Origin of the sequence: Microbacterium horticulturae, assembly GCF_029094505.1 — a bacterium.
Lineage (GTDB): Bacteria > Actinomycetota > Actinomycetes > Actinomycetales > Microbacteriaceae > Microbacterium > Microbacterium horticulturae.
Genome location: NZ_CP119108.1, coordinates 1,543,672 through 1,654,757, shown reverse-complemented (window position 1 = coordinate 1,654,757; position 111,086 = coordinate 1,543,672). Strand labels below are relative to the sequence as shown.

114 protein-coding genes, 4 tRNA genes, 1 other RNA gene and 1 pseudogene (2 of these 120 only partly in view) are annotated in these 111,086 nt (G+C 68.5%); 55 read left to right on the top strand and 65 right to left on the bottom strand.

The annotated features are described in order from the left end of the window. Window positions 1-255, bottom strand: partial view of a DUF3710 domain-containing protein gene (locus tag PU630_RS07900; protein WP_275279818.1) — the 5' end (the start) only. Its footprint begins 342 nt before the window's first position; the window shows 255 of its 597 coding nt (coding positions 1-255); its start codon is at window positions 253-255; its stop codon lies beyond the left edge, outside the window. Beyond that, window positions 252-707, bottom strand: a complete 456-nt coding sequence (dut, locus tag PU630_RS07895; RefSeq protein ID WP_275279817.1) for a dUTP diphosphatase — start codon at window positions 705-707, stop codon at window positions 252-254. The genes PU630_RS07900 and dut overlap by 4 nt, the downstream gene beginning before the upstream one ends. An 18-nt stretch (window positions 708-725) precedes the next feature. Here dut and PU630_RS07890 point away from each other — a divergent pair, with 18 nt between their 5' ends. Further along, entirely contained in the window at window positions 726-1,214 is a 489-nt protein-coding gene (locus tag PU630_RS07890; RefSeq protein WP_275279816.1) for a DUF3093 domain-containing protein, read from the top strand. Between the two features lie 4 nt (window positions 1,215-1,218). Here PU630_RS07890 and PU630_RS07885 read toward each other — a convergent pair whose 3' ends face one another. Continuing rightward, window positions 1,219-1,512, bottom strand: coding sequence for a DUF4193 domain-containing protein (locus PU630_RS07885; protein WP_275279815.1), 294 nt, complete (start codon window positions 1,510-1,512; stop codon window positions 1,219-1,221). A gap of 212 nt (window positions 1,513-1,724) precedes the next feature. Here PU630_RS07885 and sepH point away from each other — a divergent pair, with 212 nt between their 5' ends. Beyond that, window positions 1,725-2,768 carry a septation protein SepH gene (gene sepH, locus PU630_RS07880; RefSeq protein ID WP_275279814.1) on the top strand — a complete coding sequence of 348 codons (1,044 nt, stop codon included), beginning with the start codon at window positions 1,725-1,727 and terminating at the stop codon, window positions 2,766-2,768. Window positions 2,769-2,771: 3 nt separating this feature from the next. Here sepH and PU630_RS07875 read toward each other — a convergent pair whose 3' ends face one another. Next, on the bottom strand, window positions 2,772-3,899 hold the full coding sequence (locus PU630_RS07875; RefSeq protein ID WP_275279813.1) for an alkaline phosphatase family protein: 1,128 nt from the start codon (window positions 3,897-3,899) through the stop codon (window positions 2,772-2,774). Between the two features lie 55 nt (window positions 3,900-3,954). On the opposite strand from PU630_RS07875, the gene PU630_RS07870 reads away from it, so the two are divergent. After that, window positions 3,955-6,408: a DNA gyrase/topoisomerase IV subunit A gene (locus PU630_RS07870; RefSeq protein WP_275279812.1), complete on the top strand. Its 2,454-nt coding sequence runs from the start codon at window positions 3,955-3,957 to the stop codon at window positions 6,406-6,408. 13 nt (window positions 6,409-6,421) lie between these two features. Here PU630_RS07870 and PU630_RS07865 read toward each other — a convergent pair whose 3' ends face one another. Next, window positions 6,422-8,491 (bottom strand): DNA gyrase/topoisomerase IV subunit B, encoded by a 2,070-nt coding sequence (locus PU630_RS07865; protein ID WP_428981990.1) that lies wholly within the window; start codon window positions 8,489-8,491, stop codon window positions 6,422-6,424. A 164-nt stretch (window positions 8,492-8,655) separates the two neighbouring features. Between PU630_RS07865 and PU630_RS07860 the strand changes: the two genes are divergently transcribed. Next, window positions 8,656-8,877, top strand: coding sequence for a DUF7455 domain-containing protein (locus PU630_RS07860; protein WP_275279811.1), 222 nt, complete (start codon window positions 8,656-8,658; stop codon window positions 8,875-8,877). Between the two features lie 29 nt (window positions 8,878-8,906). On the opposite strand, the gene PU630_RS07855 is transcribed toward PU630_RS07860, so the two are convergent. Genes PU630_RS07855 through PU630_RS07845 form a run of 3 tightly spaced genes read right to left on the bottom strand, consistent with a single transcriptional unit; the run spans window position 8,907 to window position 11,580 of the window. Beyond that, window positions 8,907-9,938, bottom strand: coding sequence for an alanine racemase (locus PU630_RS07855; protein ID WP_275279810.1), 1,032 nt, complete (start codon window positions 9,936-9,938; stop codon window positions 8,907-8,909). Next, complete coding sequence (locus PU630_RS07850) at window positions 9,935-10,561, bottom strand: alanine racemase C-terminal domain-containing protein (protein WP_275279809.1); 627 nt, start codon at window positions 10,559-10,561, stop codon at window positions 9,935-9,937. Before PU630_RS07850 ends, PU630_RS07855 begins: the two co-directional genes overlap by 4 nt. Before the next feature lie 2 nt (window positions 10,562-10,563). Next, a complete protein-coding gene (locus PU630_RS07845) occupies window positions 10,564-11,580 on the bottom strand; it encodes a sugar-transfer associated ATP-grasp domain-containing protein (RefSeq protein WP_275279808.1) in 1,017 nt (338 codons plus the stop codon). Window positions 11,581-11,658: 78 nt separating this feature from the next. Here PU630_RS07845 and PU630_RS07840 point away from each other — a divergent pair, with 78 nt between their 5' ends. Further along, window positions 11,659-12,678, top strand: a complete 1,020-nt coding sequence (locus tag PU630_RS07840) for a sugar-transfer associated ATP-grasp domain-containing protein (protein WP_275279807.1) — start codon at window positions 11,659-11,661, stop codon at window positions 12,676-12,678. Window positions 12,679-12,681: 3 nt separating this feature from the next. Here the strand turns inward: PU630_RS07840 and PU630_RS07835 are convergent, their stop codons facing one another. The 3 genes from PU630_RS07835 to PU630_RS07825 all read right to left on the bottom strand — a co-directional run bounded on the left by PU630_RS07835 (window position 12,682) and on the right by PU630_RS07825 (window position 15,828). After that, window positions 12,682-13,383: a coenzyme F420-0:L-glutamate ligase gene (locus PU630_RS07835; protein WP_275279805.1), complete on the bottom strand. Its 702-nt coding sequence runs from the start codon at window positions 13,381-13,383 to the stop codon at window positions 12,682-12,684. Further along, window positions 13,380-14,693 (bottom strand): RNA polymerase sigma factor, encoded by a 1,314-nt coding sequence (locus PU630_RS07830; protein WP_275279804.1) that lies wholly within the window; start codon window positions 14,691-14,693, stop codon window positions 13,380-13,382. The genes PU630_RS07835 and PU630_RS07830 overlap by 4 nt, the downstream gene beginning before the upstream one ends. A 211-nt stretch (window positions 14,694-14,904) precedes the next feature. Further along, the gene (locus PU630_RS07825) at window positions 14,905-15,828 is read right to left on the bottom strand and encodes a proteasome assembly chaperone family protein (RefSeq protein WP_275279803.1); all 924 of its coding nucleotides are present in this window, start codon (window positions 15,826-15,828) and stop codon (window positions 14,905-14,907) included. 80 nt (window positions 15,829-15,908) lie between these two features. Here PU630_RS07825 and PU630_RS07820 point away from each other — a divergent pair, with 80 nt between their 5' ends. The 3 genes from PU630_RS07820 (at window position 15,909) to sucB (ending at window position 20,608) form a co-directional block, all read left to right on the top strand. Then, the gene (locus PU630_RS07820; RefSeq protein ID WP_275279801.1) at window positions 15,909-17,378 is read left to right on the top strand and encodes a leucyl aminopeptidase; all 1,470 of its coding nucleotides are present in this window, start codon (window positions 15,909-15,911) and stop codon (window positions 17,376-17,378) included. Beyond that, entirely contained in the window at window positions 17,375-18,748 is a 1,374-nt protein-coding gene (gene lpdA, locus PU630_RS07815; RefSeq protein WP_275279800.1) for a dihydrolipoyl dehydrogenase, read from the top strand. Before PU630_RS07820 ends, lpdA begins: the two co-directional genes overlap by 4 nt. Window positions 18,749-18,811: 63 nt before the next feature. Then, complete coding sequence (gene sucB, locus PU630_RS07810) at window positions 18,812-20,608, top strand: 2-oxoglutarate dehydrogenase, E2 component, dihydrolipoamide succinyltransferase (protein WP_275279799.1); 1,797 nt, start codon at window positions 18,812-18,814, stop codon at window positions 20,606-20,608. On the opposite strand, the gene PU630_RS07805 is transcribed toward sucB, so the two are convergent. Then, on the bottom strand, window positions 20,609-21,874 hold the full coding sequence (locus PU630_RS07805; protein ID WP_275279798.1) for a hypothetical protein: 1,266 nt from the start codon (window positions 21,872-21,874) through the stop codon (window positions 20,609-20,611). Window positions 21,875-21,990: 116 nt separating this feature from the next. On the opposite strand from PU630_RS07805, the gene PU630_RS07800 reads away from it, so the two are divergent. Beyond that, window positions 21,991-22,701, top strand: a complete 711-nt coding sequence (locus tag PU630_RS07800) for a DUF4191 family protein (RefSeq protein WP_275279797.1) — start codon at window positions 21,991-21,993, stop codon at window positions 22,699-22,701. Window positions 22,702-22,713: 12 nt separating this feature from the next. On the opposite strand, the gene PU630_RS07795 is transcribed toward PU630_RS07800, so the two are convergent. Beyond that, window positions 22,714-23,130, bottom strand: a complete 417-nt coding sequence (locus PU630_RS07795; RefSeq protein ID WP_275280052.1) for an RDD family protein — start codon at window positions 23,128-23,130, stop codon at window positions 22,714-22,716. A 138-nt stretch (window positions 23,131-23,268) separates the two neighbouring features. Between PU630_RS07795 and glnA (PU630_RS07790) the strand changes: the two genes are divergently transcribed. Further along, complete coding sequence (gene glnA, locus PU630_RS07790; RefSeq protein ID WP_275279796.1) at window positions 23,269-24,693, top strand: type I glutamate--ammonia ligase; 1,425 nt, start codon at window positions 23,269-23,271, stop codon at window positions 24,691-24,693. Window positions 24,694-24,739: 46 nt separating this feature from the next. Here glnA (PU630_RS07790) and PU630_RS07785 read toward each other — a convergent pair whose 3' ends face one another. Both PU630_RS07785 and PU630_RS07780 read right to left on the bottom strand, forming a co-directional pair. Beyond that, complete coding sequence (locus tag PU630_RS07785) at window positions 24,740-25,843, bottom strand: tyrosine-type recombinase/integrase (RefSeq protein ID WP_275279795.1); 1,104 nt, start codon at window positions 25,841-25,843, stop codon at window positions 24,740-24,742. Then, on the bottom strand, window positions 25,818-26,342 hold the full coding sequence (locus tag PU630_RS07780; RefSeq protein ID WP_275279794.1) for a helix-turn-helix domain-containing protein: 525 nt from the start codon (window positions 26,340-26,342) through the stop codon (window positions 25,818-25,820). The genes PU630_RS07785 and PU630_RS07780 overlap by 26 nt, the downstream gene beginning before the upstream one ends. 96 nt (window positions 26,343-26,438) lie before the next feature. On the opposite strand from PU630_RS07780, the gene PU630_RS07775 reads away from it, so the two are divergent. The 11 genes from PU630_RS07775 (at window position 26,439) to PU630_RS07725 (ending at window position 34,565) form a co-directional block, all read left to right on the top strand. Further along, entirely contained in the window at window positions 26,439-26,636 is a 198-nt protein-coding gene (locus PU630_RS07775; RefSeq protein ID WP_275279793.1) for a helix-turn-helix transcriptional regulator, read from the top strand. Window positions 26,637-26,734: 98 nt separating this feature from the next. Further along, window positions 26,735-26,917, top strand: coding sequence for a hypothetical protein (locus tag PU630_RS07770; RefSeq protein ID WP_275279792.1), 183 nt, complete (start codon window positions 26,735-26,737; stop codon window positions 26,915-26,917). Next, on the top strand, window positions 26,914-27,519 hold the full coding sequence (locus tag PU630_RS07765; protein WP_275279791.1) for a chorismate mutase family protein: 606 nt from the start codon (window positions 26,914-26,916) through the stop codon (window positions 27,517-27,519). The genes PU630_RS07770 and PU630_RS07765 overlap by 4 nt, the downstream gene beginning before the upstream one ends. Window positions 27,520-27,634: 115 nt before the next feature. After that, window positions 27,635-28,264: a helix-turn-helix domain-containing protein gene (locus tag PU630_RS07760; protein ID WP_275279790.1), complete on the top strand. Its 630-nt coding sequence runs from the start codon at window positions 27,635-27,637 to the stop codon at window positions 28,262-28,264. Window positions 28,265-28,565: 301 nt separating this feature from the next. Continuing rightward, a complete protein-coding gene (locus tag PU630_RS07755) occupies window positions 28,566-29,030 on the top strand; it encodes a hypothetical protein (RefSeq protein ID WP_275279789.1) in 465 nt (154 codons plus the stop codon). 117 nt (window positions 29,031-29,147) lie between these two features. Beyond that, complete coding sequence (locus tag PU630_RS07750) at window positions 29,148-29,510, top strand: hypothetical protein (protein WP_275279788.1); 363 nt, start codon at window positions 29,148-29,150, stop codon at window positions 29,508-29,510. A 322-nt stretch (window positions 29,511-29,832) separates the two neighbouring features. Next, complete coding sequence (locus PU630_RS07745; RefSeq protein ID WP_275279786.1) at window positions 29,833-29,970, top strand: hypothetical protein; 138 nt, start codon at window positions 29,833-29,835, stop codon at window positions 29,968-29,970. Between the two features lie 16 nt (window positions 29,971-29,986). Next, window positions 29,987-30,871 carry a hypothetical protein gene (locus PU630_RS07740; RefSeq protein WP_275279785.1) on the top strand — a complete coding sequence of 295 codons (885 nt, stop codon included), beginning with the start codon at window positions 29,987-29,989 and terminating at the stop codon, window positions 30,869-30,871. Continuing rightward, a complete protein-coding gene (locus PU630_RS07735) occupies window positions 30,868-31,152 on the top strand; it encodes a hypothetical protein (protein ID WP_275279784.1) in 285 nt (94 codons plus the stop codon). The genes PU630_RS07740 and PU630_RS07735 overlap by 4 nt, the downstream gene beginning before the upstream one ends. Continuing rightward, window positions 31,145-31,303, top strand: a complete 159-nt coding sequence (locus PU630_RS07730) for a hypothetical protein (RefSeq protein WP_275279782.1) — start codon at window positions 31,145-31,147, stop codon at window positions 31,301-31,303. Before PU630_RS07735 ends, PU630_RS07730 begins: the two co-directional genes overlap by 8 nt. A gap of 496 nt (window positions 31,304-31,799) precedes the next feature. Beyond that, window positions 31,800-34,565: a phage tail tape measure protein gene (locus PU630_RS07725; protein ID WP_343075857.1), complete on the top strand. Its 2,766-nt coding sequence runs from the start codon at window positions 31,800-31,802 to the stop codon at window positions 34,563-34,565. Between the two features lie 261 nt (window positions 34,566-34,826). Here the strand turns inward: PU630_RS07725 and PU630_RS07720 are convergent, their stop codons facing one another. The 3 genes from PU630_RS07720 to PU630_RS07710 are packed head-to-tail and all read right to left on the bottom strand — an operon-like array spanning window position 34,827 to window position 39,412. Beyond that, complete coding sequence (locus PU630_RS07720) at window positions 34,827-37,805, bottom strand: bifunctional [glutamine synthetase] adenylyltransferase/[glutamine synthetase]-adenylyl-L-tyrosine phosphorylase (RefSeq protein ID WP_275279781.1); 2,979 nt, start codon at window positions 37,803-37,805, stop codon at window positions 34,827-34,829. A gap of 22 nt (window positions 37,806-37,827) precedes the next feature. After that, on the bottom strand, window positions 37,828-39,165 hold the full coding sequence (gene glnA / locus PU630_RS07715) for a type I glutamate--ammonia ligase (protein ID WP_275279780.1): 1,338 nt from the start codon (window positions 39,163-39,165) through the stop codon (window positions 37,828-37,830). Between the two features lie 25 nt (window positions 39,166-39,190). Next, the gene (locus PU630_RS07710) at window positions 39,191-39,412 is read right to left on the bottom strand and encodes an SPOR domain-containing protein (RefSeq protein WP_275279779.1); all 222 of its coding nucleotides are present in this window, start codon (window positions 39,410-39,412) and stop codon (window positions 39,191-39,193) included. 128 nt (window positions 39,413-39,540) lie between these two features. Between PU630_RS07710 and ppgK the strand changes: the two genes are divergently transcribed. Next, window positions 39,541-40,305 (top strand): polyphosphate--glucose phosphotransferase, encoded by a 765-nt coding sequence (gene ppgK / locus PU630_RS07705; protein WP_275279778.1) that lies wholly within the window; start codon window positions 39,541-39,543, stop codon window positions 40,303-40,305. A 66-nt stretch (window positions 40,306-40,371) separates the two neighbouring features. On the opposite strand, the gene rnpB is transcribed toward ppgK, so the two are convergent. Next, window positions 40,372-40,737: RNase P RNA component class A (gene rnpB / locus PU630_RS07700), an RNA gene on the bottom strand. A gap of 154 nt (window positions 40,738-40,891) precedes the next feature. On the opposite strand from rnpB, the gene PU630_RS07695 reads away from it, so the two are divergent. Beyond that, on the top strand, window positions 40,892-41,563 hold the full coding sequence (locus tag PU630_RS07695) for a cell wall protein (protein WP_275279777.1): 672 nt from the start codon (window positions 40,892-40,894) through the stop codon (window positions 41,561-41,563). 8 nt (window positions 41,564-41,571) lie between these two features. Here the strand turns inward: PU630_RS07695 and PU630_RS07690 are convergent, their stop codons facing one another. Next, window positions 41,572-43,287: a bifunctional 3'-5' exonuclease/DNA polymerase gene (locus tag PU630_RS07690; protein ID WP_275279776.1), complete on the bottom strand. Its 1,716-nt coding sequence runs from the start codon at window positions 43,285-43,287 to the stop codon at window positions 41,572-41,574. Between the two features lie 22 nt (window positions 43,288-43,309). Then, the gene (locus PU630_RS07685) at window positions 43,310-44,041 is read right to left on the bottom strand and encodes a zinc ribbon domain-containing protein (RefSeq protein WP_275279775.1); all 732 of its coding nucleotides are present in this window, start codon (window positions 44,039-44,041) and stop codon (window positions 43,310-43,312) included. A gap of 128 nt (window positions 44,042-44,169) precedes the next feature. On the opposite strand from PU630_RS07685, the gene PU630_RS07680 reads away from it, so the two are divergent. Continuing rightward, window positions 44,170-44,406, top strand: coding sequence for a hypothetical protein (locus tag PU630_RS07680; RefSeq protein WP_275279774.1), 237 nt, complete (start codon window positions 44,170-44,172; stop codon window positions 44,404-44,406). A 329-nt stretch (window positions 44,407-44,735) separates the two neighbouring features. On the opposite strand, the gene PU630_RS07675 is transcribed toward PU630_RS07680, so the two are convergent. Further along, window positions 44,736-45,773 (bottom strand): IS1595 family transposase, encoded by a 1,038-nt coding sequence (locus PU630_RS07675; protein WP_428981944.1) that lies wholly within the window; start codon window positions 45,771-45,773, stop codon window positions 44,736-44,738. 41 nt (window positions 45,774-45,814) lie between these two features. Between PU630_RS07675 and PU630_RS07670 the strand changes: the two are divergent. The 6 genes and pseudogenes from PU630_RS07670 to PU630_RS07645 all read left to right on the top strand — a co-directional run. After that, window positions 45,815-46,273 (top strand): annotated as a pseudogene (locus tag PU630_RS07670) (hypothetical protein); the annotation flags it as partial. Window positions 46,274-46,279: 6 nt separating this feature from the next. Further along, on the top strand, window positions 46,280-46,405 hold the full coding sequence (locus PU630_RS07665) for a hypothetical protein (protein WP_275280148.1): 126 nt from the start codon (window positions 46,280-46,282) through the stop codon (window positions 46,403-46,405). A gap of 1 nt (window position 46,406) precedes the next feature. After that, window positions 46,407-46,482: transfer RNA gene (locus PU630_RS07660), tRNA-Val, on the top strand. 119 nt (window positions 46,483-46,601) lie between these two features. After that, the gene (locus PU630_RS07655) at window positions 46,602-47,177 is read left to right on the top strand and encodes an Ltp family lipoprotein (protein WP_275279772.1); all 576 of its coding nucleotides are present in this window, start codon (window positions 46,602-46,604) and stop codon (window positions 47,175-47,177) included. A gap of 58 nt (window positions 47,178-47,235) precedes the next feature. Further along, window positions 47,236-47,451, top strand: a complete 216-nt coding sequence (locus tag PU630_RS07650; RefSeq protein WP_275279771.1) for a hypothetical protein — start codon at window positions 47,236-47,238, stop codon at window positions 47,449-47,451. Window positions 47,452-47,896: 445 nt separating this feature from the next. After that, window positions 47,897-48,379 (top strand): hypothetical protein, encoded by a 483-nt coding sequence (locus PU630_RS07645; RefSeq protein WP_275279770.1) that lies wholly within the window; start codon window positions 47,897-47,899, stop codon window positions 48,377-48,379. 166 nt (window positions 48,380-48,545) lie between these two features. Here the strand turns inward: PU630_RS07645 and PU630_RS07640 are convergent, their stop codons facing one another. From PU630_RS07640 to PU630_RS07630, 3 genes are read right to left on the bottom strand one after another with little or no spacing between them, the layout of a single operon-like run. Next, window positions 48,546-48,803: a hypothetical protein gene (locus PU630_RS07640; protein ID WP_275279769.1), complete on the bottom strand. Its 258-nt coding sequence runs from the start codon at window positions 48,801-48,803 to the stop codon at window positions 48,546-48,548. Next, on the bottom strand, window positions 48,800-49,024 hold the full coding sequence (locus PU630_RS07635; protein WP_275279768.1) for a hypothetical protein: 225 nt from the start codon (window positions 49,022-49,024) through the stop codon (window positions 48,800-48,802). Before PU630_RS07635 ends, PU630_RS07640 begins: the two co-directional genes overlap by 4 nt. Then, the gene (locus PU630_RS07630) at window positions 49,021-49,155 is read right to left on the bottom strand and encodes a hypothetical protein (protein ID WP_275279767.1); all 135 of its coding nucleotides are present in this window, start codon (window positions 49,153-49,155) and stop codon (window positions 49,021-49,023) included. The genes PU630_RS07635 and PU630_RS07630 overlap by 4 nt, the downstream gene beginning before the upstream one ends. A 307-nt stretch (window positions 49,156-49,462) precedes the next feature. Between PU630_RS07630 and PU630_RS07625 the strand changes: the two genes are divergently transcribed. Continuing rightward, on the top strand, window positions 49,463-49,948 hold the full coding sequence (locus PU630_RS07625; RefSeq protein ID WP_275279766.1) for a hypothetical protein: 486 nt from the start codon (window positions 49,463-49,465) through the stop codon (window positions 49,946-49,948). A 408-nt stretch (window positions 49,949-50,356) separates the two neighbouring features. Beyond that, the gene (locus tag PU630_RS07620; protein WP_275279765.1) at window positions 50,357-50,959 is read left to right on the top strand and encodes a hypothetical protein; all 603 of its coding nucleotides are present in this window, start codon (window positions 50,357-50,359) and stop codon (window positions 50,957-50,959) included. 308 nt (window positions 50,960-51,267) lie between these two features. On the opposite strand, the gene PU630_RS07615 is transcribed toward PU630_RS07620, so the two are convergent. From PU630_RS07615 to PU630_RS07595, 5 genes are all read right to left on the bottom strand, one after another. After that, window positions 51,268-51,435, bottom strand: coding sequence for a hypothetical protein (locus tag PU630_RS07615; RefSeq protein WP_275279764.1), 168 nt, complete (start codon window positions 51,433-51,435; stop codon window positions 51,268-51,270). A gap of 211 nt (window positions 51,436-51,646) precedes the next feature. After that, window positions 51,647-51,889, bottom strand: a complete 243-nt coding sequence (locus PU630_RS07610) for a hypothetical protein (RefSeq protein ID WP_275279763.1) — start codon at window positions 51,887-51,889, stop codon at window positions 51,647-51,649. Further along, window positions 51,861-52,079 (bottom strand): hypothetical protein, encoded by a 219-nt coding sequence (locus tag PU630_RS07605; RefSeq protein ID WP_275279762.1) that lies wholly within the window; start codon window positions 52,077-52,079, stop codon window positions 51,861-51,863. The genes PU630_RS07610 and PU630_RS07605 overlap by 29 nt, the downstream gene beginning before the upstream one ends. Window positions 52,080-52,188: 109 nt before the next feature. Next, window positions 52,189-52,572 (bottom strand): hypothetical protein, encoded by a 384-nt coding sequence (locus PU630_RS07600; RefSeq protein ID WP_275279761.1) that lies wholly within the window; start codon window positions 52,570-52,572, stop codon window positions 52,189-52,191. Window positions 52,573-52,601: 29 nt separating this feature from the next. Then, window positions 52,602-52,660 (bottom strand) — tRNA-Val (locus tag PU630_RS07595). 139 nt (window positions 52,661-52,799) lie between these two features. Here PU630_RS07595 and aceE point away from each other — a divergent pair. From aceE to PU630_RS07565, 6 genes are all read left to right on the top strand, one after another. Then, window positions 52,800-55,526: a pyruvate dehydrogenase (acetyl-transferring), homodimeric type gene (gene aceE / locus PU630_RS07590; protein ID WP_275279760.1), complete on the top strand. Its 2,727-nt coding sequence runs from the start codon at window positions 52,800-52,802 to the stop codon at window positions 55,524-55,526. Between the two features lie 6 nt (window positions 55,527-55,532). Continuing rightward, window positions 55,533-56,759 (top strand): PucR family transcriptional regulator, encoded by a 1,227-nt coding sequence (locus PU630_RS07585; protein ID WP_275279759.1) that lies wholly within the window; start codon window positions 55,533-55,535, stop codon window positions 56,757-56,759. 76 nt (window positions 56,760-56,835) lie between these two features. Further along, a complete protein-coding gene (locus PU630_RS07580; RefSeq protein WP_275280049.1) occupies window positions 56,836-57,756 on the top strand; it encodes an ACP S-malonyltransferase in 921 nt (306 codons plus the stop codon). Beyond that, window positions 57,753-58,757 carry a beta-ketoacyl-ACP synthase III gene (locus PU630_RS07575; RefSeq protein ID WP_275279758.1) on the top strand — a complete coding sequence of 335 codons (1,005 nt, stop codon included), beginning with the start codon at window positions 57,753-57,755 and terminating at the stop codon, window positions 58,755-58,757. The genes PU630_RS07580 and PU630_RS07575 overlap by 4 nt, the downstream gene beginning before the upstream one ends. A 74-nt stretch (window positions 58,758-58,831) precedes the next feature. Then, the gene (locus PU630_RS07570; protein ID WP_275279757.1) at window positions 58,832-59,080 is read left to right on the top strand and encodes an acyl carrier protein; all 249 of its coding nucleotides are present in this window, start codon (window positions 58,832-58,834) and stop codon (window positions 59,078-59,080) included. Between the two features lie 57 nt (window positions 59,081-59,137). Next, the gene (locus PU630_RS07565) at window positions 59,138-60,376 is read left to right on the top strand and encodes a beta-ketoacyl-[acyl-carrier-protein] synthase family protein (protein WP_275279756.1); all 1,239 of its coding nucleotides are present in this window, start codon (window positions 59,138-59,140) and stop codon (window positions 60,374-60,376) included. A 186-nt stretch (window positions 60,377-60,562) separates the two neighbouring features. Here PU630_RS07565 and PU630_RS07560 read toward each other — a convergent pair whose 3' ends face one another. Then, window positions 60,563-61,066 (bottom strand): DUF3145 domain-containing protein, encoded by a 504-nt coding sequence (locus PU630_RS07560; RefSeq protein WP_275279755.1) that lies wholly within the window; start codon window positions 61,064-61,066, stop codon window positions 60,563-60,565. Between the two features lie 147 nt (window positions 61,067-61,213). On the opposite strand from PU630_RS07560, the gene PU630_RS07555 reads away from it, so the two are divergent. The 3 genes from PU630_RS07555 to PU630_RS07545 all read left to right on the top strand — a co-directional run bounded on the left by PU630_RS07555 (window position 61,214) and on the right by PU630_RS07545 (window position 63,646). Then, complete coding sequence (locus PU630_RS07555) at window positions 61,214-61,879, top strand: NAD(P)H-hydrate epimerase (RefSeq protein WP_275279754.1); 666 nt, start codon at window positions 61,214-61,216, stop codon at window positions 61,877-61,879. A 189-nt stretch (window positions 61,880-62,068) separates the two neighbouring features. Next, complete coding sequence (locus PU630_RS07550) at window positions 62,069-63,343, top strand: HIRAN domain-containing protein (protein ID WP_275279752.1); 1,275 nt, start codon at window positions 62,069-62,071, stop codon at window positions 63,341-63,343. A gap of 135 nt (window positions 63,344-63,478) precedes the next feature. Next, on the top strand, window positions 63,479-63,646 hold the full coding sequence (locus PU630_RS07545; protein WP_275279751.1) for a hypothetical protein: 168 nt from the start codon (window positions 63,479-63,481) through the stop codon (window positions 63,644-63,646). 18 nt (window positions 63,647-63,664) lie between these two features. On the opposite strand, the gene PU630_RS07540 is transcribed toward PU630_RS07545, so the two are convergent. Continuing rightward, window positions 63,665-63,738: transfer RNA gene (locus tag PU630_RS07540), tRNA-Ile, on the bottom strand. 47 nt (window positions 63,739-63,785) lie between these two features. On the opposite strand from PU630_RS07540, the gene PU630_RS07535 reads away from it, so the two are divergent. After that, a complete protein-coding gene (locus tag PU630_RS07535; RefSeq protein ID WP_275279750.1) occupies window positions 63,786-64,073 on the top strand; it encodes a hypothetical protein in 288 nt (95 codons plus the stop codon). On the opposite strand, the gene PU630_RS07530 is transcribed toward PU630_RS07535, so the two are convergent. Beyond that, window positions 64,070-65,068 (bottom strand): DMT family transporter, encoded by a 999-nt coding sequence (locus PU630_RS07530; protein WP_275279748.1) that lies wholly within the window; start codon window positions 65,066-65,068, stop codon window positions 64,070-64,072. The genes PU630_RS07535 and PU630_RS07530 overlap by 4 nt on opposite strands. A gap of 42 nt (window positions 65,069-65,110) precedes the next feature. On the opposite strand from PU630_RS07530, the gene def reads away from it, so the two are divergent. Then, complete coding sequence (def, locus tag PU630_RS07525) at window positions 65,111-65,677, top strand: peptide deformylase (RefSeq protein WP_275279747.1); 567 nt, start codon at window positions 65,111-65,113, stop codon at window positions 65,675-65,677. Here def and PU630_RS07520 read toward each other — a convergent pair. Next, complete coding sequence (locus tag PU630_RS07520; RefSeq protein WP_275279746.1) at window positions 65,674-66,201, bottom strand: ribonuclease H family protein; 528 nt, start codon at window positions 66,199-66,201, stop codon at window positions 65,674-65,676. The two genes, def and PU630_RS07520, sit on opposite strands and share 4 nt — an antisense overlap. A gap of 113 nt (window positions 66,202-66,314) precedes the next feature. Here PU630_RS07520 and PU630_RS07515 point away from each other — a divergent pair, with 113 nt between their 5' ends. Further along, entirely contained in the window at window positions 66,315-67,106 is a 792-nt protein-coding gene (locus PU630_RS07515) for an IclR family transcriptional regulator (protein ID WP_275279744.1), read from the top strand. A 42-nt stretch (window positions 67,107-67,148) separates the two neighbouring features. Here the strand turns inward: PU630_RS07515 and PU630_RS07510 are convergent. From PU630_RS07510 to dusB, 5 genes are all read right to left on the bottom strand, one after another. Beyond that, window positions 67,149-67,221: transfer RNA gene (locus PU630_RS07510), tRNA-Asn, on the bottom strand. Between the two features lie 56 nt (window positions 67,222-67,277). Continuing rightward, on the bottom strand, window positions 67,278-68,069 hold the full coding sequence (locus PU630_RS07505) for an ATP-binding cassette domain-containing protein (RefSeq protein WP_275279743.1): 792 nt from the start codon (window positions 68,067-68,069) through the stop codon (window positions 67,278-67,280). Between the two features lie 42 nt (window positions 68,070-68,111). After that, a complete protein-coding gene (dnaG, locus tag PU630_RS07500) occupies window positions 68,112-69,983 on the bottom strand; it encodes a DNA primase (protein ID WP_275279742.1) in 1,872 nt (623 codons plus the stop codon). Then, entirely contained in the window at window positions 69,983-71,317 is a 1,335-nt protein-coding gene (locus PU630_RS07495; protein WP_275279741.1) for a deoxyguanosinetriphosphate triphosphohydrolase, read from the bottom strand. The genes dnaG and PU630_RS07495 overlap by 1 nt, the downstream gene beginning before the upstream one ends. After that, the gene (gene dusB / locus PU630_RS07490) at window positions 71,307-72,470 is read right to left on the bottom strand and encodes a tRNA dihydrouridine synthase DusB (protein ID WP_275279740.1); all 1,164 of its coding nucleotides are present in this window, start codon (window positions 72,468-72,470) and stop codon (window positions 71,307-71,309) included. Before dusB ends, PU630_RS07495 begins: the two co-directional genes overlap by 11 nt. 57 nt (window positions 72,471-72,527) lie before the next feature. On the opposite strand from dusB, the gene PU630_RS07485 reads away from it, so the two are divergent. Then, on the top strand, window positions 72,528-73,031 hold the full coding sequence (locus tag PU630_RS07485; RefSeq protein ID WP_275279738.1) for a glutathione peroxidase: 504 nt from the start codon (window positions 72,528-72,530) through the stop codon (window positions 73,029-73,031). Window positions 73,032-73,078: 47 nt separating this feature from the next. Continuing rightward, the gene (locus PU630_RS07480) at window positions 73,079-73,750 is read left to right on the top strand and encodes a DsbA family oxidoreductase (protein WP_275279737.1); all 672 of its coding nucleotides are present in this window, start codon (window positions 73,079-73,081) and stop codon (window positions 73,748-73,750) included. Between the two features lie 14 nt (window positions 73,751-73,764). Here the strand turns inward: PU630_RS07480 and PU630_RS07475 are convergent, their stop codons facing one another. Both PU630_RS07475 and recO read right to left on the bottom strand, forming a co-directional pair. After that, window positions 73,765-74,574 carry an isoprenyl transferase gene (locus PU630_RS07475; protein ID WP_275279736.1) on the bottom strand — a complete coding sequence of 270 codons (810 nt, stop codon included), beginning with the start codon at window positions 74,572-74,574 and terminating at the stop codon, window positions 73,765-73,767. Continuing rightward, window positions 74,571-75,323 (bottom strand): DNA repair protein RecO, encoded by a 753-nt coding sequence (recO, locus tag PU630_RS07470; RefSeq protein ID WP_275279735.1) that lies wholly within the window; start codon window positions 75,321-75,323, stop codon window positions 74,571-74,573. The genes PU630_RS07475 and recO overlap by 4 nt, the downstream gene beginning before the upstream one ends. Window positions 75,324-75,351: 28 nt before the next feature. Here recO and PU630_RS07465 point away from each other — a divergent pair, with 28 nt between their 5' ends. Then, window positions 75,352-76,053 carry a trimeric intracellular cation channel family protein gene (locus PU630_RS07465; RefSeq protein WP_428981989.1) on the top strand — a complete coding sequence of 234 codons (702 nt, stop codon included), beginning with the start codon at window positions 75,352-75,354 and terminating at the stop codon, window positions 76,051-76,053. Here PU630_RS07465 and leuA read toward each other — a convergent pair. The 13 genes from leuA to PU630_RS07400 form a co-directional block, all read right to left on the bottom strand. Then, window positions 76,050-77,810, bottom strand: coding sequence for a 2-isopropylmalate synthase (leuA, locus tag PU630_RS07460; RefSeq protein WP_275279733.1), 1,761 nt, complete (start codon window positions 77,808-77,810; stop codon window positions 76,050-76,052). The genes PU630_RS07465 and leuA overlap by 4 nt on opposite strands. A 154-nt stretch (window positions 77,811-77,964) precedes the next feature. Then, on the bottom strand, window positions 77,965-78,858 hold the full coding sequence (gene era / locus PU630_RS07455) for a GTPase Era (RefSeq protein WP_275279732.1): 894 nt from the start codon (window positions 78,856-78,858) through the stop codon (window positions 77,965-77,967). Continuing rightward, complete coding sequence (locus PU630_RS07450) at window positions 78,855-80,141, bottom strand: hemolysin family protein (protein WP_275279731.1); 1,287 nt, start codon at window positions 80,139-80,141, stop codon at window positions 78,855-78,857. Before PU630_RS07450 ends, era begins: the two co-directional genes overlap by 4 nt. Further along, window positions 80,138-80,605 carry an rRNA maturation RNase YbeY gene (gene ybeY / locus PU630_RS07445; RefSeq protein WP_275279729.1) on the bottom strand — a complete coding sequence of 156 codons (468 nt, stop codon included), beginning with the start codon at window positions 80,603-80,605 and terminating at the stop codon, window positions 80,138-80,140. The genes PU630_RS07450 and ybeY overlap by 4 nt, the downstream gene beginning before the upstream one ends. Further along, a complete protein-coding gene (locus tag PU630_RS07440; RefSeq protein ID WP_275279728.1) occupies window positions 80,602-81,684 on the bottom strand; it encodes a PhoH family protein in 1,083 nt (360 codons plus the stop codon). Before PU630_RS07440 ends, ybeY begins: the two co-directional genes overlap by 4 nt. Continuing rightward, window positions 81,674-82,024, bottom strand: coding sequence for an HIT domain-containing protein (locus tag PU630_RS07435; RefSeq protein ID WP_275279727.1), 351 nt, complete (start codon window positions 82,022-82,024; stop codon window positions 81,674-81,676). Before PU630_RS07435 ends, PU630_RS07440 begins: the two co-directional genes overlap by 11 nt. 23 nt (window positions 82,025-82,047) lie before the next feature. Continuing rightward, window positions 82,048-82,779: a 16S rRNA (uracil(1498)-N(3))-methyltransferase gene (locus PU630_RS07430; RefSeq protein WP_275279726.1), complete on the bottom strand. Its 732-nt coding sequence runs from the start codon at window positions 82,777-82,779 to the stop codon at window positions 82,048-82,050. A gap of 3 nt (window positions 82,780-82,782) precedes the next feature. Beyond that, complete coding sequence (gene dnaJ / locus PU630_RS07425) at window positions 82,783-83,898, bottom strand: molecular chaperone DnaJ (protein ID WP_275279725.1); 1,116 nt, start codon at window positions 83,896-83,898, stop codon at window positions 82,783-82,785. 51 nt (window positions 83,899-83,949) lie between these two features. Next, window positions 83,950-84,996: a heat-inducible transcriptional repressor HrcA gene (gene hrcA / locus PU630_RS07420; protein WP_275279724.1), complete on the bottom strand. Its 1,047-nt coding sequence runs from the start codon at window positions 84,994-84,996 to the stop codon at window positions 83,950-83,952. A 102-nt stretch (window positions 84,997-85,098) separates the two neighbouring features. After that, window positions 85,099-86,316 carry a radical SAM family heme chaperone HemW gene (gene hemW, locus PU630_RS07415; protein WP_275279723.1) on the bottom strand — a complete coding sequence of 406 codons (1,218 nt, stop codon included), beginning with the start codon at window positions 86,314-86,316 and terminating at the stop codon, window positions 85,099-85,101. A 7-nt stretch (window positions 86,317-86,323) separates the two neighbouring features. Beyond that, on the bottom strand, window positions 86,324-86,971 hold the full coding sequence (locus PU630_RS07410) for a DUF1990 domain-containing protein (protein WP_275279722.1): 648 nt from the start codon (window positions 86,969-86,971) through the stop codon (window positions 86,324-86,326). 44 nt (window positions 86,972-87,015) lie between these two features. After that, window positions 87,016-87,669, bottom strand: coding sequence for a response regulator (locus PU630_RS07405; protein WP_275279721.1), 654 nt, complete (start codon window positions 87,667-87,669; stop codon window positions 87,016-87,018). Further along, window positions 87,666-88,838 carry a sensor histidine kinase gene (locus tag PU630_RS07400; protein WP_275279720.1) on the bottom strand — a complete coding sequence of 391 codons (1,173 nt, stop codon included), beginning with the start codon at window positions 88,836-88,838 and terminating at the stop codon, window positions 87,666-87,668. The genes PU630_RS07405 and PU630_RS07400 overlap by 4 nt, the downstream gene beginning before the upstream one ends. Window positions 88,839-89,002: 164 nt before the next feature. Here PU630_RS07400 and PU630_RS07395 point away from each other — a divergent pair, with 164 nt between their 5' ends. Next, the gene (locus tag PU630_RS07395) at window positions 89,003-89,719 is read left to right on the top strand and encodes a hypothetical protein (protein WP_275279719.1); all 717 of its coding nucleotides are present in this window, start codon (window positions 89,003-89,005) and stop codon (window positions 89,717-89,719) included. A 34-nt stretch (window positions 89,720-89,753) separates the two neighbouring features. Here PU630_RS07395 and lepA read toward each other — a convergent pair whose 3' ends face one another. Further along, the gene (gene lepA, locus PU630_RS07390; protein WP_275279718.1) at window positions 89,754-91,604 is read right to left on the bottom strand and encodes a translation elongation factor 4; all 1,851 of its coding nucleotides are present in this window, start codon (window positions 91,602-91,604) and stop codon (window positions 89,754-89,756) included. Window positions 91,605-91,647: 43 nt separating this feature from the next. Here lepA and PU630_RS07385 point away from each other — a divergent pair, with 43 nt between their 5' ends. Then, window positions 91,648-92,388: an alpha/beta fold hydrolase gene (locus PU630_RS07385; RefSeq protein ID WP_275279717.1), complete on the top strand. Its 741-nt coding sequence runs from the start codon at window positions 91,648-91,650 to the stop codon at window positions 92,386-92,388. On the opposite strand, the gene PU630_RS07380 is transcribed toward PU630_RS07385, so the two are convergent. After that, window positions 92,321-93,586 carry an MFS transporter gene (locus PU630_RS07380; RefSeq protein ID WP_275279716.1) on the bottom strand — a complete coding sequence of 422 codons (1,266 nt, stop codon included), beginning with the start codon at window positions 93,584-93,586 and terminating at the stop codon, window positions 92,321-92,323. The two genes, PU630_RS07385 and PU630_RS07380, sit on opposite strands and share 68 nt — an antisense overlap. After that, entirely contained in the window at window positions 93,583-94,941 is a 1,359-nt protein-coding gene (locus PU630_RS07375; RefSeq protein ID WP_275279715.1) for a GH1 family beta-glucosidase, read from the bottom strand. Before PU630_RS07375 ends, PU630_RS07380 begins: the two co-directional genes overlap by 4 nt. A 205-nt stretch (window positions 94,942-95,146) precedes the next feature. Between PU630_RS07375 and rpsT the strand changes: the two genes are divergently transcribed. Then, window positions 95,147-95,407 (top strand): 30S ribosomal protein S20, encoded by a 261-nt coding sequence (gene rpsT / locus PU630_RS07370; RefSeq protein WP_275279714.1) that lies wholly within the window; start codon window positions 95,147-95,149, stop codon window positions 95,405-95,407. Between the two features lie 82 nt (window positions 95,408-95,489). Here the strand turns inward: rpsT and holA are convergent, their stop codons facing one another. From holA to pabB, 5 genes are all read right to left on the bottom strand, one after another. Continuing rightward, entirely contained in the window at window positions 95,490-96,518 is a 1,029-nt protein-coding gene (holA, locus tag PU630_RS07365) for a DNA polymerase III subunit delta (RefSeq protein ID WP_275279713.1), read from the bottom strand. A gap of 9 nt (window positions 96,519-96,527) precedes the next feature. Then, window positions 96,528-98,867 carry a ComEC/Rec2 family competence protein gene (locus PU630_RS07360; protein ID WP_275279712.1) on the bottom strand — a complete coding sequence of 780 codons (2,340 nt, stop codon included), beginning with the start codon at window positions 98,865-98,867 and terminating at the stop codon, window positions 96,528-96,530. A 1-nt stretch (window position 98,868) separates the two neighbouring features. Beyond that, on the bottom strand, window positions 98,869-99,477 hold the full coding sequence (locus tag PU630_RS07355; protein ID WP_275279711.1) for a ComEA family DNA-binding protein: 609 nt from the start codon (window positions 99,475-99,477) through the stop codon (window positions 98,869-98,871). A 92-nt stretch (window positions 99,478-99,569) separates the two neighbouring features. Continuing rightward, complete coding sequence (leuS, locus tag PU630_RS07350; RefSeq protein WP_428981988.1) at window positions 99,570-102,110, bottom strand: leucine--tRNA ligase; 2,541 nt, start codon at window positions 102,108-102,110, stop codon at window positions 99,570-99,572. A gap of 48 nt (window positions 102,111-102,158) precedes the next feature. Beyond that, a complete protein-coding gene (pabB, locus tag PU630_RS07345; protein WP_275279709.1) occupies window positions 102,159-103,418 on the bottom strand; it encodes an aminodeoxychorismate synthase component I in 1,260 nt (419 codons plus the stop codon). A 42-nt stretch (window positions 103,419-103,460) separates the two neighbouring features. Here pabB and PU630_RS07340 point away from each other — a divergent pair, with 42 nt between their 5' ends. The 3 genes from PU630_RS07340 (at window position 103,461) to PU630_RS07330 (ending at window position 106,118) form a co-directional block, all read left to right on the top strand. Next, window positions 103,461-104,144, top strand: coding sequence for a DedA family protein (locus tag PU630_RS07340; RefSeq protein ID WP_275279708.1), 684 nt, complete (start codon window positions 103,461-103,463; stop codon window positions 104,142-104,144). Window positions 104,145-104,149: 5 nt separating this feature from the next. Beyond that, a complete protein-coding gene (locus tag PU630_RS07335) occupies window positions 104,150-105,187 on the top strand; it encodes an App1 family protein phosphatidate phosphatase (protein ID WP_275279707.1) in 1,038 nt (345 codons plus the stop codon). Window positions 105,188-105,389: 202 nt separating this feature from the next. After that, a complete protein-coding gene (locus PU630_RS07330) occupies window positions 105,390-106,118 on the top strand; it encodes an SOS response-associated peptidase (protein ID WP_275279706.1) in 729 nt (242 codons plus the stop codon). A 3-nt stretch (window positions 106,119-106,121) separates the two neighbouring features. Here the strand turns inward: PU630_RS07330 and PU630_RS07325 are convergent, their stop codons facing one another. After that, window positions 106,122-107,258: a glycoside hydrolase family 3 N-terminal domain-containing protein gene (locus PU630_RS07325; RefSeq protein WP_275279705.1), complete on the bottom strand. Its 1,137-nt coding sequence runs from the start codon at window positions 107,256-107,258 to the stop codon at window positions 106,122-106,124. A 114-nt stretch (window positions 107,259-107,372) separates the two neighbouring features. Here PU630_RS07325 and PU630_RS07320 point away from each other — a divergent pair, with 114 nt between their 5' ends. Further along, complete coding sequence (locus tag PU630_RS07320) at window positions 107,373-108,128, top strand: DUF805 domain-containing protein (RefSeq protein ID WP_275279704.1); 756 nt, start codon at window positions 107,373-107,375, stop codon at window positions 108,126-108,128. 3 nt (window positions 108,129-108,131) lie between these two features. On the opposite strand, the gene PU630_RS07315 is transcribed toward PU630_RS07320, so the two are convergent. Further along, entirely contained in the window at window positions 108,132-109,805 is a 1,674-nt protein-coding gene (locus PU630_RS07315; RefSeq protein ID WP_275279703.1) for an acyl-CoA dehydrogenase family protein, read from the bottom strand. A gap of 4 nt (window positions 109,806-109,809) precedes the next feature. After that, window positions 109,810-110,895 (bottom strand): PQQ-dependent sugar dehydrogenase, encoded by a 1,086-nt coding sequence (locus PU630_RS07310; RefSeq protein ID WP_275279702.1) that lies wholly within the window; start codon window positions 110,893-110,895, stop codon window positions 109,810-109,812. 96 nt (window positions 110,896-110,991) lie between these two features. Here PU630_RS07310 and PU630_RS07305 point away from each other — a divergent pair, with 96 nt between their 5' ends. Next, a protein-coding gene (locus PU630_RS07305; protein ID WP_275279701.1) for a purine-cytosine permease family protein crosses the window boundary here: on the top strand, window positions 110,992-111,086 show its start. The gene runs 1,363 nt beyond the window's last position; only the first 95 of its 1,458 coding nucleotides appear in the window; its start codon is at window positions 110,992-110,994; its stop codon lies off the right edge, out of view.

The window sequence follows — 111,086 nt, the reverse complement described above, 5'->3', positions numbered from 1 at the left end:
TGTCGAGCGCGGCGCAGCGAATGGCTGCACCTGGAGTGTCGACCCGGCGTAGTCGAGGCCGACGGCGACGATGCGCTGCGTCTGCTCCTCGACCTCGAGGCGCAGGTTCAGCCCCTCGCGGGGCAGGATCTTGATCCCGCCGAGGTCGATGTACGGACGGACCGGGTTCGCCTCGGAGTCGTCGAACGGCCCCGACTCGGCCCGGTCCTCGGGCGCCGACTTCTGCGGCGTCGCGGCTTCGTTCTCTTCACTCATGAAGGATTCCTCGTCTCGTTCGTGTACCCGGTGGACCCGAACCCGCCCTCGCCGCGTGCGCTGGATTCCAGCGCATCGACCGGCACGAACCGGGCGCGGGCGACCGGCATGATGATCAGCTGCGCGATGCGGTCGCCGACGGCGATGTCGTACGGCTCGCGAGCGTCGGTGTTCAGCAGCGTGACCTTCAGCTCGCCGCGGTATCCGGCATCCACCGTTCCCGGCGAATTGACGATCGTGACCCCGTGCTTGGTCGCCAGACCGCTGCGGGGAACGACGAAGGCCGCGTAGCCGTCGGGCACGGCCACGCGCACGCCCGTGCCCACCAGCGCGCGCTCTCCCGGCTCAAGACGCAGGGCCTCGGCCGACACCAGGTCGGCGCCGGCGTCACCGGGGTGCGCGTAGGCCGGAAGCTCGGGGGCGATAATGGGGACGTCCACGGTTTCGGTCACTCCACGAGGGTAATGCAGATGACATCGGCGAATGCCACGGATGCCACGGGCATCGTCTATCGAGAGCGCTTGACGCCGTCCCTCTGGGCATTCGTGAGCGCCGCCGTGGTCGCACCGATGGCGGCGATGGTGTTCGTGCCGTTCGACAAGACGATCGCCCTGGCCGCCGGGATCGTCGTCGCCGTGCTGGTGATCGTCCTTCTGATCGCCGCCGCGCCACGCGTCGAGGTCCGCGGTGGCGAGCTGATCGCCGGGCGCGCGCACATCCCGGTGCAGCTGCTCGACGACGTCGAGCCGTACACCGGCGAGAAGGCGCGCAACTTGCGCGGACCGGGCCTGCAGCGCGACGCCTGGCATCTCATCCGCGGCGGTATCGACGGGGTCGTCCAGGCGCGCGTGACGGACCCGGCCGATCCGACATCCGTCTGGGTCGTGTCGTCGCGCACGCCGGACCGGCTCACGGCCGCCGTCCGGCGCGCACAGCGCGCCGCGACGACGGGCCTCTAGCGCCTCAGCCCGCGCAGTCGATGCAGATGGGGCCGGCCGCGTCTTCATGGTCGAGCTGGGAGCGGTGCTTCACCAGGAAGCAGCTCACGCACGTGAACTCGTCTTCCTGCGGCGGGAGCACGACCACATCGAGCTCGAGGTCGGAGAGGTCGGCACCCGGCAGTTCGAAGCCGGACGGGTTGTCGGAGTCCTCGGACTCCCCCGACCCGGCCCCCTTGTCAGGCACACGCTCCTTGAGGGCTTCGATCGACTCGCTGTCGTCCTCGTTCTTGCGCGGGGCGTCGTAATCGGTGGCCATTTTTCCTGAAGTCTCTACTTTCCGTGGAAGTCTGGGGCCCCGAAGGGGCGGGCATAGTTTGCACGACCGCGCGGCATTTCGCAAATGCATCTCGCAGTGCGCGGTGGCGTGTCGCGATCCTGCGATGAAACCGGCGGCACGCCCGCGATATTCCCGGCCGCTCCGCGCGTGCGTGCGACCATGACTGTACAGCGAAGGAAAGGCGTGTTCGCATGGAACAGCTCAGGGTCATCGGCTCCGAAGACGACACTCTCGTCTTGGCGACCGAATCCGGCGCCCGCTTCACTCTTCCGGTCGACGATGTGCTGCGCAGCGAGTTGAAGCGTTCACACCGTCAGACCGATGCCGAGCCGCGCGGGCCGCGACTGAACCCGCGCGACGTGCAGTCACGCATCCGCGCCGGGATGACGGCGACGGAGGTCGCCGAAGCACTGGGCGTCACCGTGGAGGACGTTGCGCGCTACGAGGGCCCCGTGCTGGCCGAGCGCGAGCACATCGTCGACCAGGCGCTGGCGGTCCCGGTGCTCGTGGCGGGCGACATCGACGAGGCCTCGCAGACGTTCGGCGGCGCCGTTCGAGCCAAGCTCGGCGAGGCCCACGCCACCGGTGAGCGCTGGAGCAGTTGGAAAGACGACCGCTCCTGGATCGTCAAGCTCGAGTTCACGTCCGCCGAAGTGGACCACGACGCGCGGTGGAGCTTCGAACCGCGGCGTGGCACGCTCTCACCACTGAATGCCGACGCGACGCAACTGTCGCGACAGGGCTCGCTGCCCGAAGGGCTGATCCCCCGCCTCCGTGCCCTCGACACACCCACGCCCAAGGACGACTCGCGGTTCGACCTCGAGCAGTTCGGTCCGCGACGCATGCGTGCAGAGGCCGAAGAGGCCGCGGCACAGGCTGCCCCCGCGCAGGACGCCGCACCGGCGGCCGTGCAATACGCCGCGATCAAGCGCGCGCCCGAGCAGTCCCAGCCCTCCAGCGAGACCGCGGACCTGCTTGAGGCGCTGCGCCGACGCCGCGGTCAGCGCGCTCCCGCACCGGAGGCGCCGGAGGACTCCCCGGCCGTCGAGCCGCCACATCCCATGGCGCTCTTCGACGCGCTCGAGCCCGGTTACAAGAGGGCCGACGAGCCGTCGCCGGCGGACGACGACGACCAGCGCCCGTCGTCCCCGGCAGGGGAGGCACGTCGCAAGGGCCGCCCGGCGATGCCGTCCTGGGACGAGATAGTGTTCGGTGCCCGCACCGACGACAACTGACAGTCAGGCGAACGCGCCCAGGCGGATCAGCGGAACGGTCGTCTCCTCAGGGCTGAGCGAGCCGTGCTGGCCCACCATCTTCTGCGCGGCCTTGTCGACGAGCCGGTCGTCGTAGTACACGATGCCCGCGCGCGCTGCCACCAGAACGTCTCCGATGCGGCCACGGACCGCGGCATCCACCCGTCCGAACAGGCCCGCACCGATCGCCTCGTCACGCGACATGACCCAGGACCGCCCACCCTCGGCCTCCGCCCATCGTGCTCGCACGCCGTCCGCCTCGCCGTCGAGAGCGTACAGATGCAGCATGCGCGGCTCGCCACCGATCAGGTGCACGCCGTCAAGGAGTGTGTCGCCCTCGGTCAGCAGCACCTGCCGGTGACGCGGCACATCGACCATGCCGTGGTCGGCGGTCACCACCGCTCCCACGTCGGCCGGCAGCGCTTCGGCCAGGCTGCGGACGGCGCCGTCGACCTCTTCGAGCGCGGCGGACCACTGCTCGGATTCCACACCGTGCTTGTGCCCGACCCGGTCGAGATCGGGCGTGTACACGTAGATGAGAGCGCCGGGATGCCGCGCGGCGAGCTCCGCCGCCAACAGCGCGCGCTCACCTGTCGTCTGGGCCGTGAGCATCTGCGCGCCGCGGGTGGTCGCCCGGGTGAACCCCGACGACGCGAAAGCGGGCATCGTGACGACGAAGCACGGCCTTCCCCGCGCTGCTTCGCGCGCGAAGAGAGGCTCTGCGCGCTGCCAGGTCGCGGGATCGATGGTGTGCTCGTCCCAGCCCTTGAGCTGGTTGGCGATGACATCCGTCCCCGGAACCCGCGCACGGTAGCCGACCACACCGTGCTCGCCCGCATCCGCTCCGGTGAGCAGGCTCGTCAGCGCGGTGGCCGTCGTCGACGGGAACACGGTGCGGGCGACGTCCTTCTTGGAACGGTTCGCGGCCAGAAAACGCGCATGTCCTCGGCGCGCGCTGAGGTTGTGCGCTCCGAGCCCGTCGACCGTGAAGACGATGGCGCTGCGGGCGGGCGCGAACCACGCGGAGGTGCCCGAGAGCGCCGCGACGAGCTGCGGCACAACGCCGGTGATGCTCCGGGCGACGGGCGTCGCCGCCGGTAGGCTGAATGTCATCGGGGTCAGTCTGGCACACGCCGTGGGCCCCGCCCGCAACCCGAACCGGAGCCGTATGCCTGCCAAGACCCCCACGCCGTCGAGCCCGAGCAGCGAGCGCATCGAGGACGTCGACGTCTCGGCCGAGATGCAGGGGTCGTACCTCGAGTACGCGTACTCGGTCATCTATTCGCGGGCCCTGCCCGACGCACGCGACGGGCTCAAACCCGTGCAGCGCCGCATCCTGTTCCAGATGGCCGAGATGGGCCTGCGGCCTGACAAGGGCCACGTCAAGAGCGCGCGCGTCGTCGGCGAGGTCATGGGCAAGCTGCACCCGCACGGGGACTCGGCCATCTACGACGCCCTCGTGCGCCTCGCACAGCCGTTCACCCTGCGCGTCCCCCTCGTCGACGGACACGGCAACTTCGGCTCGCTCGATGACGGGCCCGCCGCCGCACGGTACACCGAAGCACGCCTGGCACCACCCGCTCTGGCGATGACCGAGAGCCTCGACGAAGACGTCGTGGACTTCATCCCGAACTACGACGGCCAGTTCCAGCAGCCCGAGGTGCTGCCGGCCGCCTTCCCCAACCTGCTCGTCAACGGGGCCTCGGGCATCGCCGTCGGCATGGCCACGAACATGGCGCCGCACAACCTCATCGAGGTCGCCTCGGCCGCCACCCACCTCCTCGAGCACCCCGACGCCACCGTGGACGAGCTCATGGAGTTCGTCCCGGGTCCCGATCTGCCCGGCGGCGGCATCATCACCGGTGTCGACGGCATCAAGGACGCGTACCGCACCGGGCGCGGGGCGTTCCGCACGCGGGCGAAGGTGTCGATCGAGCAGCTCGGCCCGCGCAAGACCGGAATCGTCGTCACCGAGCTGCCCTACCTCGTCGGCCCGGAGCGGGTCATCGAGAAGATCAAAGACGCGGTGCAGGCCAAGAAGCTCACCGGCATCTCGGATGTCGCCGACCTCACCGACCGCAAGAACGGTCTGCGCCTGGTCATCTCGATCAAGACCGGGTTCGATCCCAAGGCCGTTCTCGAGCACCTGTACCGGCTGACGCCGCTCGAGGACTCCTTCTCCATCAACAACGTCGCGCTCGTCGAGGGCCAGCCGCAGACACTGGGGCTGCGCGAACTGCTCCAGGTCTACCTCGACCATCGCATCCGCGTGGTGACCCGGCGCAGCGAGTACCGTCTGGCACGCAAGCGCGAGCGCCTGCACCTCGTCGAGGGACTGCTCATCGCGATCCTCGACATCGACGAGGTCATCCAGGTGATCCGCTCGTCCGACGACAGCGAACAGGCGCGCACACGCCTGCGCAGCGTCTTCGACCTCTCCGAGCAGCAGGCCGAGTACATCCTCGAGCTGCGGCTGCGGCGTCTGACCAAATTCTCGCGCATCGAGCTCGAGGCCGAGCGCGACCAGCTGCAGGCCGAGATTGCCCAGCTGGTCGAACTGCTCGGCTCGGAGGTGCTGCTGCGGCAGCAGGTCGCCCGGGAGCTGGATGCCGCGGCCGACGCCTACGGCACGCCGCGGCGCACCCTGCTCCTCGACGGCGGCCCCATCCAGCCCCGCAGCAGCCGTCGTGCGCCGTCGCTGGAGATCGCCGACATCCCGTGCCGCGTCTTCCTCTCGGCGACCGGTCGCATGGTGCGCGCCGATCTCGTCGCCGACGCCGAGGACGGCGGCATCCGCACTCCGTCCCGCCGGTCCAAGCACGACGCCATCCGCTCGAGCGTCGACACCACCTCACGCGGTGAGCTGGGAGCGGTCACCACCGCCGGACGTCTCGTGCGCTTCACGCCCGTCGATCTGCCGTCGGTCCCTGGAAATTCGGTGCAGCTCGGCGCCGGAACCCGCGTCGACCAATACCTGGCGCTGGCCAAGGGCGAGCACGTGGTCGCGATCGTGCCACTCGTGACCGAACCGGCGATCGCTCTGGGGACGACCCAGGGCATCGTCAAACGTGTCGCCGCGACCGAGCTCGCCGGCAAGCCCGAGACCGAGATCATCTCCCTCAAGCCCGGTGACGCCGTCGTCGGCGCCGCCCCAGCGCCCGACGACGCAGAGCTGGTGTTCGTCACCTCCGACGCCCAGCTGCTGCGCTTCCCCGCTTCTGCGGTCCGTCCGCAGGGACGATCGGCGGGCGGCATGGCCGGTGTCCGGGTGACTTCCGGCGAGAACGTCGTCTCGTTCGACGTGGTGCCCGCGGGAGAAGAGGCCACCGTCGTGGTCACCGTTGCCGGCTCCACACAGGTGCTTGCCGGTGCCGATGCCGGAACGGCCAAGGTCTCGACGTTCGACCAGTTCCCCGCCAAGGGACGCGGTACGGGCGGCGTGCGCGCTCAGCGCTTCTTGAAGGGCGAGGACGCCATCACCCTCGCCTGGGTGGGCGCGGCCCCGCACGCGGTCGGCACCGACGGGGCGGTCCGTCAGCTGCCGGCTGAGCCGGCGAGGCGGGATGCCTCGGGCACACCCCTCGACGCGGTCATCGGCGCGATCGGCACGACCGTCCGCTGACGCGCGGCGGCGCTCAGGCGTCGATACGTTCGCGTGAGAGTGCGTCGCTCGAGGTCACGATGAAGTCGCGCCGCGGTGCCACGTCACTGCCCATGAGCATCTCGAACACGCGGGCGGCGGCCTCGGCATCCTCCACCTGAACGCGGCGCAGAGTGCGCGCCGATCGATCCATCGTCGTGGTGGCCAGCTGGTCGGCATCCATCTCACCGAGGCCCTTGTAGCGCTGCACAGGCTCCTGCCAGCGCTTGCCCGACTTGGTCAGCTTGGCCAGCAGCGCGTGCAGCTCCTGCTCGGAGTACGTGTAGATCGTCTCGTTCGGCTTCGACCCCGGGTTGATCACGACGACCCGGTGCAGCGGCGGCACCGCCGCGAACACGCGGCCGTCCTCGATGAGGGGCCGCATGTAGCGGAAGAACAGGGTCAGCAGCAGCGTGCGGATGTGCGCGCCGTCGACGTCGGCGTCGCTCATCATGATGACCTTGCCGTAGCGCGCGGCGCTCAGATCGAACGAGCGGCCCGAGCCCGCGCCGACCGAGGTGATGATCGCCGCGCACTCGGCGTTGGACAGCATGTCGCTGATCGAGGCCTTCTGCACGTTCAGGATCTTGCCGCGGATCGGCAGCAGCGCCTGATGCTCGCTGTCGCGGGCGAGCTTGGCGGTGCCGAGCGCCGAATCGCCCTCGACGATGAAGAGTTCCGACTCGGTGACGTCGTTCGAACGGCAGTCGACGAGCTTGACCGGCAGCGACGACGATTCGAGGGCGTTCTTGCGACGCTGCGTCTCTTTGTGGGCTCGTGCGGAGATGCGCGCCTTCATCTCGGCGACGACCTTGTCGAGCAGCTGGGATGCCTGCGACTTGTCATCGCGCTTGGTGGAGGTCAGTCGCGTCGTGAGCTCCTTGTTCACGACGTTGGACACGATCTGGCGCACGGCGGGCGTGCCCAGAACCTCTTTCGTCTGGCCCTCGAACTGCGGCTCGGGCAGTCGGACCGTCAGCACCACGGTCAAACCGGCAAGGATGTCGTCCTTCTCCAGCTTGTCATTGCCGACCTTGAGCTTGCGAGCGTTCTGGTCGACCTGGGCGCGCACGGCCTTGACCAGTCCCTGCTCGAACCCTTGCTGGTGCGTACCGCCCTTCGGCGTCGCGATGATGTTCACGAACGAGCGGGCGACCGCGTCGTAGCCGGTGCCCCAGCGCATGGCGATGTCGACCTGGCATTCGCGCTCGACCTCGGTCGGCACCAGAGCCCCCGAGGGCTGCAGTACCGGGACGGTCTCGGTGAACGTCCCCGCGCCGGTGAGGCGCCAGGTGTCGGTGACCGGCGCATCCGTGGCGAGGAACTCGGCGAACTCGGAGATCCCGCCCTCGTAGTGATAAGAGGATTCGACCGTCTCCTCGCCGCGCTCGTCGCGGATGACCAGTTCGAGTCCGGGAACGAGGAACGCGGTCTGGCGCACGCGCTGCTCGAGCTCGGTGAGTCCGAAACGCGCGTCCTTCGTGAAGATCTGGCGATCGGCCCAGTAACGGATGCGCGTGCCGGTGGTGCCCTTGGCCACCTTGCCCGCCACGCGCAGCTTACTCGAGGTCGCGAAGGGCGTGAACGGCGCATCGGGCCCGTCGCCGTCGAAGACACCGGGTTCGCCACGCCGGAACGACATCGCCCACGTCTTGCCGTTGCGGTCGACCTCGACATCCAGGCGCTCGGAGAGGGCGTTGACCACCGACGCACCGACACCGTGCAGGCCACCCGATGCGGTGTACGAGCCCGAGCCGAACTTGCCTCCGGCATGCAGCTTCGTGAAGACCACTTCGACGCCCGACAGGCCCGTGCGGGGCTCGATGTCGACCGGGATGCCCCGGGCGCGGTCCTGGACCTCGACGCTGCCGTCGTCGCGCAGCAGGATGTCGATGCGGGCGCCGTAACCGCCGAGGGCCTCGTCGACGGAGTTGTCGATGATCTCCCAGAGGCAGTGCATGAGGCCACGCGAGTCGGTCGAGCCGATGTACATTCCCGGGCGCTTGCGCACCGCCTCGAGACCCTCGAGCACCTGAAGATGATGGGCGGAGTACTCAGCGGTCACAATCCTCAAGGATATCCGCGCCACAGGTGACGGCACCGCCGACACACGGCCCGCGGCCGCCGCGTACGCGCTGAGCGAAACGGCACACCTTATGGGCATCCTCCCGGGGTGCGCGTGGTTGTATGTGAGGAACGGACCGTCGCACACGCACGAGGAGGCAGACGATGAACACGCTCACCACCCCCGACGAGCAGGCTCTCGCCGAGTACCGTCTGACCGCCGCCGACCGGTGTGATGCGTGCGGCGCGCAGGCTTACATCGCTGCCGTCGTCAACGGCAGCGAGCTGCTCTTCTGTGCGCACCACGGTCGCAAGTACGAGGAGAAGCTGCGCAGCGTCGCGACCTCCTGGCACGACGAGACGGCTCGTCTGAACGCGGCCGACTGAATTTCCGAAGCAGTCCGCGCCCGACCGCGTCAGCGGTATCGCCGCGGCACGTGCGGTGAGATCCGCAGGACGACCTGCTCACCGATGGTTCCCAGAAGTTCGGCTGCGTCCGTGGCGGTGCTCGGCGCCTCTCCCCCGAGCAGCGCCACATCGTCACCCGCTTGGGCGCCTTCCCACCCGTCGACGATCGCGGTGGTCGCAGCCACCGACAGCAGCAGGCGTTCGCCGGCTGGCGTGCCGACCCGCAGTCGTCCCGACAAACGGGAGTCCAGACCGTCCAGCGCGCCCACATCCACCACGACCCCGTCTGCACGCGCCTCGGTCACCGAAGCGCGCAGCGTCGCGACCGGACGGATGCCGAGCTCCGCGTCGCTGGGCCCGCCCTCTGGACGTATGCCATAGGCGAATGCGCCGATGCGCACGAGGTCGAAGCGGAACGTGTCGCGTGCGAACGACGCCGCGCTCGCGGCGAGATGCCGCAGCGGCCGCGACCCGATCGCGGCCTGGGCCTCGTCGGCCGCGGCGATGAAGACGGTACGCGCCGCGTCGTCGTCGTCGTCCGACGCTTCGGCGATATGGCTCCAGACGCCGACCAGCTCGAGGTGCGCGGCAGCTGCCTGCACCCGCGCGAGAGCGTCCGTCCAGTCCTCGGGCCTTATTCCGTTGCGGTGCAATCCGGTGTCGATCTTCAGATGCACGCGGGCACGCTGCCCGCGCTTACGCGCGCGCACCGCGACCGCGTCGAGAACGAAGACGTCCCCCACCCCCAGGTCGATGTGCGCATCCAGCGCCCGATCGATGTCGGAGTGGTCGTAGACGGTCCACGCCAAGATGCGGCATCCCACTCCGCCGGCTTCACGGACGGCCAGCGCCGTCGGGACGTCGAAGGTCCCGAACCAGTCCACCCCCTCGGCCGCCGCTCGGCGCACGATCGGGCCCAGTCCGTGCCCATAGGCGTCGTCCTTCACCACGAGCATGTGCGCAGCCGGTGCGACCGTCGCCCTGATGCGTGCGAGATTGGCCGCGAACACATCCAGGTCGACATCGAGCCAGGCGCTCATGCACGCACCTCCCGAGCGCTGCGCAGGCCGGCGAGGCACACGATCTCTGCCGCGCCGAGGCCGGTCGCGCGCGTCCAGACGCCGAGGTCGGGCTCGCCGGCTGCCGGCTCCCCGAAGAAGACGACGTCGTCGCCACGGCCGACATCGATCTGCCCGATGTCGATGACGCACGCGTCCATCGCCACGCGGCCGACGATCGGTGCGTCGGTGCCCGCGACGCGCACCGTCGCCCGGTTGCCGATCTCGCGCACGACACCCTGGGCATAGCCGCCCGAGACGAGGGCGACGCGGGTGTCGCGGTCGGCACGGAACGTGTAGCCGTACGACACGCCTTCGCCCGTCTTGAGCGCCTTAGCGCTCAAGACGCTGCCGACCAGCGACATCACAGGTCGGCAGCCGCTGCCGGGCAGGCCCCACAGCAGCGCCGGGTCGATGATCGGGCCCGCTGGCCGGGCATCGTCGGTCCAGAGCCCCAGACCCGCCTCCGCAAGCACGGGGCCGCACACGTCCAGGCCGTGGCCGTACGCATCCCGCCGCGCGTCCGCGACGCCGGAGAGCGTCCGCGCGTTCTGGGCGAGGGCGGCAAGCGAGATGAGCGCCCGGACGGGTCGCGGCGAAGGCATGGTTACCAGGTCATCACGGCTTCGTGCTCCGGACGTGAGCCGGTACGGATGCCGGTGGCCGTCACGCGGGTCTCATACAGCCCGGGGATCCAGTTGCCTTCGATGAGAACCGGACCGTCGGCCGTGACCGCCACATCCCATCCCACGTACGGCACCTCGGGCACGACGCGGGCAGCGCGATCGATGAGAGACACGACCTCGTCCCACATCGGCACCTGGAAATCGACGATCGACAAACCCGAGTCGGGGTGCACCGAATAGAAGGTGTCGTTCTTGCCGGAGTGCCCACGGCCGACGGAGGTTCCGTGGCGGTCGAGCATGGTGAAGAACCCGCCCCAGGTGAACTGGTCGCTGACCGCCCCGCGCCCGAACTTCTGCACCCGCGAGACGATGTGCACGCTCGTGCCGTCGAAGTACGACACCAACCGGGTCGTGTTCACCGTGCCCGCGCAATAGCCGGCGAGGTAGGGATGCTGCACGATGGCCTCTTCGACGAGGACCTGTCCCTTGGCGACCAATTCGGCGTGGAAGGCCGACCAATCGGTCACCTCTGCCGCGTCATAGCGGAACACGCCGTGCCCCTCGCGGCTGATGGGCTCCTTGGCGATCAGCACGGGATGACGCTGCGCGAACTCCTGGAGCGACTCGGGTCCCGACTCCCCCAGGTCGAGCCACTCACGACCGGTGAACTCGCCGAAACGCCGGTGGAAGCGGCGTTTGTCGTTGAAGGTCTGGGCGGCCTCGGGATCGTTCAGCTTCACGGCGATGTGGTGTTGCACGAGCGAGGTCATGAAGGTCTTGCGCTCGGCGCGTGACAGCGCGGCGAAGTCCGCCTCGTAGTAGTCGATGAACGCCGTGTCGTGGAACGCGGCGCTCCACAGCATGTCGACGGCGACCGCCGGCATCCACTTTCCCTGTTCCTTCGAGATCTGACGCGCGAACGTCGTGACACGGGACGGGGAGAAGCGGCGGGCCCGGCGCAGGAGGTACTTCATGCGAGCGTCAAGGTCGATTTTCATCGTGCTCCAGCATAGTCGCGGGCGCCTGCGCAGCCCCTGATCACGGGGTGCCGGAGACCGCGTGATACGTTCGAGCGCATGGGTCAACTCGCCGTCCGGATGCGCTATCTCGCCGGCCGTGCACGCCATCTGAGCCCCGCGAATCTCAGCGAGTTCACCGAGCAGGTCAGGCGCGTCTCCAAGGCGCCGGCACCGGTCATCGTCGCCGACATGATGTGGTGCGCATTCCGCTATGACATGGGCTTCCGCGATTACGCCGTGTGGGATATCCGGCTGCTGAAGGCGCGAGAGCGCAAGACCTGGATGACGCACCCGAAGTCGTACCGCATCACCAAACTGCTCAACAGCGCCGACGCCCGTGAACTCGTCGAGGACAAGCCGCGGTTCTACAGCGACTTCGCGGATGAGATCCGGCGCGAGTGGCTCGACCTGCGCACCGCCGATCCCGGCGAGATCGACGCATTCCTCACACGGCATGCCCGGTTCATCGCCAAGCCGTCGCAGGGCTTCGGAGGCGCAGGGATCGACCTCGTCGACACCGCCGACATCGACGACGTGCCCGCCTGGAGAGACGCCCAGATCGCGAAGGACCAGACCCTTCTCGAAGAGGTGCTGGCGCAGCATCCCGAACTCGAGGCCCTCTACCCGGGAAGCGTCAACACCATCCGGCTCGTGACGTTCCTCGACAAGAACGGCACCTTCCACGTCATCGCGGGGGTCCTGCGCATCGGCAACGGCGGCGTGATCGACAATTTCGCCGGCGGCGGCATGTTCACGATGCTCGACGAGCACGGCGTGGCGCTCTACCCGGGCGTCGACAAGAAGAGCAACGTCTTCGAGCATCACCCGGTCACCGGGGTGCAGATTGCGGGCCTGCAGGTGCCGATGTACGACGAGGCCGTCGCGATGGTCGAGCGGTTGTCACGCCGGCTGCCGCAGATCCCCTACATGGGATGGGACGTCGCCGTCACCCCCGAGGGGCCGGCGGTCATCGAGGCGAACCACAACTCGAGCGTGTTCCAGATGAAGCCGACCGTCTCTGGCGTGCGCACAGGGCTCCTGCACCGCTACCGCGAGGCGACCGGCCTCGAGCTGTGAAGCTCAGGCAGCGCGGACGATGCCCAGCGGCGTCGACTCGTGACGCTGGCCCAGTGGATTGTCTTTGAGGATGCGCACCAGGCGCTCCTCTCCTGCCTTATCGAGCGTCGAACCGAGGATGTTGCCACCCAGGTCGTTGATGTCGACCACCGCCACGTCGCAGACGCCCCCGAGGACATCCGACTTCAGGTGCGCGGCAACCTCGTTCGGTCGCTCCGGCGCCAGCACCACTGCCTCGTTGTACGGCGGGATGGTGTGCTTCGTCGGCCCGTCGATGGCGCGCGCCTTGTCGCCCGCGATGCGATAGAAATCGCCCTTGCGCCCGAACGCCTTCGTCACGGCGGCCACGCCCGCTGCGAAGACGATGCGCGGCGTACCGCACTCGCGCAGGGCCATCTCCATCGTCTCGGGAATGCCCAGGCCGATGCCCCAGGGCGTCTTCGTGACGTGGCTCGAGAGGAACACCGCCAGCTTGCGCGGCGTGATCTCCTTCACCGGGAACGAGCGACCCTGCGTGATGGCGACGATCTTCTCGGTGACGAACAGGACGTCGCCGGCACGCACCTGTTCGGGTGCGTACTCGCGGATGAACGCGTCGAGATCGTCGGAGGGCTGCACCACCCGGGTCCGGATCGGGATGCGGGCGTAGTCGGCGCCGTCGACGGAGACAGTGAGGGCCTTGCCCTCGTTCGCGGCCGCGGTCATTCGAGGTAGTCCCGAAGGGACTGAGAGCGGGACGGATGCCGCAGCTTGGCCATCGTCTTCGACTCGATCTGACGGATCCGCTCGCGGGTCACGCCGAACGTGTCGCCGATCTGGTCGAGCGTCTTCGGCTGGCCGTCGCCGAGGCCGAAGCGCATGCGGATCACGCCCGCTTCGCGCTCGCTCAGCGAGTCCAGGAGCGACTCGAGCTGTCGCTGCAGCATAGTGAAGCCCACCGCATCGGCCGGGACGACCGCCTCGGTGTCTTCGATGAGGTCGCCGAACTCACTGTCGCCGTCCTCGCCGAGGGGCGTGTGCAGCGAGATCGGCTCGCGGCCGTACTTCTGCACCTCGACGACCTTCTCGGGCGTCATGTCGAGCTCGCGCGAGAGCTCTTCGGGCGTGGGCTCGCGGCCCAGGTCCTGCAGCATCTGGCGCTGCACGCGGGCGAGCTTGTTGATGACCTCGACCATGTGCACGGGGATGCGGATGGTGCGCGCCTGGTCTGCCATCGCACGCGTGATCGCCTGGCGGATCCACCAGGTCGCGTACGTGGAGAACTTGAAGCCCTTCGTGTAGTCGAACTTCTCGACAGCGCGGATCAGGCCCAGGTTGCCCTCCTGGATGAGGTCCAGAAACTGCATGCCGCGCCCGGTGTAGCGCTTGGCGAGCGACACCACGAGGCGGAGGTTCGCACCGAGCAGGTGACTCTTCGCGCGCTGGCCGTCGCGAGCGACCCACTGCAGGTCGAGCCCCACCTGCGACGACTTCTCGGCCGCCGACATGTGCGACAGCTTCTCTTCGGCGAACAGCCCGGCTTCGATGCGCATCGCCAGCTCGACCTCTTCGGCCGCGTTCAGCAGCGGCACCTTGCCGATCTGCTTCAGATAGTCCTTGACCGGGTCGGCGGTCGCGCCCGTGATCTGCGTCGAGTAGACGGGGACGTCCTCTTCGTCCTTCGACGAGATGACGATGGCCCCCGACGGAAGCGGCTCGGTGAACTCCGGCTTCTTGGCGGTCGTCTCTTCGGCGCCGTCCTCGTCGGCGGCGACATCCTCGTCCTCGAAGACGTCGTCGGCCTTCTTGCCCTTGGACACGGCCTTCTTCTTGGTCGCGGTCTTCGCGGCGGCCGGCTTCGCGGCGGCAGCGGTCTTGGCCGGGGCCTTCTTGGCCGGAGTCTTCTTGGCGGGGGCCTTCTTGGCCGGTGCCTTCTTCGCGGTGCTGTCCGCGGTCGAGGTCGCCTCCTCGGCGGTCTCGTCGACGGCGGCGTCCTTCGCTGTGGAGCGGGTGGTGGTCTTCGTGCCTGCGGTCACGTCTCGCCTTTCACCGGGGCGTCTGTCGTCACAGACGTGCCTCGGTCGTTTCGGACACTAGTAAGACCCTTGTCAAGTCGCGGCGCGACACGAGGTCGTCGACGATTGGCAATGGGTCGGTGTTCCATTGTCGCACATCCTGCGCCTGACGCCGGACGGGCGGTGATTATCGGACAAAGGGGAAAACGCCCCGTGGCCGCGGAGTATTCCGTCAGGCGCGCGCGCCACCGCGCTTGTCTTCGTCGCCGGGGCGCGTCGCGAGGAACCGTTCGAGCTCGGCGGCGAGTTCGTCGGCGCTGGGCAGGTCGCCGGTGTGCACCATCGGGGCCGCCATCGTGGATCCCGCCATGTACGCGTCGTAGCGCTCTTCGAGGTTCTTCAGCATGCGGCCCAGCTCATCGTTGTCATCGATCTGCTCCGACACCCGCTGCAGGTACTCACGGTTCTGAGACCGCAGATCGTCGCCGTCGAAGACCAGACCGGTGGCCGCGCTGATGCTGTCGAGCGCTGCGAGCGTCGCCGCCGGGTACTCGGTGTCGCCCAGGTAGTGCGGCACGAGCAGCACGAACCCCGCTACCGGGAGGTCGGCTTCGGCGAACCGGTACTCCAAGAGGTGACCGATCGTGCCCGGCACCTGCGTGTGCGGGCGCCACACCGAGTGCGCGGCCGTCAGTGTGGAGCGGGTGCCGCTCACCGTCGTGCCGATCGGGCGGGTGTGCGGTACGGGCATGGGGATCGCCTGCACCCAGGTCACCGACGCCACCTCGTATTCCGCGGCGAACGTCACCACGGTGCGAGCGAACTCCTCCCAGACGAAGTCGGGCTCGTAGCCGGCCAGGAGCAGGAACGGCTGACCGACGGCGTCACGCACCAGAGAGAGCTCCAGTCGTGCGGGACGATACCCGGTGATCCGCTCGCCGTCGAACGTGACGATCGGGCGCCGCGCACGGTAGTCGAGCAGCACGTCGTTGTCGAAGACGACGAGCGGCAGCGGATCGAGCTCGTCGCGCATGTGCGTGATGAGCTGCGCGACGGCGGCGCCGGCATCGGTGAAGCCGGTCAGAGCAATGACGAGGGGAAGTCCCTGCGGCACCGGCGGGGCGGCGGCCGCACGCTCGAACAGCGGTGAGGGCATGGTCCCACTCTAAGAGCCTCCTCCGACGCGCGGGACGCATCCCGCTTACAGCGAACAGGCCCGCTCGTAGGATGGACCACATGCCGTTTCCGAAGCTGGCCGCGCGCACGACGCCTCCGGCCGAGTCCGATGTCGAACTCCTGATCCTCGCTCTTGCTCCCCTCGACGGCCCGACGCCACCGGACCTGTCTGATCGGCCCGGCCTCGCGGAGGCGCTGACCTCCGTCGGCTTCGCCGGGTCGGTCGGTGAGGTGGCCCGCGTCCCCTCCCCGGGTGACACGCGCCTGGCCGTCGTCGGGACCGGCGCCGCACCGACGCCGGCAGCGGTTCGAGACGCCGTGGGCGCCGCGATCCGCACGCTCACCGGATTCGCCACCGCTGCGGTGGATGTGCCCGGAGCCGACGCCGACACACAGCGGGCTGCGTTGGAGGGCGCCGCGCTGGGCGGCTATTGGTTCGAGGACTACAAGTCCGGCACGGATCGCAGGCGTCCTGCATCCGCCGTCACGGTGTACGGCGATGCTCTGACCGATGACGATGTGAAGCGGGTGGATGCCGCGGCCGCGGCAGTCGCCCTCGTCAAAGACCTGGCGACCACTCCGGCGCAATGGCTGGGGCCGCAGGATCTCGTCGACCGCGCGGTCGACGCCACCGCCGAGCTGCCCGTCGATGTCCACGTCTACGACGAGGCGGAGCTCGCCGCGGGCGGGTTCGGCGGAATCCTCGGCGTCGGGCAGGGGTCGGTGCGTCCGCCCCGCCTGGTCAGACTGGATTACGCGCCCGCCGATGCGCGCGGCCACGTCGCCCTCGTCGGCAAGGGCATCACCTTCGACACCGGCGGTCTGTCTCTGAAGCCGCCGGCATCAATGGTCGGTATGAAGTTCGACATGACCGGGGCCGCCACCGTGCTCGCCGTCGTCCGCGCCGCCGCCGTTCTCGCACTGCCCGTCCGGGTCACCGCCTGGATGTGCATCGCCGACAACATGCCGTCGGGCGCAGCGATCCGTCCCGGCGACGTGCTGCGCATCAGCGACGGGACGAGCGTGGAGGTGCTCAACACCGATGCGGAGGGCCGGCTGGTGCTCGCCGACGGATTGGCCGCCGCCAGCCGTGAGCACCCCGACGTCATCGTCGACGTCGCGACCCTGACCGGCGCCATCCTCGTGGCACTGGGCACGCGCCACACCGGCGTGATGGGCGCGGACGATGCGGTGGCCGCCTACCTGGCCGCGTGCGAACAGGTCGACGAGCTGGCCTGGCACCTGCCTCTGCCGGCGCACATGGAAAAGGAGCTCGACTCCCCCATCGCGGATCTGCAGAACGCCAAGATCGGCGACCGCTCGGGCGGTTCGCTGTTCGCCGGCCTGTTCCTGCAGCGGTTCGTCGGGCGCGTCTCCGGTGAGGAGGACGCCCCACGCATCCCCTGGGTGCACCTCGACATCGCCGGGTCGGGCGAGAACGGCGGATCGGCCTTCGGCTTCAGCGACAAGGGGCCGACCGGTGCCACCGTCCGGGCGCTGCTGTCGTTCATCGAAGGGGTGCGGGCATGAGTGAGCAGAGCTTCGACGTCGTCGTACTCGGCGGCGGCAGCGGCGGTTACGCCGCCGCCCTGCGCGCCGCAGAGCTCGGTAAGAGCGTCGCCCTCATCGAGAAGGACAAGCTGGGCGGCACCTGCCTGCACCGGGGGTGCATCCCCACCAAGGCGCTGCTGCACGCGGCCGAAGTCGCGGATGCAGCGCGGGATGCCTCCTCCTTCGGCATTCGTGCGCAGCTCGACGGTGTCGATCCCGACGCCCTGCGCGCGTACCGCGAGGGCATCGTCGCGAAGAAGCACAAGGGTCTGCAGGGCCTGATCAAGGCGCGCGGGATCACCGTCGTCGAGGGAGAAGGCCGGCTCCTGCCCGACCACGGAGTCCACGTGGGCGACGACGTGCTGCGCGGCGCCGACGTCATCCTGGCGACGGGGTCGTACAGCCGCACCCTGCCGGGGCTCGAGATCGGCGGCCGGATCATCACGAGCGAACAGGCCTTGGGCCTGGACGAGGTGCCGTCACGGGTCGTCGTGCTCGGTGGCGGCGTGATCGGCGTCGAGTTCGCCAGTGTCTGGCGCTCGTTCGGCGCCGAGGTCACGATCGTCGAGGCGCTCGAGCATCTCGTCCCCAACGAGGATCTCGCGCTCAGCAAGGGGCTCGAACGCGCCTTCCGCAAGCGGGGGATCGAATTCTCGCTGGGCGTGCGTTTCACCGCCGCCACACAGGACGACACGTCCGTGACGGTGACCCTCGAAGACGGCAAGAGCTTCGAGGCCGACTATCTGCTCGTGGCCGTCGGCCGGGGACCGGTGACCGCCGGGCTCGGCTACGAAGAGGCGGGCGTGGTGCTCGAGCGCGGGTTCGTCCGCGTCGACGACCGGCTGCGCACTGATGCCCCTCACGTCTGGGCGGTCGGTGACATCGTGCCCGGTCTGCAGCTCGCTCACCGCGGGTTCCAGCAGGGCGTCTTCGTCGCCGAGCAGATCGGCGGGCTCGCTCCTCTGCCAGTGCCCGAGACGCAGATCCCCAAGGTGACGTACTGCAGCCCCGAGGTCGCTTCCGTCGGCCTCACCGAGGCGCAGGCCATCGAGCGTCACGGCGCGGAAGGGATCCGGTCATACGAGTTCAATCTCGCCGGCAACGGCAAGAGCGAGATCATCGGCACGGCGGGCTTGGTCAAGGTGGTCCGCTCGGTCGACGGTCCCGTGCTCGGTGTGCATCTGCTCGGCGATCGCGTCGGCGAGCTCATCACCGAGGGGCAGCTCGCCGTCGGATGGGAAGCCCACCCCGAAGACATCGCACCGTTCATCCATGCTCACCCCACGCAGAGCGAAGCGCTCGGCGAGGCGTTTCTCGCGCTCGCAGGCAAACCGCTGCATGCGCTGTGACACGCGGCGCTGGATGCGCATCACTAAGCTAGAGACGACATCGGCTTCTAAGGAGACACACCCATGAGCACTTCCGTGGTCCTTCCCCCGCTCGGCGAGAGCGTCACAGAGGGAACGGTCACCCGCTGGCTCAAGAACGTCGGGGACACCGTCCAGGAGGACGAGGGGCTGCTCGAGATCTCCACGGACAAGGTGGACACCGAGATTCCTTCGCCTGTTTCCGGCGTCCTCGAGGAGATCCTCGTCCAGGAGGACGAGACCGTCGAGGTGGGCGCCATCCTCGCGCAGATCGGTGACGGTTCCGGTGCAGCCTCGGCCGACGAGCAGCCCGCAGCTGAGGAGCCTACAGACGAGCAGCCCGCCACGTCGGCGGAAGCCCCGCAGGAGGCCTCCGCGCCGGCACCTGAGAGCGCCGACCAGCAGACTCCCGCGGCACCGGCCCCGTCCGGCGGTAAAGACATCCTCCTCCCAGAACTGGGTGAGAGCGTGACCGAGGGCACCGTGACCCGCTGGCTGAAGCAGGTCGGCGACAGCATCGAGGTCGACGAGCCGCTGCTGGAGATCTCCACCGACAAGGTCGACACCGAGATCCCGTCGCCACTGGCCGGCACCCTGCAGGAGATCCTCGTCCAGGAGGACGAGACGGTCGAGGTCGGTTCTGTGCTCGGTCGCGTCGGCGACGGCGCGTCAGCGGCCCCGGCGCCCGCGGCTCCGGCCGCCCCTGAGGCCACGCCGGAGCCGGCCCCCACGCCCCCGCAGGCCGAGTCCGCACCGGCGGCACCGGCCCCGGATGCAGAGCCCGCTCCCGCGGCACCGGAGGCCGAGTCGGCCCCCGCGGCTCCCGCGCCGGCAGCGCCGGCCCCCGCTCCGCAGGCCGCGCCTGCGGCGCCGGCGCCCGTTGCCGCGCCCACCCAGCCCGCCGCGGCCGTCCCCTCCTCAACCGATGACGAGGTCACCTACGTGACCCCGCTCGTGCGTCGTCTCGCGCAGCAGCAGGGCGTCGACCTCGCCACGGTCACCGGAACCGGCGTGGGGGGACGCATCCGCAAGGAGGACGTGCTGAAGGCCGCTGAGGCCGCACGGGCACCGCAGCAGAGCACAGCGCCGGCCGCGCCGACGGAGTCCGCGCCGCTCGAGGTCTCGGCGCTGCGTGGCACGACTCAGCCGATGTCGCGACTGCGCAAGGTGCTCGCCGAGCGCGCCGTCGCCTCGATGCAGCAGACCGCGCAGCTCACCACGGTCGTCGAGGTGGATGTCACCCGCCTGGCCGCTCTGCGTGACCGCGTCAAGGCGGACTTCCAGGCGAAGACCGGTGACAAGCTGTCGTTCCTTCCGTTCTTCACCCTCGCGGCCGCCGAGGCGCTCCAGTCGTTCCCCGTGGTCAACGCGACCGTGGACGGCGACCAGATCGTGTATCCGGCGACCGAGAACGTGTCGATCGCGGTCGACACCGAGCGCGGGCTCCTGACCCCCGTGCTCCGCGACGCCGGTGCGAAGAACATCGCCCAGATCGCCCACGAGATCGGTGATCTGGCCGCACGCACGCGTGACAACAAGCTCAAGCCCGATGAGCTCGCCGGCGGCACCTTCACGGTCACCAACACCGGGTCGCGCGGCGCGCTGTTCGACACCCCTGTGGTCTTCCTTCCGCAGTCGGCGATCCTCGGGACCGGTACGGTCGTGAAGCGTCCGGGTGTGGTGTCGGTGGACGGCAAGGACGCAATCGCCATCCGGTCGTACGTCTACCTGGCGCTCTCGTACGATCACCGCATCGTCGACGGCGCGGATGCCGCCCGGTTCCTCGGTGCGGTGAAGACCCGCCTCGAGGCCGGCGACTTCGAAGGATCGCTCGGCATCTGATCATCCACTTCTCCCTTCCGGCTGCTCCGCGACGTCTCTGATGTCGCGGAGCAGCCATTTTCCGTCCCGGCGGACGATGACGACGAACAGGTCCGCCGTGTCCTCGGCGCCCACCCGCATCACCGCCGCGCCGCCGAAGTCGTCGAGCAGGGTCACCCGGCGCACGCCCGGCGATACATCTGCGGAGAAGTGCGCATCGGCGTCCTCCTGCGTCGCGGATCGGCACGCATCCGTCTCGCATGCCGCACGCTGATCCAGCAGCGCGGCGGCGACCTCCGCGAGCCCGTCCGGCTCCGCCGACGATGTCGGCACAGGCGATGATGCTGACGTCTCGGTCGCCTGCGCGGTGGCAGCAGGGGTGGGATGCCGCGGCTCGGCGACGGCAGGATCGGCACCGCCTCGGGGCCACAGCAGCCCCGCACCGAGCACCAGAGCGCCGACCACGCCCGCAGCGATGAGCGGATGCTTCTTTCCGCCGCGTGGCCGATCGGTGCGCAGCCGACGCCAGAGCGCCGTCACGACGTGCGACACGAGGTCGCCGAGTCCGGCATCCACATTCCGTGCCACCACCGCCCACCGGTGCTCGTCGGTCGATGTCGTGCCGGATTCGCCGCCCTTCATCGTCACCCGGACAGACCGCGGCGCGTTGAGGACTGCGGTCGCCACCTGCTCGGCACGCGCAGCGGAGAACAGCGCCGCTTCGACGTCGAGGGCCTCTCCGCGCAGCCGTCGCGGGTCTGACAGCACTTCTTCGGCGAACCGGAGCGCCGCCGCCACCTCGGTGGCCGCATCCACGCGGATACCGGCCACGAGATCAGCGGCTCCCTGTGTGGCACGCTGCTCGCTCCCACCCACGAGCAAGGGGCGACCGCTGTCATCAAGCCACCAGGTGCCGCAGGGAGCATCCGGTACGAGCGTCAACGCCTCGGCCGCACCACGTACCAGGCTGACAGCCAGAGTGACCGCTTCACCCGGCGTCAACCCCGCCTCACCGCTGCGCCGTTCGAGGAACGACGTCAGCGGCTGCGTGCAGACCGGCAGCACGCCCGATACCCCGCGCGCCGTACGAACGAGCTCCGTTACCGCAGCGAGGTGCTCAGCACCCGAGCCGCGCCAGCTGATCTCATCGGTCAGATCTACCGCGTCGACGAGCAGACAGCGGCTCCCGTCCTCGGCCTGGGCGAGCACGGCGTTCCACGGCGCCTCCGGCGGGCGCAGCGAGCGGATGGGCCGCGGTCCTGCGGGAAGGGAGATCGTGGATGCCATTCCCCCAGTCTCGACACGACGCGTGGCCCGCAGGAGCCGTGCCGGCAAATCTGTGGAGAACCCGCGGGCACGGCTGGGCTGGGGAGGAACCGCGTCGGAAAGGTAGGCTGGACATCATGGCCGCACGCAGTACCCAGACCGAGAAGAAGCCCAACTTCTTCAAGCAGCTCAGCTCGCTCTTCACCTTCACCAAGGACGTCTTCCCCTGGCTGCTGTGGGCCGAGATCGGCATCCTCATCGTCGGTATCTGGGTCGGAATCCTCATCGGCTTCCTGCTCACGCCCGGCGTCTGGTGGAGCATCATCCTCTGGGGTGTGACCGGGCTTCTGCTCGGCGTGCTCGCGGGTTTGATGGTTCTGACGCGCCTGTCGACGAAGGCGATGTACCAGAAGATCGACGGGCGCCCCGGCGCCACCGGCCATGTGCTGTCCACTTCGCTCGGCCGTAACTGGACGGCGAGCGACACCCCGGTCGGCGTCAACCCGAAGACCCAGGACGCCGTCTACCGCGCCATCGGACGCGGTGGCGTCGTGGTCGTCGGCGAAGGGTCCCGCGGACGTCTGACGCGCCTCGTCAACGAGGAGCGCGCGAAGGTGAGGCGCGTGGCCAGCGGCGTTCCCGTGACGGTCCTGTACGTGGGTCACGGCGACGACGACGTGCAGATCGCCGATCTCGCGAAGAAGATCAAGAAGCTGCCCAAGGCCATCAACCGTGCCACCCAGTCGGCGGTCATCAAGCGGATCGACTCGGTGTCGCAGTCGCTTGCGTCGCTGCCGATTCCCAAGGGCATCGATCCGATGAAGGCCCGCGCACCGCGTCCCCGGTGAGCTCTCCGCGCATCACGCGCGGATGAGCACGGTCCCCACGGCTTTGTCGTGCAGGCCGCGCTGGTCGGCATCCCAGATGAGCGCCGGCACTATCAGGAACAGCAGCGCCGTGCGCACGACCGGCCGCCACGCCCCGACCCAGCCGCCCTTCAGCGGGACGACCCGCATCCCCAGAAGCCGGTGCCCCGGACTTCCGCCCAGGGTCGGGATGAAGACTATCTGCACGACGGCGAAGATGATGTTCGTCGCGATCGGATCGGCCACCGGCATCCCGGTCACCGCATCCGTGTGATGGAAGAACGCGTACCCGATGATGGCGGCACAGGCCACATCGATGGCGAGCGCCCCGACTCGCCGCCCGAAACGGGCGACGCTGCCCCGTCCGGAATCGGGAAGTCCGAGTCGTTCGCCGGGATAGGAGGAGACCATCGTGTCGGGCACTCCTCCAGCCTAGACGGGGCACCCGTGTAACATGCCGGAAACATCACAGACACTCCCGGGCAACGGCTGCCGGGTAGTTTCAGTGACGCCCGCTGGGCGTTCATCCGCACCCGAACTGGAGAGCACATGTTCAAGGACCCCTCCGAGGTGCTGGCGTTCATCAAGGACGAGGACGTGAAGTTCCTCGACATCCGGTTCACGGATCTCCCTGGTGTTCAGCAGCACTTCAACATCCCCGCCTCGACCGTCGACGAAGAGTTCTTCACGGTCGGGCAGCTGTTCGACGGGTCCTCGATCCGGGGCTTTGCGAGCATCCACGAATCGGACATGCAGCTCATCCCCGACGTCACCACCGCGTACGTCGACCAGTTCCGCGAGGCGAAGACCCTCATCATGGTCTTCGACATCTACAACCCGCGCACCGGTGAGATCTACGGCAAGGACCCCCGTCAGGTGGCCAAGAAGGCCGAGAAGTACCTTGCCTCGACCGGCGTCGCCGACACGGCATTCTTCGCGCCCGAGGCCGAGTTCTACATCTTCGACGACGTCCGTTACGAGGTCAAGCAGAACGCCAGCTTCTACTCCGTCGATTCCGAAGAGGGCGCCTGGAACACCGGGCGCACCGAGGAGGGCGGGAACCTCGCCAACAAGACCCCGTACAAGGGCGGGTACTTCCCCGTCTCCCCCGTCGACAAGACAGCGGACCTGCGCGACGACATCAGCCTGCGCCTGATCGAGTCAGGTCTCGAGCTCGAGCGCGCACACCACGAGGTGGGCACCGGCGGCCAGCAGGAGATCAACTACCGCTTCGACACCATGGTGCACGCGGCCGACGACATCCTGAAGTTCAAGTACATCGTCAAGAACGTCGCCGAGCAGTGGGGCAAGGTCGCCACGTTCATGCCCAAGCCGCTCTACGGCGACAACGGCTCCGGTATGCACACGCACCAGTCGCTCTGGCTGGGCGGCGAGCCGCTCTTCTACGACGAGAAGGGCTACGGCGGGCTCTCCGACATCGCGCGCTGGTACATCGGCGGCCTGCTCAAGCACGCCGCTGCCGTGCTCGCGTTCACGAACCCGACGCTGAACAGCTACCACCGTCTGGTCAAGGGCTTCGAGGCCCCGGTCAACCTCGTCTACTCGGCGGGCAACCGGTCGGCGGCCATCCGTATCCCGATCACGGGCTCGAACCCGAAGGCCAAGCGCATCGAGTTCCGCGCGCCGGACGCGTCGGGCAACCCGTACCTCGCCTTCGCCGCGCAGCTGATGGCGGGCCTGGACGGCATCAAGAACCGCATCGAGCCGCACGAGCCCATCGACAAGGACCTCTACGAGCTGCCGCCCGAGGAGGCCAAAGACATCCCGCAGGTTCCGAACTCGCTGCAGGACTCGCTGGACGCCCTCGCGGCCGACCACGCGTTCCTCCTCGAGGGCGGCGTGTTCACCGAAGAGCTGATCCAGACCTGGATCGAGTACAAGCTCGAGAACGAGATCAAGCCACTGGCGCAGCGCCCGCACCCCTTCGAGTACGAGCTCTACTTCGGGGTCTAGCCTTCTGGCTTGATTTTCTGGGGCGAATGGTGCGTCTAGTCCGCGCCTAGTCCGCAAGAATCTCAGAAGAGCCCTCAGGGTCCGCACCTTGGGGGCTCTTCCGCGCTTCGAGCACGGCCGCGATCGCAGCTCGAGATGACTCGTCCTTATCCGGGAACATGTGGCCATAGACGTTCAGCGTCGTCGTTGCTGACGCGTGGCGCATCCGATGCTGAACGACCTTCACGTCGAGCCCGGAAGCGATCAAGAGGCTCGCGAAGTAGTGGCGGAGATCCTGCACGCGAAATCCGTCCGGTAAGCCCTTCACTGTCACGCGTGCATCGATCCACTCGCGGTTGAGCTGATAGGGCGTGACGCCGCGGCCGAACACGCCGGGGATCAGTCTCGACTCCCCCGCGTTGGCACGGATCATCTTCGAGAGCTCGCGTGGCACCGGAATCGCGTTCTTCGATGTCTCCGTCTTCAGTTCTTCGCTGGGGTACTGCTTCGACGGGGTGAACATGTCGTCTTCGAGGTCGTCACGGTCGGCCGCGGCCATTTCAGCGATCCGCAGACCGACGAACGCACCCAAGAGAACCATGTTCTTGTAGCCCGGCTTCAGCGCGTCGTAGAGCGCCCATATCTGCTCCGTGGTGGCGACGTACGGGCGCTGGCGTGGCGATCTGGGGGCGGTACGCCTACCGACCGGGTTACGGGCGATGACGCCGTCGTGCACGGCGTCAGAGAGCACCTGGTGCAGGCGGCCATGTAGCGCGTAGACGTAGCTCGTCGCGTACGTCTCGCTGAGTTCCGACATCCACGCCTTCACGTCGGACGGCCTCAGCGAGCGGAGTTGTCTCGACCCGAACTTCTCGCGGATCAGTGCCGCGTGAACGTTCGCGCTCTTGACGGTCCCTGAGCGCTTCGAGGCGTAGCCGGCGAGCCAGGTGTCAAGCCACTCCCCCAGCGTCATCTTCGACGTGTGAGGGTCCACCCATGTACCGGCGCGCATCGCCGTCGTCTGCTCGTCGAGCCACTGCTGAGCCGAACCAAGATGAGGTTCGTCCTTGCTGCCGTTCTTGTACTTGAAGTGCTTCGAGTACTCCCGCCCATCCGGGCCACGGAACCGGGCGCGGTACATCCCATCAGGGCGCTTCTGGATGCTTGCCATTCTCCCCCTTGAACTGCTTGAGCACAGACTGCGCGTCCGAGATCGCAAGTTCTTGCTCTGCGCGCTCGAGCATCTCGGTGGCTCGCGATTTCTCCACTCCGTGCGGCAGTGAGTCGCGCCACTCACGCGCACCATCGAGAGTGGCAACGAGAGCATCACGAAACGTCTCGAGCAGCTGAAGGTGGCGGATGACGTTCTGCCGTCCATCCCGCGACATCTTGATCGCGAGATCCAAGAGTGCAGCCTGTTCGACTCCCTCTGGCGGATCCATCATCCGATCAAGACTGCTGCCCAGCATCTCGGCTACAGCCGCCGCTTCACCGATACTCAAAGTCCGCTCTCCCTTCTCCACGCGACTGATAGTCGTCTGATGGAATCCGGGCCAACCTTCGCGATCTAAGCGCCGCGCGATCTCACTCTGGGACACCCCTTTCTGCTCGCGCAGTGTCCGCAGGTTCTCGGCAAAGTTCTTCTCGCGCTGATGCCAGTCGGTTATCACGTACACATCCTCCCACACGCCAGCATATTGCCTCAACACCACACAGCATGTATGCTCACTGGTGTTGTCATCTCAAGCACCACTGCATGGAGGGGAATGGAAATGCCACAAACAACCGCACCGAAGACCCGGCTGATGTTCATCGACGAAGTCGCTGAACGGCTGGGGCGATCGACGAACCAGCTCCGCTGGATGGTCGGCAAGGGCACGGCGCCCAAGTCCGCGATGATCGGCGGTCGCCGCTGCTGGCGAGAGTCCGACGTTGAGGCATTCATTGAGGAGGCGTTCCAGTGAACGCCAAGGCCCGGTGGACGCAGGTTTCACTCGTCAAGGAAGGCGTCCTGGTTGACGAGTGTGGGCCGCTCGTGCAGCTCTCCATTCGGGGTGGTGACGTGGTCTCGTTCCCTCTCACGGAGGTTGCGCAGCTGGTCGACGACCTCTCGGGCGCCGTCCTCGTCGAGAACGCAACGACGGCCGAGTTCAAGGCCAAGGCTGATGCGCGGGGATTCCGGCCCAGTGAGCTGTGGCAGAAGTACGCACATCTGCTCCCTGCCACGGAGGGTGGTGCGCTGTGAACGTCACCATGATTAGGGATCGCATCGACGCGATCGATACGGCTGAGCAGCATCTCGCCGCCGAACGGAACACGCTCGTCACAGAGCTCGCGGAAGCGCTGACCACATCGGGGCTGGAAGTAGTCACGCTGCACGCATCCCCCCGGCGCCGCACTCTCAACGGCGACAAGATCGTCGAAGGCACTCGGTGCGAGATCCTCGAACACGTTCATGTCACGCCAACCGGCGGACTGCGTATGTTCACTGTCTTCACAGATCGTGGTGCCGCGGCCGGACACGGCATCCGCCACATCCGGTTTTCGGGAGACGACTACCTCACGATCTACCGGGGCAACTTTGCGGTTGAGGCGTGCAGCGCGGACGGTGTCGTCGTCTACAGTCGAGAGCCCGACGACGCCGAAGAAGAAGTCGCACACCGAAAGTCACTGAGCCGGCTGCGCACGTATGCCCGGTCGCAGGGCATGCGGGTGCAGGTTCGGGACCGTGACGTCGCACTCGTTGCTCCGACGAACGACGTCGTGCATCAGGGGGACGTCCTGTCTGGGTTCATGTGGCTTCTCGGAATCGACCTGCCCATCGAGAGTCTCGAGGTTCGCTCATGATCACCGCGGCCGTCATCATCGGGACGCTCGCCTTGATCGGGACGTTCGCGGTGATGTTGTGCGGTGGAGGGGCGAAGCTCGAGCGCCAGGCTCGGGCTCGACGGGAGGCGTTCCGATGAGTATCGAGAGCATGGTGATCGCCCTTCACCACTCGCGGGCTAAGGGTGCGACGAAGCTCGTGCTTCTGGGTATCGCGAACCACGACGGCGACGGCGGCGCGTGGCCTTCCGTCGCGACGCTTCAGAAGTACGCGGGGATCAACCGCCGGAACGTGCAGCAGGCGATCAAGCGGCTCGAGCAGCTTGGAGAGATCCGTCGACACATGCAGGACGGCGGCACGGCGTCACTGCCGGACCACCTCCGGCCGAACCGGTACGAGTTCACGTTGCAGTGCCCTGATAGCTGCGACCGGTCGTCACGGCATGCACCATGGGGTGTCGCTGGCGACACCCCACCCCGCGTCGCTGGCGACACCCCACCCCGCGTCGCTGGCGACACCCAAACCATCCTTGAAGAACCTTCCATGAAAGGTCCTATGTACGTTCGCGCTCTGCGCGACCGTCGCCCCGAACCCTTCGCTTCGGACAAGCAGAAGCATTACATCCGGCACATGCAGGACGTCATCGGATGGGACTTCGGATTAGATAGCGATGACCCCGAACAGATGTCCTCGAGCATGGCAAGCGGGTGGATTGAGGTCTACATGGGCGACTACCGGAAGGCCGGTGGGGGTGAGGCCGCGTGACTGGAGAGACCCTTGATCTGGGCGTCGTCGCTGTCGACGAGTTCGCTGAGTGGTACAGACGGTGGCCGCACCACCAGGACCGAGCACGCGCGAAGGCAACCTATTGGCGGGCGAGGAAGATCGCGTCGCGGGCCGAACTGCTCGAAGGCGTAGAGCGGTACATTGCAGCTGGGAGCGAGCCTGTGACGGCCGTGGCGTGGCTCAACGGTCGGAAGTGGGAACCGGAGAAGCCGCCGCGCCGGCCGTCGACACCTCGGCCGCGCCGGCGACGCCTGCGGATAGGCGAAGTGCGGCTGCGCTCATGACCCACAGCGGCCACCGGCCCGGGCGGAACCCGTTTTCGCCGCGACCTCCCGGCGAACAGCCGCCGCAGGCAGAGCCGGAATCCGAACGGCCGTCTGCCTCCGTCTTCCGCGCACAGGGCGCAAGGAAGCGACGGCTGACCGACTGGGAGTTCGACGAACGCACAGCGGCTCTGGAAGCCCTGGAAGCGCGTCTCAACGGCGATGCCGGCGACACGTACGTCACCCGCGCTGAAGCCCGCCTCATCGCGAACGTCTCGCTGAAGACCACGTACAACTGGGAGAAGCGGGGCCTAGTGCACTTCGTCTACGGATACGTCAAGGTCTCAGAGATCACCGCGGCGAAGGCGCTCGGTGCTGCAGGCCGTGGCGGTGACCGACACTCACCTGACTGGCCCGAGAAGCTCGAGGAGCGCCGCCGGCAACTCGCCGCCGACATCGAACGTGTCCGGCGGTCCCAATGATCAAAGTTCTCAAAGTTCAAAACCCGACTGGTAGAATCAAGCTAGAGCGCGATTCCCGTCCAACATCGGGGAGTCGCGCTTTTCGCGTATCCAGGACGATCTGAGAGTGAGGGCGACATGGCAGCACCACGACCACCTGCAGGGCTGAGCACCAAATCAGCAAAGTTCTGGCGCGAGACGCTGAAGCTGTTCGAGCTCGACCCACCAGAGCTTCAGATCCTCGAATATGCCTGTCGCGAGTTTGACCTCATCCAGCGAATGGACGCCGCCCTAGTTGACCTGCCGCTCGTCGTCCCTGGATCGAACGGACAAGATGTGTCGCATCCGCTGCTCGCTGAGGTCCGGCAGCACCGTGTGACGTTCTCACAGTTGCTCAACCGCCTGGCGCTGCCGGACGCGGTCACTGCCGACATGAAGTCCGCGGCTCGGTCTCAGCACGCGCAGCGAGCAGCCGCCGAACGCTGGCAACTGAACAAGTAGCCCCCCACTTCACAACACGTCCGCGTGCCCCGTTGAGGCACAGTTCCCTCCTGGATGATGACTCCGGGGCGCGCGGCGATCACTCCCAACCCGATCGAAGGGGGTAATCGGCATGCCCGATTGGCCACGTCACAAGTACCGCGCCCAACGCCGGCGCGCGTCCGCCGCTCGACGACGTCGCAATCGATGCGCACGCACGAAAGGTGCAACCACATGACACCGCCCATCCTCACCCCGGATCAGATCGAAGACGGTTACCGGGACTACCTCGACCGCCGATCCGGCCGCTACTACTTCCCCACCCTCACGAGAGGCAACACCGATGACTGAAGACGAGATGACTTCCGCGCAGATCGTGGCCGAGGCACTGGGCCGGCCGTACCAGCCGGAAATGGACACCGCGAACACATCGTCGGAAGCGATCGCCGCGCAGGTGCTCGGCCGACCGCGACGCCGCTGAACCGAAAGGACACAACATGGTCAGCAAGACCCCAAGAGAACTTCAAGGCGGCCAGGTGAGCGGCTGGCTGCGCGAACTGCGCCAGTTCGGCGTAGACGTCGCCGCGACACTGCCCGATGTCTATGAGCAGACGAAACGGTCGGCACGACTCGGCGCCCGACACCTCAAGCTGCGGCGCGCGTTCGACGGTGCACCAACAGCCGAGCAGGCTGAAGTGCGCGCACTCGCCCGCGGCGAAGACCCGTCGAATGTCACGACGAAGGAGGCGATTCGCCGTGAGATGAACGTCACCGCGCTCGCGGAGGAGGAAGCCAGCAGATTCGCGTGGGTACTGCTCACGCGCGGTCGCACACGAAACCTTGCGATTCTCCGCGACGTCTACCTGACAGCAGCCCAGAAGATGGTCGACGCATTCACCGCGCTCGGCGGCGAGAAGTGCACACTCGAACAGGCCGTACGCGACGGGCTCGCCCAAGAGTGGCTGGCGCTGGAAGAGAGCTACAAGGTCGTCGAACGAATCCACAAGATCTATTGGCAGTGGAGCGCCGACGGCATCATTGCGAACCACGGCGCCCGCAACCCGAACGAACACCAGCCCGCGGGCAAGTACTACGACGAGGCGGAGATCTTCTATGAAGACCGCGACGTCGCGGCCGCGGCCGGCAATATCCGAGCCGCGTTCCATGTGGCCCGGCTGTTCACCGTGGCCGGGCCGGCTCTCCGCAGCCTCAGCGAGATCGACGAGCAGTGGAAGCGAAGCACGGCTGACGAAGAGCATGCCGCACGGATGACCGAGGCAATGATTGGCACCCGCCCCCGAGTGTGGGATGCCGCAAAGCTCGACGCACAGAGCCGGTGGGCCGCTGGCCACGCACGCGGTGTGGGAAACGTGTTCCAGTGACGGTCTCGAACACCGACGAGTACGCGGGCGCTCTACGCTCTGGCCACCAGCACGCCGACCGCATCGTCGAGCTCCTGAGAGACCCGGACCGCGTACAGGACGCGATCGACGTCGTTCACCGGCTCCGCAAGTCCACGACCCCGGAGTACGCAGCATGGGTGCTCGACATGGCCAACACGACCGCGGCCCTGGAACGGGACCAAGAAGTCCGGGACGTGAACGCACGGATACAAGCGCACGGCACATTCCTCAAAGCCACAGAAGGGAAACCACATGGCTGACAACCCCAACCTCGACAAGCTCACCGCCTGGCTGGCCAACGCCGAAGCATCCGGTGCACAAGAAGGTGACGCGAAGCGCCGACTCGTCATGGCGATCACAGCAGTAGCGACAGAGCTGAAGCTCACCCGCGAAGCACAGGCCGGCGCCTGACACCAAGCTCACCCAAGCTAGCCGAGTCCAGGTGGGAGAACTCAGCCAGCCGGCGGTGACCACGCGCGCCCGCAGAGGGACCACCCCCAGTCCCCCCTGCGGGCGCGCTCAAGACCGACGGGCATAGCAATCACCAGCCGATGCTCACGATCCGGCTGGTTCCACCGTTATTGACAAGCCGCAGGGGGTGCCCGAATGGCCGATTCGATCTGTCTGATCGACGGGTGCGACGACCCGGTAGCCGTGGAATTGCGCGGGCTCTGCTGGAAGCACTACCAGCGCGCGCGCCGAAGCGGCGGCATACCAGCGGGGCAGGTGCGGAGGCTCGAAGACCCGCTCCGGCCGGTGCATGCGTGCGCCCAATGCGGCCGTGAGTACGAGGCAAGCCGCGGATTTCAGGAGTACTGCAGCGCGATCTGCCAACGGCGCGCCGCTGCAAGTCGCAGGGCCGCTCGAGCGCGAGCACGGTTCGACGCGAGACACAGAGGGGGTCTGAATGGCCGATGAAGAACATGTCGTAAAGGTCACGATCACGGCGGCGCTGAAAGACTACGTCGCGGCGATGGACGAGGCCGCGCGGGCAACCGAGAAGGTGCCTACGGCCGGCGAGAAGCTGCTGAAGACGAAGCAGTATCTCGACCTGGTCGGCCGGACGGCTGTCGCTGCGGGCGGTCTGATCGCGGTCGGTCTGGGTGTCGCTGTCGCGAAGTACGCGGAGTTCGACCAGGCGATGTCTGGTGTCGCGGCGACCGGTGATGACGCGCGAAAGAACATCGATGCGCTCACGCAGGCGTCGATCGAGGCCGGCGCGCGCACGGTGTTCTCCGCGAAGGAGTCCGCGAACGCGGTCGAAGAACTCGCGAAGGCCGGCCTGTCTTCCGCAGACATCCTCGACGGCGGACTGAATGGCGCACTGGATCTCGCCGCAGCGGGCGGGATGGGTGTCGCGGATGCCGCGGCGGCCGCTGCGACCACGCTCGGCCAGTTCCAGTTGAAGGGCAAAGACGCCTCACACGTGGCCGACCTTCTCGCCGCCGGCTCTGGCAAGGCGATGGGCGACGTGTCCGATCTCTCACAGGCGCTCGCACAGTCGGGCACCGTCGCGAACCAGTTCGGGATCTCCGTCGACGACACCGTGGGAAGCCTGGCCGCGTTCGCAAACGCTGGCATGCTCGGTTCCGACGCTGGCACGTCGTTCAAGACCATGTTGCTGAAGCTCGCGAACCCGACCGGGGAAGCCGCTGACGAGATGAAGAAGCTCGGCATCCAGGCGTACGACGCGCAGGGCCAGTTCGTCGGCATGCAGAACCTCGCCGGCCAGCTTCAGACCTCTCTCGGCACCCTCTCGCAAGAGCAGCGCAACGCCGCACTGTCGATCATCTTCGGTCAGGACGCGATCCGGGCCGCGAATGTCCTCTACACCGAAGGCGCCGACGGCATCGCGGAGTGGAACGCGAAGGTCAACGACAGCGGATACGCGGCGGAGACTGCCGCGACCCGGCTCGACAACCTCAAAGGCGACATCGAGCAACTCGGCGGCGCCGTGGACTCGGCGTTCATCGGCATGGGTAAGGCAGCTGATGGGCCGATGCGGTTCTTCGTGCAGGCGCTGACGAATGTCGTTGACGTGTTCAACGAACTCCCAGGCGGCGGGCAGCAGGCCGTGTTCTGGGTGGGGGGTGTCGGTGCGGCTGCGCTCGCAGCCGGCGGCGCAGCGCTTCTCGGTGTACCGAAGCTCGCCGCATATCGGGCCGCGGTCGCAGCCCTTGGTACGACCGGGACACGCGTCACTCGCGTCCTGACGGCTCTGGGAAAGGGAGCCGGGCTCGCTGGCGCGCTCGCAGTCGGACTCCCGCTTCTCGTCGAGTTGTCGAACAAGCTCGAGGGCACCGAGGAGAAGGCCCGCGGTGCGATCGCAGCCAACAAGGATCTCGCCGGATCGATCGCGGACCTGAATGACGGCTTCAAGGGTTTCGACTCGGGCGCGTCTATGTCGCAGGCGATTGAGTCGCTCGTCGAGGTGCAGGGCAACGGGTGGAGCCGCTTCAGCGCACTGTGGGACAAGAGCATGCAGGCCGCGATCGACCTGAAGGCCCGGCTTGGTGATCTCGACAACACTCTGGGCGAAATGGCGAGTTCGAACCTCCCGGCCGCGAAGGCACAGTTCCAGAAGTGGGCCGAGTCAACGGACGGCTCGCAACGGGAACTTCTCGCGTTGCTCGATTCGCTCCCGAAATTCAAGGAGGCGATGCAGCAGGCAGCAGTACAGGCGGGTGGCTTCGCGACCGACGCGGACCTCGTCACCGCGGCCATGGATAGCTCAGCCACGGCAACGGACGGAAGCTCAGAATCAGCCACCAAGGCGGCGGATGCGTATCTGTCTGCTCAGGACGCGGCCGACCAGCTCAACGACACCATGAGTCAACTCATCGATGAGGTGATGAAGGCGAACGGTGTTGGTCAGGATGCGGTGTCGCAGAACCTCGCCTACAAGGATGCGCTCGCCCAAGTCGAAGAGCACGTCAAATCCAGCAAGAAGGCTTGGGGCGACAACACGCAGGCTGGCCGGGATAACAAAGCGATGCTTGTCGACCTCGCCAAGAAGTCGCAGGACGCCGCGGCTGCGCAGCACGATCTCGACAACGACACGGAGAAGTACCGGAAGACGCTTGAGCGGGGCCGAGAGGCACTGATCGAGAACGCGATCAAGATGGGCGCCTCCCGCTCGGAAGCGAAGAAGCTAGCCGATCAGATCTATGACATCCCCTCCGAGAGCGAGTGGAAGATGATCGCGGACACCGCCGGCGCCCAGGCCGCGCTGGACGCGTTCAAGCGCCGCTACGACAACGCGGTCATTCACATTCGCGTACAGACGGACGGCATCACGACCGCGTCGAGCAGCGTCAGCCGCATGCTCGCGACGTCACGCGCTGACGGCGGGATTCACTCCTACGCGGACGGAGGGATCCCAGAAGCGATCTACTCCGGCGGCGCGCCCCTATACAAGTTCGCGGAGCCGGAAACCGGGTGGGAAGCGTTCATCAGTGGGCGTCAGTCCGCGAGGGACCGGAATATCGGGATCTGGCAGGAGACGGGACGACGGCTCGGCATCACCACCACAGGAGACGGCGACGGCTCCAACGTGCGTCCGATCCAGGTCATCCACAAGGGCGACAACTACTCGTACGACCCGAAGGACATCGCCAAGCAGCAGCGCTACGAGTTGCAACAAGCGATGCACGCTGCGGGCATCAGATACTGACCGAAGCGCCCCCGCGCCCCTCTCCCCACTCGGGAACGGGACGCGGGGCGCTTCGTCGTTTTGGTCCGCGGTTAGTCCGCGGAAGTCCCAATCAGTGCCATTTCGGGGCATCGTCGGGCAGTCCTATAACTCCTGATCACACGGTGAATACTCACATTCCCATACCCTCCCAATGTGGCGGGAACAGTACGAGCTCTACTTCGGGGTCTGATCCCGACAACGCTGAAGAGCCCCGGCCATGCGCCGGGGCTCTTTCGCGTGTCAGCCGTAGAACAGCTTCTCGAACACGCGCCGCGCCCGTCGCGACGCACGCATCCAAGCCTCCTCGACGGCTGTCGCCGACCGCGGAGGGAACTCCAGCAGCCGGCCGATCCCGTCCAGGTCGCGCCGGTCGGCCGGCAGCACGTCGCTCGTCCGGCCCGACAGAAGCGTGTGCGCCGAGCGCAGGCGGCTTGCCAGGCGCCACGCGTCACGCAGTCGCTCTGCGGCCACAGCCGGGACGAGACCGGCCTCGACAGCGGCATCCAGGCCGCCCAGGGTGGACGTCGTGCGCAGCGCGGGCAAGGCCGCCGCATGCTCGAGCTGCAGCAGCTGCACCAGCCACTCGACGTCGCTGAGTCCCCCGGGGCCCAGCTTGAGATGACGCTCGGGTGCGGCACCCTGCGGCAGCCGCTCCGACTCCACGCGTGCCTTGATGCGCCGGATCTCGCGCAGGCCCGCATCGTCCACCTGCTCGGGGTAGCGCACCTCATCGGCGAGAGCCATGACGTCATCGAGGAGGGCCGGCGAGCCCGCGACCGGTCGTGCGCGCAGCAGCGCTTGGGCCTCCCAGGAGAGTGACCAGCGCCGGTAGTACTCACGGTAGGCATCGAGCGATCGCACCACCGGTCCGTTGCGCCCCTCCGGCCGCAGGTCCGCGTCCAGCTCCAGCGGAGTCCGGCCGTCTTCGGAGTGCTCGCGCAGACCCGCGACGATCGCGCGGGCCAGCGTCTGTGCACGCTCCGGGTCCACGGCGCCCGCTCGCTGGACGAACAGCACGTCCGCGTCCGACCCGAAGCCCAGCTCCGCGCCGCCGTAGCGACCCACGCCGATGATCGCGAACTCCAGCGAACGATCGGCCTCGGGGACGACATCCCGGTACACGATCTCCAGCAGCGACCGCAGGGTCGCATCGGTGATGTCGGTGAGCGAGGTGGCCAGCTCTTCGAGCGTCAGCACCCCGAGCACGGCGGACATCGCTGTACGCAGCAGCTCGCGACGCCGCAGCCCCCGCACCGCCCGCGCCGCCGACTCCACCGCGGTGTGCCGGGTGTGGATGGCACGCGCCTCCTGCGCGAGCGCGGCGGCACTGCGCGGCTTCAGCGACGCATCGTCATCGAGCCACGCCACCGACTCGGGGATCCATTCCATGAGCTCGCCGATGTACCGCGATCCCGACAGCACGCGGGTGAGACTCTCGGCCGCACCCGACGAATCGCGCAGCATGCGCAGGAACCAGGGCGTGTCACCCAGGCGCTCGCTGATCCGCCGGAAGGCGAGGAGGCCGTAATCGGGATCCACGCCGTCGGCGAACCAGCGCAGCATCACCGGCATGAGGTGGCGCTGGATGACGACCTTGCGGCTGATCCCGGTGGTCAGAGCGCCGATGTGACGGAGCGCTCCGGCGGGATCGGTGAAGCCGATCGCCGACAGCCGATCGAGAGCCTGCCCGGGCGAGAGCGAGCGCTCCTCCTCGGGAAGTGCCGCAACGGCCGACAGCAGCGGTCGGTAGAACAGGCGGACGTGGATGTCGCGGACCTCACGCTTCACGCGCTCCCACAGGCCCCACACGGCATCGCCTGTTTCAGCCAGCCGGCTCGATCGGGCCAGGACGCGCAGCTCCTCCGGCCGGTCCGGCATCAGGTGCGTGCGGCGCAGCTCGCGCAGCTGCACACGGTGCTCGAGCACTCGCAGCACACGGTAGTCGCGGTCGAACACCGCGGTGTCGGCCCGGCCGATGTATCCCGCGGCGACGAGCGCATCGAGGGCGTCGAGCGTACCCCGCACGCGCACGGATTCATCACTCAGCCCGTGCACCAGCTGCAGCAGCTGGACGGTGAACTCGATGTCGCGTATTCCGCCGGGACCGAGCTTGATCTGCAGCGGAACCTCGTCGGGAGGGATGTTCTCCGTGACACGCTCCCGCATGTGCTGGACGCTGTCGACGAAGTTCTCGCGCGCCGCGCTGCTCCACACCCGTTCCCGCACAGCCTCGACATATCGCCCGCCGAGCGCGGCATCGCCCGCGATGTGCCGCGCCTTCAGCAGCGCCTGGAACTCCCAGCTGTGGGCCCAGCGGTCGTAGTACGACAGGTGCGACTCCAGGCTGCGCACGAGCGCGCCCTGCTTGCCCTCGGGCCGCAGATTCGCATCCACCTCCCACAGCCCGGGCTCCGCCTCGATGCCCGAGATCCCCGACATCGTCTGCACCGCCAAGCGGGTGGCGACGTCCACGGCCCGTCCCTCCGCGATGGAGTCGTCCTTGCGGCCGCCCACGAAGATCACATCCACGTCGCTGACGTAGTTCAGTTCGCGCGCGCCGCATTTGCCCATGCCGATGATCGCGAGCGACGTGGCCGACACCTCGTCACGCGGGAACATCGACAGCGTCGTGCACAGCCGCGTGCGGGCCACCGCCAGCGAGGCCTCCAGAGCCGCCCCGGCCGCATCGGCGAGGGCCGCAGCCACCCCCTTCACCGCGGCGACGGGGTCGTCTGCCAGCAGGTCATGGACGGCGATGGATGCCAGCATCCGGCGATACCGCACCCGCAGCGCCACCCACGCCTCCTCAGAGCCGTCGGCCGCGAACCCGGCCTCGGCCCGCACCGCCGCAAGCAGCTGCGCCCGCAGCTCATCGGCTGTCGGCAGCGATGCACCCGCCGCGGGCAGTTGCGCGAGCTCGCCGGGATGTCGCAGATAGAAGTCCGCGAAGCCACTCGAGGCGCCGAACAGCGCCCAGGCGCTGCGCGCTCGGGCGTCGTCGCCCAAGACCGCGCGGACGGCGCCGTCGTCGCGACGCGCCACCCGCAGCATCCCGTCCACCGCCCCGTCGGGGTCCGCGGCGACGCTTGCTCCCTCGGTGAGCTGCGAGCGAGCGATGCCGGTCGCGTCCGACAGCTCTTCCAGCCGCGCGTCGGCCTCGGCCAGCGCGGTGAAGCCGAGGCGTGCGAGGGCGGTCAGTCCCCGCGCGCGGTCTGCCATGTCGAATCTTCCGACCCGCGCGTCAGAGCATCTCGAGGTTACGACGCAGCTCGAACGGCGTGACCTGCGAGCGGTATTCCTCCCACTCGCGCCGCTTGTTCAGCAGCACGTAGTTGAACATCTGCTCGCCGAGAGTCTCCGCGACCAGCTCCGACTCCTCGAGGTACTCGAGCGCGTGCTCGAGGCTCGAAGGCAGCGGCGCGAAGCCGAGCGCACGGCGCTCCCCCGGTGTGAGCGACCACACGTTGTCTTCAGCCTCGCCCGGCAGCTCGTATTCCTCCTCGATACCCTTGAGCCCCGCGGCCAGCATGAGCGCGTAGGCGAGGTAGGGGTTGGCTGCCGAGTCGAGTGCACGGTACTCGACGCGCGAGGACTGCCCCTTGTTCGGCTTGTACATCGGCACGCGCACGAGGGCGGAGCGGTTGTTGTGGCCCCAGCAGACGTAACTGGGCGCCTCGTCGCCACCCCACAGGCGCTTGTACGAGTTGACGAACTGGTTCGTCACCGCCGAGATCTCGTTCGCGTGCTTCAAGAGCCCGGCGATGAAATGACGGCCGATGCGCGAGAGCTGATACTGGGCGCCCGCCTCATAGAAAGCGTTGACGTCGCCCTCGAAGAGCGACATGTGCGTGTGCATGCCGCTGCCGGGCTGGTCGCTGAGGGGCTTGGGCATGAAGGTCGCGTAGACGCCCTGCTCGATGGCGACTTCCTTGACCACAGTGCGGAAGGTCTGGATGTTGTCGGCCGTCGTCAACGCATCGGCGTACCGCAGGTCGATCTCGTTCTGCCCCGGTCCACCCTCGTGGTGGCTGTACTCGACCGAGATCCCGAGGTCTTCCAGCATCCGCACCGAACGGCGCCGGAAGTCGTGGGCGGTGCCGCCGGGGACGTTGTCGAAGTAGCCGGCCGAGTCGACGGGCTCAGGGCCGTCGGGGCCGAACCGGCTCGACTTCAAAAGGTAGAACTCGATCTCGGGATGCGTGTAGAACGTGAACCCCGCATCGCCGGCCTTGGCGAGTGTGCGCTTGAGCACGTACCGCGGGTCGGCGACCGCCGGCTGACCGTCGGGCGTCGTGATGTCGCAGAACATCCGTGCCGTCGGGTCGATCTCCCCGCGCCACGGCAGGATCTGGAACGTGGTCGGATCGGGGTTGGCCAGCAGATCCGACTCGTACGACCGTGTCAGTCCCTCGATCGCCGAGCCGTCGAAGCCGATGCCCTCGGTGAACGCGCCCTCCACTTCGGCGGGGGCGATGGCGACCGACTTCAGTGTGCCCACCACATCGGTGAACCACAGTCGGACGAACTTCACGCCACGCTCTTCGATCGTGCGCAGCACGAAGTCACGCTGCTTGTCCATGCTCACTCCTCCGCCGCCCGCGGCGTCAGCCTTCGAACCCGGTCTCGTCGCCGCCCGACCCCCAGGAGTCTTCGCGGCGCTCTTCTTCGTCCCACTGTTTGGAGCGTTCCCGAATGATCTCCGGTGCCCGTGCCGCCTCCTCCGCGGTGTCGAAGGGGCCCGCACGATCGGGCGCAGGCGCCTGCATTCCCCGCTCGACCTGGCCGGTCTTCAGGTTGTACCAGTACTTGTCGTCGCCGTCGGCCATCACGCCTCCACGATCCTGATGCGGCCACGCCGCGGTGGGGCGACCCGCACACCGGGCCGCACGTCGATCCTACTGAGAAGACGACACATGGCGCGGGCGCGCGCGCAGGGGTGGCTAGGCTGGTGCGCATGGCATCTGGAACGACACGCGCCGTCGGCGTGGACATCGGCGGCACGGGCATCAAGGGTGGCATCGTCGATCTCGAGACGGGCACGCTGCTCAGCGACAGGATCAAGGTCTTCACACCGAAGGGCGCCCGCCCCGACGACGTGCTGACCGCGGTGAAGGAGGTCCTGAGCACGTTGAAGGTCGAAGACTCCGACGACATGCCGCTCGGGGTCGCCTTCCCCGCGATCGTGAAGAACGGCAAGACCCTCTCGGCGGCGAACGTCTCCTCCGACTGGATCGACTTCGAGGCCGAGAAGTTCTTCGAAGACGGTCTGGGTCGCGACATCCACTTCGCCAACGACGCCGACGTGGCCGGTATCGCGGAGGTCCGTTACGGCGCGGCGAAGGACAAGGGCGGTATCGTCCTGCTCACGACGCTCGGCACCGGTATCGGGACCGCGCTGATCCACGACGGTGTCCTCGTGCCGAACACCGAGCTCGGCCATCTGCAGCGCGCCGGCCATGATTCGGACTTCGAGGCGTATGCCGCGTACTCGGCGATGGAGCGCGACGAGCTCAGCTGGAAGAAGTGGGCCAAGCGACTGCAGAAGTACTACGACCACCTCGAGTTCCTCTTCAGCCCCGACCTGTTCGTCGTCGGCGGCGGTGTATCCAAGCACGCCGACGAGTTCCTTCCGCTGCTCGAGTTGCGCACGCCCATCGTGCCGGCCGTGCACCGCAACAACTCCGGCATCATCGGGGCCGCCGCTCTGGCAGCGGACTGACCTCTCACACAGCGAAGCCGCCCGACCGGGAACGGTGCGGGCGGCTTCGTCGTCTTGGCGCGGGGGCGAATGGGCCGGCCTGTACGCCGGGTTCTGTCCGGGGGCTTGCGCCCCGTGGATGGTCATCTCTCTCGGCGACACGTTGCCGTGCCGCTCCAGCGGCCTACCCGGGGACTCGGCGGGCCGCGTCGTCATCCCCTGTCTGGCCTTGCTCCGGGCGAGGTTTGCCGTGCGGGTCGTGTCACCACGACCCCGGTGGTCTCTTACACCGCCCTTTCACCCTTACCGGCTCGCGCCGGCGGTCTGCTCTCTGTGGCACTGTCTCGCGGATCTCTCCGGGTGGGTGTTACCCACCGCCCTGCCCTCTGGAGCCCGGACGTTCCTCGGCGCGTCATGGCGGACCATGCGCGACGCGACCATCCAGCCGACCCATTCGCACTCCCGAGCCTACCGTGACACTCCGAAAGCCGCGGCGAAAGAACTCCGTCGAGGCGCAACGATCTGCGCTAGAATGACCGTGCACCCCGACTGGGGAGGGTGCGCGCGACCAGGGGTGGTCGCGAAGATGCCTACTGGGGAGGCAGCGATGTTCCGCAAGTCTATGGCGGCCATGGCGGTGGCCGCGCTTCTCGCTCTGGGCGGCGCTCAGGCAGCGTTCGCCGACGACACCGACGGTGTCACAAACGACCACGGCTACACACCGGTCACCACCGACACGGCCTCACTCGTCGGCTCGTCGGCCGTGGGCACGTGTGAGAACGGTGCTCCGTGGATCACGTACAACCTCAAGATGTCGGATCCCGACAAGACCGCCACGAGTCACACCGCGACATTGACGCTGCAGAGCGGTTCGCACTCGCAGACGATCCCGCTCGGCACCCTGAACGCACACGATGAGCTGTCCGGAAAGGTCCTCTGGCCGGGCGCGAAGATTGTGAACGGCGTGCCGGTGCTGTGGCCGGGATGGACAACGGACGATAACGGCAAACTCGTGCCCACGAGTGGGAACTTCGCCTGGACGCGCGGCAACGTCACCGCGATCATCGAGGTCAACCCGTCGTTGAAGCTCACCCTGAGCTACCCTCCGGAGACATCGGCGTGCGCCAACCCGCCCGCCGCCGCATCGGTGACCGACAACGCGGGCATCCTCGCGGTCACCGGCTTGAGCGTGCCGGTCATCCCGATCGCCATCGGCGGCGGCATCGTCCTCCTCGCCGGGGCGGGGCTGCTGCTGGCACGTCGTCGCCGTCACAGCTGAGAGGCGCGTCACTGCTTCGCAGCGGTGCCCGCGATCTTCAGATCCAGCGGAAAGTCGATCGGAAAGCCGCCGAACAGAAGACGGCCGGCGGATGCTGCCGCCTCACGCACGATCTCGGCTGCGGCATCCGCATGACATCGCGGGGTGTGCACGATCAGTTCGTCATGGAGAAAGAAGGCGAGGTGGGGCCGCATCGCCAGCGCGGGGCCCGACCGCAGCGCGGCCTGCGACGCGGGAACCGCATCGAGCGCCCCCAGGCGTGATCGGACCTCTCCCAGCCAGGCGAGCGCCCACTCCGCCGCCGTGCCCTGAACGACGAAATTGCGCGTGAACCTGCCATGATCGCGGGCCGAACGCTGTGCCCGTGCTTGTTCGGCGGCCGTGCCGGTCGCGCCCGCGGCATGCCGTTGCACGGCCACCCATTCTTCCGATGGCTCCGGAGAAGAACGCCCGAGCCACGTGGAGACGACGCCGCCGCGCTCCCCTGTTCGCGCGGCTTCGTCGACGAGCTTCATGGCGCGTGGATAGGCGCGACGCAGCCGGGGCACGAGACGGCCGCTCTCCCCCGTGGTCGCGCCGTACATGGCACCGAGCATCGCCACCTTCGCCTCGCCCCGAGTGGCCACCGCGCCGCTGTCCACGATTCCGGCGTAGAGATCTCGCCCGTGTGCCGCGCGGGCGAGCGCGAGGTCGTTCGCCATGCCGGCGAGCACGCGTGGCTCCAGCTGCGCGACGTCGGCCACGACGAACGCCCACCCGTCGTCGGCACGGACCGCACGCCGCAGCATCCGCGGGATCTGGAGCGCGCCGCCTCCGGACGACGCCCACCGCCCCGTCACGACGCCGGCAGGAACGTACACCGGACGGAAGCGGCCGTCGTGCACCCACTCGTCGAGCCAGGCCCATCCGTTCGCGGCGAGCAGGCGACTGAGGCGCCGGTACTCCAGCAGCGGCACGATGACGGGGTGGTCGTACTTCACCAGCTCCCACTTCGACACCGACTGCGCGGGCACGCCGATGCGGTGAAGGCTGCGCAGCAGCCTCGCCGGCGCGTCGAGGCTCGCCTGCGCGTCTCCCAGATGCATTCGCACTTCGCCCGCCAGCTCGGCCATGCGCCTCGGAGCTCCGCCGCCGCCGGGGCGCTGACCGAGTTCCTCGGTGAGAATGCGCTCGTGTTCCGCCACGTCCCAGGGCAGTCCCGCCGCGCGCATCTCCGCGGCGACGAGCGCCCCCGCCGACTCGGCGGCGCACAGCAGCTCGAGCCGCCCGTGCTCCGCCGCCGAACGGACCGCCTCGCGCTGCCGCCGATACTCGGCGACCACGGCATCGACGTCATGCGGCACGCTCTCCGCCTCAGCCCCGCCCGACAGGTCGAACAAGGGCGGTGCCGCGGCATCCGTCTCCGCCGCCGTCGACGCGGCATCCCAGACCGTCGCCGCGCGCACGGCATCGGGCTCAGCCACGAGCGCGCTGTTGCGCAGGATCGCATGACACAGTCGCAGGTCACGACAGCGCGCCACCCGTACCCCGGCATCGAGCAGCCGCGGGTACCAGTGGGCGGTGTCCGACCAGATCCAGCGCGACGCGTCGGTGCCGGCGACGAAGGCCGCGAGCCCGTCTTCCGCGACGGCGCCGCGATTGACGACGACGCTCTCGGCATCCAGACGCGCGAAGCCGAGCCCCTCGCCGGACGTGCCGAGCACGACCGCGCCGGCGGAGGTCACCACCGCTGTGCGCGGTGCGGTCTCACAGGCCGGACTCCTCCGTGCGCACAAGGATGCAGCCGCACTCCGGGCAGGTGAGGACGGCGTCGTCGGCCGCCTGACGGATCCCGCTGAGGTCGGTGCCGGAGAGGACCATGCGGCATCCCTCACACGTCTGACGGCGCAGCAGCGCCGCCCCGGCGCTGCGGGCGGCGACCGTGTCGTAGAACGTCACCAGCTCGGCCGGGAGCTCAGCCGCGACAGCCGCGCGGTCGCGGTTCGCCGCATCGAGCTTTGCGGTCGCGTCGGCGACCTCCGCCTTGCCCGCGGCGCTCAAGCGGCCGCCCTCGTCGTTGATCTCGGCGATCTGCGCGGCGACCTCGGCGACAGCGGCCTCGGCCTCTTCGAGCTTCTGCATGACCTCGAGCTCCCCGTCTTCGAGGTCGCTCTTCCGCCGCGCCAGCGAGGCCAGCTCGCTTTCGAGTCCCTGCGCGTCTTTGGGATTGGATGCCGCATTCAGGCGCTCCAGGTCTCGTTCACGCCGCGCATCCACGACCGTGACGTCCGACTCGATGCGCTTGAGCTCGGTGCGCAGGTCGTCTCGCACTCCCTGACGCGTGGTGAGCTCCTGGGTGAGCACCTTGCGGCGCTCCACGAGTTCGTGCACCCGGCCCGCCTGTGCGGGATTGCGTCGGGCGTCGTCGGCCCGTCGGATGGTCGCGTCGAGGTCGGCGAGGTCGAGGAGACGGCGCTGATGCGCGGGCTGTGCGTTCACGTGGGCCCTGCCGGGATCGAACCGACGACATCCACGGTGGAATACGGGAGCTTGGCGCCCGTCACATCCATCTCTGAGGCCCGGAGCCGTATGGCTCGGGTCGAGTCTACCGAGGAAGCGATCTGATCATGGCGACCATCATCCAGACCGGGCCGGACAGCTTCATCCCCGGCGACCCACCGACCGAGCTCCCCGACGGTCGTGACTGGTGCCCGGCGTGCGGCGGGTGGGGCCTCGAGTATGACTTCGACGGCGACCTGACGATCTGTTTCGGCTGCGGCGGGGCATGCACGGTCGAGTGCACGAACACCGCCTGCCCGACTCACTCGAACCTGCACCATCAGGGAGAGTGGAACCCGTGGTAATCGTCTGACAAGAGTCGACGGCGGTAGACCCGAGCGGGTTAAACCGTCAGCATTCGCAAACGAGAGCGATCTCATAAAGTGTGAACCTGCTCTCATGACAGCTGAACTCACCGACGCGTTCGACACCTACCAGCGCGCCAAAGGCCTCGCAGAAAACACCATCCGCAACGCCGATCCATCCTCCGCAACTGGCCCCGCCGCGTCGACCCTCTCACCGCCACCCGCCAAGACGTACGCGCGTTCCTCGCCCGCCCCATCAAGGCATCATCGAAGCGGATCAATGCACTGCGAGCGTTCTACGAGAGTGGCTATCCATGTTGGTGCCGTGATTATGCGGCTTGTCGCCAGGGGCGGTCGCGGGGTGTTTCGGTCAGCCCGGTCGGCAGGGTCCGAGCGACCGCTGGTGGCTGTGGACGGTTGCGGGGCTTCGGCTCGGCGACGAGGTCTCGGTAGCGGGTGGGCTGGCTGGCGACCGCGCCTTCCAGGAGCCGTAGGAACAGGAGCCCGCGCTCTCGTGCCGTTCGCCGGTTGAACCGGAACACGAACTCGTCGAGATATGCCTGCAGGTGCGTGACCTGGACCCCGTCTTGCAGGGTCCCTTCCAGCACGCGCTTACTCAGCGAGAACACCCGGTGCACCCCGGGCAGCAGCTCATGCGCGGCAGCGGCAGAACCGGTCACGGCATGCGGTTCATGCGCCAGATGCGCGGCACGGGCCACGGCCGGGTAGGCCACCCACCCGTCGGTGACCAGCACCGATCCGGGAGCGAGCGTCGCCTGAACGAACGCGGCGAGATCCCGTGCGGACGCTGAGGGCAGGAGCCGCATCCGTGCCCGCCCGAGCCGGCGACCGTGGCGTTCTATTGCCGCGGCCACGAGTATCTTTCCGCCCGGCGCACGTCCCCGCTTCCCCGGCGAGAAACCGCCATAGAGTGCTTCGTCGACCTCGACGCGGCCGGTCAGCAGGTCGCGTCCTTCCTGCGACATCGTGGTGCGCAGCTTGTGCAGCATGGCCCACGCGGTCTGATAGCTGCCCAGCCCGGTCACCCGCTGCAGTTCCAGAGCTGACACTCCTTGTTTGGAGGTCATCATCAGCCACGCTGCTTCGAACCACACCGACAACGGTGTCCGAGTGTTGTGGAACACCGTTCCCGACGTCGCCGTGACTCGCCGCCCACAATCACCGCAGCGGTGACCGGCGGTCTGCGGCATCCATTCGGTCACTCCCGCGCACCACGGGCAGCAGAACCCGTCTGGCCAGCGCAGCCAGTCCAGATAGTCGGCACAGGTCGCCTCCGACGCGAACCAGCGCCGCATCTCCGGCAAGGAGCCCGGATAATGAACTCCCTCAACAGGACGCTCAATCATGCCGCGAAACTACCCGCCAGCCCCGACATCACGGCAACAACATGGATAGCCACTTCTACGAGTTCCTCATCTACGACGGCTACCGAGACGACGACTCCACCCTCAAAGCCGCGAAAGTTCACGTCCCCCGCAAACCTGCCCCGCCCGTTCGCGTGGGAACAGATCGAAGCGATGCTCACGACCGGCGCCTACACCCGCGCTCGGACGATGATGGCCCTGGGCTATTTCCAAGGCTTCCGGGTATCCCAGATCGCCGCAGCGTCGATCTCATCTGCCCCTGCACCCCGTCATCAGGGAGCTCGCCGAAGTCATGCCCCGCGGATGGTGGCTGTCCGCCCGCCGCAGGCAGCCCGGACACATCACCCCCTCATCCGTGTCCGACCTTGTCGGGCGCGCCCGCACCCGCGCCAGCATCACCGACCCCGACCTCACGGCGCACTCGCTGTGGCACAGCTACGGGACGCCTGCTCGAGAACGGCGTCAACGCCCGAGTCGTGCAAGAGCTCATGGGCCACGCGAACCTCGCCGCCACGCAGATCTACACGCGCGCGTCCGACCTGCAGCGCCGCGCCGGGATGCTGGCTCTGCCCGTTCGACCGCTCCTCCACCACTCCGGTAGGCTCGCTGCCTGACGGTCGGTTAGCTCAGATGGTAGAGCAATGCCTTTACACGGCAGAGGTCGCGAGTTCAAGCCTCGCACCGACCACCAGGCAACTGACTCCTTCGCGCGATCCGCCATGCGCGCCTATCCCCGCTCCCGCGTTCAATGAGAGACTTCTCATTGACTCTCGCCATGTATCACGAAAAGAGAAGGAAGAGGCACACCCCATGTCCGCGTCAGCAGCACCAGAGAAGAAGAGTTCCAAGAAGAAGTGGATCATCGTCGGCGCGATCGTTGCCGCCGTGATCGTGATCGGGAGCATCAGTGCCGCGCTCGGCGGGGGCGGCGACACCGACACTGCGGCGCCGCAGCAGACGACGGCGGCCGAGACGAACGCGGCCCCCGCCGCCGACGAATCCCCCGAGCCCGCAGATGAACCGTCTGAGCAGCCGAGCGAAGAGGCGAGCGAAGAGGCGAAGCCCGAGAAGCCGGCCGTGCCCACCGAATACGTCAACGCGCTCGCCAAAGCACAGCAGTACTCCGACACGATGCACATGAGCAAGGCCGGCCTCTACGACCAGCTCACCTCCGACTACGGTGAGCAGTTCACGAAGAAGGCCGCGAAGTACGCGCTCAAGCACGTCGACGCGGATTGGAAGAAGAACGCGCTCGCGAAGGCAAAGGAATACCAGGAGCAGATGTCTATGTCGAAGGCCGCGATACGTGACCAGCTGGTGAGCGATTTTGGCGAGAAGTTTACCGCTGCGGAAGCGGATTACGCGATCAAGCATCTCGACGACTGATCGCACCACGACGGTAGGCTGGCGGGAGATGTCGGCGGCCGCGCGTAGGATCCCACGCATGCACCCCGACACGGCGGTCAGCGTGCGACTGGACGCGATCTGCGGCCGTCCCGACATCTTGCACGAGCCGGTCGGCGAGTGGGTCGGGTACTTCGACGGCGACTGGCGGCACGGGATGTCCGTCGCGCTACTCAAAGCGTTCCCGGCCGCGGCCAAGTACGTCGAGATCGGCCACCGGCGGCGAGGGCGCGTGCACGGCACGACCGGATTTTGAGGACGAAGACCCCCGCAATATCGAGTGAGGTGGGCGGGAATCCATGGAGAGGGTGATACAGCCCTTGTCGCCGTAAAGAGTTCCGTGCTATCCTTGTCAACGTCAAGCAATCCCGCTTGGCAACCAATTCAATAGAGAGGGGCTCGCCCTATCGACAAGCGAATAAAACCGCTTCTCGAAAGACTGGAAGAGCAGGGATGGCGCGTGCCGGCCTCAGCAAAAGGCTGGATGTGCTACCCGCCGGACAAGAGCAAGAGCCCGGTAGCAATTCACAAGACCCCCAGCGATCACAGGTGGTATAACAACACTCTGTCTCAGCTGAGGGCCCGAGGATTCAACCAGTAAGCGGTATCGGTTGGGGAGTCGAAATCTTTGACGGGGTTCGACTCCCCCTCACGCTACCTCAGAGCCCCTCTGAAGACAACTAAAGGAGAGGAACGCACCCATGACGTCCTGGCAGGCCACCGTCACACTCATCGGGAAGATGGATGATGACTCGGCATTCACCCTGCTGGAAGAGCTTGGACGGTTCGGTGCAGCGGTATCAGTCGAGCGCGACTTCAGCGGAGGGACCATCACCCTCTCCGTTGAAGCCGACACCACGCTCAACGCTGCGTCCGAGGCGGCCCAGACCGTCTCTGACGCCATCGAAGGACCGATCACCATCATTGGTCTGGAAGTGATTACCGAGTCCGAAGCTGACAAGCGTCTCAGGGAACCGCTGTTCCCGGAGGTCGTCAGCTTCGCGGAGATCGGCCAGATGGCAGGCGTGTCCCGTCAGCGCGCCCGGCAGTTCTCCGATAATCCTGCCTTCCCCACCCCGGTCATCACCACCGGGCAGGGGCCGCTCTACAGTAGACACTCTGTGGAACGGTGGCTGGAGACACGCAACACCCGCCCTGGCCGCCCGGCTATGGCAACCGTCTAGTCAACACCCCAACCGATCCCACCGCTTAGGAATCGTGGCCCCCGAGTCTCACCACCTCGGGGGCCTTTCCCGTTGTCGCTCCCCTGTGCGTACGCGTGAACGACGAAGAGCGCCCCTCTCGACAACCCGGCGGTTGTGAGAGGCGCGCTTCGTGTTGGAACGTCGTCTACCCGCTACCGCCCGGGCCGAGCACCGGCTCGGCATCCCGCCACGAGGCAAACGCGGGAGGGAACCACTGATGGAGCGACCGCAGCGCTCCCCGTTCCCACGACGCATCCGTGCCGCGCGGGCAGACGATCACTTCCCAGCCACGGTCGAGCCACCGCTGCACGCGCGCCCACTTCCACGCCCGGCCGACCTTCAACGTCCGTGACGCCGGATGCCAGACCACGTACGTCATCGCATACTTCGGCATGGCGCTCATCGCCGTCCTGTCCTTCGTTCCGCGCGCGCCGCGGCACGCCACTCCTGATGAGCTTCCGACGTCTTCGAGCGCAGCCCGAACTTGTCTAGCCGTCCCGCCTGCTGACCGCACAGACCACAGCGCGGGTATCCGGCCTGCTCCCGGTCGACCCGGCCAAGCTCAGCCGTGGCACGTTCGCGCGCGGCGTCGTCAAACACGTACTCTTTCTTCTCGTCGCTCATGACCGCACCCGACCCTCGAACAGGTTCTGTGCACGCCACTGCATCCACTCGTCCCCGCAGACCGAGCAGCCCATCTCCATCGCCACCGCGGCGCTGATCTGCACCCGGCGGACGCCGTCGAGCCGGAACATGCGAGCTCCCGGGGGAAGTGCACCGGCACCCGCTCAGGGCTCGCCACCGAGCGGCGCACCCTCCATCCGTTTGCCAACGCAGGGCCCTGCAGCTCATGCTCGCACGCCTCGTTACAGGTCAGGCAGAGTGTCAGCCCGTCAACGGCCGTCGGCACGTTGCGGGAACCGCCCACGCCCACCGCGCGACGGTGCTGGAACGTCAACTCGGCGGCGCCGCAGACCACGCACGAGTAGCCGTCGTAGACGTTCGTGCGGGTCTGTGTCGTTGGGCCGTCACTTCTCCGTTCCCATCGCTACAGTTCGATCCATGGACCAAGCTCTGAGTTGGGGAGTTTTTATCGCGACGGCGGCGACGGCTGCATTTACTGCATGGGCGGTGTGGCAGAGATGGCGGTACACGCCTCGGCCAATGTGGGTCGGGCCGAGCCGCAGTCCAGGCGATAGCTTCACCCGCGGCGGCGAGGCCTTCGTCACACTTGGCTGGCGGGTCGAGAACCGAGGCGATGCTGCGGCGCACGATGTGCGGTCATACCTTGCCGGCCCGGATGGCACCTTCGTGGAGCAGCGTAGCATCGCGGTCGTCGACTCAGGGGAATCAATCGGCATCTGGTTCGAGACCCGGAGATTTGGCTCTTCAACGTATGACCCAACCACCGGCGAGTTCGTCGGCGATGAGAAGTACGAGTGGAGTCCACAACGGATGCGCGTCTGTTGGCGACAGCACCCCAACCTCAAGCACGAGAAGTCGCGAGAATGGGAACTTCCTGCTCCTCCCCCCGAGAAGATCAAGTAGGCATTCAGGTCCGTGGCGGTCAGTCCGTTCCACGGCACGTCAGGGTGCTGGTAGCCGACGACCGGCCGCTCGACCATCGCAGGGCTCATCGTGCGCTCCAATCGCTCACGGCAGCTGCAATCTGGGCAGCGCTTTGGTCGGTGATCTGCCCGCGTGCCCCAGCCAGGCTGACGTTCTGGCACGGGCGGGCGACACATGCAAGGCAGTAGTCCCGCCAGGGGCGCACGCGGAACTGCGCGACAGACCACCCCTGCTGCTCCACCGATATGCGTGTGGCCGCCGTGCCGAAGTGATTCGTTGTGAACGTCGTCTTGCAGCCGTCGCATACCAGTTCGCCCCGACCCGCTTCTTCGCCTAGGCCGATCTTCCTCTCCGCGGTCATGCGATCACCGCCGATAGAGTGCGCGTGTGGATATCGACTGGTCGTCTCTTGGCTGGCTGCTGCCGCTCGTCATCGGCGCCGCGCTGACCTTCGGCTTCGGATGGCTGGACAGCACGTTGAAGTACAAGCGCGAGACGCAAGCAGCGAAGAACTCTCGTGAACTCCAACGAGCCGAGACGCAGCGTCTTGAATCTCGGGAACACGCCAAGGCGGCACTCGACCTAGCGTCGCGAATTCGTGACTCCGTTACTCCGGAGCGTTGGCTGTTCAACGGCAACAACGACCCGACCCCTGCGAAATACGACCCAGACGAAATCCGTCAGCTTCTCGACGTCGGGATTCTCATCGCGGATGCCACCGTCCGCGAAGTCATAGTCGACGCTTCCAACTTCATCACTGCGGCCATGCTCGTTCGGGACGCATGCAACGGAGAGTTGAGTACTCGCGAGATTCAGGTCACCGCAATGATCCATCTTCGAGAAGTGCTCGGTTCCTACCTGAGACAGGAGGCCCCCAACCCCGAGACGGTCGGATGGTTCCGACGACATGCCGCAGGCCTCGAGCACGAACTCGAGCCCTACTACGCGGAGGATGAACCCAGCCTCGAACGCACTCGCGATACCGAATAGCGTTTCTCCGTTCATCCGTGCTCCCCGCGCAGGTTCGCGTTCAGGCTGCGGAGGATGTCGTTGTCCCGGCGATCGCACGTTCGTAGTCGCGGGCGTACTCGAACTGCAGGTATGCGGCGTCGCGGGCGTCCTGCGCGCGCACGGCGCGGTCGTTCGTAGCCCGGGCGAGGTCGCGGCCGTTCGCTCATCGGCATCTCCGGGTAGATCTGCAACAGCTCCTCCGCCGAGCGCGACCGCGATGCGCAGCTCGTTCTCGGCCGCGTTCAGCTGCTCACGGAACTTCGCCAGCGCTGCCGGTGCGCGACCGTTCACCTCCCGGGCCCCGCAAGCGCGCCCGCGGTCTGGATCGGTGTCGGGAGCAGGGCGATCAGTTCGTCCTCGCTCAACGCGGCGAGGTTCAGCGGGACGAGGTGCGCGTCGCTGCCGGGGAACTTCTCGTCGTCGGCGACCTCGCCGGTCTGCTGGTCGACGTTCATCGCTTGCCCTTCTTCCGGGCGGCGGTGCGGCGCGCGGCACGATCCGCCGGCAGCTGATGATCCTGCGGGGCGCCTGACTTCATGTGCCGGTTCGTCGTCCGTGAACGACGGCGTCGCTTCGCCGCCCGCCTCCACCGGCTGCCATCCGCGCCAAGCGTTCGCTGTTCCCCGACCACACGCTGCGCCTCACTAAGCTCGCGGCGTCGCGTTTTCAGTGCCGGTGCAGCGCGGTTCCCGCTTCATTCGGCGTGAACACGCGCACGGCGCGGCCGGCCTTGTCGATCTCGTCGAGCTGCTCGTCCGTCTCGGCGGCGGCGATCTCCGCGGCCCAGTCGCGCGCAGGCTCGGCGGCCGGTGTCTCGCGCGGCGTCCACGGTTCGACGCGTTCGTCGCCCTCGTCCTCTATGTCGATGTCGCCGAGCAAGTCACGGAAGGTCTGCCGGAACCCGACCATGCGGGCCGCGCGGCCAGTGCCGCATCGGCGCCCGTCCCCACTTCCCCGCCCATTCCTCCGATGCCTGCGGGAACTGCTCATCCCACCGGATCGTCACGTGAGTGGGGATGCGCACGTCCTTGCGGTACGTCGTCACCCGGGCATACTCCGGGTGCGGGTGCTCGTCCGTCGGCGCCCACGCTTCGTCCACGTGGTGCCGTCGTTCGAGAACTCGACCGGCCCTGTGCCGTCCCACTGGCCGGAGGCGTTCACGATGTGCTCGACCTCACCGATCGTCATCTTCTCCGCCGGCTCGCCTATCAGTCCGCCTCCTGAAATCGCAGCGAGGTCTTCCGCTGGGTCAGCGGATATGCGCGCTTCGCGGCTGCCTCGATCACGGCCAGCTCGGCACGCAGCGCCTGCACGTGCGCGTGAACCTCAGGATCGTCCGCGGCCCACTCGACCTCGCTGATCCCCACCGACTCCGACAACGACACCTGGAACCCGCCCCGCGGGCCCACGCCGACCGCGCCGAACCGTGCCGCCTGCGGCATCTTCGCGACAGCCTTCTTCAGCGCCGCGTTCGCGGCCTTCTCGTCACGGGAGGCGACGTCGGCGAGCGGCTTCAAGATCGCCCACTCATCGAGCGCGACCGCGACCTCTTCGGGCAGTTCGCCGACGTCGGGGCATCCGGCCTCACACAATGCCTCCGCTCGCTCTACCTGCTCGACAACGAGGGAAACGAACCGACGACATCCACGGTGTAAACGTGGCGCTCTACCAGCTGAGCTAAAGGCCCGTCCCGAAAGTCTATGTCCCATCGCGAGTCCGCCGTATCGCTAGGCTTGTGCGAGGTGTGCGCCGAGTCCGACCCGCGACGCGCGCCTGCAGCCGTCTCTGACGTGACCCGCCAGACGAAGAAAGGTCTCCCGTGACTGTTCACGACCAGGATCCGTACTCCCAGGGGCCTCTCGACAGCGATCCTGACGAGACGAGCGAGTGGCAGGAGTCGCTCCAGCAGCTCGTGCAGGCGAAGGGCGCCGGCCGCGGGCGCGAGATCATGCTCAGCCTGCTGAAGACCTCGAAAGAGCTGCGCCTGGGCGTGCCGATGGTCCCGACGACCGATTACGTCAACACGATCGCCCCCGAGAACGAGGCGTCGTTCCCCGGCGACGAAGAACTCGAACGCCGTTACCGGTCGTGGATCCGCTGGAACGCGGCACTGACCGTTCACCGCGCGCAGCGCCCGGGCATCGCGGTGGGCGGGCATATCTCGACCTACGCGTCATCGGCCTCACTGTACGAAGTGGGCTTCAACCACTTCTTCCGCGGGCAGGATCATCCTTCCGGCGGCGATCAGATCTTCTTCCAGGGGCACGCCTCCCCCGGCATGTACGCCCGCGCCTTCCTCGAGGGGCGTCTGAGCGAACAGCAGCTCGACGGCTTCCGCCAGGAGAAGTCGCGTGCGCCGCACGGCATCCCCTCCTACCCTCACCCCCGCCTCATGCCGGACTTCTGGCAGTTCCCGACCGTGTCGATGGGCATCGGTCCGATCAACGCCATCTACCAGGCGATGACGAACAAGTACCTCAGCAACCGGGGCATCAAAGACCTCTCCGACTCACGCGTGTGGGCGTTCCTCGGCGACGGAGAGCTCGACGAGGTCGAGAGCCGCGGACAGCTGCAGGTCGCCGCCAACGAGGGCCTCGACAACCTCACCTTCGTCGTCAACTGCAACCTGCAGCGCCTCGACGGCCCCGTGCGGGGCAACGGCAAGATCATCCAGGAGCTGGAGAGCTTCTTCCGCGGGGCCGGCTGGAACGTCATCAAGGTCGTCTGGGGCCGCGAGTGGGACGATCTCCTGGCGCGGGATGTCGATGGCGCACTGCTCAATGTCATGAACGTCACCCCCGACGGCGACTACCAGACCTACAAGGCCGAGAACGGCGCCTACGTGCGCGAGCACTTCTTCGGCAGGGACGAGCGCGCACTCGCCCTGGTGCAGGACTACACCGACGACCAGATCTGGAACCTGCGCCGCGGAGGCCACGATTACCGCAAGGTGTACGCCGCGTTCAAGGCCGCCGTCGAGCACAAGGGCCAGCCGACCGTCATCCTCGCCAAGACCATCAAGGGCTACGGGCTGGGCACGCATTTCGCGGGCCGCAACGCCACGCACCAGATGAAGAAGATGACCCTCGAGGACCTCAAGCAGTTCCGCGACGCCATGCACATTCCGGTGACGGATGCCACGCTCGAAGAGAACCCGTATCTTCCGCCGTACTACAACCCGGGCCCGCAGGACGAGACCATCCAGTACATGCTCGAGCGCAGGCGCGAACTGGGCGGGTTCCTGCCCGAGCGGCGCACGACCCACGTCGATCTCGCTCTCCCCGGCGAGGCCGCATACGCGCTGCCGAAGAAGGGCTCAGGCACGCAGGAGGTCGCCACCACCATGGCGTTCGTCCGCCTCCTGAAAGACCTCCTGCGGGCGAAGGACTTCGGCCACCGCATCGTGCCGATCATCCCCGACGAGGCGCGCACGTTCGGCATCGACGCGTTCTTCCCGACCGCGAAGATCTACAACCCGAACGGGCAGCACTACACCTCGGTGGATCGTGATCTGCTGCTGGCCTACAAGGAGAGCGCGCAGGGGCAGATCGTCCACGTCGGCATCAATGAAGCCGGCGCCATCGCCGCGTTCACGGCCGCCGGCACGTCGTACTCGACGCACGGCGAGCCGCTCATCCCGGTCTACATCTTCTACTCGATGTTCGGCTTCCAGCGCACAGGAGATGCGAACTGGGCCGCCGGCGACCAGATGGCACGGGGCTTCGTGATCGGCGCGACCGCCGGACGCACCACGCTCACCGGCGAGGGTCTGCAGCATGCCGACGGGCACTCGCCCCTGCTTGCCTCCACGAACCCCGCCACCGTCGCGTACGACCCCGCGTACGGGTACGAGATCGCGCACATCGTGCGCGACGGGCTCGAGCGCATGTACGGCGGAAACCACCCCGACCCGAACGTCATGTACTACCTCACGGTGTACAACGAGCCGCTCGTACAGCCTGCCGAGCCCGACGGTGTCGACGTCGACGGCATTCTGCGCGGCATCCACCGCATCGCCGAAGGCGACGGCGACGGCCCCCGCGCGCAGCTTCTTGCTTCGGGCGTGGGCGTGCCGTGGGCTCTGGAAGCCCAGCAGCTTCTGCGCGACGACTGGGGCGTGAGCGCCGATGTGTGGAGCGTCACGAGCTGGTCTGAGCTGCGCCGCGACGGACTCGCCGCCGACGAGCACAACTTCCTCCACCCCGACGAAGAGCCGCGCACCGCCTACCTCACGCAGAAGCTGCAGGGGGCGGAAGGCCCGGTGGTGGCCGTCAGCGACTTCATGCACGCCGTGCAGGACCAGATCCGCCCGTGGGTGCCGAACCGGTTCGCGACGCTCGGAGCGGACGGCTTCGGCTTCAGCGACACGAGGCCGGCAGCACGCCGTTTCTTCAAGATCGACGGCCCGTCGCTCGTGGTGCGCACGCTGCAGGCGCTGGCCGACGAGGGCATCGTCGACCGCGCGCGGGTGGCGCAGGCGATCGAGAAGTACCGTCTGCACGATGTGAACGCCGGAACCAGCGGAAACGCGGGCGGAGAGAGCTGAGCGACCATGACGGCTGACGAGACCCCGAAAGACAAGGCGGAGACCCTTGCATGGCTCCGTCGCATCTCCGGGGACCTTGCCACGGCGACGCTCGGACGACTCGAGAAGACACTGCCGTGGTACGCCGACATGCCGCCCGCCCGCCGCTCTGCGGTCGGTCTGGTGGCGCAGGCAGGAATAACCTCGTTCATCCAGTGGTACGAGGACCCGAACTCCACGCCCTGGATCGCCGCCGACATATTCGCCGCCGCTCCCCGCGAGCTGCTGCGCAGCGTGAGCCTCACCCAGACCCTGCAGCTGATCCGCGTGACCGTCGAGGTCACCGAAGAGAAGGTGGCGAACCGCGGCGTGCACCTGCGCGAGGCCATCCTGCTGTACTCGCGCGAGGTCGCGTTCGCCGCCGCCGACGTCTACGCACGCGCGGCCGAGGCCCGTGGCCTGTGGGACGCCCGTCTGGAGGCCCTCGTCGTCGATTCCATCCTGACCGGTGAGGCCGACGAAGAGCTGCCCAGCCGCATCGCCGCGCTCGGGTGGCACGGTCACGGCGAGGTCGCGGTCCTGGTGGGCACGACTCCCCCGCAGTTCGATGTCGACCAGCTGCGCCGCGCCGCTCGCAAGCTCGGCGTGGACGCGCTCATCGGCGTGCAGGGGTCGCGCCTGGTCCTGGTGCTCGGGCGTGCCGAGCACCCGGAACGCGGTGCCGAGGAGCCGGATCTCCCGTTCCTGCAGATCGCACGGCACCTCGAGCCCGGTTTCGGGCCCGGTCACCTCGTGCTCGGACCGGCTGTCAGCGCCCTCGTCGATGCGGGGCAGAGCGCACGCGCCGCACTCGCGGGCTTCGCGGTGGCCCGATCATGGCGGCATGCACCGCGCCCCGTCGAGGCCGACGATCTGCTCCCCGAGCGGGCGCTGGCCGGCGACCCCCTTGCGAAGCACACGCTCGTCGAGAAGGTCTACCACCCGCTCCAGGCGCACAGCACCGACCTGGTCACGACGCTGTGGAGCTATCTCGACAACGGGCGATCGCTCGAAGCGACCGCCCGCGAGCTCTTCGTGCATCCCAACACCGTTCGGTACCGGCTCAAGCGGGTCACCGATGTGATCGGGTGGGATGCCACGGGTCCCCGCGAAGCGCTGATCCTGCAGACCGCACTCATCCTGGGAGCGATCGGCACAGACACGACTCGGCGCCGCACGCCCGCGGCTCGGCGACGCCCTGGCCAGCACGTGTAGGACGCGCACAAACGATGCCGTCATTCTTGTGCGCAGGTGGCCAGTTGGACGTCCACGGGTTTGGCAGGATGGGATGGTGATCATCACCGTCTTCCCCGGGCAGGGCTCGCAGACCCCCGGGTTTCTCACTCCGTGGCTTGAGCAGGACGGGGCGCGGGAGCGTCTCGCGGAGTTCTCCGAGCGGGCTCAGGTCGACCTCGTCGCCGCAGGCACCGAATGGGATGCCGACCGCATCCGCGACACCAAGGTCGCCCAGCCGCTCATCGTCGCGGCGGGTCTCCTCTCCTATGGGGCGCTGGTCGACGCTGCGGGCGTCACTCCTGCCGGCGTCGCCGGCCACTCGGTCGGCGAGCTCGCGGCGCTTGCGGCATCGCACGTGATCAGCGACGCCGATGCGCTGCGACTGGTCGGCATCCGCGGCCGCGCGATGGCAGAAGCCGCGTCTGCCGAGCGGACCGGGATGAGCGCCGTGGTCGGCGGCAGTGCCGACGATGTGCTGGCGCGCCTGCAGGCTGCCCACCTGACCGCCGCCAACCACAACGGCGGCGGGCAGATCGTCGCGGCCGGCGCGTTATCTGACCTGGCCGAGCTCGCGGCCGAGCCTCCGCGGGGCACACGTGTCATCCCGTTGCAGGTCGCCGGAGCCTTCCACACCCGTTACATGGCCCCCGCTGTCGACACGTTGCGCGCCGCCGCCGCGCAGGTCGCGGCATCCGACCCCGACCTCACGCTGTGGACCAACAACGACGGCAGCGTCGTCACCTCGGGCCGAGCGGCGATCGATCTCATGGTCGCGCAGGTGGCCTCGCCCGTGCGCTGGGACCTGTGCATGGAGTCGTTCGCCGCCCACGGCGTGACCGGCATCATCGAACTCGCCCCCGCCGGCACGCTGGTGGGACTCGCCAAGCGCGCGCTGCGCGGCGTGCCGTCGGTGGCCGTGAAGACCCCCGAAGATCTGGATGCCGCGGCCGCCCTGCTGACCGGAGAAGCCGCATGAGCGAGATCACTCTCAACCAGTCCACCGGGCCTGCATACACCCGCCTGTACGCCTACGGCGCCGCACGCGGCGAGAACGCCGTGCCCAACGACGACATCGTCGGTCCGATCAATTCGAGCGACGAGTGGATCCGGCAGCGCACCGGCATCATCACCCGTGCGCGCGCGAACGCCGATACGAACGCCATCGACCTCGCCGCCGAGGCGGCGCGTGAGGCCGTCGAGCGATCGGGCGTCGCGCCCGAAGACATCGACGCGGTGATCATAGCGACCATCAGCAATCCGAAGCAGACGCCATCGGTCTCGGCGATCGTGGCCGACCGGATCGGCGCGAACCCCGCCGCCGCATATGACCTGAACGCCGCGTGTGCGGGCTTCGCGTATGCCGTCGCGCAGGCCGACGCTCTCATCCGCGCCGGCGCCGCGCACTACGCGGTCGTCGTGGGCGCAGAGAAGCTGAGCGACATCGTCGACCCGACCGACCGCAGCATCTCGTTCCTGCTGGCCGACGGTGCCGGCGCCGCCGTCGTCGGGCCCAGCGACTTCCCCGGCATCGGCCCGACGGTATGGGGGTCGGACGGTTCGAAGGCCGAGCTCGTCGGCATGAACGCGACGCTCACCGAGTTCCGCGACGGCAAGGCACCATGGCCGACCCTGCGCCAGGAGGGCCCGAGCGTCTTCCGCTGGGCCGTGTGGGAGATGGTCAAAGTCGCACGCCGTGCGCTCGAGGCCGCCGGTGTCACGCCCGACGATCTGGCGGCTTTCATCCCCCACCAGGCGAACCTGCGCATCGTCGACGAGTTCGCGAAGCAGCTCAAGCTTCCTGACACCGTCCTGGTCGGACACGACATCGAGACCACGGGCAACACGTCCGCGGCATCCATCCCCCTCGCGACCCATCGTCTGCTCGAGGAGCACCCCGAACTCTCGGGCGGTCTCGCGCTGCAGATCGGGTTCGGCGCGGGGCTCGTGTTCGGCGCTCAGGTCGTCGTCCTCCCCTGAGCCGGGCCCACTCGACTCTAGACTTGTCCACGGCCCGTCGGGCCGAGGAGCGATCCCAACAACAAGGAGCAGAAATGGCACTCACCAACGACGAGGTTCTGGCAGGACTCGCCGAGCTGATCACCGACGAGACCGGCATCTCGGCCGACGAGGTCGCGCTCGAGAAGTCGTTCACCGACGACCTCGACATCGACTCGATCTCGATGATGACGATCGTCGTCAACGCCGAGGAGAAGTTCGGCGTCACCATTCCCGACGACGAGGTCAAGAACCTCAAGACCGTCGGCGACGCCGTCACCTTCATCACCTCCCACCAGGCGTGACCTTCACGGTGGGGGCACCGCGCCCCCACCGGTACACACAACACCGAGGAATCCCACATGAGCACGTCCCGCATCGTCGTCACCGGCATCGGCGCGTCGTCGCCCCTGGGGGGCACGGCGCCCGAGAGCTGGTCCGCCCTGCGCGCGGGTGTCAGCGGCACCCACACCCTCACCCACGACTGGGTCGAGAAGTACCAGCTTCCCGTCACCTTCGCGGCTGAGGCCGTCGTTCGCCCCGAGACCGTCCTCGAACGCCCCGTCGCCAAGCGTCTGGACCCCGCCTCACAGTTCGCGCTGATCGCGGCCAAAGAAGCCTGGGCCGACGCCGGTGCGCCCGACGTCGAGCCCGAACGGCTCGGCGTCGACTTCGCGACAGGGATCGGCGGGGTGTGGACGCTCCTGGATGCGTGGGACACCCTGCGCGAGAAGGGGCCGCGGCGGGTCATGCCGATGACCGTCCCGATGCTCATGCCCAACGCCGCGGCGGGCAATCTGTCGCTGCACTTCGGGGCACGTGCCTTCGCCCGCACCGTCGCCAGCGCGTGCGCGTCGAGCACGGAGTCGCTCGTAAACGCCTACGAGCACCTGCGTGACGGCCTGGCCGACATCGTGATCGCCGGGGGCACCGAGTCTGCCATCCACCCCATCACGATGGCGTCGTTCGCGTCGATGCAGGCGCTGTCGCGTCGCAACGACGACCCCGAGCACGCCTCACGCCCGGGCAGCATCGACCGTGACGGTTTCGTCATGGGCGAGGGCGCAGCCGCGCTCGTGCTCGAGACCGAGGAGCACGCCAAGGCCCGCGGCGCGAAGATCTACGCGGTGCTCGTGGGCGGCGGGGTGACCGCCGACTCGTACCACATCACCGCCAACGACCCCGAGGGGCACGGCGCCGCGCGTGCGGTACGACTCGCGCTCGAGGCCGCCGATGCGTCTCCCGACGATGTCACGCACATCAACGCGCACGCCACGTCGACGCCGGTCGGCGATCCGAATGAGTACCAGGCGCTCAAGCAGGTGTTCGGCGACCGGATCGACGACATCCCGGTCTCGGCCACGAAGGCGTCCACCGGCCACCTGCTGGGCGGCACGGGTGCGCTCGAGGCTGTGTTCACGATCCTCGCGTTGCAGGAGCGCATCGCTCCCCCGACGATCAACATCACCGAGCAAGACCCCGAGGTGCCGTTCCGCATCTCCGGTGATGAGCAGTCGCTCGGTGCGGGCGAGCAGCTGGCGATCAGCAACTCGTTCGGTTTCGGCGGTCACAACGCCGTCGTGGCCTTCGCCTCGGCCTGACGCAGCCCGAAAGCCTGGCGCAGCCCGCAAGCCTGACTCGGCCCGGAAACCTGACTTGGTCGAAAACCCAAGATGCCCCGCGGGAAGCCTCCGCGGGGCATCTTCGTTCCATCGGGCGGTCATTCGCCTTCTCAGCGACCGGGATGTCTCACCGATCGCCGGTAGTGACGCCTGACCGCCCGCAGCTCACCCGACCTTGTGCAGCCAGACGACGGGCGCGTCGTCGCTCGCATGCCGGAACGGCTCAAGCTCTTCGTCCCACGCAGCGCCCAGGGCGACCTGAAGCTCGCGCTCGAGCTCGGCCACGTCGCCGGCCGCGACCTCCATCGCGTAGCGAATGCGATCCTCGCCGATGACGACGTTGCCCGCGGCATCCGTCTGTGCGTAGTGGATGCCGAGGTCGGGGGTGTGCATCCAGCGGCCCCCGTCGCCACGCGCGCTCGGGTCTTCAGTGACCTCGAACCGGAGGTGCTCCCAGCCGCGGATCGCCGTCGCGAGAGCGGCTCCGCTGCCGGCGGGTGCCTCCCAGTAGAACTCGGCGCGACGGCTGCCCGACAGCACGGGCTGGTCGTCCCAGTCGAAGTTGACGGCACGCCCAAGGGCGCGTCCTACCGCCCACTCCAGGTGCGGGCACAACGCGCGTGGCGCCGAGTGGATAAGGATCACTCCGCGCGCCTGTGTCGTCGCCATGGTCTCTCCGTTTCGTCAGGTGCGTCTTCCCCTACGACCTGACCGGAACCACCCGGTGACGTGCTGTTCTGTTCTCCCGCCATTATCACCCGGACGACGACGAATCACAAGCGTGTGATACGGGTGTCTGCCCACTAGGGTCGGGCTATGCGACACGGCTATTCCGCCCGGCAGATCCGCGATGCCGAGGCGCCGCACCTCGCGGCCGGCGAGCCGTTGATGGCACGAGCGGCGGCCGCGCTGGCCGACGTAGTCACCGAGGTGCTGGCGGAGCGGGATGCCGCGCCCGGGCGCGTGCTTCTGTTGGTGGGCTCTGGCAACAACGGCGGAGACGCGCTGTTCGCCGGCGCGACGCTTGCGGCGGACGGGCACGAGGTCTGGATCGTCGAGCTGGGCTCACGAACGCACGCGGAGGGGCTGCGCGCGGCGCTCGATGCCGGGGCGAGGGTCGTCTCGGGCACCGCGGCCGCCTCGCCGGACGTGATCGTCGACGGGATCCTCGGCACCGGAGCTGCGGCGACCCCGGCACTGCGCGGGCGCGCTCGCGAGACCGTGGCGTCGCTCCTTCTCTCGTTGTCGGGGCGGGATGCCGCGGCCGTCGTCGCCGTGGACATCCCGAGTGGAATCAACCCCGACGACGGATCAGTTCCCGATCCGACCGTGCTCCCCGCCGACATCACAGTGACCTTCGGCGGCTACAAAGCAGGGCTGCTGGGCGGCGACGCCGTTCGGCTGGCCGGGGACGTGCGGCTCGTCGACATCGGGATCGGAGACGAGCTCGCGAAGATGGTGCCGGCGGTCGTCGTCGAGTGATCTCAACGGCCGACGTCGGAGGTTCAGGGTAGGATTCTCGCCGACCAGCGTGCACTGCTACGGGCCAAACCGTTCCGTCTACGTCGCGCCGCGGATGGGCGCTGGTCAGTGGCGGGCAGGCGTTGCACGACCGAGCGTCCGCGTCGGCGACGCGGCCACCTGGATACCTGGGGAAAGGGGAATCACAAGATGGACAAGCTCCGCCTGTGGGGATGGATCACGCTGGGGGCCGGTGTTGTGCTCTTCTTGGGCGGAGGCGGAATCGGCGGAGTCGAGGGCGGTGGAGTTTCCGCGTTTGGCCTCTTGTGTCTCATCGCGGCGATCGTGCTGTGGGTAATCGTCGCCATGCGCGCGGCCAAGAGCGGAAGCGTAATGCGCTCGTCGCGCAATGCAGCCGACCAGCGGTCCGCGATGCTCTACGGGGAACCGTATGGCGCGCCGTCCGTGTCATCGGTGCCACCTGTGCCGTCCGCCGCGCCCGCGCTGGTAGTGCCGTCCGTTCCTTCCGCGCCAGCATCGCCGCCGCAACCGGTCGTCGCGGCACCGCCGCAACCCGTCGTCGCTACCCCTTCTGTTCCCCCCGCCACGGCGCCCACACCGAAGCGTGATGCCAAGCCTGCGCTGAAGCCGTACCGGCTACTCGGCGGGAAGTATCCGAGCACGGAGGTCGAGGGCGAGTTCGCGCGCACCGACGCGATCGTGAAGGCCGTCGGCCGGCGCCCCACGCGCGACGAAGAGATCATCCTCGAGGACGTCAGCGCGTACCTGATCCCCGAACCCACGAACCGATACGACGCGAACGCGGTCATGGTCGTCCTCAACAACCAGCACGTCGGATACCTCAGCCGCGACGACGCCGCCATCTACCAGCCGATCCTCACGTCGATCGTCGACGCCGGCTTCGCGCCCGAGGTCAAGGCCCGCATCTGGATCGTCGCCCGCGAACAATGGGAAGACCGCCGCAAGCTCAAGATCCACGCGAACGTGCGTGTCGCGCTCGACGCCCCGCACCTGATCGTGCCGCTGAACGAGCCGCCGGCCGCGCCGCACAGCATCCTCCCCGCCGGGCGCGCACTGCAGTTGACCGGCGAAGAGAACCACCTCGACGTGCTCACCGACTACGTCAACCATGAGGGTGATGGGTACGCGCTCGGCACGCTTACGATCGCTCCCGCGGCCCGTGCCGGCGCGAAGGCTAGCGTCGAGGCCAGCATCGATGGGCACGTCATCGGCAAGCTCACCGCCGCATCCAGTGAGCACTTCATCCCGACTATCCGGCACCTCGCGATGCAGGGCATGGCGGCCGCCGCGTGGCTGCGGGTCAAGGGCAGCCAGATCTCCGTGCAAGTGACAGTGCAGGCCGCGAAAGCGCACGAGATCCCGGAGACCTGGTTTGAGGCTCCGCAGACGATCCCCTCCCTGCACGGAGAAGCGACCCAGTCTGAGCCCATGTGGAACGACTGACCATGGCCGGCACGATCTCCCCGTGTGCCACAGCCGCGGGGAAGCGGTACCGGCCCGGTATCGAAAGTCTGACGAGTCGCAGACAGACAACGCGGCTTCAAGACGAAGAAGGACGCCGAACTTATCCTCGCGTCGGTGAGCGCGTCGAAGGCGCGCTGCGAGTACGTCGACCCGCCGATGGGCAATGCCCCGGTCGGGAGTCTTGCGCCGGCGTGGCTCGAGAAGAAGGGCAGCCTGACGCTGGGGCGAGCCGACGTCGTGGGAGCGTCGCACAGCCAGATAAGAGCCCCGACCAGTTATTGACCAGTCGGGGCTTGTGCGTAGGGCGGGTGGGACTTGAACCCACGATCGTCGGGTTATGAGCCCGCTGCCTTCACCAGCTTGGCCACCGCCCCTCTCGGACATCGAGCCTATCCTGTCAGAGCCATGGGATGATCACACCATGGATGCGACGGGCTGGCTCGTGATCGCGGGGGCGGCCGCGGCATCCCTCGTCGTCATCCTCTGCGCACCGGCGCTGCACCGCGCAACCCGACGCCGACAGGACCGACGCACGGCGTCATCGTTCGGCGGACTCGGATCCGGACTCGACGTCGTCTGGCGCCCCACGGCCGAAGAGGCGCACACCGACTGGGAGACGCAGGTCGAGCTGCCGGCGCCCGCGCCGATCCCGGGCGACAAGGGGCGCATTCACGACGGCCGCATCGTGATCCGCACGCAGCGGGACTAGCGCTTCGGCTTGCCGTCGTCGGTCCCATGGCTGCCGCGACGGATCGGCAGCTCTTGGCTCTCGCTGATCACCTGCGGATGGTTGCGCGCCAGCGAGAAAACGCCGTACACCGCGATGAGACCGGCAGCCACAAAGCCGAGGAAGGCCCAGACGTTGGCCGTCGCCGCTTCTTTCAGCACGAGCAGCCCGATGAGCACGGCGACCATCGGATCGATCACGGTGAGCCCGGCGATCACCAGATCGGGTGGGCCGACCGAGTATGCGGTCTGCACGAAGTACGCTCCCAGCGCGACCGCGAGGAGGAGGCCCACCACGCAGCCGATCGTGAGCCCGTCGATGTCGCCGGCCTGCACGCGCTTGATGACGATCTTGGCGAGAGTCGCGACGAAGCCGTAGAGGATGCCGGAGGTCACGATGTAGAACAGGGGGTGGGCGCGCTTGCGGAACGCGAGCCAGGTTCCGGCCGCCAGAACCAGCACGACGCCGAGCATGACGACCACGGTCAGGATCTGGCCGTCCGTCAGCCGCGTCTCCGTGGCCACGAACGCGGCAATGGTTACGAACACGAAGATGCCGCCCACACAGGCGATGATCGATCTCACGGACTGCTTGGTCGGCTTGTGCCCAGAGACGCGGGCGTTCAGCAGCGTCGTGATCACGAGCGAGACCGCGCCCAGCGGCTGCACGAGGATCAGCGGGGCGAACACGAGGGCGCTCAGCTGGCAGACGATCGCCAGGCCCAGCATGAGTGTGCCGACGACCCACGACGGGCGCCGCAGCAGGCTCAGCATCTGCTTGCCGGTCAGCCCCTCGCTGCCGCTGGTTCCGGTGAGCCGCTCGACCTTGTTGACCCCGCGGTACTGGTACTGCGCACCGAACGACATGAACACGGCGCCCAGCAGAGCGAGCGGGATTCCGATGAGGATCTTCGGGTCACCGAGGACCCCGACCAGCTGGTCGGTGACATCGTCCAGCGGCAGGTCCGTCGCGATCACCCTTCGACATTACCTGGGCGGGGCCGCCGGTAGGCTGAAGACGTGCCAGTTCTTCCCATCCGCATCATGGGCGACCCCGTGCTGCACTCCCCCGCAGCCCTCGTCGACGAGATCACCGATGAGATCCGGCAGCTTGTCGCCGACATGTACGAGACGATGGATGCCGCTCCCGGCGTGGGCCTCGCGGCGCCCCAGGTCGGCGTGCCGCTGCGCATCTACGTCTACACGTATCAGGACGACGACGGCGCCCCGTGGCGGGGCGAGATCCTCAACCCGGTGCTGTGGATGAAGCCGGCCGAACCCGGCGCACCCGACCCCGATGAAGAATCGGAGGGCTGCCTGTCGTTCCCCGGCGAGCGATTCCCGCTCCGCCGCTCGGACGAAGTGCTGGTCACGGGAATGGATGTCGAGGGCCGGCCCGTCCATATCGAGGTGGACGGTTGGCGCGCGCGCATCATGCAGCACGAATTCGATCACCTCGACGGCGTGCTCTACATCGACCGCCTCAGTGACAGTGACTGGAAGACGACGCAGAAGATCGCGCGTAAGCGTGGCTGGGGCCGCCCGGGCCAGGCGTGGACGCCCGGCGTCGACGACATCGACGCCTAGCGTCGTTTCGGTTTGTCCTGCGCGGAGCGGGGCGGGTCGACGGTCACGTCGAGAGGCTCCTGACCGTCCAGCGACGACCAACGGCTCGCCGTCCCCTTCGCCCCGTGCTTGGCGGCGCGTACGGCGCGCTCGTCGGCCCAGCTGTTGAGCCGGTGTCCCGCGTGACCTCGTACGTGCTCGAGGATCACATCGGGCAGCCCATGCTCGCGGCGCTCATCGCGCTCGGCGATGAGCTCTTTGAGGATGTCGACGTTCTTCGTGCGCGCGCCCGTGCTGGTCTTCCAGCCGCGGCGCGCGTGCCCGTCCATCCACGACGAGTAGGTGTCGATCGCGTACTTCGAGTCGGCCTGGACGGTGAGGTTCTCGACGTCGCGGTGATCACGGATCGCGTTGAGCAGCGCAAGCAGTTCACCGATGTTGTTCGTGCCCTGCGGAAGCGAACCGGCGGCCCACTGTCCGTCCTCGCCGATCCATGCCCATCCCGTCGGGCCCGGGTTGCCCGAGCAGGCTCCGTCGGTGGCCACCGTGTAGTTCTGAATGATCTGCTTCCTTCCGCTGCTGCGGGCGCGAGCCCGACCAGCGAGTTTACCGGTGACCCGTCCGTCTGTGATGACAGACCGACGAGTACGGTGAAGGCATGCCCGACAATCGGTCGCAGGTGCCCGCAGCCGACGCCGCACTGCGGATCCTTTCGTTCCTGGCCACACAGCGCGGGCCGGTCGCCGTCGCCCATCTGGCCGCGGCGTTGGGCCTTCCCCGCTCGAGCGCCTACCACCTGCTCACCGTGCTGCAACAACGCGGGTTCGTCGTCCATCTGCCCGAAGAGAAGCGTTACGGCCTCGGAGTCGCGGCTTTCGAGCTCTCCAGCGGCTTCTCCCGGCAGCAGCCGCTGACCCGGCTCGGACGGCCGTTAGTCGCCGATCTCGTCGACCGGATCGGCGAGAGCGGCCATCTGGGGGTTCTGCACGGACGCGACGTGCTCTATCTCGTGGAAGAACGGGCTCCTCACCGCCCGTCGCTGGTCACCGATGTGGGCGTCCGGCTTCCGGCCCACCTGACGGCGACCGGACGCGCCATGCTGGCCGCCCTCCCGCCGGCCCAGCGCCGAGCCCTGTATCCGGACGCCGGTTCGTTCACCGACCGCGCGGGCGGCGGCCCCCGCACCTACGGAGAGCTCAAGCAGCTGCTCACCACGGTGCGCCAGGCGGGCTACGCCACGGAGAACGGTGAGGTGACCCCCGGACTCGGTTCGGTGGCGGTGGCTGTGCTCGACCATGTCGGCTGGCCGGCGGCGGCGGTGGCCCTCACCTTCTCCGCGGAGCACACCGACGAGCACACCTGGGCGGAGCTCGCCGCCCGTGTCAGCGAGACCGCGGCCGTCCTCAGCCGCCGCATCAGCGGGCAGTTCGCGGCGGCCGTGCGCGAGTGAGGTCAAAGAAAAAGGCCCCGGGGTGGAGCCCGAGGCCTTTCGCTCCCCCACTTGGACTCGAACCAAGAACCTGCCGGTTAACAGCCGGCTGCTCTGCCAATTGAGCTATGGAGGAATACGTTCCGCGTTGCCGCGGACAGCTCATCTAGCTTAGCAAACTTCTGAGGGTGCTCATGACGCGATGAGGCGATGATCGGCCTCACCACTGGGCGTCCACGTGACGTCAGCGGCGCTCTCACCGACCGCCACGACGTGCCCCGCGCGCAGCACCAGAACCCGAGCATTGAGCGCCTCGACACTGTCGCGGTCGTTGCCCACCAGCAGCGTCGACATGCCGTACGCATCGCGACGTCGGCGAATCGCCGCAAGGACCGCCTCGCGCGCGGAGAGGTCGAGATTCGCCAGAAGGTCGTCGGCGATGAGCACCCGTGGTTGCAGCATCACAGCACGGGCGAACGCGACGCGCTGCCGCATGCCGGCACTGAGCTCGTACGGGTACTTCACGGCGATGCCCAGCGGCAGCTTCATCTCATCGAGGAGGGCGGCGACCCGTATCGCCAGCGCCCGCTTGTCGGCTCTGCGCGAGCGACGAGTGATCGGTGACGAGATGACCTCTTCGACCGTCAGCCGCGAGGGCAGCCGTGAACCGTCGCCCTGAGCGAGATAACCGGTCACATAGGTGTGCAGGCGGTGCGCTCGACCCGGCTTGCGCACCGGGATGCCCTCGACCCACGCGTCGCCGCCCACCACCGCCAGGCCGGGTTCTTCTGCGCCGGCGAGCACTGCCGCCAGGCTCGACTTCCCCGCCCCCGTGGGCCCGAGCACCGCGAGAGCGCCCGCATGCGGCAGCCGCGCGCTGACGCCGTCGACCACGCGCGCGAGGTCTCCTCCGCGTGCGGAGGCGCGAGCGATGGAGAGGTCGACGCACTCGATGGCGACGTCGGTGTCACGATGGCGGGCCATGCCTTCATCCTGCCGTGTCCGCGGGGGCGGCGCCACCGACGCCTATGAGTCGGCCAAGAGCCGCTGACGTTCCGCGTCGAGTTCCCGCAGCTCGATACGGACGGCCCGGCCCTCGTCCGAATCGGCGGGGACACGCTGAATGGCGCCCAGCAGTTCGCGTTTGCGTCCGTCGAGAGAGCGCACGATCAGCCGTCGGGCGAGGTCGTGCGCCGACACGACCGCATGATCGTCGTCGCGTGCCGGAAACTCGCCGGTCAGCAGCTCGGCCGCGAGCGACCGGTAGGGCTCGCGCACGGCCGATACCGCATCGACCGCCCAGCCGGCGCGCTCCACATCCGTCGCAGCTGCGACACTCTGCCGCACGGCCTCCAGCGCCGGGTTGCGCATCGGCAGCGTCAGCGCGCGCACACGCAGTGTCGTTTCGACCCGATGCCCGTACTGCAGAAAGCCCATCATCGCGTCGCGCTCCAGTCCGACATCGGGCGTGCGCTGCAGCGTGGCGAGCGTGACGCGCAGCTCGGGGGCGCCGTGTTCGGCGGAGGGGGCGGATGCGGCGGGTTCGTGTCGCTGCAAGTCCCGCGTGTGATTCGCCTCGGCCCGACCCGCGCGCTCGACTTCATGATCGACGGCACCGGGCTCCATGCCCAGCCGCCGTGACAGCACGTGCTTGTATTCGCTGCGCAGCAGCGGATCGCGCAGCTCGGCGACGATCGGAGCCGCCGCACGCAGCCCCCCGATGCGCCCCTCCACGGTCGACAGATCAAATCCCGCGACGCGCTGGTCGATGACGAACTCGAACATGGGCACCTTCGTGTCCATGAGCGATCGGACCGCGGCATCCCCCCGCTGCAGACGGAGGTCGCAGGGGTCCAGCCCCTCCGGACCGGTGGCCACGAAGCTCTGCGCCTTCAGCCCCTTGGTCGAGGCGAACGCTCGTACCGCGGCCTTCTGCCCGGCGGCGTCGGGATCGAACGTGAACACGACCTCGGCGGATCCGTCGTCGCCGATCACCCGGCGCAGGATGTTCATGTGGTCGCCGCCGAATGCCGTACCGCAGGTGGCCACGGCCGTGGTGACCCCGGCCAGGTGGCAGGCCATGACATCGGTGTACCCCTCGACGACGACAACGCGCCGCGGATCGCCCCGTGAGATGTCGCGCTTGGCGAGGTCGAGCCCGTACAGCACCTGCGTCTTCTTGTAGAGCACGGTCTCGGGGGTGTTCAGGTATTTGGGACCGTTGTCGTCATCGAACAGCCGCCGGGCGCCGAAGCCGAGGGTCTGCCCGGTGATGTCCCGGATCGGCCACACCACCCGGCCCCGAAAACGGTCGTAGACCCCGCGCTGCCCCTGCGAGACGAGCCCGGCCGCCAGCAGTTCTTCGTCGGTGAAGCCCTGCTTGTGCAGAGCGTCGCGCAGCCCCGACCAGCCCTTGGGGGCGAAGCCGACGCCGAAATGAGCGGCAGCACCCGCGTCGAACCCGCGCTGACCGAGGAAGCGCCGACCGGCATCGGCGGCCGGCGTCATGAGCTGCTGGCGATACCACTCGGCGGCTGCCGCGTTCGCGGCGTACAACCGGGTCCGCCCGGACGTCTCGGGAGCGGCGCCGCCCTCTTCGTAGTGCAGCGTGTACCCGATGCGGGCAGCCATCCGCTCAACGGCCTCGGTGAACGTGAGATGGTCCATCTGCCGCAGGAACGTGTAGACGTCACCGGACTCGCCGCAGCCGAAGCAGTGGTAGAAGCCCACCTGCGGGCGCACGTTGAAGCTCGGGCTCTTCTCCTCGTGAAACGGACACAGCCCCTTCATCGAGCCGATGCCGGCCGGCTTGAGCGCCACTCGTTCGCCGATCACGTCGGCGATGTTCACGCGGGCCTTGACCTCGTCGATGTCGGCCTGTGCGATGCGCCCCGCCATCAGTGCGCCCCGACCGGGTCGAGCGACCACACTCCCAGCGACGCGGCGTCGATGTCGCCCACGAGGCTGCGGTGCCACGAGATGGCCTGCTGGTCGGTCAGGCTGGCCACCTGGTCGACGACGACACGCCGCGCCGCCGCATCCGTCACCGCTGCCGCGAAATCCTCCGCATACACGGCGGAAAGATGTTCGGGATGCTGCAGCAGGGCGTCCGCGAGGCGCTTGAGGACCCGCCGCTGCTCCTTGTAGAGCTGCTTGCGCCCCTCGATCGAGACGACGAACGCGCCGATGATGCCCTTGAGCACCGCCATCTCGACCTCGATCACGCGCGGGACGACGACGTGCGCGCGGTAGCGGGTGAGATCCTCGGATGCATACGCCTCGCGGGTGGCGGCGGTCGCCGCACGCGCGAAGCGTCCGATCAGGTCGCTGGTGAGGTTCTTCAGCCGCGCGAGGTCTGCACGGTTGCCGGTGAAGGCGGTCAGCCACTCCCCCAGCAGGGTGAGCCGATGCAGCGCGTCGGCCAACTCGTCCCGGTGGAAGTCATAGCCCACCCAGGTCTGGATCGCATCCAGCAGCGCCTCGTGCTCTCCCGCAGCTGTCAGGCGCGCGGGGTCGAGGTAGCCGTTGACGATCGCGTCCTCGAAGTCGTGCACCGAGTAGGCGATGTCGTCGGAGAGGTCCATCACCTCGGCCTCGATGCACCGCACCCGCCCCGGGGCGCCCGCGCGCATCCAGTGGAAGATCTCCTCGTCTTCGGCGTAGACGCCGAACTTGAGGCGCCCGCCGGCGTCGGGCAGCGGCTTGTCGGCCGTCCACGGATACTTGCACGTAGCATCCAGGCTCGCCCGGGTCAGGTTGAGCCCGTAGCTCGTGCCGTCGGGGCCGAGCACCTTCGGCTCGAGTCGGGTCACGATGCGCAGCGTCTGCGCGTTGCCCTCGAAGCCGCCGATGTCTTCGGCCCACTCGTTCATGGCGCGCTCCCCGTTGTGACCGAAGGGAGGATGCCCCAGGTCGTGGTTCAGGCACGCGGTGTCGACCACGTCGGGCGAGAGTCGCAGCGCGGTGGCGAGTTCCCGGCCGACCTGCGCCACCTCGAGCGAGTGCGTCAGGCGATTGCGTGCGAAGTCAGCGGGCGAGGCAGGACTGAGCACCTGCGTCTTGGCCGCCAGTCGACGAAGCGCCGCGGAGTGCAGCACGCGGGCGCGGTCACGGGCGAAGTCATCACGCTGCGATCGATGCCGCTCCCCGAAGAAGCGCGCGGCATCGGCGTCGTCGTATCCGCTCGGCCGGCCCGGGGAGACGCCGACCGCGGATGCGCCCTCAGCCGCCACTCGTGTCGGCCTCCGATTCGGTCAGATGCGCAGCGTGTGCGCCGATCTCGCGCGAGTCGAGCCAGCCCTCGGGCAGAACCGTCCGCTTGGGCGAACCGGCCCGCCCGCGCTGGCCTTCGGCACCCGCCCCGGGATACGGGGCGTCGAGATCCATCTCGGCGAGCAGCTCGTCGATCTCAGCGAGGCTCGACGCCGTCGCCAGACGAGCGCGCAGCTCGCCGCCGACCGGATACCCCTTGAAATACCAGGCAACGTGTTTGCGCACATCCCGGCAGCCGCGATCTTCGTCCTCGAAGAACTCGACGAGCAGCTCGGCATGCCGCCGAAACGCCTGCGCGACGAAACCGAGTGTCGCGTCGACAGGCTCGCCGTGCGCCGCCCCGGGCTCGCCCAGCGCGCGGGCGAGATCGCCGAACAGCCAGGGGCGACCGAGGCAGCCGCGCCCCACCACCACGCCGTCGCAGCCGGTCTCGGTCATCATGCGCCGCGCATCGTCTGCCGACCAGATGTCGCCGTTGCCCAGCACCGGGATGCTCGTCACGGCCTCTTTGAGCGTGGCGATGGCCGACCAGTCGGCATGACCCGAGTAGTACTGGCTCGCCGTGCGCGCGTGCAGCGCGATCGCCGCCACGCCGGCGTCTTCCGCGATGCGGGCGGCGTCGAGATAGGTGAGGTGATCGTCGTCGATGCCCTTGCGCATCTTGACCGTGACCGCGACGTCGCCGGCAGCCCGGACCGCCCGGGTGACGATGGCCTCGAAGAGGTCGAGCTTCCAGGGGAGCGCCGATCCGCCGCCCTTGCGGGTGACCTTGGGAACAGGGCATCCGAAATTCATGTCGATGTGGTCGGCGCGGTCTTCGTCGACGAGGATCTTGACCGCGTTCTCGACCGTGGTCGGGTCGACGCCATAGAGCTGGATCGACCGTAGAGACTCGGACTCGTGATGAGTGATCAGCCGCATCGTCACCGCGTTGCGCTCGACGAGCGCGCGCGTGGTGATCATCTCGCTGACATAGAGGCCCGCACCGTACTCGCGGCACAGGCGCCGGAACGCGGCGTTCGTGATCCCCGCCATGGGCGCGAGCACGACGGGCGCATCGAGCTCGATCGGCCCGATGCGCAGCGTGCGGGCGGGGGCTGTCAGGGAGGTCACCTGTCCATTCTCCCAGACAGCGGTGCCGGGCGGGACGCACGCGCTTAGGCTGTGGACATGGCTCCCGAAACCTCCCCCTCGCTCGGCGAGATCCCTTTCGCGACCGCCGATGGCGACACCGCCACGCTGGGCGATTACGACGGCAAGGTCGTGATGATCGTCAACGTCGCATCCCGGTGCGGCAACACCCCGCAGTACGAGCAGCTCGAGCAGTTGCAGGAGGCGTATGGCGACCGAGGGTTCACGGTGCTCGGCTTCCCCTGCAACCAGTTCATGGGGCAGGAGCCCGGCTCGATCGACGAGATCGTCGAATACTGCTCGACGACGTGGGGCGTCACCTTCCCGATCCTCGACAAGGTCAAGGTCAACGGCCCCGGTGCCTCTCCGCTCTACAAGGCGCTGAAGAAGTCCCGCAATGCCGAAGGAGAGCGCGGTCCGATCCGTTGGAACTTCGAGAAGTTCGTGGTGACGCCGGGCGGCGGCCTCCACCGCTTCCACCCCAAGACGAAGCCCGACGACCCCGCCGTCGTCGCGGTGATCGAAGAGAACCTGCCCGCGTAGATGCTCATGCAGGGGAATACATCTCCCGCCGGAAGGTTGCACTTCTTGTGACTGAACCCATCTCGATCGACATCTGGTCTGACATCGCTTGCCCCTGGTGCTATATCGGCAAGCGCAATCTTGAGAAGGGGCTTGCCGAGGTAGCCACCGGCGATGATGCCCCCGAGGTCGAGGTGGTGTTCCACTCCTTCGAGCTCTCGCCCGACACGCCCGTCGACTTCGACGGCACCGAGATCGAGTTCCTTGCCGGACACAAGGGCATGCCGGCCGACCAGGTGCGGCAGATGCTCGACCGGGTCACCGGCGTCGCGGCGCAGGCGGGCCTCGACTACGACTTCGACAACCTCAAGCACACGAACACCGTGAAGGCCCACGAGCTGCTGCACTTCGCCAAGGAGCAGGGCAAGCAGCGTGAGATGAAGGAACGCCTCATGGCGGCGTACTTCACCGAGGGCCGCCACGTGGGTCGGATCGACGATCTCGTCGCGCTCGCCGAAGAGGTGGGGTTGGATGCCGCAGCCGCCCGTGACGCGCTCGAGTCGGGCCGTTACCTGCAAGCGGTCCGCGACGACCAGGCGCAAGCGGCGTCGTACGGCATCAACGGCGTGCCGTTCTTCGTGATCGACGGCAAGTACGGCGTCAGCGGTGCCCAGCCGCCCGAGGCCTTCGCGCAGATCGCCCGCCAGGTGTGGGACGAGCACCGGGCCACGCCGGCCTGATCAGCGCCTCCTCATCAGAGCGCGTCGTCGGGGGTGTCAACAGCGCCCCCGAACCGGCGGTCACGGCCCAGGTACAAGTCGATGGCGTGCCAGAGATCCTGCCGGCTGAAATCGGGCCACAGTGTGTCGAGGAAGACGAACTCGGCGTAGGCCGACTCCCAGAGCAGGAAGTTGGAGGTGCGCTGCTCGCCCGACGAGCGCACGAACAGGTCGACGTCGGGCATCTCGGGGATGTACAGCCGACGTCGGATGAGCTTCTCGGTCACCGCCGACGGCTTCAGCCGCTTCGCGGCCACGTCGTCGGCGATCGAGCGCAGAGCATCGACGAGCTCGACCCGGCCGCCGTAGTTCACGCACATGGTGAGGGTGAGCACGTCATTGCCCGCCGTGAGCTGCTCGGCGTACTGCAGCTCTTTGATGACCGATCCCCATAGCCGCGGCTTGCGACCGGCCCACCGCACGCGCACGCCCCACTCGTTGAGCTGGTCGCGCCGGCGATGCAGCACCTCGCGATTGAACCCCATGAGAAAGCGCACCTCATCGGGCGAGCGGCTCCAGTTCTCGGTCGAGAACGCATACACCGACAGGTGCTTGACCCCGGCTTGCACGGCACCGGCGACGACGTCGAGCAACGCAGCCTCGCCCGCGCGATGCCCCTCGATGCGCGTGAGGCCACGGCGGTTCGCCCAGCGCCCGTTGCCGTCCATCACGATGGCGACGTGATTCGGCACGGCACCCCTCGGGTACTCCGGCGGGTACACGCCGGTCCAGTCGAGGGGACGGAACGCCACGGCGTCTTTGTTCGTGTAGGGCTTGGGACTCACAGGCGGGCTTCCTCCGGCGGCACCGGCTCGGACAGGACGTGCTCGAGCGCGCGGATGCCGCGCTCAAGGTGCCACTGGGCGTAGGCGGCCACCAGGCCCGACGCTGCCGCGGTCGCGGCCGGGGTCGCGGCATCCACCACATCCCACTCCCCTGCGATGAGCGACTGCAGCAGTCCGGTCGTCGCCATGTCGACGCGCACCGCGCCGGCGGGCGCGCAGTCGCGGCAGACCACACCGCCCATCTGCGCCACGAAGCTCTGGTGCGGTCCCGGCAGCCCGCAACGCGCGCAGTCGCCGAGCCCGGGCGCCCAGCCCGACATCGACATCGCGCGCAGCAGATAGGAATCCAGGATGCTGCGCGCCGCGTGCTCGCCGCGCGACAGCGCCCGCAGGCCGCCCACCAACAGCAGGTACTGCTGGGGTGTGGCCTCGGCCTCGTTCAGACGGTCGGCGGTCTCGACCATAGCGCTGGCGGCCGTATACCGGTCATAGTGCAGGGCGATCTCGGCGCCGTACGCGCCCAACGACTCGGCCTGCTGGATGATGTCGAGGCTGCGCCCGATGTACAGCTGGACGTCGGCCACCATGAAGGGCTCGAGTCGCGCGCCGAAGCGCGACGAGGTGCGCCGCACGCCCTTCGCGACCGCACGGACCTTGCCGTGCCGGCGACTCAGGCAGGTGACGATGCGGTCGGCCTCACCCAGCTTGTGGGTGCGCAGGACCACGACTTCGTCGCGATAGGTGGGCACTCCTCCATTATCCCGGGCACCGACGACAATGGAGGGCGTGAACGAGCCGATCCTCATCATTCCGCTGTGGGCGGACCTCACCGCCGTCGCTCTCGGCGGCATCCAGGGCGCCCTGTTCGCCGCGGGGTTCCGCGGCCAGCGCCGCCTGGACTTCCTGGGCGTGGCGATCATCGGGATCATGGTCGGGATGGGCGGCGGCCTCATCCGCGACCTGCTGCTGAACGTCACCCCGGTGACGCTGCACAGCAACTGGTACCTCCTGACGGCGACGGCCGCATCCCTTGTGGGGATGCTCCTCGCGGGGCCGTTGAGCAGGGCGAATGGTGTGATCGTGGGGCTCGACGCCCTCGTGATCGCCCTGTTCGGCGCGTTCGGAACGAGCAAGGCCCTGACCTTGGGGCTGCCGCTCGTGCCGGCCGTCTTCATCGGAGCGTGCGCCGCCGTCGGCGGTGGCGTGCTGCGCGATGTCCTTGTGGGACTGCCCGTCGCGATCATGCACGTCGGGTCGCTCTACGCCGTCGCCGCCGGGGCGGGCTGCCTCGTACTGGCCTTCGCCCACCTGTTCGGCGTGCCGATGGTGGCCTCCGCCGTGATCGGGATCGCGGTGACCGCCGTCATCCGCGTGCTCGCGGTGGTCTTCGACGTCTCGCTGCCGGAACAGCGCATGCTGCACCGGCGCAAGGTGGCGGTGGAGACCACCGCGATCCCGATTGTGAAGCCCGAGGACTAGACCGCGGCGAGAGCCGGTGACTCCTGGCGCGTGCGGATCGCGCGGTTGACACCCGACACTATCGCCTTCAGCGAGGCCGTCGAGATGTCGCCGTCGACGCCCACGCCCCACAGCCGCTGATCGTCGACCTGCAACTCGACGTAGGAGGCGGCCTGGGCGTCGCCGCCCGTGGAGAGCGCGTGCTCGACGTAGTCGTACACCGTGACATCGATGCCGGAGGCCTGCAGCACCTCGACGAAGGCTGCGACCGGACCGTTGCCGGTGGCCTGGGTCTGCACTTCGGCGTCGCCATCGCGCAGCTTCACGTCGAGGACGACGTCGCCGGTCATGTCGCTCGAAGTGCGCGTGCTCAGCAGCTCGAACCGGCCCCAGCGTGCCTCGTCGACGTCAGACGGGAGGTACTCGTCGGTGAAGATGTCCCAGATCTGGGCGCTCGTGACCTCGCCGCCCTCTTGGTCGGTCTTGGCCTGCACCACGCCCGAGAACTCGATCTGCAGTCGTCGCGGCAGGTCGAGCGCGTGGTCGGTCTTCAGCAGATAGGCGACGCCGCCCTTGCCCGACTGGGAGTTGACACGGATGACGGCTTCGTACGACCGGCCCAGGTCTTTCGGGTCGACGGGCAGATACGGAACGCCCCACTCGATGTCGTCGACCGTGACACCCTCGTCCGCTGCGCGGGCCTCCAAGGACTCGAAGCCCTTCTTGATGGCGTCCTGATGCGAGCCGCTGAAGGCGGTGAACACCAGGTCACCGCCCCACGGTGTGCGCTCGGGCACGGGCAGCTGGTTGCAGTGCTCGACGGTGCGCTTGATCTGGTCGATGTCGCTGAAATCGATCTGCGGGTCGATGCCCTGCGTGAACAGATTCACGCCCAGGGTCACCAGGTCGACGTTGCCGGTGCGCTCGCCGTTGCCGAACAGGCAGCCTTCGATACGGTCGGCGCCGGCCATGTACCCGAGTTCCGCAGCCGCGACGGCGGTGCCGCGGTCGTTGTGCGGGTGCAGCGAGAGGATGACGTTCTCGCGGTGGTTCAGGTGCCGGTTCATCCACTCGATCGAGTCGGCGTACACATTGGGCGTGGCCATTTCGACCGTGGCAGGCAGGTTGATGATGACCTTGCGCTCTGCGGTGGGCTCGAAGATCTCCAGCACCTGGTTGCAGATGTCGGCGGCGAACTCCAGCTCGGTTCCGGTGTAGCTCTCCGGTGAGTACTCGTAGTAGACCGCGGTCTCGGGTACGCGCTTCTCGTACTCCCGGCACAGGCGTGCGCCGGTCAGTGCGATGTCGATGATGCCCTGCTTGTCGGTGCGGAACACGACCTCACGCTGCAGGATGCTGGTGGAGTTGTACAGGTGCACGATGGCCTGCTTGGCGCCCGCGATCGCGTCATAGGTGCGGGCGATGAGGTGCTCACGCGACTGCGTCAGCACCTGGATGGTGACGTCGTCGGGGATCAGGTCCTCTTCGATCAGCTGGCGCACGAAGTCGAAGTCGGTCTGGCTCGCCGACGGAAACCCGACCTCGATCTCCTTGTAGCCCATGCGCACGAGCAGATCGAACATGATGCGCTTGCGCTCGGGGCTCATCGGGTCGATGAGCGCCTGGTTGCCGTCACGCAGGTCGACCGCGCACCACCGGGGCGCGACGCTGATGTGCTTCGTGGGCCAGGTACGGTCGGGCAGATCGACGCGGATCTGCTCGTGGAACGGCCGATACTTGTGGATCGGCATCCCGGAGGGCTTCTGGTTGTTCTTCATCTCGGGGCTCTGCATCTCTCGTCTGGGAAGCGGGCCAACGCGAAGCTCCGCGACGAGGAAGGCCCTAGAACGAGGACTCGCCGCGGCAGCTAAGGAGAAGCACGAAGCCGGCGCGCATGGACACAGAATACACCCGCCAGACGCATGCGATGTGTCAGAATCCCAGGCGACCCAGCTGCTTGGGGTCGCGCTGCCATTCCTTGGCCACGCGCACGTGCAGCGACAGGAACACCTTCGTGCCCACGAGCGGTTCGATGCCCGCACGGGCTCGAGCCCCGACATCCCTCAATCGAGAACCCTTGTGCCCGATGATGATGGCCTTCTGACTGTCACGCTCCACGACGATATCGGCGTAGACGTCGGTGAGCTCCTTGTCATCACGGCGCGAGATGTCTTGGATGGTCACCGCGATGGAGTGCGGCAGCTCATCGCGCACGCCCTCGAGCGACGCCTCGCGGATGATCTCGGCGATGCGGTCCTCGAGGCTCTCGTCGGTCACGACGTCGTCGGGGTACAGCGCGGGCCCAGTGGGCATCAGGCCGAGCAGCTCGTCGCTGAGCACATCGAGCTGGTCGCGGGTCAGGGCTGACAGCGGGATGACCGCGGCCCAGTCCTCGCGGAGCTGGTCGACCTCGATGAGCCGCTCGGCGATCTCATCGCGCGTCGCCGCATCCGTCTTCGTCACGATGGCGACCTTCTTCGCGCGGGGATATCCGTCCAACGATGCCGCGATGCGGCGGTCACCCGGACCGACCTTCTCGGTTGCGGGCGCACAGAAAGCAATCACGTCGACGTCGCCGAGCACCTGCTCCACGAGATCGTTGAGCCGCTGCCCGAGCAGCGTGCGCGGGCGATGGATTCCGGGGGTGTCGACGATGATCAGCTGACCGTCGGGGCGATTCAGGATGCCGCGGATCGCTCGTCGGGTGGTCTGCGGCTTCTCGCTGGTGATGGCGACCTTCTCGCCGACGAGGGCGTTGGTCAACGTCGATTTGCCGACGTTGGGGCGCCCCACGAACGTCACGAACCCACATCGGATGTCGGTCATCGTTCCTGCTCCTTCTCTGCGGCGACGCGCTCGACGAACACGGTCGCGATCCCGCGCCCGCGCCCGCGCGAGGCGCCCCCGGTCAGTCTCAGTCCGTCATAGACGACGGTCGCCCCCGGTTGCGGCACACGGCCCAGCGCCTTGCCGAGCAGCCCGCCGATCGAGTCCACCTCTTCGTCGTCGAGCTCGAGGTCGAACAGCTCGCCGACGTCGGAGACCGGCAGCCGCGAGCTGACGCGGAACCGGTCGGGTCCGAGCTCCACCACCTCGGTGGCCCGCGGGTCGTACTCGTCGGCGATCTCACCCACGAGCTCTTCGATGATGTCTTCCAGCGTGACCAGACCCGCCACCGAGCCGTACTCGTCGACCACCATGCACACGTGCACCGCGTCGCGTTTCATCTGCTGCAGCAGCGTCTCGACCCGCATCGACTCGGGCACGAACACCGGCGGGCGCGCAATGCCGGTGACCGGCGCCTCCTGCCAGCCGGTGTCGGCCGCGCCGTCGCGGAATCCGATCAGCACGAGATCCTTGAGGTACAGCACGCCCACGACGTCGTCGGCGTCATCATCGACCACGGGAATGCGCGAGACGCCCTTGTTGAGGAACACCGTCATCGCCTCGCGTGCGGTGGCCGTGGCATCCACCGACACCAGGTCGGGACGGGGAACCATCACCTCACGCACGAAAGTGTCGGTGAAGTCGAACACCGAGTGGATGAGGTCGCGATCGTCCTGCTCGATGAGGTCTTGCGAGGCGGCCTCGTCGACCATGCTCAGCAGCTGCTCTTCACTGGAGAACGAAGCGCCACGCGCACCCCCGGGCGTGACCTTGTCGCCGAAGGCGATGAGTCCGTGCACAATCGGGCCGAGGATGATCCGGATGCCGCGCACGGTGCGCGCGCAGCCGCGCAGCAGCCCCTGGGCGTGCCGGCGGCCGACGGACCGGGGGCTGGCGCCCACCAGCACGAACGAGATCGCCGTCATGAGGATGACGGCGGCCAGCATCGCCCACCAGATGCTGTGGAACAGGATCGTGAAGGCGACCGTGACCAGCACCGCCGCGCCGGTCTCGACGAGCACGCGGATGAAGGTGACGGCCTGCAGATGCGCGTCGGCGTCGTCGGCGATGCGGCGCAGCTGCGGCGCACCGCGGCCACCGTCGTCGGCCATGTCGACGAGATCCTGACGGCTGGTGACCTCCATCGCGGCGTCGATCGCCGCCATGAGCCCGCCGAACGCCACCAGGAGGACGGCGGCGATGAGGAGGAGGAGTGCCGTCATGAGCGGTGGCGACGCTCCGCAGTGTGGAAGCTGAGCAGCAGGTCGCGCTGCAGGCCGAACATCTCGCGCTCCTCCTCGGGCTCGGCGTGATCGAAGCCCAGCAGGTGCAGCAGTCCGTGGGTGGTCAACAGCATCAGCTCGTCGAGCATGGAGTGGCGTGCCTGCTCAGCCTGCACCTCGGCGACCTGCGGGCACAGCACGATGTCGCCGAGCAGACCTGCGGGCGTCGGCATGTCTGCCGTGCCGGGGCGCAGTTCGTCCATCGGGAAGCTCAGCACGTCGGTCGGGCCGGGCTCGTCCATCCACTGCACGTGCAGGGACTCCATGGCGCCCTCGTCGACGAGGAGGATGGCGACCTCCGCGTCGGGGCTCACGTGCAGCTGCGCGAGATTGTGCTCGGTCAGCCGCAGCAGCTTCTGCTCGTCGACCGCGACGCCCGACTCGTTGGTGATCTCGATCGTCATGGCCGTCCTCGCCTCTGCTGGTGGTCTCGTGGTCCGCGCGGGCGCTGCTGCGCCCCGCGCCGCTCGGCGCGATTGGCGAACTCCTCGGCCTCGTCGCGCTCACGTCGCGAGGCGAGGCGCTTCTCGTCGTACTCGGTGTAGGCGTCGACGATACGGCCCACGAGGGTGTGTCGCACGACATCGTCACTGGTCAGGTAGGAGAAGTGGATGTCGTCGATGTCTCCCAACACGCGCGTCACGAGCCGCAGACCCGACGCGGACTGCGGCAGGTCGATCTGGGTGATGTCGCCGGTGACGACCATACGGGTGCCGAATCCCAGGCGCGTGAGGAACATCTTCATCTGTTCGGGCGTGGTGTTCTGCGCCTCGTCGAGCACGACGAAGGAGTCATTCAGGGTGCGACCGCGCATGTATGCGAGCGGCGCCACCTCGATCGTGCCGCTCGCCATCAGCTTGGGGACGAGCTCGGGGTCCATCATCTCGTTGAGCGCGTCGTACAGAGGACGCAGGTACGGGTCGATCTTGTCGGTCAGCGTTCCGGGCAGGAACCCGAGCCGCTCCCCCGCCTCGATCGCGGGGCGGGACAGGATGATGCGGCTGACCTCTTTGCGCTGCAGCGCCTGCACGGCCTTGGCCATTGCCAGGTACGTCTTGCCCGTGCCGGCCGGCCCGATGCCGAACACGATCGTGTTCTCGTCGATCGCATCGACGTACGCCTTCTGCCCTGCGGTCTTGGGCCGGATCACCTTGCCGCGCGACGACAAGATCGCCTCGCCGAGCACTTCGGACGGGCGCATGCCCGAATCGGAGCGCAGCATGCGGTTCGACGACACCACGTCGACGGGATCGAGTCCGTGGCCGGAGCGGGCCATCGCGATGAGCTCTTCGACCAGCGAGCGCGCCGCACTCACCGCCGGCGCGGCGCCGGAGAGTGTGATCTCGTTGCCGCGCACATGCACATCGACATCGGGATGCTCGCGCTCCACCACCCGCAGCAGACGGTCTTGAGGGCCCAGCAGCTGCACCATCGCGACGCCGTCGGCATAGATCCGCTCGACGGCGGCTGCGTCATCCGGCATTCATGCTCGATTCGTCGAGGTCGCCCGCCAGCACGTGCGCGTGCACGTGGAAGACGGTCTGTCCGGCGTTCGCACCGGTGTTGAAGATGAGGCGGAAGTCGCCATCGCCGTGCTCGCCGGCGAGCTTCTTCGCCAGCTCGATCAGTTCGACGAGCAATGCGGGGTCGCCGGCGGCGAGCTCGGTGACGTCACGGTACTCCTGGGTCTTGGGGATCACCAGCAGGTGGACCGGCGCCTTCGGCGCGATGTCGCGGATCGCGAACAGGGTATCGGTCTGCGCGACGATCTCGGACGGGATCTCGCCGTTGAGGATGCGCGTGAAGATCGAGGGTTCGCTCATGGACCCAGTCTACTGAGCGGGGCTCACCATCGTCCGAGGCGCGTGCTGACCACGGCCACGGCCGCGGGGCCGGCGGTCGAGGTGCGCAGCACCGTGTCGCCGAGCACGGCGATGGTCGCGCCCGCGTCGGAGAACCCGGCGAGCTCGTCGGGTGCTATGCCGCCCTCGGGGCCGACGATCAGGACGACGTCGCGCGAGCCTGCGACGTCGAGTCCGCTGACTCGCTCGGCACCGGTCGGCTCCAGGACGACGAGACGGGATGCCGCGGCCCGGCCCACCAGCTCACGGGTCGTGGCGACCTCGGCCACCTCCGGAATCCACGCGCGGTGCGCCTGCTTGGCCGCTTCGCGGGCGATCGCCTGCCACCGGGCGCGCCCCTTCGCCTTCTTGGCACCCTCCCATCGCGAGACGCTCCGGGCTGCCTGCCAGGGGACTATCTCATCCACGCCCAGCTCAGTGGCCGCCTGTACCGCGAGCTCGTCGCGGTCGCCCTTGGCCAGAGCCTGTACGAGCACGAGGCGCGGAGTCGGTGCGGGGACCTCCTCACGCGCGATCACGCGGACGACGACCTCCTTGGGCCCCACGCTCTCGCACTCGGCCGTCAGCCAGGCGCCCCGGCCGTCGCCGAGGGTGATCCGCTCGCCCTCGCGCACCCGACGCACGACCGCCGCGTGGTGCGCCTCCGCGCCGGTGAGCGCGACACGGTCGTCGACGCGGGCGTCGGCCGCGGCATCCACCACGAAATGCAGCGCCATGAGTCAGTTGCGGAAGCGATCGCGCAGGCGCGAGAACAGCCCCTGCTGGAACTCCGCGAGCTTGGGTCCCGGCGCCTTCGTCTTCTTCTTGAAGTCGGCGATGAGCGCCCGTTCCTTCGCGTCGAGGCGGGTCGGGGTGATCACATGCACACCGACGCGCAGATCGCCGCGGCCGCCGCCGCGCAGCGCCGTGATGCCGCGGTTCTTGATGGTGAGCACGTCTCCGCTCTGCACGCCCGGGCGCAGCTCGAGCTCGACCGTGCCGTCGAGCGAGTCGATCGTCGTGGTCGTGCCGAGGACCGCGTCGGGCATCGACACTTCGAGCGTCGCGAGCAGATCGTCGCCCTCACGGCTGAAGACATCGTGGTGCGCGACGGTAATCTCCAGATACAGGTCGCCGTTGGGACCGCCGGCCGGACCCACCTCGCCCGAGCCGGGCATCTGCAGACGCAGCCCCGACTCGACGCCGGCGGGGATGTCGACCGACACCGTGCGACGTGCGCGCACCCGACCCTGCCCCTGGCAGGTCGCGCACGGGTACGGGATGGTGGTGCCGTAGCCCTGGCACACGTTGCAGGGGGCACTGGTGACGACGTTGCCCAGCAGGCTGCGCACCGTGCGCTGCACGTGACCGGTGCCGTGGCAGATCTCGCAGGTGACCGGCGAGGTGCCCGGCTGGCAGCACGAGCCGTCGCACGTCTCGCACAGCACGGCCGTGTCGACCTCGATGTCGCGGTGCACACCGAACACGACATCGGCCAGCTCGAGGGTCACGCGCACGAGGGCGTCTTGTCCGCGCTCACGGCGCGAGCGCGGGCGCGCCCCCCGCTGGCCGCCGCCGGCGGCACCGAAGAACGTCTCGAAGATGTCGCCGAAGCCGCCGAAGCCGCCCGCGCCGCCGAAGGCCGAGTCGCCGCCCATGTCATAGCGCCGACGCTGTTCGGGGTCGCTCAGCACGTCGTAGGCGTGCGTGACGTGCTTGAACTTCTCTTCGGCGTCCACCCCGGGGTTCACATCGGGGTGCAACTCGCGTGCCAGCCGCCGGTACGCCTTCTTGATCTCGTCCGCCGTCGCGTCGCGTGACACGCCGAGTACTTCGTAGTGGTCCTGATCAGCCACAATCGCCTTCCTGCCCGCGCTGCGGCGCGGGTTCGTCGTGTGTGTGCCGGGTCAGTGGCCCGACTCGTCCTCTTCGAGCAATCTGCTCAAGTAGTGCGCGACGGCTCGCACCGCCGCGAGGTTGGTGGGGTAGTCCATGCGGGTGGGGCCGAGCACCCCGACGCGTCCGCGGGTGCGGGCCACATCGTAGTCGCCGACGACGAGCGACGCCTCGGCAAGACCGAAGGGGGCGTTCTCGCGCCCGATCGATGCGGCGAGCCCCTCCTGATCGGCCACCATCTCGCTCATCAGCCGCAGCAGCGTCACCTGCTCCTCGATGGCCTCCAACAACGGATAGATAGATCCGCGGAAGTCCGCCTCGCTGCGTGCGAGGTTCGCGGCGCCCGCCATCAGAAGCTTGTCCTGCCGGAATTCCTCGAGCTCCTCGGCCACCACGCCCAGCAGTGACTGCAGCGCCGGGTCGAGCCGGGCCGGCGCGCTCTGCTCGGCGATCGTCGCGAGAAGCGCTGTGACCGCTTTGGCGCCTTCGCCGACGCTGTGGCCGGTCAGCAGCACCGACAGCCGGGCGCGCAGCTGCGCGGCATCCGCCTCATCCAGGGTGAGGGGCAGGGGCACGATGCGCTGCGAGACACGTCCGGTGTCGGTCACGAGGATCACGAGCAGCCGCGCGTCACCGAGGTCGACGAGCTCGACGTGCGTGACGTTCGCCTGCGCGAACGAGGGGTACTGCACGATGGCGACCTGACCGGTGAGCCGGGTCAGCGCCCGCACCGTGCGCGCCAGCACATCGTCGAGGTCGGTGGACCCGTCGAGGAAGGTCGTGATCGCCGAGCGCTGTGCGGAGCTCAGCGGCCGCAGCTCGGCGAGGTGGTCGACGAAGACGCGGTACCCCTTGTCGGTGGGGACGCGCCCCGACGAGGTGTGGGGCGCGGCGATGAGCTCTTCGTCTTCGAGCAGCGCCATGTCGTTGCGGATCGTCGCCGCCGACACGCCGAAGGCGTGGCGGTCGACGATGCGCTTGCTGCCGACGGGCTCGCGTGTCTCGACGAAGTCCTGCACGATGGCCTGGAGCACCTGCAGTCCGCGATCCGTGACCATGCGCGCTCCCTCCATCCACTGGCACTCGTCTGGGTCGAGTGCCAATTCTAGCGAGTCTCGCTGGAGAACCGCTCGGGGGCCCAGGGCGTGGCGCGAGAGCAGTCAGTCGGTCAGCGCCCGCACCACCGCGTCCGCGAGCAGCCGGCCCTTCCGCGTCAGGACGATCCGGCCGCGAACGGCATCCGCACCCGAGACAAGACCGTCGGCGATCAGACCCGCGACGGCCTGCCGACGATCGCCGGCGACGTCGGCCACCGGCATCCCCTCCCGTATCCGGGTACGCAGCAGCACCGACTCCAGCTGTCGCGCCGCGGCATCCGGACGCTCCCGCCCCGCCGCCGGCGACTCGCCCGACGCCAGCCGCTGCGCATAGGCGGCCGGATGCTTGACGTTCCACCAGCGCAGGCCCGCGACATGACTGTGCGCGCCGGGACCGAACCCCCACCAGTCGTGGCCGCGCCAGTAGGCGAGGTTGTGCCGCGAGCGGTGCGCGTCGGCGCGCGCCCAATTCGACACCTCGTACCATTCGAATCCCGCGTCGGCGAGCAGCCCGTCGGCCAGCTCGTACATGTCGGCCTGCAGATCGTCGTCGGGGGCGGGCACCTCGCCGCGGCGGATCTGTCGCGCGAGCTTCGTCCCCTGCTCGATGATGAGCGCGTACGCCGAGATGTGGTCGGGTTCCAGCGCGATCGCCGTCTCGACCGAGCACCGCCAGTCCGCCAGCGACTCCCCCGGTGCGCCGTAGATGAGGTCGACGCTCACGTCCAGGCCGGCCGTACGAGCAGCGGCCACCGCCGTGCGCACGTTGGCCGGGTCGTGCGTGCGGTCAAGCGCGGCCAGCACCTGCGGCACCGCCGATTGCATGCCCACCGAGAGCCGGGTGACGCCCGCCGACGCGAGCTCAGCGACCACGGCGTCCGTCACCGTGTCGGGGTTGGCCTCGACCGTGACCTCGGCGCCTTCTTCGATCCCGAAGGCATCGCGGACGCCGTCGAGCATCCGGGCCAGATCGCCGGGCGGCAGCAGCGTCGGAGTGCCCCCGCCGAAGAAGACGGTGGATGCCGCGCGGCGGGCTGCTACGGCATCCATCACCTCCCGCGCCAGCGCGATCTCACCCAGCAGGGTGTCGGCATACTGATCCTGCCGGGCGCCGCGCAGCTCGGTCGCGGTGTACGTGTTGAAGTCGCAGTAACCGCAGCGCACGCGGCAGAACGGCACGTGCAGGTAGACGCTGAACGGCACATCGTGGTCGACCGCCAGATCAGACGGCAGCGCACCGTCGGCCGGCGCCGGATCGCCCAGCGGCAGCGCCGAGCCCATCAGTCGTTCACCGGGCCGCGTACAGCGGCGAGATGGCGCGCAGGTACCGCTGGAAGAGCGCCTTGCGCCGACGCGGGACAAGCCACGGCATGGCCTTGTAGACGAACGACCGCGGCGCGTCGAACGCGCGCACGGTGAACCACACCTCGTCGTTCTCGTACCAGTCGATGATGAACGACTCTTCGCCGCTGACGACGGCGTCGCTGACCGTGCCGAGGAGGAAGCCGACGCGACGCGGTTCTTCGATGGCCTGGATGACGCGCATCTCGCCGCCGGCCTTCAGACCCTTGACGCGACCGCGGATGCGGATCGTGGCACCGGAGCTGACCCACGGTGTGCCATCGGCGTCGAAGCGCTGATCGGCCTCGAGCTTGCTCGGGGCGATCGGGGTGCCCTCGGCGTCGAAGCTGACGCCCGAGTACATCGGTCCGGATGCCGGACGGACATCGGTCACGGCGAGGCCCCCGTCGCGCTGCGCGCGCCACGAGAGGACCGCCTCGGACGCGGTGCGGAAGCGGTCTTCGCCGCTGCCGAGCCGCCACGACTCCTGCGCGGGACGACTTCGCTCCGGCGGATACTGCATCAGATCGGGAGCCTGGGTGGCCCCGACCGCTGCATAGTCCACCGTCTCGTCACGGAAGGTCCCTCGACGCATGGGCTTCAGCCTACCGAGGCCTGGCTGTGAGCGGCGTGCACGCGTCAGCCTCCCCCCGGCGCGACCAAACCCAGCTCATAGGCGGCGATCACCGCCTGTACCCGGTCGCGGAGGTCGAGCTTGAAGAGGATGCGACTCACGTGCGTCTTCACTGTGCCTTCGGAGACATGCAGCCGGGCTCCGATCTCGACGTTGCTCAATCCATCGGCGATAGCGACGAGCACATCCCGCTCGCGACTGGTCAGCTGCGCCAGCGGTCCGTCGCCGCGAGGCTGCGGGCGCGCGACGTACTGCTCGACGAGTCGACGCGTGAGCGCGGGCGCCAGCAGGAGGTCGCCGACAGCCACCTGACGGATGGCGGCGATGATGTACTCCGGCCCGGCGTCCTTCAGGAGGAAGGCCGCGGCCCCCGCCTGCAGGGCCGCATACACGTACTCGTCGAGATCGAAGGTCGTCAGCACGATCACTCGGGTCACACCTCCGGCGGCGAGCACACCGGGAATCGCCTGGATGCCATCGACCCGCGGCATCCGCACGTCCAGAAGCATTACCTCGGGGTGGTGTTCCCGCGCGAGGGTGACGGCGTCCACGCCGTCGGAGCCCTCGCCGACCAGGCGCAGGTCGGGTTGAGATTCGACGACCATGCGCAGCCCCGCACGGATGAGCGGCTGGTCGTCGACGATCGCCACGGAGATCATGCCGGGGGCTCCGGAAGTCCCGCGGTCACGACGAAGCCGCCGTCGGTGCGCGGGACCGCGGCGAGTGTGCCGCCCAATGCGTCGACGCGCTCGCGCATTCCGGCCAATCCGCGATTGCTGCCGGGGACGGATGCTGCAGCCCATCCCGGCGCACTGGAGACCTCGACCCGCAGTTCACCGTGCCCGTCGAGCCCGACGACGACGTCGACGTCGACCGGGCCGGCATGCTTGAGGACGTTCGTCAGGGCTTCCTGCACGACCCGGTAGGCGGCCAGCTGCACCCCCATCGAGGCGCCGTCGACGTCGTCGGCGTGCAGCCGCACCGTCAAGCCCAGCTCTCGCATCCGCTCGCACAGCGAAGGAAGGTCCGCCAGCGCGGGCTGCGGGGCGGGCGCCGCTTTGTCCGGTTCTCCCTCACCGAGCACCGTAAGGAGGGTGCGCAGTTCGCCGAGTGAGTCCTTGCCCAAGCGCTCGATGCGCGCGAGGGCGTCGACGGCCACGCCGGGATTCTGCGTCGCGGCGAGCCGGGCGCCGCCGGCCTGCATCACGATGACGGTGATGGTGTGCGAGATGACATCGTGCAGCTCGCGGGCGATGCGACCGCGCTCGCGAGCGCTCGCTCGTTCTTCGGCGACCGCACGCCGCGCGGCGTCCTCCAGAGCACGCAGCCGATACGCGGCAAGGGTCCGGGTCAACAGTCCCAGGGCGAACGCCGCGCCCACGAGGAAGGAGTTGTAGACGATGTCGCCCGCGTCACGCAGCTCGGCGAACTCGAGCGGCAGCACCACCATTCCGATAGCGCCCACTCCGAGCGCCACGAGCGCCGATCGCAGCCGGAGATGCCGCGAGCAGGAATACATCGCCACGAGCCAGACGGCGAACTCGTCCCAGTAAGTGAGCGCCATCGGAAGCACCAGGGGCGGCACGAAGACCAGGACCAGGACGACGACGAGCACCACCAGCGGATATCGACGCCGAAACAGCAGCGCGGCGCACGAGAGCGCACCGGGCACGAGCGCCGTGATCGGCGGCGCCTCCCCCACCGGAATCGCGAACGCACCGGTGAAGACGTCGAGCAGCCCGAGCCCGAGCAGGATCACCGGCGGTGCGACGTCGTACACGACACCCAGCCCGTGCTGCGCCCACCATCCCCTACGACCGTGGCCCATGTCGCAAAGGTACTGCGTCGCGCCCGGGCGCACGTCTGCCTCACGACAGAGAGACGTCCCTCCCGCGGCCGAGCGAATCCGGTCCCACGGCCGACGCGCGGACGGCGAGCGCGATCTAGCGTGGGCTCGCCCCGGAAGACGGTTCCGGTGCGACGGGAGGAATCATGGACAGGGAATGGACACGGACGGATGCCGCACGGCGGTGGATCGTGGTGGCGGGACTGGTCGTGGGACCAGTGCTCGCAGCGCTCTCGGTCGTTGTCGGCATACGACTGGGCGGTGCGGACATGCGGGCGCAGTTCACGAGCATGGGCGCTCACGCCGGAACGGTGCTGGCACAGGACGTGCTCGAGACTGCGGGGTTCGTGCTCGTGCTGGCAGCGCTCGCCGGTGCCACCGGCGCGCTGCGGGTGCGCGGCGGAACGCTCGGCACCGTCGGGGCCGCGCTATCGGTGGTGGGGATCACCGGCTTCGCCGCCTCGAACGCGACCGGCCTCGCCGTGGTCGCTCTCGCGCAGCAGCCTGACCAGGACGCGGCGTTCCGCACAGCGATGGCGATGAGTTCGCAGGGGGTGCTGGCCACGGCCGGCACGCTGGGGTTCGCGCTCGAGATCGTCGCACAGGTGGGCATGCTCCTGGTGTTCGCAGGGCTGGTGCGTGCGCGGCTGGCGAGTGTCTGGGTGCTGCCGATCGTCGTGGTCGGCGTCGCCGTGAACGCCGTCGTGGGGACGATGGCGGCGACCCTGGTCGCAGATCTCCTGCTCGTGGCAGTCTGCGTCTGGACGGCGCTGCGGGTAGCCCGGTGCAGCCGCGCCCAATGGCTGGGTCAGGTCGTTCCTGCTCCGCACGCCCGTCGGGTCGCCGTGCCCGACATCGCGTGACCACAGAAGGGCCCTCACCGCACCGCGGCGAGGGCTACTTCTTGTCTTTGCCCTCGACGTCGCCCGAAAGAGCAGCGATGAAGGCCTCTTGCGGCACTTCGACGCGGCCGACCATCTTCATGCGCTTCTTGCCCTCTTTCTGCTTCTCGAGCAGCTTGCGCTTGCGGCTGATGTCGCCGCCGTAGCACTTGGCCAGAACGTCCTTGCGGATCGCGCGGATGTTCTCGCGGGCGATGATGCGGGCGCCGATCGCGGCTTGGATCGGCACCTCGAACTGCTGGCGCGGAATGAGCTTGCGCAGCCGCTCGGTCATCATCGTGCCGTACGAGTAGGCCTTGTCGCGATGCACGATCGAGCTGAAGGCGTCGACCCGCTCACCCTGCAGCAGGATGTCGACCTTGACGAGGTCGGCCTCCTGCGTGCCGTGGGGCTCATAGTCCAGCGAGGCATAGCCCTGCGTGCGCGACTTGAGCTGGTCGAAGAAGTCGAAGACTATTTCACCGAGCGGGATGTTGTAGCGCAGCTCGACGCGGTCTTCGCTGAGGTAGTCCATGCCCAGCAGGCTCCCTCGGCGGGATTGGCACAGCTCCATGACGGTGCCCACGAAGTCCTTGGGAGTGAGGATCGCGGCCTTCACCATGGGCTCGGAGACGGTGGCGACGCGTCCGTCCGGGTACTCGCTCGGGTTGGTGACGGTCACCTGCTCGCCGGTGTCGGTCGTGACGTCGTAGATCACGCTCGGCGCGGTCGTGATCAGATCAAGATCGAACTCACGCGCGAGCCGCTCGGTGACGATCTCGAGGTGCAAGAGGCCGAGAAAGCCGCAGCGGAACCCGAAGCCCAGCGCCACCGACGTCTCGGGCTCGTACACCAGCGCGGCGTCCGACAGCTTGAGCTTGTCGAGTGCCTCACGCAGCTCGGAGTAGTCGCTGGCGTCGATCGGGTACAGACCCGAGAAGACCATCGGCTTCGGGTCGGTGTATCCGGGCAGCGCGTGCGCGGCCGGCTTCCGGGCGTCGGTGACGGTATCGCCCACCTTCGACTGGCGCACATCCTTCACGCCGGTGATGAGGTAGCCGACCTCGCCGACGCCGAGCCCCTCCGCAGGGGTCGGCTCGGGGCTGGACACCCCGAGCTCGAGCAGGTCGTGGGTCGCACGCGTCGACATCATCTGGATGCGCTGCCGCGGCTGCAGACGCCCGTCGATCATGCGCACGTACGTCACGACGCCGCGGTAGGCGTCGTACACCGAATCGAAGATCATCGCGCGAGCGGGCGCGTCGGCGTCACCTGTGGGGGCCGGGATGCGCTCGACGATGAGATCGAGAAGCTCCTCGACACCTTCTCCGGTCTTGCCCGACACACGGAGCACATCATCGGGACTTCCGCCGATGAGGTTCGCCAGCTCCGCCGCGAACTTGTCGGGGTCGGCGGCGGGCAGGTCGATCTTGTTGAGCACGGGGATGATCTGCAGATCGTTCTCGAGCGCCAGGTAGAGATTCGCGAGGGTCTGCGCCTCGATGCCCTGCGCGGCATCCACCAGCAGGATCGCCCCCTCGCAGGCGGCCAGCGACCGCGAGACCTCGTACGTGAAGTCGACGTGGCCGGGCGTGTCGATCATGTTCAGCGCGAAGGTGCGATCGCCCGTCGCCCACGGCATCCGCACCGCCTGGCTCTTGATCGTGATGCCGCGCTCGCGCTCGATGTCCATGCGGTCGAGGTACTGCGCGCGCATGTCGCGATCGGCGACGACGCCGGTGATCTGCAGCATGCGGTCGGCGAGGGTCGACTTGCCGTGGTCGATGTGGGCGATGATGCAGAAGTTGCGGAGAAGCTCCGGGGGCGTCTGCGACGGCTCGAGGGGCTGTATGGCGCGTGGTGACATGTCCCCTCGATTCTACGGGGACGGCCTGTCCTACTCTGAAGGAATGGTGGCTCACGTCGTCTTCGTGCACGGCATCCGTACTTCGGCGACGATGTGGCGCACGCAGATCGAGCACCTGACCAGCCGCGGAATCCCCTCCACCGCGGTGGATCTCCCCGCCCACGGCACGCGCATGGCCGAGCCGTTCGGCTTGGACGAGGCGTTCGCGACGCTCGATCGTGCGGTAAGGGATGCCGCGGCCGACGGCCCCGTGCTGCTGGTCGGTCACTCCATGGGAGGGCTGCTGTCCACCGCCTACGCCGGCGGGCATGTTGCGCCGCCGCTGGCGGGGTTCATAGCCGCGTCGTGCACGTCGTTCCCGCGCGGGGCGGGACTCGCCGCGTACCGGTTCGCGACTCAGGCGATGACGGCGCTGCCCGATCACGGGCTCTGGCTTGCCGAGCGGGTGCTCGAGGCGACCCTGCCGCTGGACACGCGGGCCGACTTCGGTGCGGGTGGCTATGCCTTTCTCGCGCAGGACGCCGCGCTGCGCAGCCTCGCACAGCTCGACCTGGCTGCAGCTCTGCGGCGCATCCGTGTGCCCACCTGGTTCGTGAACGGGCAGTACGACCAGCTGCGCATCAACGAGCGCACGTTCTGCGCCCTCGTGCCGCACGCCGAGCTCATCGTCGTGCCGCGCACGACGCATCTTGTCACGGCGATGCGGCCGCGCGTGTTCAACGCAGTGCTGGATCTGGCTTTGGCGACGGTGCGTTCCGCCGATCCCGTGCGAAACCCGACATGATGCCGCCGATCGCCGAGAGCACGACGCTGAAGACCAGCAGCAGCCAGAACCCGCCCACGAGCGCCACGAGCAACGCCCCTACCAACGGGCCGACGAGCTGACCCAGCGCTGCAGCGGTGTTGACCAGACCCAGATCGCGCGCGTGGTCGTCGGGGTGCGGCAGCAGGTCGGTCGCGAACGCCAGCCCCACCGTCGAGAAGGCGCCGTAGCCGACGCCGAGCAGGGCTGCGGCGATCATCGTGGTCACCAACGACGGCGAGACGAGGATCACCACCGCGGCCGCCGCCTGGACGAGAGCGGAGACCACCGTGAGCCGGCGACGCGCACCGGTGCGGTCGGACCACCCGCCGGCGAGCACCGAGGCGAGCACGACGAAGATCGTGTAGACCACGATGATCAGCAGCAGGTTGTCTTCTGCCTGGGCCTTCGGCTGACCGAGACCGTACATGAGGAAGAACAGGAACAGCGTCGTCGGCAGCGCGTTGCCGACGTTGGTGACGAAGCGCCCCCACACGACCCAGGCGAAATCGCGGTTGCGGAGTGATTCCCACGGAAGACCCCGTCGCTCGCGGACCGGCTGCTGCGCGGCATCCGGTCTCGGATCCGGCAGCAGCACGGCGGCGAGCGTGCCGACCACCGCGATGAAGACGGCCAGGACCAGGTAGCCGGCGAGCACACTGAGCCCGAGCAGCACGACGGCGCCGACACCCACCACGATGCCGATGGCCTGCGACGAACTCGCCGAGGCGGCCGCGGCACCGCGCTGCGACTCGGGCAGCTGGTCGGCGATCAGCGCCGTGAAGGCGGCCGAGGCAACCGCGACCCCGATCGAGACGCCGGTCCAGGCCAGGCCGATCGGCCACGCCCCCTGTGCAAAGCCGGTGAGCACGAGGCAGAGCGCGGTCAGCCAGCTCGCACCGACCGCCCACGGCCGCCGACGACCCCACCGCGACCGGGTGCGGTCGGAGAGCGCACCCGACAGCGGCGCCGCGACGATGCCGGCGAGACCGCCGATGCCCAGCACGATGCCCGACGACACGACGCCGTACACCCACGTTCCGGCTTCGCCCGGGGTGTCGAGCTGGGTCGGCAGCAGCAGCTGCACAGGTGTGAGCTGCACAGTCCAGATCGCCAGCCAGGCGAGGGTGAAGAGGAGGAACCAGAGTCGGCCGACCTTGGCGACGGGGGGAACGCTCATGCGTGTGCCTCTCGGATGAGGGCGCGATACCAATCGAACGATGCCTTCGGTGTGCGCTGTGAGGTGTGCTGGTCGACGTGTACGAGCCCGAACCGCTGGGTGAACCCGTCGGCCCACTCGAAGTTGTCGAGCAGCGACCACACGGTGTACTCCCGGACGTCGACGCCGGCATCGATCGCGTCGGCGACCGCGGCGATGTGGCCGGCGAGGTAGGCGATGCGGTCGTCATCCTGCACACGCGTTGCCGCCTCGGGCTCAGGGAAGGAGGCCCCGTTCTCGCCGATGACCACGGGTGGCAGACGGTCGCCGTAGCGGTCGCGGAAGTCGATGAGCAGCTCGCGCAGCGCCGCGGGATCGATGGGCCACTCCGGGCCGAAGCCGGTGACCGGCATGCCCGGTGTGGGTACCAGTTCGAAGGGCAGCGGACCGGGCTGTGTGGCCCGGGTGACGGTGGTCGGGTTGTAGAAGTTGATGCCGTAGAAGTCGAGCGGGGTGGCGATGACGGCCATGTCGTCGCCACGTACGGGCATGGGCGGCAGGCCGAAGGTCTCGAGGTCGGGGTACTCGCCGGTCAGGAGTGGGTCGGCGAAGATCCGGTTGTGCAGGAGATCGTACGTCGCCACCGAGGCGCCGTCGTCGGCGTGCAGCGCTCGCACGAGGGTGTGGTTGTTCGGGATGCCGATCTCGGTGGCGCCCGCCGCGCGCAGGGCCCGCACCGCGCGGCCGTGCGCCAGAAGCTGATGGTGGACAGTCGAGAGGGCGCCGAACAGCAGCTGCCGCGCAGGCGCGAGCGTGCCCAGCCCGTACCCCTGCAGGGACATGGAGACCGGCTCGTTGATCGTGTACCACTGGCGCACGCGGTCGCCGAACCGGTCGGCTGCGATGCCGGCAAAGTCGGCGAAGCGATCGGCCATATCCCGCGAGAGCCAGCCGCCGGCGTCTTCGAGCTGCTGCGGGTGGTCCCAGTGATAGAGCGTGGGAAACGGCGTGATCCCGGCATCCAACAGTCCGTCGATGAGGCGGTCGTAGTAGTCCAGTCCGCGCGGCTCTGCGGGCCCGGTGCCGTCGGGCTGGATCCGCACCCACGACAGCGAGAACCGATACCTGTCGACACCGAGCTCGCGCAGCAGCGCGATGTCGTCGCGATACCGGTGGTAGCTGTCGGGCCCGGGCTCGGCGGTGGAGGCGTCTTTGACCCAGCCGGGCACGGCAACCTGGGTGTCCCAGATGCTGCGGCCCCGCCCGTCGCCGGTACGGGCGCCTTCGATCTGGAAGGACGAGGTCGCCGCCGACCAGCGCAGGGGTACGCGAAAGCGTGCCGCCAGCTGTCGGGGGTCGAATGTCGGCTGTGACATGGATGTCTCCTCGCTCGTCGTCGTGCGAGAGTGTTCGGGTGAAGTAATCATGGTGCACGCGCGCCGGATGCGCGAATCGGGGTGTCCGGCGTTTCCTGGTAGACTCTTCTCTTGGCTTGCGTGTGGGTTTTCCCGCACACGCCCGAAGGCGCCCTCTCTGCCCGACGGCTCTCAACCGATCACCTGAACGAAAGAACGTCCACACGTGGCAAACATCAAGTCGCAGATCAAGCGCAACAAGACCAACGAGAAGGCGCGCGAGCGCAACAAGGCCGTCAAGAGCGAGCTGAAGACCGCGGTGCGTCGCACCCGCGAGGCTGTCTCGGCCGGCGACAAGGCCGCTGCCGAGAAGGCGCTGCTGCAGGCGGGCAAGAAGCTCGACAAGGCCGTCAGCAAGGGTGTCATCCACAGCAACCAGGCCGCCAACCGCAAGTCGGCGATCGCCAAGCAGGTTGCCTCGCTCTGACGCGACCGGCATCGTCCGAAGCCCGTCCCCCAGGGGGCGGGCTTCGTCGTTTCGGAGTGGGGGCTCGCTCGTCGGGCGGCCGTCAGCCGCCGAAAGGCGCGCGCGTGGCGATGACGGTGATCATCCGCTCGAGAGCGAACACCGCATCGCGCGAGGCTCCCTTGACCTCGGCGTCGGCGCGGGCCGTCGCCTGGATCGCGCGGCCCAGGCTCTCTTCGTTCCAGCCTGAGAGGTCGCGGCGGGCGCGGTCGACCTGCCAGTCCTTCATGCCGATCTCGGCCGCGAGCGCCGCCGCCGAGGCGCGGCGCCCGGCCACCCGAGCCATCGTCCGCAGCTTCATCGCGACCGCAGCGACGAGCGGCACGGGATCGGCGCCCGAGTCGAGGGCGTGACGCAACGCGATGAGCGCGTCGCCGTGACGACCGGCGATGGCGGTGTCGGCGACGGCGAACGCCGTCGTCTCGACCCGCCCGCCGTAGTACCGCTGCACGACGTCGGCCGTCACTTCGCCGGGCACATCGGAGATGAGCTGCTGACACGCGGCCGCCAGCTCCGTGAGGTCGTCGGCGAACGCCTGGGTGAGCGCGCGCAGAGCTGCGGGCGCGATCTTCTTCTTGGCCGCCTTGAATTCTCCGGCAGCGAAGTCGTAGCGGTCGCCGTCGCGCTTCACGGCCGCACACGGCACCTCGACGGCGGTGCCCGCGGCCGCACGGATAGCGTCGAGCAGCTTCTTGCCGCGCACGGTCGCGCCGGTGTGGCGCAGGATGACCGTCGCGCCTTCCTGCGGGTGCTGCAGGTAGGCGAGCGCCTCGGTCAGAAACGCGTCGGACGACTTCTCTCCCCCGGTGATGCGCACCAGTCGCGGCTCGCCGAACAGCGACGGCGAGGTCAGCGCCATGAGGGTGCCCGACTCATAATCGTCCGCGCGGAGGTCGCTGACCTCGAGGCTCGGGTCTTCGGCGCGCAGGTAGTCGCGCACGGCTGCTATCGCCCGTTCTGCGCACACCTCTTCGGGGCCTGAGACCAGCACGATCGGCGCCGGTTGCGGGGTGCGCCAGTCCAGCTGCGGAATCGCGCTCTTCGCGCGAGCGGGAGGACGACGAGCCGGCATGCCTCCAGCCTACGGGGCGGCGCCGACATCGGCGGTGCGCCGCAGAGATGGCGGCGCCCGCTCACGCCAGATATCGAGACCGCCGTCCCCGCCGACCGACACCGCCACCACGCCCGATTGGTCGGTGCGCCCGATCGTCATGCCGTCGGCCTGGAGAAAGGCGAGCGTCTCGGCGCGGGGATGTCCGTAGTCGTTGTCGAGTCCCACCGAAATCAACGCGACCGCGGCGCCGAGAGACCGGTAAAGCTCGGGGTCCTGATCGGCGCTGCCGTGGTGGGCCACCTTCACCACGGCGTACGGCGGCCGCAGCACGTGTGACGCGCGCAGCGCACGCTGGGAGGCGGCATCCATATCTCCGAGATACAGGGATGCCGGCACTCCCCCGCCCCGGAAGTCCAGCACCACGCTGGCCTCGTTGCCGGTGGGGAACGCAGGATCGTCTGCGCGCGGCCAGAGCACGGTCCAGGTTGCGCCCCCGACCCTTCCCGACATACCGGCCGCGGCATCCACCACCTGCGCGCCCGCGGATGCGAGATCGGCGAGCGTCCGTCGATCGGCCGCGCCACCCGGCGGCCCGTGCAGGACGACCGTCGCCTCGCCCTCGACGGCGTCGAGCCCGCCGATGTGATCCTGGTCGTAGTGCGTGAGCACCAGCAGATCGAGGCGATGGATGCCGAACCTGTCGAGGCAGGCACGCAGCGGCGCCGGATCGGGCCCGGTGTCGATGAGGGCCACCGCGCCGGCCGAACGGACGAGTATCGCATCGCCCTGACCGATGTCGCACAGGGCGATGGCCCAGTCGCCCGGCAGCGTCAGACTGCCCACCGTCGTGCGCAGCGCTGCTGTGCCCGCTTGAACGCCCACCAGGACCGCGAGCGAGGCGGCCGCCGCACCGCGCGCGATGCGCCATCCGCGGCGTTCGATGCGCGGCAGCAGCAGCACGACCGTCGCCGCGCCCGCCGCCGTCAGCGCGAGCGCGCCGATGACACCAGACGGCCAGGGAAGCGCCGCCTGCGGCAGCGTGACGCTCACCAGCGCGGTCTCGCTGATCCAGGCGGCAGGCAGCCAGGTGAGCGCGACGAGCCCGGATGCGAGCACAGGGACCACGGGCGCGGCCACGCACGCCGCCAGCCCCAGCACCGTCGCGATCGGCGCCGCGGGCGCCGCAAGCAGGTTTGCCGCGACGCCGTACAACGGCACGGTCGGATTGATGAGGATCAGCAGCGGCCCGCACACCAGTTGCGCGGCCAGGGGCACCGCGAGCCCCAACGCCAACGCCTGCGGCAACCACCGCGACAGGCCGCGCGCCAGCGGCGCCGCAAGCACGAGCAGCGCCGCGGTCGCCGCCGCCGAGAGGGCGAAGCCCATCGACACAGCGAGCCACGGGTCGGCGATCAGCACGACGACCACCGCGAGCGCGAGCAGTGAGACGCCGGCACCGACCCTGCCCAGGAGCACGCCCAGCATGGCGATCCCCGCCATCGCCGCCGCACGGACCACACTCGGCTCGGGCGTGACCAGCACCACGAAGCCCGCCAGCGCCGCGATGCCGACGCCGACCCGCACACCGCGCCGCGCACCGCACAGTGCCGCCGCACCGAACGCGAGCCCGACGACGATCGCGCAGTTCGCTCCCGAGACCGCCGTCAGGTGTGAGAGCGAGGCCGCCTTCATTGCGGCATCCAGCGCACCGGTCACGCCGCCGGTGTCTCCGACCGCGAGGCCCGGGATGAGACCCGCGGCCGGCTGAGGCAGCCCCTCGGTGGCCCCGGCCAGCGCGTGACGCATGCGGGCCGCCATGGCGGCGACACCGGCCGGCTCGGAGACGACCGCGAGCCCCCGCCCCGCACTGACGACGAGCACCGCGCGCTCCCCCGCGTCGGCGGCGAAGGCCGTGCCCGAGGCAGTGACTCGGGCCCCGACGTCAGCCCCGGAATCGGCGCGAATGACGACGGGCACCGATACCGCGACGCGCCGCTCGCCGATGTCGATCCCGTCGGCTCGCGCGTCGAAGGCCACCTGCCCCGACGCCGTGCGCTCCGCTTTGCCGGTGACGGTCGCGTGCACGACGACGGCGCGTCCGCCGCCGATCGCCAGCTCAGAAGCGGCGGCGCGCGCCGGTTGGGCGAGCGCGACGTGGGATGCCGCGGCCGCCGCCATGGCGAGGCTCACCGCGATCAGAGCCCAGGCCGTCGTGCGCGTCCGCGTCGTGATGCACACGGTCACCAGAGACGTCGCCCACAACCCGAGCGCGATCCATCGCGCGACGCCCGGGAGCATCACGCCCGCGGCCGCCCCTCCCCACGCCGCGGCGGCGATCGGGACAAGCCGCAGATCTCGTGTTCGCATGTCACACCGTCACCGCGTCGCGCAGCCCCGCCAAGAGCTTGTCGCCGATGCCCGAGACCGCGAGCAGGTCGTCGATGCTCGTGAACCGGCCGTTCTCGTCACGCCAGGCGATGATCCGCTGTGCGAGCGCCGGGCCGATGCCCGGCAGCTCTTCGAGCGCGGCCTGGTCAGCGGTGTTGAGGTTCAGCTTGCCGCCACCGACGGCGCCGGCGCCACTGCCGGGCGCAGCCGTCGCCTGCTCGCCCTTCTTCGGCACGACGAGCTGCTCGCCGTCGCTGAGCGGCCGCGCCAGATTCACGCCGTCGCGCCCCGCACCCTTGGCGAACCCGCCGGCGGCGGCCACGGCATCCACCACTCTCGATCCATCGGGCAGCACGTACAGGCCCGGATCGCGCACCGCGCCCGACACGTGCGCGTACAGCTCGGTCGCAGCCCCGGTCGTCGCCGCCGGAGTCTTGTCGATCGTGACGGCCTGCGTGGGCGCCGACTGGCCCCGGAAGATGCCGATGCCCACCGTGATAGCGAGCGCCACCAGCACGAGCACCACCGCGGCGCCCAGCCCGAGCCGGTGGCGCGCCGACGCACGCGGTTCGGATTCGGCAGACGACACGGCACCACGCTAGGCGCGCGCCGCGCGACGCAGACGGCGTCTCCCCCGATCGGTGGACAACTCCCCGCCCACCCCCGTCTGGGGAGGAACCGCTACTTCGTGCTGAAGCTCACGATCTTCGGGGCACGCACGATGGCGCGCGTGATCGTGCGGTCGCCCAGCGAACGCCGCACATGCTCGTCATCGCGGGCGAGCTGCTCGAGCGCGTCGGGAGCGATGTCGGCGGGCACGTCGATCTTCGCGCGCACCTTGCCGTCGATCTGCACCACCGCGGTCGCACTCTCGTCGACGAGCAGCGAGGGGTCGGCGGTCGGCCACTCCACGAGACCGATGAACGGCTCGTGGCCGAGCACCGACCACATCTCCTCGGCCGTGTGCGGCGCGACCAGGTCGAGCACCTGCGCGGTGACCTCGGCGGCTTCGCGCACCGCGGGGTCGGCGGCTCCGGCACCGCTGTCGATCGTCTTGCGGGTCGCGTTCACGAGCTCCATCAGACGAGCCACGATGACATTGAACTTCGTCTGCTCGACCAGGCTCGGAGCGTCGGCCAGCACCCGGTGCGCGACACGACGCAGTGCGACGTCACCCGTCGCCGCGTCGGCACCGACAGGGCCTGCCACATCGTGCGCCACGCGCAGCGCGCGCGCGAGGAACTTCGTGGCACCGGTCGCCGACACGTCGGCCCAGTCCTTGTCATCCTCCACCGGTCCCGCGAACGCGAGCGCGGTGCGCAGCGCGTCGGCACCGTGCGCGTCGAGCTCTTCGTTGAAGAGCACGAGGTTGCCCTTCGACTTCGACATCTTCGCGCCGTTGAGGATCACCATGCCCTGATTGATGAGGCTCGAGAACGGCTCGTCGAAGTCGATCAGCCCCATGTCGTGCAGCACCTTGGTGATGAACCGCGCGTACAGCAGGTGCAGGATCGCGTGCTCGACCCCGCCGATGTAGAAGTCGACGGGCGCCCAGCGGGCGGCCTCGGCCGGGGGGAACGCGTGCGCGGCGGAGCCCGGCGACAGGAACCGCAGGAAGTACCACGAGCTGTCGACGAAGGTGTCCATGGTGTCGGGGTCGCGCCGCGCAGGCGCGCCCGTGGCCGGCTCGGCCGTCGTGACCCACTCGGTCGCGGCCCCCAGCGGGGACTGACCCTTGGGCTTGAGGTCGAGGTCCTTCGCCTGCGGCAGCAGCACCGGCAGCTGGTCTTCGGGCACAGGGACGATCTGGCCGTCCTCGGTGTGGATCATCGGGATGGGCGTGCCCCAGAACCTCTGCCGCGAGATCAGCCAGTCACGCAGGCGGAACGTCGTGGCGGCATGGCCGGCCTCGCGCTTCTCGAGCTCGGCGATCATCGCGGCGATCGCCTCCTTCTTGCCCAGGCCGTCGAGCGCACCCGAGTTGATCATGCGGCCCTCACCCGCCATCGCCGTGCCGGTGGCCACGAGGTCCAGCTCGTCCAGCGTCGGACCGCCCTCGACCGTCGTGTCGACGACGACCCGCACCGGCAGGTCGAACGTGCGCGCGAAGTCGAGGTCGCGCTGGTCGTGCGCGGGCACGGCCATGACGGCACCATGGCCGTAGTCGGCCAGCACGTAGTCGGCGGCCCAGATCGGCAGCCGCTCGCCGTTGATCGGATTGATCGCGTACCGGCCCAAGAAGACGCCGGTCTTCTCGCGCTCGGTGCTCTGCCGCTCGATGTCGGTCTGCTTCTGCACCTTCTCGAGATATGCCTGGAACTGCATACGCACGTCTGCGGGGGCCTCGGCGACCAGCTCGGCGGCCAGGTCGGAGTCGGGTGCCACGACGAAGAACGTCGCGCCGTACAGCGTGTCGGGGCGCGTCGAGAACACGGTGACCTTCTCGGCACGGCCCTCGATCTCGAAGTCGATGTCGGCGCCGATCGAGCGGCCGATCCAGTTGCGCTGCATCTGCAGCACCTTGTTCGGCCAGTGCCCCTCGAGCGTGTCGAGGTCGTCGAGCAGCCGGTCGGCGTAGTCGGTGATGCGGAAGTACCACTGCGTGAGCTTCTTCTTCACGACCTCGGCACCGCACCGCTCGCAGTGCCCGTCGACGACCTGCTCGTTGGCCAGCACGGTCTGGTCGTTCGGGCACCAGTTCACCGGGCTCTGCTTGCGGTAGGCCAGCCCACGCTCGTACAGGCGCTGGAACAGCCATTGGTTCCAGCGGTAGTACTCAGGGTCGCTCGTGTGCAGCTCGCGGCTCCAGTCGAACGAGACGCCGTACTGGCGAAAGCCGGTCTTCTGCTGGTCGATGTTCGCGTAGGTCCACTCGCGCGGATCGGCGCCGCGCTGGATGGCAGCGTTCTCGGCGGGCAGCCCGAACGAGTCCCACCCGATCGGGTTGAGCACGTTGTGCCCGCGGTGTCGCCAATACCGCGCGACGATGTCGGAGTAGAGGTAGTTCTCGGCGTGCCCCATGTGCAGATCGCCCGACGGGTAGGGGAACATCGCCAGCACATACTTGCGCGGCCGCGTGTCGTCGTCTCCGCCGGCCCGGAAGGGCTCCTGCTCAGCCCAGAGTCGCTGCCACTTCGCCTGGATGACGTGCGGGTCGTAGCCGCCCTCGGTCGGGGCGTCGGTAGCGGTGGTCTGAGACACGGATGGAGCCAATCGGATCATGTCGGGATGCCGCGCGAAACGCGCATCCTTCAGGATACCAGCGGCGCCTCACCATCCCGTCGGGGGGACAGCGCCCACGGCCTTCAAGGGCGCGCGCGCCTTCAGTCCGACCTCGGCGACCTCCTCCGCGGCATCCGACAGCCATGTGATGCCGCCCCCTGCACCGACGTATGCACCGCCCGGATGCGTGACGATCGAGCGGATCACCATCGCAAGATCCAGGCCGCCGTCGGCGCCGATCCATCCGAAGCAGCCCGAGAACACGCCGCGCGGCCCCTGTTCGAGCGCGTGCAGGATCGTCATCGCCGACAGTTTCGGGGCGCCGGTCATGCTGCCGGCCGGAAAGGCCGCGTCGAGCACCTGGCCCACGGTCACCCCGTCCGCAAGCGTGCCTGCCACCGTGCTCACCAGCTGGTGCACGGCCGGGTAGCTCTCCACCGCGAGCAGGCGCTCGACGGTCACGGTGCCCGGCATGCACATGCGGGCGAGGTCGTTGCGCATGAGGTCGACGATCATGACGTTCTCGGCGCGCTCCTTCGGGCTCGCACGCAGCTCTGCGGCCAGCAGCGCGTCGGAATCGGCATCCCTCCCCCGCGGCCGTGTGCCCTTGATGGGGTGCGTCCGCACGGTGCGTCCGCTCACCTCGAGGAAGCGCTCCGGACTCGCACTCACCAGCGCGACTCCGCCGCTGCGGATGATTCCGCCGTGGTGCGCGGGCGTGGCTTCGCGCAGCGCGCGGTGCGCGGTGATCGGGTCCACGTCGCCGTCGACCTCGAACCGCGTGGTCAGGCACAGCTGGTACGCGTCGCCGGCGCGGATCGCGTCGCGGCACCGGGCGATCAGCGCCGCGTACTCCGCCGGCGTGTGACGGCTGCGGGCGTGGGATGCCATGGCTCGCGGCGCCTGCCGAAGGCGTGGTGCGGGCCTCTCGATGTCGATGTCGCCATGACAGGTCACCGTGCGCTCGGCGTGGTCGAAGACCGCGAATCCGCGCACGGCGAGCAGGAGTTCGTCGGGGATGCCGGGAGTGGATGCTGCCACCGGGGCCCCTGCGAAGGCCGCGCCCCTCTCGTACCCGAACCAGCCGACCCAGCCCCCGCGGAACGGGCCGTCGCCGCCGGTGACGACCGCACGGCGCACGTTCGCGGCGTCGTCGGGAACACCCCAGCCGATGATGCTGACCCCCTCGATCGCACCGGGTCCGGCATCCAGCCAGAAGACGCCGTCGTGGAGCGCTGCGACGGCGTCGAACACGTCGCCCGGATCGCACCACGGCAGCTCCGCGCGGGGGGCCAAGACCTGGGGCATGCTCCCAGGCTAGAGGTGCCGCGCGCCCGTAAGCTCGGCGGGGTGAACGATCTGCTCACCGGCCTGCTCGACTCCGTGCAGAGCGTCGCCCCGATCTGGCGCGTGTTCATCGCCGGGGTGGCGATGATGCTCGAGACGAGTGTGCTGGTGGGGCTGTTCGTCCCCGGCGACACGATCGTGATGGTCGCCGGCACCGCGGTGGAGTCGTTCTGGGAGGGCGCCGGGCTCGTCGCGACGATCATCGTGGCCTCGCTGATCGGCGAGAGCATCGGGTTCTGGCTCGGCCGCCGCTTGGGGCCGCGGATCCGCACCTCCCGGATCGGCGGCTGGATCGGCGAGAACCACTGGCAGCGCGCCGAGCGGTATGTGACCCGACGAGGCGGCATCGCCATCCTGGTCTCGCGCTTCCTGCCGGTGCTGCACTCGGTCGTGCCGCTCACTGTGGGCATGAGCGGATACCGGTATCGGCGCTTTCTCGCCTGGACGGCGCCCGCATGCGTGCTGTGGGCGAGCATGTACGTCACGGTGGTCTCGATCGCCGCCCACACCTACCGGGATGCCGCCGACACCGTGCACATCGCCGGCTACATCTTCATCGGCGTGATCGTCGCCTTCCTCTTGCTCGTGGTGGCCAGCAAGAAGCTGCTCGAGCGCATCGAGCGCCGGCACCTCCGCGAAGAGGCCGAGCCGTCCGTTGGGAGCGACGGCGCCGCCATGCGAGACTGAGACGGATGCCCGAGAACTCCGCCGCGACGCAGCGCGCCGATGTGCTGTGGCTCGCGCGCCTGGAATACCGGTTCCACGCGTGGCGAGAGCGACGTGCGCGCAAGCTCGGCCTCACTCCCACCGTCGCGGCCTTCCCCGGCTACGGCGGGGCCGGCTGGGTGCGGGTGCTGGGGCGCGTCCTCATCACCCCGGCAGGACGACGCGATGCCGGCAGCGAGTACTCGTCCGTGCGGGGCTGGCGCAGCTTCTTGGCGGTCCCGATCGGCTTCGCGCAGGTCACCGTGCGCATCGGCGACGCGACGCACGAGGTCGTCGCCGACCGAGGCGGCGTCGTCGACACCGTGCTGCAGGCGGACCTCTCCCCCGGCTGGCACGCCGTGGCGATGTCGGTCGAAGACGGCGAGCCGGTCGAGACACGGGTGTTCGTGGTGGGCGACGATACGCGCTTCGGGATCGTCTGCGATGTCGACGACACCGTCATGGTCACGGCCCTGCCGCGTCCGCTGGTAGCGGCGTGGAACTCCTTCGTCGTCGACGAGCACGCCCGCCAGCCGGTGCCGGGGATGTCTGTTCTGCTGGAGCGGCTGGTGCGCGAGAACCCCGGGGCGCCGGTCGTCTACCTCTCCACGGGGGCATGGAACGTGGGACCGACGCTGCTGCGGTTTCTCAGCCGGCATCTGTTCCCCGCCGGCGCGGTGCTTCTGACCGACTGGGGGCCGACACACGACCGGTGGTTCCGCAGCGGTATCGAACACAAGAGCGCGAACCTCGAGCGGCTGGCCGAGCAGTTCCCGCAGATCAAATGGCTGCTGATCGGCGACGACGGGCAGGCCGACGACGCCGTCTACACCGCGTTCGCCGGCAATCACCCGGAGAGCGTCTCCGCGGTCGCGATCCGGCGCCTGTCGTCGACGCAGGCGGTCCTCGCCGGTGGGCGCACCACGGTGAACGACCACTCGGCCTCCGCGGTGCCGTGGGTCAGCGGCGACGACGGCGCGGCTCTGCTCGAGCGCCTGGAAGACGCCGGGATCGCCCGGGACTAGGGCATCCTCACAGCCCCCGCGGCCCCGTCGCCAGCGGCCGCGTCCGCACCAGACGAGGAGATCTCACCGGACGAGTACCGCCGAGCGGGTTTCTCTCCTCGTTTCGTGAGATCTCCTCGTCTCGTGGGGTGTCGACAGAGGCTATGGATGCCGCGGCCGGCTGTCTCTGCGGGATGTCGGCGCCTCACCGTAGGCTGAAGCCATGTGCGGAAGGTTCGTGGTCGCCGATGCCGGTTCCGAGCTCGTGGGCGTGTTGCGCGTCGACGTGGAGGGCGACGATCTGCCAGCGCCGTCGTACAACGTCGCACCGACCGACCAGGCGGCGATCGTCCTCGACTCCATCAAGACCGAGCCCCCCACCCGCCGCCTGGCCTCGGCCCGGTGGGGTCTGGTCCCCTCATGGGCGAAAGACCTCTCCATCGGCTCGCGCGCGTTCAACGCCCGCGCCGAAGAGGTCGAAGACAAGCCGATGTTCCGCAACGCCCTGATCAAGCGACGCGCGGTGGTCCCGGCATCCGGCTACTACGAATGGAAGACGGTCGAGGGGCTGAAGATCCCGCACTACATCCATCCGGGCGACGACTCCCCGATGTTCTTCGCCGGGCTCTACGAATGGTGGAAGAACCCGGAGCTGAAAGACGACGACCCGGCGCGATGGGTGCTGAGCTTCACTATCCTCACCCGCGACTCGATCGGGCACCTCGGCTCGATCCACGATCGCATGCCGCTGTTCCTCGACCCCGACTTCGCCGACGCCTGGCTCGACCCCACGACCGAGAACGTGGGCGACATCCTCGATGCCGCGATCGACGCCGCACCCGACGTCGCCGAGACCCTCACCGACTTCCCCGTCTCGAAGGCCGTCGGCAACGTGCGCAACAACGGCCCCGAGCTGATCGAACCGGCCGAGGCGCCTCCCTCGGAGCGGTGAGCGTCACGGCTCGACCGGCTGCAGCCCGCGCCCCGCTGCCGCTGTCTGCAGCCGCAGCCGCATCACGCGGACGGCCGCCTCGTCGAGCCGTTCCTCGCTGAGCGTGCCGTCCTTCACCGCGGCGACGATGCCCTCGGTGATCGCCGTCACCGACTCGGGCGTCGTGTACATGACCGTCAGCACCATGTCGTTGCCCGCGACGAGCGCCTGCACCGCATTGGCGACCGGGTCCGCATAGGCGGGCACGCCGGACGCCTGCAGCATGCCCAGGTCGTCGGTGATAGCAACGCCGGTGAAGCCGAGCTCGTCACGCGCGATCTCGTGCCACGTGGCCGACAGCGACGCGGGCGCCGTATCGACGGAGGTGTAGGCGAGGTGCCCGAACATCAATAGCGGGGCACCCGCGTCGATGCCAGCGGCAAAGGGAACGGCATCCGTCTTCTCCCACTCCGCCTTCGACAGCGTCGTGGAGGGGATCATCACGTGCGAGTTGCCCTCGACCGCCCCGTGGCCGGGAAAGTGCTTGAGCGTCGTCAGCACCTGCCCCGACTCACCGTCGACCGCCGCGGCGACGCGGTCGGCCGCGGCATCCGGTGTCGTACCCAGCACACGGTCGTAGATGAACGAGGCGGCGTCGTCAGTGACGTCGGCGATGACGCCGAAGTTCACGCCGATCCCGGCGCGCTGCACGAGCGCGGCGCGGGCAGCGAAAGCCCGCCGCGCCACGTCGGGCGCGTCATCGCGCACCTGCCGGGCCGCCGGGAAGCGATCCCACGGCAGCCGTGTGACGTCTCCGCCCTCCTCGTCGACGGCGATCAACGGCGGCACCGCGGGGTCGATCGTCAGCGCGGAGGTCAGCTTCCGAAGCGCCGGTTCATCGCCGGGGACGTTCGAACCCATGAGGATGAAGCCGCCCGCGCCGCTGCGGCGCATGTCGTCGTGCAGGAGCGCGGCGTCGGTGGTCGGAATGGTTCCCATGACCACCGACGCTGCCTTCTCGCGCAGGCTGAGCGCGTCCACGCGCGTGCGTGCCTGCGCGATCAGATCGTCTTCGGTGCCGGCGACGACGGTGAGGGATGCCGCGGCCGGCGCCGCTGCACTCGGCGGTGCCGCCGCACTCGGGATCGCAGCAGTGACCATCGCGATCACCGCGATCCCGCCACCTATGAACATCCTCAGCCCCACCCGACCAGGCTAGGCGCACCCACTACGGTGGGGGTACCGCCTTTCCCCACTTCAAGGAGACGATCGCCCGTGAGCACGCCCTCATCCCTGCCCCCGGCCGGCTGGTACCCCGACCCGCAGGGAGGCGACGGACAGCGGTGGTGGAACGGCGTCGCCTGGTCCTCGGAGACCCGTGCCGCGCAGCCCGAGGTTCCCGCGGCACCCGCGCAGCCGGCGTACCCCGTCGGTCAGCAGGCCTACCAGACCACACAGGGCTACCCCGGCACACAGCAGGGCTACCCCGGCACACAGCAGGGCTACCCCGGCACACAGCAGGGCTACCCCGGCGCGCAGCAGCCCTATGCCGCACAGCCCGGATATGCCGGCTACGCCGCGCCCGCGGCACTGCCCGTGGGGATGTGGCGATCGCCCGAAGACGACCGCCCGGTCGTCCGCAGCCTGGCAGACGCCATCCGCACGGTCTTCAGCAAGTACGCCACGTTCACCGGTCGCGCAGGACGCGCCGAGTACTGGTGGTGGATCCTGGCGAACTACGCGGTCTTCCTGGTCCTGTACATCATCGGTCTCGTGATCATCCTGTCGGCGACGGCGGGCATCGCCGCCGGCAACACGTCCACCGCCGGCGTCTCGCTCATCGGCAGCGCGCTGTTCATGCTCGCCGGGCTCTGGGAACTCGCACTCTTCATCCCGACCCTCGCCGTGCTCGTCCGACGACTGCGCGACGCGGGTTTCGCCTGGGGTTTCGTGTTCCTCGCCCTGGTTCCGTTCGGCAGTATCGCCGTGCTGGTCATGACCTGCCTGCCGAGCAAGTTCCCCGAGCGCTGATGTTCAGTGCCGCGCCACGATGGCCGCGGCATCCGTCCCGCGCGGCAGCACCCCGTACTGCCATCCGCGGTCGTCGCCGAGGCGCGCTGAGAGGAACGCCTCGGCATCGACCTGCGGCGCGTGACGCAGCATCACGCTCGCCTGCAGGGCCAGCGCGAGATCCTCGGTGAGCCGGCGCGCGTGGGCGGCCGCGGCATCCAGATCGTCCTTCGCGATCTCATGCAGCAGCGCCATCGTGCGTGCGACATGCGCGTCGAGCAGTCGATGCGCTCCCTGTGTCGATGCCAGCTCGTCCTGCAGGGCGGCCGCGGATTCGGGGTCGCGGGCGAGCGCACGCAAGACGTCGAGGGCGATGACGTTTCCCGAGCCCTCCCAGATCGCCATCACCGGCTGCTCGCGGAACCGCCGCCCCAGCGGGAAAGTCTCGGTGTAGCCGTTGCCGCCGAGACATTCCATGGCCTCGTAGGCGTGTTGCGGACCCCGCTTGCACACCCAGTACTTGGACACCGGGGTGGCGAGGCGTCGAAATGCAACGTCGGCTGCTGACGCCTCGGCCTCAAAGGCCTGCGCGAGCCGCAGCCCCATAAGCATCGCGGCCTCCGACTCAAGCGCAAGATCAGCCAGCACTGCGGTCATCGCCGGCTGATCGACCAAATCCCGGCCGAACGCGCGCCGGCCTCGCGCGTGCCAGACCGCCTCGGCGACGCTCTGTCGCATGCCGGCGGCGGTCCCCAAGACGCAGTCGAGGCGCGTGCGCTGCACCATCTCGATGATCGTGCGCACGCCACGCCCCGGCTCCCCCAGGAGACGTCCCACAGTACCGTCGAACTCGATCTCGGCCGAGGCGTTCGACCTGTTGCCGACCTTGTCTTTCAGTCGTTGGATGCGGAACACGTTTCGCTGTCCGTGGGGCAGCACGCGCGGCACGAAGAGGCACGAAAGGCCCTCTTCCGTCCCGCCGCGGCGAGTCTGTGCGAGCACGAGGAAAGCGTCTGACATCGGCGCCGAGCAGAACCATTTGTGCCCGCTGATCTGGTAGCTGTGCCCACTCACGTGCACGCCGACCGTGGTGTTGGCCCGCACGTCCGACCCGCCCTGCTTCTCGGTCATGGCCATGCCGATCAGGGCGCTCGGCTTCTGGCTGGCCGGCAGCAGGTGCCGGTCGTACTCGCGTGAGTACAACCGGGGCAGCCACGTGTCGGCGATCCACGGGGATTCTTTGAGGGATGCCACGGCCGAATGCGTCATCGAGATCGGGCAGGCATGACCCGGCTCGATCTGTGCGAACAGCATGAAGGCCGCTGCACGCGCGACGGCAGCGCCCGGACGCGGGTCGGCCCACGCCGAGGTGTGCGCACCGCGGGCGATCGCGGATCCGATGATGCGGTGGTACGACTCGTCGTACTCGACCTCATCGAGCCGAAAGCCCCAACGATCGAAGGTGTGGGCGACGGGCGGGTGCGCATGGGCGAGGAACGCATCGCGCTGGAAGTCCTCGCTGCCCACGAGCGCGCCGATCTCGTGCAGGTCGTCGCCCGCCCAGCCGGCGCCGAACGCCTCCACGCCCTGCGTGAGCGGGAGGTTCAAGGCGTATTCGTCGACGTCGACGCGCCATTCCGGCTGATTCTCTACCAGGTGGGTGCCACCCGGTTGCAGGCCGCGGCCGATTGTGGTCATGCCGTCACGTTACTGCGAACCGCAGGACGCGATCGTCGCCTTCCCGAGGACTGCCTCGTCCGTCGGTGTTGTTCGTGAGCACCCAGAGCGTCCCGTCTTCGGCGAGCGCGGCATCCCTCAGTCGTCCGTTCCCCTGCAGCAACGCCACCGGCTCGCCGACGACGCTGTCGCCGTCGGTCTTCACCCGCCATAGCCGCTCACCGCGCAGGCAGGCCAGATACAGCACGTCGCCGACTGCCGTCAGGCCGCTCGGGCTCGCCTCGTCGGTGTGCCACTGCAGCAGCGGATCTCGATACCGGTCGTCATGCGCGATGCCCTCGACGACCGGCCAGCCGTAATCACCGCCGGGAACGATGACGTTCAGCTCATCCCAGGTGTCCTGACCGAACTCGTCGGCCCACATCACGCCGTCACCGGTCCAGGCGATCCCCTGCACGTTGCGGTGGCCGTAGCTGTAGACCGCGTTGCCGAAAGCGTTGCCGGGGGCGGGCGCTCCCTCGGGGGTGATGCGGAGGATCTTGCCGTTCAGGCTCGACGTGTCCTGTGCGTCCGAGGACTGGCCCGCGTCCCCGGTCGTGACGTACAGCATCCCGTCGGGTCCGAACGCGAGCCGGCCGCCGTTGTGGAACGACGCCTTGCGGATGCCGCGCAGCACGATCTGGGCATCACCGAGCCGATACGAGCCCGAGGGACCGAGCAGTGGCATCCGCACCACCCGATTGTCGTCCGCGGACGCGTGGTAGGCGTACAGCCAGGTGCCGCCGTCGCCCTTCCAGACCGCGATGCCGTTCAGGCCCGCCTCGCTCTGGGCAACGACGCCGGGCACGGTGCCCACCTCGCGCAGGGCGTGGTCGACGGCCGAGATCTCCAGGATCCTGCCGTCGTCACGCTGCGACACGAGCGCACCACCGTCCGGAAGCATCGCCAGCGACCAGGGTGCCTCGAGCCCGCGCACGATCGTCGCGTCGCCGGTGGCGGACGAGGACGGGATGCCGGTGGCCGGCAGGTTCGAGGAGGTGGGGGTGCACCCGGTCACGAGGACCAACACCGTGACCGTGACCGCGACCAGACCCGCCCGACGTGCGCCCATACTCCAGCGTCCCCCTACCGACGCATCGGCGCAATCCCGTCCGAGACTCCGTGCCAGGATGGGGATGCTCGCACCATTCTGCCCCTGGGAGGCACCGTGTCCGCACCCGACGAGACTCTGCCCACATCGACGCTCATCGAGCGCACCGGCATCGAGATCATCCCGGAGTCCGACCGCGCGGCGAAACCTCG

Bases quoted from the DNA above. Each gene is read 5' to 3' on its own strand.
- PU630_RS07325 (WP_275279705.1), bottom strand. From the start codon at position 107,258: ATGGTCACTGCTGCGATCCCGAGTGCGGCGGCACCGCCGAGTGCAGCG.
- PU630_RS07755 (WP_275279789.1), top strand. From the start codon at position 28,566: ATGACCCACAGCGGCCACCGGCCCGGGCGGAACCCGTTTTCGCCGCGA.
- PU630_RS07875 (WP_275279813.1), bottom strand. From the start codon at position 3,899: ATGACATTCAGCCTACCGGCGGCGACGCCCGTCGCCCGGAGCATCACC.
- PU630_RS07745 (WP_275279786.1), top strand. From the start codon at position 29,833: ATGACTGAAGACGAGATGACTTCCGCGCAGATCGTGGCCGAGGCACTG.
- PU630_RS07820 (WP_275279801.1), top strand. From the start codon at position 15,909: ATGCCGTTTCCGAAGCTGGCCGCGCGCACGACGCCTCCGGCCGAGTCC.
- PU630_RS07870 (WP_275279812.1), top strand. From the start codon at position 3,955: ATGCCTGCCAAGACCCCCACGCCGTCGAGCCCGAGCAGCGAGCGCATC.
- PU630_RS07680 (WP_275279774.1), top strand. From the start codon at position 44,170: ATGGCGACCATCATCCAGACCGGGCCGGACAGCTTCATCCCCGGCGAC.
- PU630_RS07575 (WP_275279758.1), top strand. From the start codon at position 57,753: ATGAGCGAGATCACTCTCAACCAGTCCACCGGGCCTGCATACACCCGC.
- PU630_RS07650 (WP_275279771.1), top strand. From the start codon at position 47,236: ATGCACCCCGACACGGCGGTCAGCGTGCGACTGGACGCGATCTGCGGC.
- PU630_RS07720 (WP_275279781.1), bottom strand. From the start codon at position 37,805: ATGGCAGACCGCGCGCGGGGACTGACCGCCCTCGCACGCCTCGGCTTC.
- PU630_RS07635 (WP_275279768.1), bottom strand. From the start codon at position 49,024: ATGAGCGACGAGAAGAAAGAGTACGTGTTTGACGACGCCGCGCGCGAA.
- sepH (WP_275279814.1), top strand. From the start codon at position 1,725: ATGGAACAGCTCAGGGTCATCGGCTCCGAAGACGACACTCTCGTCTTG.
- PU630_RS07505 (WP_275279743.1), bottom strand. From the start codon at position 68,069: ATGGCCCGCCATCGTGACACCGACGTCGCCATCGAGTGCGTCGACCTC.
- ppgK (WP_275279778.1), top strand. From the start codon at position 39,541: ATGGCATCTGGAACGACACGCGCCGTCGGCGTGGACATCGGCGGCACG.
- PU630_RS07825 (WP_275279803.1), bottom strand. From the start codon at position 15,828: ATGCCCTCACCGCTGTTCGAGCGTGCGGCCGCCGCCCCGCCGGTGCCG.
- hemW (WP_275279723.1), bottom strand. From the start codon at position 86,316: ATGGGCTCGGCGCTGCCGCTGGGCGATCCGGCGCCGGCCGACGGTGCG.
- PU630_RS07625 (WP_275279766.1), top strand. From the start codon at position 49,463: ATGGACCAAGCTCTGAGTTGGGGAGTTTTTATCGCGACGGCGGCGACG.
- PU630_RS07640 (WP_275279769.1), bottom strand. From the start codon at position 48,803: ATGAGCGCCATGCCGAAGTATGCGATGACGTACGTGGTCTGGCATCCG.
- PU630_RS07795 (WP_275280052.1), bottom strand. From the start codon at position 23,130: ATGGTCTCCTCCTATCCCGGCGAACGACTCGGACTTCCCGATTCCGGA.
- leuS (WP_428981988.1), bottom strand. From the start codon at position 102,110: ATGATCCGATTGGCTCCATCCGTGTCTCAGACCACCGCTACCGACGCC.
- pabB (WP_275279709.1), bottom strand. From the start codon at position 103,418: ATGCCCCAGGTCTTGGCCCCCCGCGCGGAGCTGCCGTGGTGCGATCCG.
- PU630_RS07655 (WP_275279772.1), top strand. From the start codon at position 46,602: ATGTCCGCGTCAGCAGCACCAGAGAAGAAGAGTTCCAAGAAGAAGTGG.
- PU630_RS07450 (WP_275279731.1), bottom strand. From the start codon at position 80,141: ATGACGGCACTCCTCCTCCTCATCGCCGCCGTCCTCCTGGTGGCGTTC.
- PU630_RS07835 (WP_275279805.1), bottom strand. From the start codon at position 13,383: ATGACCGCGGCCGCGAACGAGGGCAAGGCCCTCACTGTCTCCGTCGAC.
- PU630_RS07310 (WP_275279702.1), bottom strand. From the start codon at position 110,895: ATGGGCGCACGTCGGGCGGGTCTGGTCGCGGTCACGGTCACGGTGTTG.
- PU630_RS07855 (WP_275279810.1), bottom strand. From the start codon at position 9,938: ATGAGCGCCTGGCTCGATGTCGACCTGGATGTGTTCGCGGCCAATCTC.
- PU630_RS07570 (WP_275279757.1), top strand. From the start codon at position 58,832: ATGGCACTCACCAACGACGAGGTTCTGGCAGGACTCGCCGAGCTGATC.
- leuA (WP_275279733.1), bottom strand. From the start codon at position 77,810: ATGAAGAACAACCAGAAGCCCTCCGGGATGCCGATCCACAAGTATCGG.
- PU630_RS07645 (WP_275279770.1), top strand. From the start codon at position 47,897: ATGACGTCCTGGCAGGCCACCGTCACACTCATCGGGAAGATGGATGAT.
- PU630_RS07535 (WP_275279750.1), top strand. From the start codon at position 63,786: ATGGATGCGACGGGCTGGCTCGTGATCGCGGGGGCGGCCGCGGCATCC.
- PU630_RS07440 (WP_275279728.1), bottom strand. From the start codon at position 81,684: ATGCCGGATGACGCAGCCGCCGTCGAGCGGATCTATGCCGACGGCGTC.
- PU630_RS07585 (WP_275279759.1), top strand. From the start codon at position 55,533: ATGACGGCTGACGAGACCCCGAAAGACAAGGCGGAGACCCTTGCATGG.
- lpdA (WP_275279800.1), top strand. From the start codon at position 17,375: ATGAGTGAGCAGAGCTTCGACGTCGTCGTACTCGGCGGCGGCAGCGGC.
- PU630_RS07330 (WP_275279706.1), top strand. From the start codon at position 105,390: ATGTGCGGAAGGTTCGTGGTCGCCGATGCCGGTTCCGAGCTCGTGGGC.
- era (WP_275279732.1), bottom strand. From the start codon at position 78,858: ATGACCGACATCCGATGTGGGTTCGTGACGTTCGTGGGGCGCCCCAAC.
- PU630_RS07565 (WP_275279756.1), top strand. From the start codon at position 59,138: ATGAGCACGTCCCGCATCGTCGTCACCGGCATCGGCGCGTCGTCGCCC.
- PU630_RS07315 (WP_275279703.1), bottom strand. From the start codon at position 109,805: ATGACCACAATCGGCCGCGGCCTGCAACCGGGTGGCACCCACCTGGTA.
- holA (WP_275279713.1), bottom strand. From the start codon at position 96,518: ATGCCGGCTCGTCGTCCTCCCGCTCGCGCGAAGAGCGCGATTCCGCAG.
- PU630_RS07405 (WP_275279721.1), bottom strand. From the start codon at position 87,669: ATGATCTCCGTGGCGATCGTCGACGACCAGCCGCTCATCCGTGCGGGG.
- PU630_RS07375 (WP_275279715.1), bottom strand. From the start codon at position 94,941: ATGTCACAGCCGACATTCGACCCCCGACAGCTGGCGGCACGCTTTCGC.
- ybeY (WP_275279729.1), bottom strand. From the start codon at position 80,605: ATGACGATCGAGATCACCAACGAGTCGGGCGTCGCGGTCGACGAGCAG.
- PU630_RS07800 (WP_275279797.1), top strand. From the start codon at position 21,991: ATGGCCGCACGCAGTACCCAGACCGAGAAGAAGCCCAACTTCTTCAAG.
- PU630_RS07430 (WP_275279726.1), bottom strand. From the start codon at position 82,779: ATGGCGCTGCATTTCGTGGTGGATGCCGCGGCCGACGCCCGCGTCGAC.
- PU630_RS07725 (WP_343075857.1), top strand. From the start codon at position 31,800: ATGGCCGATGAAGAACATGTCGTAAAGGTCACGATCACGGCGGCGCTG.
- glnA (WP_275279796.1), top strand. From the start codon at position 23,269: ATGTTCAAGGACCCCTCCGAGGTGCTGGCGTTCATCAAGGACGAGGAC.
- dnaG (WP_275279742.1), bottom strand. From the start codon at position 69,983: ATGGCGGGGCGCATCGCACAGGCCGACATCGACGAGGTCAAGGCCCGC.
- PU630_RS07465 (WP_428981989.1), top strand. From the start codon at position 75,352: ATGGAGGGCGTGAACGAGCCGATCCTCATCATTCCGCTGTGGGCGGAC.
- PU630_RS07435 (WP_275279727.1), bottom strand. From the start codon at position 82,024: ATGAGCGAACCCTCGATCTTCACGCGCATCCTCAACGGCGAGATCCCG.
- PU630_RS07710 (WP_275279779.1), bottom strand. From the start codon at position 39,412: ATGGCCGACGGCGACGACAAGTACTGGTACAACCTGAAGACCGGCCAG.
- PU630_RS07890 (WP_275279816.1), top strand. From the start codon at position 726: ATGACATCGGCGAATGCCACGGATGCCACGGGCATCGTCTATCGAGAG.
- PU630_RS07665 (WP_275280148.1), top strand. From the start codon at position 46,280: ATGGGCCACGCGAACCTCGCCGCCACGCAGATCTACACGCGCGCGTCC.
- PU630_RS07675 (WP_428981944.1), bottom strand. From the start codon at position 45,773: ATGATTGAGCGTCCTGTTGAGGGAGTTCATTATCCGGGCTCCTTGCCG.
- PU630_RS07385 (WP_275279717.1), top strand. From the start codon at position 91,648: ATGGTGGCTCACGTCGTCTTCGTGCACGGCATCCGTACTTCGGCGACG.
- PU630_RS07555 (WP_275279754.1), top strand. From the start codon at position 61,214: ATGCGACACGGCTATTCCGCCCGGCAGATCCGCGATGCCGAGGCGCCG.
- sucB (WP_275279799.1), top strand. From the start codon at position 18,812: ATGAGCACTTCCGTGGTCCTTCCCCCGCTCGGCGAGAGCGTCACAGAG.
- PU630_RS07740 (WP_275279785.1), top strand. From the start codon at position 29,987: ATGGTCAGCAAGACCCCAAGAGAACTTCAAGGCGGCCAGGTGAGCGGC.
- PU630_RS07885 (WP_275279815.1), bottom strand. From the start codon at position 1,512: ATGGCCACCGATTACGACGCCCCGCGCAAGAACGAGGACGACAGCGAG.
- PU630_RS07695 (WP_275279777.1), top strand. From the start codon at position 40,892: ATGTTCCGCAAGTCTATGGCGGCCATGGCGGTGGCCGCGCTTCTCGCT.
- PU630_RS07805 (WP_275279798.1), bottom strand. From the start codon at position 21,874: ATGGCATCCACGATCTCCCTTCCCGCAGGACCGCGGCCCATCCGCTCG.
- PU630_RS07750 (WP_275279788.1), top strand. From the start codon at position 29,148: ATGGCAGCACCACGACCACCTGCAGGGCTGAGCACCAAATCAGCAAAG.
- PU630_RS07610 (WP_275279763.1), bottom strand. From the start codon at position 51,889: ATGGTCGGGTTCCGGCAGACCTTCCGTGACTTGCTCGGCGACATCGAC.
- PU630_RS07550 (WP_275279752.1), top strand. From the start codon at position 62,069: ATGGACAAGCTCCGCCTGTGGGGATGGATCACGCTGGGGGCCGGTGTT.
- PU630_RS07335 (WP_275279707.1), top strand. From the start codon at position 104,150: ATGCCCGAGAACTCCGCCGCGACGCAGCGCGCCGATGTGCTGTGGCTC.
- PU630_RS07615 (WP_275279764.1), bottom strand. From the start codon at position 51,435: ATGAACGTCGACCAGCAGACCGGCGAGGTCGCCGACGACGAGAAGTTC.
- PU630_RS07515 (WP_275279744.1), top strand. From the start codon at position 66,315: ATGCCCGACAATCGGTCGCAGGTGCCCGCAGCCGACGCCGCACTGCGG.
- hrcA (WP_275279724.1), bottom strand. From the start codon at position 84,996: ATGGTCACGGATCGCGGACTGCAGGTGCTCCAGGCCATCGTGCAGGAC.
- PU630_RS07775 (WP_275279793.1), top strand. From the start codon at position 26,439: ATGGAAATGCCACAAACAACCGCACCGAAGACCCGGCTGATGTTCATC.
- PU630_RS07840 (WP_275279807.1), top strand. From the start codon at position 11,659: ATGGGTCAACTCGCCGTCCGGATGCGCTATCTCGCCGGCCGTGCACGC.
- PU630_RS07360 (WP_275279712.1), bottom strand. From the start codon at position 98,867: ATGCGAACACGAGATCTGCGGCTTGTCCCGATCGCCGCCGCGGCGTGG.
- glnA (WP_275279780.1), bottom strand. From the start codon at position 39,165: ATGGACAAGCAGCGTGACTTCGTGCTGCGCACGATCGAAGAGCGTGGC.
- PU630_RS07380 (WP_275279716.1), bottom strand. From the start codon at position 93,586: ATGAGCGTTCCCCCCGTCGCCAAGGTCGGCCGACTCTGGTTCCTCCTC.
- PU630_RS07400 (WP_275279720.1), bottom strand. From the start codon at position 88,838: ATGGGCCACGGTCGTAGGGGATGGTGGGCGCAGCACGGGCTGGGTGTC.
- PU630_RS07845 (WP_275279808.1), bottom strand. From the start codon at position 11,580: ATGAAAATCGACCTTGACGCTCGCATGAAGTACCTCCTGCGCCGGGCC.
- PU630_RS07485 (WP_275279738.1), top strand. From the start codon at position 72,528: ATGGCTCCCGAAACCTCCCCCTCGCTCGGCGAGATCCCTTTCGCGACC.
- lepA (WP_275279718.1), bottom strand. From the start codon at position 91,604: ATGTCACCACGCGCCATACAGCCCCTCGAGCCGTCGCAGACGCCCCCG.
- PU630_RS07860 (WP_275279811.1), top strand. From the start codon at position 8,656: ATGAACACGCTCACCACCCCCGACGAGCAGGCTCTCGCCGAGTACCGT.
- PU630_RS07410 (WP_275279722.1), bottom strand. From the start codon at position 86,971: ATGCGTCGAGGGACCTTCCGTGACGAGACGGTGGACTATGCAGCGGTC.
- PU630_RS07760 (WP_275279790.1), top strand. From the start codon at position 27,635: ATGAGTATCGAGAGCATGGTGATCGCCCTTCACCACTCGCGGGCTAAG.
- PU630_RS07395 (WP_275279719.1), top strand. From the start codon at position 89,003: ATGGACAGGGAATGGACACGGACGGATGCCGCACGGCGGTGGATCGTG.
- PU630_RS07785 (WP_275279795.1), bottom strand. From the start codon at position 25,843: ATGGCAAGCATCCAGAAGCGCCCTGATGGGATGTACCGCGCCCGGTTC.
- PU630_RS07850 (WP_275279809.1), bottom strand. From the start codon at position 10,561: ATGCCTTCGCCGCGACCCGTCCGGGCGCTCATCTCGCTTGCCGCCCTC.
- PU630_RS07630 (WP_275279767.1), bottom strand. From the start codon at position 49,155: ATGTTCCGGCTCGACGGCGTCCGCCGGGTGCAGATCAGCGCCGCGGTG.
- PU630_RS07730 (WP_275279782.1), top strand. From the start codon at position 31,145: ATGGCTGACAACCCCAACCTCGACAAGCTCACCGCCTGGCTGGCCAAC.
- PU630_RS07560 (WP_275279755.1), bottom strand. From the start codon at position 61,066: ATGGCGACGACACAGGCGCGCGGAGTGATCCTTATCCACTCGGCGCCA.